119 protein-coding genes (2 of these 119 running past the window's edge) are annotated in these 111,140 nt (G+C 75.6%); 57 read left to right on the top strand and 62 right to left on the bottom strand.

The window, feature by feature from the left end; all coding sequences use genetic code 11:
• On the bottom strand, positions 1–1,404 hold the 5' portion of the coding sequence (locus ACI79W_RS07580; protein ID WP_456561466.1) for an APC family permease. The gene continues 582 nt to the left of window position 1, outside the view; 1,404 of the gene's 1,986 nt are visible here — the first part of the coding sequence; the start codon lies at positions 1,402–1,404; its stop codon lies beyond the left edge, outside the window.
• A gap of 228 nt (positions 1,405–1,632) precedes the next feature.
• On the opposite strand from ACI79W_RS07580, the gene ACI79W_RS07575 reads away from it, so the two are divergent.
• A complete protein-coding gene (locus tag ACI79W_RS07575) occupies positions 1,633–2,301 on the top strand; it encodes a potassium channel family protein (RefSeq protein WP_456561465.1) in 669 nt (222 codons plus the stop codon).
• Positions 2,301–2,981 (top strand): potassium channel family protein, encoded by a 681-nt coding sequence (locus tag ACI79W_RS07570; protein WP_456561464.1) that lies wholly within the window; start codon positions 2,301–2,303, stop codon positions 2,979–2,981. Before ACI79W_RS07575 ends, ACI79W_RS07570 begins: the two co-directional genes overlap by 1 nt.
• Before the next feature lie 66 nt (positions 2,982–3,047).
• Here ACI79W_RS07570 and ACI79W_RS07565 read toward each other — a convergent pair whose 3' ends face one another.
• The 6 genes from ACI79W_RS07565 to ACI79W_RS07540 form a co-directional block, all read right to left on the bottom strand.
• Entirely contained in the window at positions 3,048–3,830 is a 783-nt protein-coding gene (locus tag ACI79W_RS07565; RefSeq protein ID WP_456561463.1) for a DUF3159 domain-containing protein, read from the bottom strand.
• A gap of 61 nt (positions 3,831–3,891) precedes the next feature.
• Positions 3,892–4,269: an OB-fold nucleic acid binding domain-containing protein gene (locus tag ACI79W_RS07560; RefSeq protein ID WP_456561462.1), complete on the bottom strand. Its 378-nt coding sequence runs from the start codon at positions 4,267–4,269 to the stop codon at positions 3,892–3,894.
• Positions 4,270–4,333: 64 nt separating this feature from the next.
• Positions 4,334–5,053: a DUF3710 domain-containing protein gene (locus tag ACI79W_RS07555; RefSeq protein WP_456561461.1), complete on the bottom strand. Its 720-nt coding sequence runs from the start codon at positions 5,051–5,053 to the stop codon at positions 4,334–4,336.
• A 1-nt stretch (position 5,054) separates the two neighbouring features.
• Positions 5,055–5,561: a dUTP diphosphatase gene (dut, locus tag ACI79W_RS07550; RefSeq protein WP_456561460.1), complete on the bottom strand. Its 507-nt coding sequence runs from the start codon at positions 5,559–5,561 to the stop codon at positions 5,055–5,057.
• A gap of 125 nt (positions 5,562–5,686) precedes the next feature.
• Positions 5,687–6,556, bottom strand: coding sequence for a hypothetical protein (locus tag ACI79W_RS07545; protein ID WP_456561459.1), 870 nt, complete (start codon positions 6,554–6,556; stop codon positions 5,687–5,689).
• Positions 6,557–6,807: 251 nt separating this feature from the next.
• Positions 6,808–7,107, bottom strand: a complete 300-nt coding sequence (locus ACI79W_RS07540) for a DUF4193 domain-containing protein (protein ID WP_091930594.1) — start codon at positions 7,105–7,107, stop codon at positions 6,808–6,810.
• A gap of 364 nt (positions 7,108–7,471) precedes the next feature.
• Between ACI79W_RS07540 and ACI79W_RS07535 the strand changes: the two genes are divergently transcribed.
• Both ACI79W_RS07535 and ACI79W_RS07530 read left to right on the top strand, forming a co-directional pair.
• Entirely contained in the window at positions 7,472–8,437 is a 966-nt protein-coding gene (locus ACI79W_RS07535; RefSeq protein ID WP_456561458.1) for a phosphotransferase family protein, read from the top strand.
• A gap of 117 nt (positions 8,438–8,554) precedes the next feature.
• Complete coding sequence (locus ACI79W_RS07530) at positions 8,555–9,091, top strand: LytR C-terminal domain-containing protein (protein ID WP_456561457.1); 537 nt, start codon at positions 8,555–8,557, stop codon at positions 9,089–9,091.
• A 46-nt stretch (positions 9,092–9,137) separates the two neighbouring features.
• On the opposite strand, the gene ACI79W_RS07525 is transcribed toward ACI79W_RS07530, so the two are convergent.
• On the bottom strand, positions 9,138–9,959 hold the full coding sequence (locus tag ACI79W_RS07525) for an inositol monophosphatase family protein (RefSeq protein ID WP_456561456.1): 822 nt from the start codon (positions 9,957–9,959) through the stop codon (positions 9,138–9,140).
• 93 nt (positions 9,960–10,052) lie between these two features.
• Between ACI79W_RS07525 and ppgK the strand changes: the two genes are divergently transcribed.
• From ppgK to ACI79W_RS07500, 5 genes are all read left to right on the top strand, one after another.
• Positions 10,053–10,796, top strand: coding sequence for a polyphosphate--glucose phosphotransferase (ppgK, locus tag ACI79W_RS07520; RefSeq protein ID WP_456561455.1), 744 nt, complete (start codon positions 10,053–10,055; stop codon positions 10,794–10,796).
• 275 nt (positions 10,797–11,071) lie between these two features.
• The gene (locus tag ACI79W_RS07515) at positions 11,072–12,418 is read left to right on the top strand and encodes an RNA polymerase sigma factor (RefSeq protein ID WP_456561454.1); all 1,347 of its coding nucleotides are present in this window, start codon (positions 11,072–11,074) and stop codon (positions 12,416–12,418) included.
• Positions 12,419–12,865: 447 nt separating this feature from the next.
• Positions 12,866–13,090, top strand: a complete 225-nt coding sequence (locus ACI79W_RS07510) for a DUF7455 domain-containing protein (RefSeq protein ID WP_091930645.1) — start codon at positions 12,866–12,868, stop codon at positions 13,088–13,090.
• A gap of 142 nt (positions 13,091–13,232) precedes the next feature.
• On the top strand, positions 13,233–15,476 hold the full coding sequence (locus ACI79W_RS07505) for a VanW family protein (protein WP_456561453.1): 2,244 nt from the start codon (positions 13,233–13,235) through the stop codon (positions 15,474–15,476).
• An 85-nt stretch (positions 15,477–15,561) separates the two neighbouring features.
• Positions 15,562–16,620 (top strand): YihY/virulence factor BrkB family protein, encoded by a 1,059-nt coding sequence (locus tag ACI79W_RS07500; RefSeq protein ID WP_456561452.1) that lies wholly within the window; start codon positions 15,562–15,564, stop codon positions 16,618–16,620.
• A 9-nt stretch (positions 16,621–16,629) separates the two neighbouring features.
• On the opposite strand, the gene ACI79W_RS07495 is transcribed toward ACI79W_RS07500, so the two are convergent.
• Complete coding sequence (locus ACI79W_RS07495; RefSeq protein ID WP_236825046.1) at positions 16,630–16,860, bottom strand: DUF3039 domain-containing protein; 231 nt, start codon at positions 16,858–16,860, stop codon at positions 16,630–16,632.
• Between the two features lie 91 nt (positions 16,861–16,951).
• Between ACI79W_RS07495 and ACI79W_RS07490 the strand changes: the two genes are divergently transcribed.
• From ACI79W_RS07490 to ACI79W_RS07465, 6 genes are all read left to right on the top strand, one after another.
• On the top strand, positions 16,952–17,881 hold the full coding sequence (locus tag ACI79W_RS07490) for a pseudouridine-5'-phosphate glycosidase (RefSeq protein ID WP_456561451.1): 930 nt from the start codon (positions 16,952–16,954) through the stop codon (positions 17,879–17,881).
• 8 nt (positions 17,882–17,889) lie between these two features.
• The gene (locus ACI79W_RS07485) at positions 17,890–18,768 is read left to right on the top strand and encodes a carbohydrate kinase family protein (RefSeq protein ID WP_456561450.1); all 879 of its coding nucleotides are present in this window, start codon (positions 17,890–17,892) and stop codon (positions 18,766–18,768) included.
• A gap of 121 nt (positions 18,769–18,889) precedes the next feature.
• The gene (locus ACI79W_RS07480) at positions 18,890–19,912 is read left to right on the top strand and encodes an iron-siderophore ABC transporter substrate-binding protein (RefSeq protein WP_456561449.1); all 1,023 of its coding nucleotides are present in this window, start codon (positions 18,890–18,892) and stop codon (positions 19,910–19,912) included.
• On the top strand, positions 19,909–20,952 hold the full coding sequence (locus tag ACI79W_RS07475) for a FecCD family ABC transporter permease (RefSeq protein ID WP_456561448.1): 1,044 nt from the start codon (positions 19,909–19,911) through the stop codon (positions 20,950–20,952). The genes ACI79W_RS07480 and ACI79W_RS07475 overlap by 4 nt, the downstream gene beginning before the upstream one ends.
• Positions 20,949–21,998: a FecCD family ABC transporter permease gene (locus tag ACI79W_RS07470; protein WP_456561447.1), complete on the top strand. Its 1,050-nt coding sequence runs from the start codon at positions 20,949–20,951 to the stop codon at positions 21,996–21,998. Before ACI79W_RS07475 ends, ACI79W_RS07470 begins: the two co-directional genes overlap by 4 nt.
• A complete protein-coding gene (locus ACI79W_RS07465; RefSeq protein ID WP_456561446.1) occupies positions 21,995–22,822 on the top strand; it encodes an ABC transporter ATP-binding protein in 828 nt (275 codons plus the stop codon). The genes ACI79W_RS07470 and ACI79W_RS07465 overlap by 4 nt, the downstream gene beginning before the upstream one ends.
• Here the strand turns inward: ACI79W_RS07465 and ACI79W_RS07460 are convergent.
• Positions 22,809–23,153, bottom strand: a complete 345-nt coding sequence (locus ACI79W_RS07460; protein WP_456561445.1) for a DUF3099 domain-containing protein — start codon at positions 23,151–23,153, stop codon at positions 22,809–22,811. The genes ACI79W_RS07465 and ACI79W_RS07460 overlap by 14 nt on opposite strands.
• Before the next feature lie 98 nt (positions 23,154–23,251).
• Entirely contained in the window at positions 23,252–23,800 is a 549-nt protein-coding gene (locus tag ACI79W_RS07455) for an HhH-GPD-type base excision DNA repair protein (RefSeq protein ID WP_456561444.1), read from the bottom strand.
• Between the two features lie 207 nt (positions 23,801–24,007).
• Here ACI79W_RS07455 and ACI79W_RS07450 point away from each other — a divergent pair, with 207 nt between their 5' ends.
• A complete protein-coding gene (locus ACI79W_RS07450; protein ID WP_456561443.1) occupies positions 24,008–24,208 on the top strand; it encodes a hypothetical protein in 201 nt (66 codons plus the stop codon).
• On the top strand, positions 24,205–24,522 hold the full coding sequence (locus ACI79W_RS07445) for a type II toxin-antitoxin system PemK/MazF family toxin (protein WP_456561442.1): 318 nt from the start codon (positions 24,205–24,207) through the stop codon (positions 24,520–24,522). Before ACI79W_RS07450 ends, ACI79W_RS07445 begins: the two co-directional genes overlap by 4 nt.
• On the opposite strand, the gene ACI79W_RS07440 is transcribed toward ACI79W_RS07445, so the two are convergent.
• The 3 genes from ACI79W_RS07440 to ACI79W_RS07430 form a co-directional block, all read right to left on the bottom strand.
• Positions 24,500–24,691, bottom strand: coding sequence for a hypothetical protein (locus ACI79W_RS07440; RefSeq protein ID WP_456561441.1), 192 nt, complete (start codon positions 24,689–24,691; stop codon positions 24,500–24,502). The genes ACI79W_RS07445 and ACI79W_RS07440 overlap by 23 nt on opposite strands.
• An 83-nt stretch (positions 24,692–24,774) precedes the next feature.
• Positions 24,775–26,169: an alpha/beta fold hydrolase gene (locus tag ACI79W_RS07435; RefSeq protein ID WP_456561440.1), complete on the bottom strand. Its 1,395-nt coding sequence runs from the start codon at positions 26,167–26,169 to the stop codon at positions 24,775–24,777.
• A gap of 145 nt (positions 26,170–26,314) precedes the next feature.
• Positions 26,315–26,869 carry a DoxX family protein gene (locus tag ACI79W_RS07430; RefSeq protein WP_456561439.1) on the bottom strand — a complete coding sequence of 185 codons (555 nt, stop codon included), beginning with the start codon at positions 26,867–26,869 and terminating at the stop codon, positions 26,315–26,317.
• Positions 26,870–26,962: 93 nt separating this feature from the next.
• Between ACI79W_RS07430 and ACI79W_RS07425 the strand changes: the two genes are divergently transcribed.
• A complete protein-coding gene (locus tag ACI79W_RS07425; RefSeq protein WP_456561438.1) occupies positions 26,963–27,568 on the top strand; it encodes a TetR/AcrR family transcriptional regulator in 606 nt (201 codons plus the stop codon).
• A gap of 576 nt (positions 27,569–28,144) precedes the next feature.
• On the opposite strand, the gene ACI79W_RS07420 is transcribed toward ACI79W_RS07425, so the two are convergent.
• On the bottom strand, positions 28,145–29,764 hold the full coding sequence (locus ACI79W_RS07420) for a molybdopterin-dependent oxidoreductase (protein WP_456561437.1): 1,620 nt from the start codon (positions 29,762–29,764) through the stop codon (positions 28,145–28,147).
• 466 nt (positions 29,765–30,230) lie between these two features.
• Here ACI79W_RS07420 and ACI79W_RS07415 point away from each other — a divergent pair, with 466 nt between their 5' ends.
• Together ACI79W_RS07415 and ACI79W_RS07410 are read left to right on the top strand one after the other, a co-directional pair.
• The gene (locus ACI79W_RS07415) at positions 30,231–31,784 is read left to right on the top strand and encodes an MFS transporter (protein ID WP_456561436.1); all 1,554 of its coding nucleotides are present in this window, start codon (positions 30,231–30,233) and stop codon (positions 31,782–31,784) included.
• 299 nt (positions 31,785–32,083) lie between these two features.
• Complete coding sequence (locus ACI79W_RS07410) at positions 32,084–32,476, top strand: GNAT family N-acetyltransferase (RefSeq protein WP_456561435.1); 393 nt, start codon at positions 32,084–32,086, stop codon at positions 32,474–32,476.
• A 186-nt stretch (positions 32,477–32,662) separates the two neighbouring features.
• On the opposite strand, the gene ACI79W_RS07405 is transcribed toward ACI79W_RS07410, so the two are convergent.
• Complete coding sequence (locus ACI79W_RS07405) at positions 32,663–32,869, bottom strand: hypothetical protein (protein WP_456561434.1); 207 nt, start codon at positions 32,867–32,869, stop codon at positions 32,663–32,665.
• A 71-nt stretch (positions 32,870–32,940) separates the two neighbouring features.
• Between ACI79W_RS07405 and ACI79W_RS07400 the strand changes: the two genes are divergently transcribed.
• Positions 32,941–33,129 (top strand): hypothetical protein, encoded by a 189-nt coding sequence (locus tag ACI79W_RS07400; RefSeq protein ID WP_456561433.1) that lies wholly within the window; start codon positions 32,941–32,943, stop codon positions 33,127–33,129.
• A gap of 127 nt (positions 33,130–33,256) precedes the next feature.
• On the opposite strand, the gene ACI79W_RS07395 is transcribed toward ACI79W_RS07400, so the two are convergent.
• Positions 33,257–33,799, bottom strand: a complete 543-nt coding sequence (locus tag ACI79W_RS07395) for a hypothetical protein (RefSeq protein WP_456561432.1) — start codon at positions 33,797–33,799, stop codon at positions 33,257–33,259.
• A gap of 149 nt (positions 33,800–33,948) precedes the next feature.
• Between ACI79W_RS07395 and dtd the strand changes: the two genes are divergently transcribed.
• Together dtd and sigB are read left to right on the top strand one after the other, a co-directional pair.
• The gene (dtd, locus tag ACI79W_RS07390) at positions 33,949–34,380 is read left to right on the top strand and encodes a D-aminoacyl-tRNA deacylase (protein WP_456561431.1); all 432 of its coding nucleotides are present in this window, start codon (positions 33,949–33,951) and stop codon (positions 34,378–34,380) included.
• Between the two features lie 280 nt (positions 34,381–34,660).
• On the top strand, positions 34,661–35,644 hold the full coding sequence (gene sigB, locus ACI79W_RS07385; protein WP_308195289.1) for an RNA polymerase sigma factor SigB: 984 nt from the start codon (positions 34,661–34,663) through the stop codon (positions 35,642–35,644).
• 123 nt (positions 35,645–35,767) lie between these two features.
• On the opposite strand, the gene ACI79W_RS07380 is transcribed toward sigB, so the two are convergent.
• The 3 genes from ACI79W_RS07380 to ACI79W_RS07370 all read right to left on the bottom strand — a co-directional run bounded on the left by ACI79W_RS07380 (position 35,768) and on the right by ACI79W_RS07370 (position 40,463).
• Positions 35,768–36,421, bottom strand: coding sequence for a class I SAM-dependent methyltransferase (locus ACI79W_RS07380; RefSeq protein ID WP_456561430.1), 654 nt, complete (start codon positions 36,419–36,421; stop codon positions 35,768–35,770).
• A gap of 123 nt (positions 36,422–36,544) precedes the next feature.
• Positions 36,545–39,289: a bifunctional acetate--CoA ligase family protein/GNAT family N-acetyltransferase gene (locus ACI79W_RS07375; RefSeq protein ID WP_456561429.1), complete on the bottom strand. Its 2,745-nt coding sequence runs from the start codon at positions 39,287–39,289 to the stop codon at positions 36,545–36,547.
• A complete protein-coding gene (locus ACI79W_RS07370) occupies positions 39,282–40,463 on the bottom strand; it encodes an acetoin utilization protein AcuC (protein WP_456561428.1) in 1,182 nt (393 codons plus the stop codon). The genes ACI79W_RS07375 and ACI79W_RS07370 overlap by 8 nt, the downstream gene beginning before the upstream one ends.
• Positions 40,464–40,619: 156 nt before the next feature.
• On the opposite strand from ACI79W_RS07370, the gene ACI79W_RS07365 reads away from it, so the two are divergent.
• From ACI79W_RS07365 to ACI79W_RS07355, 3 genes are all read left to right on the top strand, one after another.
• Positions 40,620–41,345: a metal-dependent transcriptional regulator gene (locus tag ACI79W_RS07365; protein WP_456561427.1), complete on the top strand. Its 726-nt coding sequence runs from the start codon at positions 40,620–40,622 to the stop codon at positions 41,343–41,345.
• A 24-nt stretch (positions 41,346–41,369) separates the two neighbouring features.
• Positions 41,370–41,687, top strand: a complete 318-nt coding sequence (locus tag ACI79W_RS07360) for a hypothetical protein (protein ID WP_456561426.1) — start codon at positions 41,370–41,372, stop codon at positions 41,685–41,687.
• A 69-nt stretch (positions 41,688–41,756) separates the two neighbouring features.
• Positions 41,757–43,835: a S9 family peptidase gene (locus ACI79W_RS07355; protein ID WP_456561425.1), complete on the top strand. Its 2,079-nt coding sequence runs from the start codon at positions 41,757–41,759 to the stop codon at positions 43,833–43,835.
• Between the two features lie 12 nt (positions 43,836–43,847).
• Here the strand turns inward: ACI79W_RS07355 and ACI79W_RS07350 are convergent, their stop codons facing one another.
• The 3 genes from ACI79W_RS07350 to ACI79W_RS07340 all read right to left on the bottom strand — a co-directional run bounded on the left by ACI79W_RS07350 (position 43,848) and on the right by ACI79W_RS07340 (position 46,101).
• Positions 43,848–44,939, bottom strand: coding sequence for a DUF4192 domain-containing protein (locus tag ACI79W_RS07350; protein WP_456561424.1), 1,092 nt, complete (start codon positions 44,937–44,939; stop codon positions 43,848–43,850).
• Positions 44,940–45,029: 90 nt separating this feature from the next.
• Positions 45,030–45,770, bottom strand: a complete 741-nt coding sequence (locus ACI79W_RS07345) for a hypothetical protein (protein WP_456561423.1) — start codon at positions 45,768–45,770, stop codon at positions 45,030–45,032.
• Positions 45,771–45,807: 37 nt separating this feature from the next.
• Positions 45,808–46,101 carry a Dabb family protein gene (locus ACI79W_RS07340; RefSeq protein WP_456561422.1) on the bottom strand — a complete coding sequence of 98 codons (294 nt, stop codon included), beginning with the start codon at positions 46,099–46,101 and terminating at the stop codon, positions 45,808–45,810.
• 94 nt (positions 46,102–46,195) lie between these two features.
• Between ACI79W_RS07340 and ACI79W_RS07335 the strand changes: the two genes are divergently transcribed.
• Genes ACI79W_RS07335 through ACI79W_RS07315 form a run of 5 tightly spaced genes read left to right on the top strand, consistent with a single transcriptional unit; the run spans position 46,196 to position 51,146 of the window.
• The gene (locus ACI79W_RS07335) at positions 46,196–47,449 is read left to right on the top strand and encodes a glycosyltransferase family 4 protein (RefSeq protein WP_456561421.1); all 1,254 of its coding nucleotides are present in this window, start codon (positions 46,196–46,198) and stop codon (positions 47,447–47,449) included.
• Positions 47,443–48,222, top strand: a complete 780-nt coding sequence (locus tag ACI79W_RS07330; protein ID WP_456561420.1) for a class I SAM-dependent methyltransferase — start codon at positions 47,443–47,445, stop codon at positions 48,220–48,222. Before ACI79W_RS07335 ends, ACI79W_RS07330 begins: the two co-directional genes overlap by 7 nt.
• A 10-nt stretch (positions 48,223–48,232) precedes the next feature.
• Entirely contained in the window at positions 48,233–49,321 is a 1,089-nt protein-coding gene (locus ACI79W_RS07325; RefSeq protein ID WP_456561419.1) for a prenyltransferase, read from the top strand.
• On the top strand, positions 49,318–50,202 hold the full coding sequence (locus ACI79W_RS07320; protein WP_456561418.1) for a glycosyltransferase family 2 protein: 885 nt from the start codon (positions 49,318–49,320) through the stop codon (positions 50,200–50,202). Before ACI79W_RS07325 ends, ACI79W_RS07320 begins: the two co-directional genes overlap by 4 nt.
• A complete protein-coding gene (locus ACI79W_RS07315) occupies positions 50,199–51,146 on the top strand; it encodes a glycosyltransferase family 2 protein (protein ID WP_456561417.1) in 948 nt (315 codons plus the stop codon). Before ACI79W_RS07320 ends, ACI79W_RS07315 begins: the two co-directional genes overlap by 4 nt.
• Positions 51,147–51,203: 57 nt before the next feature.
• Here the strand turns inward: ACI79W_RS07315 and ACI79W_RS07310 are convergent, their stop codons facing one another.
• From ACI79W_RS07310 to ACI79W_RS07295, 4 genes are read right to left on the bottom strand one after another with little or no spacing between them, the layout of a single operon-like run.
• Positions 51,204–51,536, bottom strand: a complete 333-nt coding sequence (locus tag ACI79W_RS07310) for a TraR/DksA family transcriptional regulator (protein ID WP_456561416.1) — start codon at positions 51,534–51,536, stop codon at positions 51,204–51,206.
• Positions 51,537–51,586: 50 nt separating this feature from the next.
• Positions 51,587–52,222, bottom strand: a complete 636-nt coding sequence (locus ACI79W_RS07305) for a class I SAM-dependent methyltransferase (protein ID WP_456561415.1) — start codon at positions 52,220–52,222, stop codon at positions 51,587–51,589.
• Positions 52,219–53,493, bottom strand: a complete 1,275-nt coding sequence (locus ACI79W_RS07300; protein WP_456561414.1) for a YibE/F family protein — start codon at positions 53,491–53,493, stop codon at positions 52,219–52,221. The genes ACI79W_RS07305 and ACI79W_RS07300 overlap by 4 nt, the downstream gene beginning before the upstream one ends.
• Positions 53,494–53,540: 47 nt before the next feature.
• Positions 53,541–54,017, bottom strand: coding sequence for an STAS domain-containing protein (locus ACI79W_RS07295; protein ID WP_456561413.1), 477 nt, complete (start codon positions 54,015–54,017; stop codon positions 53,541–53,543).
• Positions 54,018–54,161: 144 nt separating this feature from the next.
• Here ACI79W_RS07295 and ACI79W_RS07290 point away from each other — a divergent pair, with 144 nt between their 5' ends.
• From ACI79W_RS07290 to ACI79W_RS07260, 7 genes are all read left to right on the top strand, one after another.
• Positions 54,162–54,659 carry an Hsp20/alpha crystallin family protein gene (locus ACI79W_RS07290; protein WP_456561412.1) on the top strand — a complete coding sequence of 166 codons (498 nt, stop codon included), beginning with the start codon at positions 54,162–54,164 and terminating at the stop codon, positions 54,657–54,659.
• A gap of 109 nt (positions 54,660–54,768) precedes the next feature.
• Positions 54,769–55,095 (top strand): MerR family transcriptional regulator, encoded by a 327-nt coding sequence (locus tag ACI79W_RS07285; RefSeq protein WP_456561411.1) that lies wholly within the window; start codon positions 54,769–54,771, stop codon positions 55,093–55,095.
• A 67-nt stretch (positions 55,096–55,162) separates the two neighbouring features.
• The gene (locus tag ACI79W_RS07280) at positions 55,163–55,483 is read left to right on the top strand and encodes a metal-sensitive transcriptional regulator (protein WP_454970577.1); all 321 of its coding nucleotides are present in this window, start codon (positions 55,163–55,165) and stop codon (positions 55,481–55,483) included.
• A 25-nt stretch (positions 55,484–55,508) separates the two neighbouring features.
• Positions 55,509–55,721, top strand: coding sequence for a heavy-metal-associated domain-containing protein (locus tag ACI79W_RS07275; protein WP_456561410.1), 213 nt, complete (start codon positions 55,509–55,511; stop codon positions 55,719–55,721).
• Positions 55,722–55,734: 13 nt separating this feature from the next.
• On the top strand, positions 55,735–56,646 hold the full coding sequence (locus tag ACI79W_RS07270) for a hypothetical protein (RefSeq protein ID WP_456561409.1): 912 nt from the start codon (positions 55,735–55,737) through the stop codon (positions 56,644–56,646).
• 50 nt (positions 56,647–56,696) lie between these two features.
• The gene (locus ACI79W_RS07265; protein ID WP_456561530.1) at positions 56,697–58,964 is read left to right on the top strand and encodes a heavy metal translocating P-type ATPase; all 2,268 of its coding nucleotides are present in this window, start codon (positions 56,697–56,699) and stop codon (positions 58,962–58,964) included.
• 134 nt (positions 58,965–59,098) lie between these two features.
• Positions 59,099–59,458 (top strand): hypothetical protein, encoded by a 360-nt coding sequence (locus tag ACI79W_RS07260; RefSeq protein ID WP_456561408.1) that lies wholly within the window; start codon positions 59,099–59,101, stop codon positions 59,456–59,458.
• Here the strand turns inward: ACI79W_RS07260 and ACI79W_RS07255 are convergent.
• Positions 59,444–60,367, bottom strand: a complete 924-nt coding sequence (locus ACI79W_RS07255) for a M56 family metallopeptidase (protein WP_456561407.1) — start codon at positions 60,365–60,367, stop codon at positions 59,444–59,446. The two genes, ACI79W_RS07260 and ACI79W_RS07255, sit on opposite strands and share 15 nt — an antisense overlap.
• A 15-nt stretch (positions 60,368–60,382) precedes the next feature.
• Entirely contained in the window at positions 60,383–60,751 is a 369-nt protein-coding gene (locus ACI79W_RS07250) for a BlaI/MecI/CopY family transcriptional regulator (protein WP_456561406.1), read from the bottom strand.
• Positions 60,752–60,864: 113 nt separating this feature from the next.
• Between ACI79W_RS07250 and ACI79W_RS07245 the strand changes: the two genes are divergently transcribed.
• From ACI79W_RS07245 to cydC, 3 genes are read left to right on the top strand one after another with little or no spacing between them, the layout of a single operon-like run.
• Entirely contained in the window at positions 60,865–62,445 is a 1,581-nt protein-coding gene (locus tag ACI79W_RS07245) for a cytochrome ubiquinol oxidase subunit I (protein WP_456561405.1), read from the top strand.
• Between the two features lie 31 nt (positions 62,446–62,476).
• A complete protein-coding gene (gene cydB, locus ACI79W_RS07240; RefSeq protein ID WP_456561404.1) occupies positions 62,477–63,520 on the top strand; it encodes a cytochrome d ubiquinol oxidase subunit II in 1,044 nt (347 codons plus the stop codon).
• Positions 63,517–66,873, top strand: coding sequence for a thiol reductant ABC exporter subunit CydC (cydC, locus tag ACI79W_RS07235; protein WP_456561403.1), 3,357 nt, complete (start codon positions 63,517–63,519; stop codon positions 66,871–66,873). Before cydB ends, cydC begins: the two co-directional genes overlap by 4 nt.
• A gap of 153 nt (positions 66,874–67,026) precedes the next feature.
• Here the strand turns inward: cydC and ACI79W_RS07230 are convergent, their stop codons facing one another.
• Positions 67,027–67,656: a hypothetical protein gene (locus ACI79W_RS07230; RefSeq protein ID WP_456561402.1), complete on the bottom strand. Its 630-nt coding sequence runs from the start codon at positions 67,654–67,656 to the stop codon at positions 67,027–67,029.
• A 19-nt stretch (positions 67,657–67,675) separates the two neighbouring features.
• Here ACI79W_RS07230 and ACI79W_RS07225 point away from each other — a divergent pair, with 19 nt between their 5' ends.
• Together ACI79W_RS07225 and ACI79W_RS07220 are read left to right on the top strand one after the other, a co-directional pair.
• The gene (locus ACI79W_RS07225; RefSeq protein ID WP_456561401.1) at positions 67,676–67,909 is read left to right on the top strand and encodes a hypothetical protein; all 234 of its coding nucleotides are present in this window, start codon (positions 67,676–67,678) and stop codon (positions 67,907–67,909) included.
• A 90-nt stretch (positions 67,910–67,999) separates the two neighbouring features.
• Entirely contained in the window at positions 68,000–68,548 is a 549-nt protein-coding gene (locus ACI79W_RS07220; protein ID WP_456561400.1) for a hypothetical protein, read from the top strand.
• A gap of 74 nt (positions 68,549–68,622) precedes the next feature.
• Here ACI79W_RS07220 and eutC read toward each other — a convergent pair whose 3' ends face one another.
• From eutC to ACI79W_RS07185, 7 genes are all read right to left on the bottom strand, one after another.
• On the bottom strand, positions 68,623–69,348 hold the full coding sequence (eutC, locus tag ACI79W_RS07215) for an ethanolamine ammonia-lyase subunit EutC (protein ID WP_456561399.1): 726 nt from the start codon (positions 69,346–69,348) through the stop codon (positions 68,623–68,625).
• Entirely contained in the window at positions 69,345–70,760 is a 1,416-nt protein-coding gene (locus ACI79W_RS07210; RefSeq protein WP_456561398.1) for an ethanolamine ammonia-lyase subunit EutB, read from the bottom strand. Before ACI79W_RS07210 ends, eutC begins: the two co-directional genes overlap by 4 nt.
• The gene (eat, locus tag ACI79W_RS07205) at positions 70,757–72,220 is read right to left on the bottom strand and encodes an ethanolamine permease (protein WP_456561397.1); all 1,464 of its coding nucleotides are present in this window, start codon (positions 72,218–72,220) and stop codon (positions 70,757–70,759) included. The genes ACI79W_RS07210 and eat overlap by 4 nt, the downstream gene beginning before the upstream one ends.
• Before the next feature lie 178 nt (positions 72,221–72,398).
• Complete coding sequence (locus ACI79W_RS07200; protein WP_456561396.1) at positions 72,399–73,355, bottom strand: beta-carotene 15,15'-dioxygenase, Brp/Blh family; 957 nt, start codon at positions 73,353–73,355, stop codon at positions 72,399–72,401.
• A 46-nt stretch (positions 73,356–73,401) separates the two neighbouring features.
• Positions 73,402–74,322, bottom strand: coding sequence for a bacteriorhodopsin (locus tag ACI79W_RS07195; RefSeq protein WP_456561395.1), 921 nt, complete (start codon positions 74,320–74,322; stop codon positions 73,402–73,404).
• A 136-nt stretch (positions 74,323–74,458) separates the two neighbouring features.
• Positions 74,459–75,358 (bottom strand): SDR family NAD(P)-dependent oxidoreductase, encoded by a 900-nt coding sequence (locus ACI79W_RS07190; RefSeq protein ID WP_456561394.1) that lies wholly within the window; start codon positions 75,356–75,358, stop codon positions 74,459–74,461.
• Between the two features lie 79 nt (positions 75,359–75,437).
• Positions 75,438–75,866, bottom strand: a complete 429-nt coding sequence (locus tag ACI79W_RS07185) for a hypothetical protein (protein WP_456561393.1) — start codon at positions 75,864–75,866, stop codon at positions 75,438–75,440.
• Between the two features lie 50 nt (positions 75,867–75,916).
• Between ACI79W_RS07185 and ACI79W_RS07180 the strand changes: the two genes are divergently transcribed.
• Entirely contained in the window at positions 75,917–76,186 is a 270-nt protein-coding gene (locus ACI79W_RS07180; RefSeq protein ID WP_456561392.1) for a DUF2277 domain-containing protein, read from the top strand.
• Positions 76,187–76,362: 176 nt separating this feature from the next.
• Here ACI79W_RS07180 and ACI79W_RS07175 read toward each other — a convergent pair whose 3' ends face one another.
• A complete protein-coding gene (locus ACI79W_RS07175; RefSeq protein WP_456561391.1) occupies positions 76,363–76,602 on the bottom strand; it encodes a hypothetical protein in 240 nt (79 codons plus the stop codon).
• Between the two features lie 108 nt (positions 76,603–76,710).
• Here ACI79W_RS07175 and ACI79W_RS07170 point away from each other — a divergent pair, with 108 nt between their 5' ends.
• Positions 76,711–77,169 carry a GNAT family N-acetyltransferase gene (locus ACI79W_RS07170; protein WP_456561390.1) on the top strand — a complete coding sequence of 153 codons (459 nt, stop codon included), beginning with the start codon at positions 76,711–76,713 and terminating at the stop codon, positions 77,167–77,169.
• Between the two features lie 58 nt (positions 77,170–77,227).
• On the top strand, positions 77,228–78,679 hold the full coding sequence (locus ACI79W_RS07165; RefSeq protein ID WP_456561389.1) for a hypothetical protein: 1,452 nt from the start codon (positions 77,228–77,230) through the stop codon (positions 78,677–78,679).
• A 10-nt stretch (positions 78,680–78,689) separates the two neighbouring features.
• Here the strand turns inward: ACI79W_RS07165 and ACI79W_RS07160 are convergent, their stop codons facing one another.
• Genes ACI79W_RS07160 through ACI79W_RS07135 form a run of 6 tightly spaced genes read right to left on the bottom strand, consistent with a single transcriptional unit; the run spans position 78,690 to position 84,783 of the window.
• Positions 78,690–79,361, bottom strand: coding sequence for a glycosyltransferase (locus ACI79W_RS07160; protein WP_456561388.1), 672 nt, complete (start codon positions 79,359–79,361; stop codon positions 78,690–78,692).
• A 26-nt stretch (positions 79,362–79,387) separates the two neighbouring features.
• Positions 79,388–80,239, bottom strand: a complete 852-nt coding sequence (locus tag ACI79W_RS07155; RefSeq protein ID WP_456561387.1) for an NAD-dependent epimerase/dehydratase family protein — start codon at positions 80,237–80,239, stop codon at positions 79,388–79,390.
• On the bottom strand, positions 80,236–81,039 hold the full coding sequence (locus ACI79W_RS07150; RefSeq protein WP_456561386.1) for an aldolase/citrate lyase family protein: 804 nt from the start codon (positions 81,037–81,039) through the stop codon (positions 80,236–80,238). The genes ACI79W_RS07155 and ACI79W_RS07150 overlap by 4 nt, the downstream gene beginning before the upstream one ends.
• Positions 81,040–81,059: 20 nt before the next feature.
• Complete coding sequence (locus ACI79W_RS07145; protein ID WP_456561385.1) at positions 81,060–82,169, bottom strand: ABC transporter ATP-binding protein; 1,110 nt, start codon at positions 82,167–82,169, stop codon at positions 81,060–81,062.
• Positions 82,166–83,728 carry an ABC transporter permease gene (locus ACI79W_RS07140; protein ID WP_456561384.1) on the bottom strand — a complete coding sequence of 521 codons (1,563 nt, stop codon included), beginning with the start codon at positions 83,726–83,728 and terminating at the stop codon, positions 82,166–82,168. The genes ACI79W_RS07145 and ACI79W_RS07140 overlap by 4 nt, the downstream gene beginning before the upstream one ends.
• Positions 83,729–83,775: 47 nt before the next feature.
• Positions 83,776–84,783 carry an iron ABC transporter substrate-binding protein gene (locus ACI79W_RS07135; protein WP_456561383.1) on the bottom strand — a complete coding sequence of 336 codons (1,008 nt, stop codon included), beginning with the start codon at positions 84,781–84,783 and terminating at the stop codon, positions 83,776–83,778.
• A 101-nt stretch (positions 84,784–84,884) separates the two neighbouring features.
• Here ACI79W_RS07135 and ACI79W_RS07130 point away from each other — a divergent pair, with 101 nt between their 5' ends.
• The gene (locus ACI79W_RS07130; protein WP_456561382.1) at positions 84,885–85,040 is read left to right on the top strand and encodes a hypothetical protein; all 156 of its coding nucleotides are present in this window, start codon (positions 84,885–84,887) and stop codon (positions 85,038–85,040) included.
• A gap of 41 nt (positions 85,041–85,081) precedes the next feature.
• On the top strand, positions 85,082–85,786 hold the full coding sequence (locus tag ACI79W_RS07125) for a hypothetical protein (RefSeq protein ID WP_456561381.1): 705 nt from the start codon (positions 85,082–85,084) through the stop codon (positions 85,784–85,786).
• Between the two features lie 67 nt (positions 85,787–85,853).
• Here the strand turns inward: ACI79W_RS07125 and ACI79W_RS07120 are convergent, their stop codons facing one another.
• Positions 85,854–86,345, bottom strand: a complete 492-nt coding sequence (locus tag ACI79W_RS07120) for a hypothetical protein (RefSeq protein WP_456561380.1) — start codon at positions 86,343–86,345, stop codon at positions 85,854–85,856.
• Between the two features lie 181 nt (positions 86,346–86,526).
• Here ACI79W_RS07120 and ACI79W_RS07115 point away from each other — a divergent pair, with 181 nt between their 5' ends.
• Positions 86,527–86,910 (top strand): PaaI family thioesterase, encoded by a 384-nt coding sequence (locus ACI79W_RS07115; RefSeq protein ID WP_456561379.1) that lies wholly within the window; start codon positions 86,527–86,529, stop codon positions 86,908–86,910.
• A 13-nt stretch (positions 86,911–86,923) separates the two neighbouring features.
• Here ACI79W_RS07115 and ACI79W_RS07110 read toward each other — a convergent pair whose 3' ends face one another.
• Positions 86,924–87,160 carry a hypothetical protein gene (locus ACI79W_RS07110; protein WP_456561378.1) on the bottom strand — a complete coding sequence of 79 codons (237 nt, stop codon included), beginning with the start codon at positions 87,158–87,160 and terminating at the stop codon, positions 86,924–86,926.
• A 131-nt stretch (positions 87,161–87,291) separates the two neighbouring features.
• Here ACI79W_RS07110 and ACI79W_RS07105 point away from each other — a divergent pair, with 131 nt between their 5' ends.
• On the top strand, positions 87,292–87,573 hold the full coding sequence (locus ACI79W_RS07105) for a DUF427 domain-containing protein (RefSeq protein WP_456561377.1): 282 nt from the start codon (positions 87,292–87,294) through the stop codon (positions 87,571–87,573).
• Between the two features lie 27 nt (positions 87,574–87,600).
• Here ACI79W_RS07105 and ACI79W_RS07100 read toward each other — a convergent pair whose 3' ends face one another.
• From ACI79W_RS07100 to ACI79W_RS07085, 4 genes are all read right to left on the bottom strand, one after another.
• Positions 87,601–88,014, bottom strand: a complete 414-nt coding sequence (locus ACI79W_RS07100) for a hypothetical protein (protein ID WP_456561376.1) — start codon at positions 88,012–88,014, stop codon at positions 87,601–87,603.
• 138 nt (positions 88,015–88,152) lie between these two features.
• Entirely contained in the window at positions 88,153–89,127 is a 975-nt protein-coding gene (locus ACI79W_RS07095) for a ferritin-like domain-containing protein (RefSeq protein ID WP_456561375.1), read from the bottom strand.
• A gap of 205 nt (positions 89,128–89,332) precedes the next feature.
• Positions 89,333–89,551, bottom strand: coding sequence for a hypothetical protein (locus ACI79W_RS07090; protein WP_456561374.1), 219 nt, complete (start codon positions 89,549–89,551; stop codon positions 89,333–89,335).
• Between the two features lie 194 nt (positions 89,552–89,745).
• The gene (locus tag ACI79W_RS07085; RefSeq protein WP_456561373.1) at positions 89,746–90,537 is read right to left on the bottom strand and encodes an enoyl-CoA hydratase/isomerase family protein; all 792 of its coding nucleotides are present in this window, start codon (positions 90,535–90,537) and stop codon (positions 89,746–89,748) included.
• Between the two features lie 278 nt (positions 90,538–90,815).
• Between ACI79W_RS07085 and ACI79W_RS07080 the strand changes: the two genes are divergently transcribed.
• Positions 90,816–96,728: a DUF4011 domain-containing protein gene (locus ACI79W_RS07080; RefSeq protein WP_456561372.1), complete on the top strand. Its 5,913-nt coding sequence runs from the start codon at positions 90,816–90,818 to the stop codon at positions 96,726–96,728.
• A 112-nt stretch (positions 96,729–96,840) separates the two neighbouring features.
• The gene (locus ACI79W_RS07075; protein ID WP_456561371.1) at positions 96,841–97,458 is read left to right on the top strand and encodes a hypothetical protein; all 618 of its coding nucleotides are present in this window, start codon (positions 96,841–96,843) and stop codon (positions 97,456–97,458) included.
• A 342-nt stretch (positions 97,459–97,800) separates the two neighbouring features.
• Here the strand turns inward: ACI79W_RS07075 and ACI79W_RS07070 are convergent, their stop codons facing one another.
• The 3 genes from ACI79W_RS07070 to ACI79W_RS07060 form a co-directional block, all read right to left on the bottom strand.
• Positions 97,801–98,865, bottom strand: coding sequence for a DUF3048 domain-containing protein (locus ACI79W_RS07070; protein WP_456561370.1), 1,065 nt, complete (start codon positions 98,863–98,865; stop codon positions 97,801–97,803).
• Positions 98,866–98,993: 128 nt separating this feature from the next.
• Positions 98,994–101,204: a SpoIIE family protein phosphatase gene (locus tag ACI79W_RS07065; RefSeq protein ID WP_456561369.1), complete on the bottom strand. Its 2,211-nt coding sequence runs from the start codon at positions 101,202–101,204 to the stop codon at positions 98,994–98,996.
• Positions 101,205–101,214: 10 nt separating this feature from the next.
• Entirely contained in the window at positions 101,215–101,577 is a 363-nt protein-coding gene (locus tag ACI79W_RS07060) for an STAS domain-containing protein (RefSeq protein WP_456561368.1), read from the bottom strand.
• A gap of 72 nt (positions 101,578–101,649) precedes the next feature.
• On the opposite strand from ACI79W_RS07060, the gene ACI79W_RS07055 reads away from it, so the two are divergent.
• Positions 101,650–102,081, top strand: coding sequence for an ATP-binding protein (locus ACI79W_RS07055; RefSeq protein WP_456561367.1), 432 nt, complete (start codon positions 101,650–101,652; stop codon positions 102,079–102,081).
• An 18-nt stretch (positions 102,082–102,099) separates the two neighbouring features.
• On the opposite strand, the gene ACI79W_RS07050 is transcribed toward ACI79W_RS07055, so the two are convergent.
• The gene (locus ACI79W_RS07050; RefSeq protein ID WP_456561366.1) at positions 102,100–102,639 is read right to left on the bottom strand and encodes a hypothetical protein; all 540 of its coding nucleotides are present in this window, start codon (positions 102,637–102,639) and stop codon (positions 102,100–102,102) included.
• Between the two features lie 127 nt (positions 102,640–102,766).
• Between ACI79W_RS07050 and ilvA the strand changes: the two genes are divergently transcribed.
• A complete protein-coding gene (gene ilvA, locus ACI79W_RS07045; RefSeq protein ID WP_456561365.1) occupies positions 102,767–104,053 on the top strand; it encodes a threonine ammonia-lyase IlvA in 1,287 nt (428 codons plus the stop codon).
• Positions 104,054–104,197: 144 nt separating this feature from the next.
• Here the strand turns inward: ilvA and ACI79W_RS07040 are convergent, their stop codons facing one another.
• Both ACI79W_RS07040 and ACI79W_RS07035 read right to left on the bottom strand, forming a co-directional pair.
• Entirely contained in the window at positions 104,198–104,845 is a 648-nt protein-coding gene (locus tag ACI79W_RS07040; protein ID WP_456561364.1) for a response regulator, read from the bottom strand.
• The gene (locus tag ACI79W_RS07035; RefSeq protein ID WP_456561363.1) at positions 104,842–106,113 is read right to left on the bottom strand and encodes a sensor domain-containing protein; all 1,272 of its coding nucleotides are present in this window, start codon (positions 106,111–106,113) and stop codon (positions 104,842–104,844) included. Before ACI79W_RS07035 ends, ACI79W_RS07040 begins: the two co-directional genes overlap by 4 nt.
• A gap of 171 nt (positions 106,114–106,284) precedes the next feature.
• On the opposite strand from ACI79W_RS07035, the gene ACI79W_RS07030 reads away from it, so the two are divergent.
• The 3 genes from ACI79W_RS07030 to ACI79W_RS07020 are packed head-to-tail and all read left to right on the top strand — an operon-like array spanning position 106,285 to position 108,430.
• Positions 106,285–107,223, top strand: a complete 939-nt coding sequence (locus tag ACI79W_RS07030) for an ABC transporter ATP-binding protein (RefSeq protein ID WP_456561362.1) — start codon at positions 106,285–106,287, stop codon at positions 107,221–107,223.
• Positions 107,220–108,002 (top strand): hypothetical protein, encoded by a 783-nt coding sequence (locus ACI79W_RS07025; RefSeq protein WP_456561361.1) that lies wholly within the window; start codon positions 107,220–107,222, stop codon positions 108,000–108,002. Before ACI79W_RS07030 ends, ACI79W_RS07025 begins: the two co-directional genes overlap by 4 nt.
• Complete coding sequence (locus tag ACI79W_RS07020) at positions 107,999–108,430, top strand: TIGR02611 family protein (RefSeq protein WP_456561360.1); 432 nt, start codon at positions 107,999–108,001, stop codon at positions 108,428–108,430. Before ACI79W_RS07025 ends, ACI79W_RS07020 begins: the two co-directional genes overlap by 4 nt.
• A gap of 5 nt (positions 108,431–108,435) precedes the next feature.
• Here ACI79W_RS07020 and ACI79W_RS07015 read toward each other — a convergent pair whose 3' ends face one another.
• The 6 genes from ACI79W_RS07015 to ACI79W_RS06990 form a co-directional block, all read right to left on the bottom strand.
• Entirely contained in the window at positions 108,436–109,392 is a 957-nt protein-coding gene (locus ACI79W_RS07015; RefSeq protein WP_456561359.1) for a D-2-hydroxyacid dehydrogenase family protein, read from the bottom strand.
• A 21-nt stretch (positions 109,393–109,413) separates the two neighbouring features.
• Entirely contained in the window at positions 109,414–109,641 is a 228-nt protein-coding gene (locus ACI79W_RS07010; protein WP_456561358.1) for a hypothetical protein, read from the bottom strand.
• Between the two features lie 31 nt (positions 109,642–109,672).
• Entirely contained in the window at positions 109,673–109,819 is a 147-nt protein-coding gene (locus ACI79W_RS07005) for a hypothetical protein (RefSeq protein WP_456561357.1), read from the bottom strand.
• A 63-nt stretch (positions 109,820–109,882) separates the two neighbouring features.
• On the bottom strand, positions 109,883–110,602 hold the full coding sequence (locus ACI79W_RS07000; RefSeq protein ID WP_456561532.1) for a hypothetical protein: 720 nt from the start codon (positions 110,600–110,602) through the stop codon (positions 109,883–109,885).
• A 14-nt stretch (positions 110,603–110,616) separates the two neighbouring features.
• On the bottom strand, positions 110,617–110,778 hold the full coding sequence (locus tag ACI79W_RS06995) for a hypothetical protein (protein ID WP_236830383.1): 162 nt from the start codon (positions 110,776–110,778) through the stop codon (positions 110,617–110,619).
• Positions 110,779–110,874: 96 nt separating this feature from the next.
• Positions 110,875–111,140, bottom strand: the end of a protein-coding gene (locus ACI79W_RS06990; RefSeq protein WP_456561356.1) for a biotin carboxylase N-terminal domain-containing protein. 484 nt of this gene lie beyond the right edge of the window; the window shows 266 of its 750 coding nt (coding positions 485–750); its start codon lies beyond the right edge, outside the window — the gene reads right to left on this strand; its stop codon occupies positions 110,875–110,877.

Raw genomic sequence — 111,140 nt, 5'->3', positions numbered from 1 at the left:
CAGCGCGATGAGGACGGGCATGGCCAGCAGCACGAGCCACGCGCCGTGGGTGAACTTGGTGATCACGATGATCACCAGGACCACGCCGGTGAGGGTGCCGCCGACGGCGTTGATCGCCTGCGAGCGGCGGATCCGGGCGCGCGTCCCCGGATCGGTGACGCTGCGCAGCTCGCGGTTCCAGTGCCGCACCATGCCGGTCTGCCCCAGGGTGAAGCTGGTGAAGACGCCGACGATGTACATCTGGATGAGCCGGTTGACGTCGGCGTCGAAGGCGAAGATGAGCAGCCCGGCGAAGCCGGCGAGCAGCAGGATCCCGTTGCTGTAGACCAGCTTGTCACCCCGGGTGTGCAGCTGCCGCGGCATGAACCGGTCCTGGGCGAGCACGTTGCCCAGCAGCGGGAACCCGTTGAACGCCGTGTTGGCCGCCAGGACCAGGACCAGCGCCGTGGCGGCCTGGACGTAGAAGAAGCCGAACGAGGTGTCGCCCCCGAAGGTCGCCGCGGCCAACTGGGCGATGACGGTGCGCTGCGGGTCGGTCTCGCAGTCGCCGGGGAACCCGACCAGGTCGCAGGTGTGCTCGACGTACTTCACGCCGGCGAGCAGCGCCAGCGCGGTGACGCCGGCGAACATCGTGGCCGCGACGCCGCCCATCAGCGCGAGGGTGGTCGCCGCGTTCCGGCTCTTGGGCGGGCGGAAGGCGGGGACGCCGTTGGCGATCGCCTCGACCCCGGTGAGCGCCGTGCAGCCGGAGGCGAAGGCGCGCAGCGCGAAGAAGATCAGGGCCAGCCCGGTGACCTCCTCGTAGCCGGGCTCGGGCAGCACGGACCACGCGGAGCTCTCCGCGACGAGGCCGCCCCCGGTGACGAAGTACTTCAGCAGGCCGGTGACGACCATGACCAGGATGCCGGTGATGAAGAGGTAGGTCGGCGCCGCGAAGGTGCGGCCCGACTCCCGCACGCCGCGCAGGTTCACCGCGGCCAGGAGCGCCACCAGTCCCAGGGCGATGAGGACGCGGTGCTCGTTGAGCTCGGGGAAGGCCGAGATGATGTTGTCGGTCCCCGCCGACACCGACACCGCGACGGTGAGGACGTAGTCGACGAGCAACGCGCTCGCCACCGTCACGCCGGCCCACTGCCCGTGGTTCCTGAAGGCGACCTCGTAGTCGCCGCCGCCGGACGGGTACGCCCGCACCACCTGCCGGTAGGAGAGCACCACCGTCGTGAGCAGCACCACGACGCCGATCGCGATCCAGGGGGCGAAGAACAGGAACGCCGTCCCGGCCAGGGTGAGGACGATCAGGATCTCCTGCGTGGCGTAGGCCACGGAGGAGAGCGGGTCGCTGGCGAAGATCGGCAGCGCGAGCCGCTTGGGGAGCAGCGACTCCCCTGCCCGGTCGCTGCGCACGGGTCGGCCGAGGACGAGGCGTTTCGGTAGTTGTCCGAGGTCGGACAGGCTTGGCACGGCGCGATGGTACGGACGCGCGGCGCCCCGGCGGGCGTGACTCGGCCCACCCGTCCCCTCCGGGGGATACGGGCGTCCTGAGCCCTGGCGGGCCGTCGGCGGGTGTAGCTTCGCGGCCGGTGATGCGCGGGCGGACGGCGCCGGCGCCACCGGGATCTGCGGGAGTGACGCGTGCACGTGGTCGTGATGGGCTGCGGCCGTGTGGGCTCGGCCATCGCCCGGCGCCTGGAGCAGATCGGGCACAGCGTGGCCGTGATCGACCAGGACCCCGAGGCCTTCCGCCGGCTGGGGCCGGACTTCGCCGGACGCCAGATCAAGGGCCTGGGTTTCGACCGGCAGGTGCTGCTGGACGCCGGCATCGACTCCGCGGGCGCCTTCGCCGCGGTGAGCAGCGGCGACAACTCCAACATCATCTCGGCCCGGGTGGCGCGGGAGACCTTCGGCGTGCAGCACGTCGTGGCCCGCATCTACGACTCCAAGCGGGCCGAGGTCTACGAGCGCATGGGCATCCCCAGCGTCGCCACGGTGCCGTGGACGGTGAACCGGCTGCTGCGCGAGCTCCTCTCGGTCAAGGTCAGCGAGCTGTGGCGCGATCCCACCGGGAAGGTGCTGCTGGTCCGCGTGACCGTCACCGAGGCCTGGGTGGGCCGCAAGCTGGCCGCCCTGGAGGCGGCCACCGGGGCGCGGGCGGCCTGGCTGACCCGCTTCGGCGAGGCCCAGCTGCCCACGCCGACCACGGTCCTGCAGGACGGCGACCAGCTGGTCGTCGCCGTCACCGACGAGCTGACGGCGCGGGTGCACGAGGTCGTCGAGCGCGGCCCTCAGGAGGGTGGGCACTGATGCGCGTCGCCATCGTGGGAGCCGGTGCGGTCGGCCGCTCCATCGCCGGGGAGCTGCTCGAGAACGGCCACACGGTCATGCTCCTGGAGAAGGACGGCCGCAAGGTGCGCACCCGCTCGGTGCCGGGCGCGGAGTGGGTGCAGGCCGACGCGTGCGAGGTCTCCTCCCTGGAGGAGGCGCAGCTGGCCACCTGCGACGTCGTCGTGGCCGCCACCGGTGACGACAAGGCCAACCTCGTCGTGTCGCTGCTGGCCAAGACCGAGTTCGCGGTGAACCGCGTGGTCGCCCGGGTCAAGGACCCCCGCAACGAGTGGCTCTACACCGAGGCCTGGGGCGTCGACGTCGCCGTCTCCACCCCCCGGGTCCTCGCCGCCCTGGTCGAGGAGGCGGTGACCGTGGGCGACGTCGTCCGGCTCATGAGCTTCCGCAAGGGCGCCGCCAACCTGGTGGAGATCACCCTGGGCGACGACACCCCCTGGGTCGGCCGCGCGCTGCGCGAGGTGCCGCTCCCCCGCGAGACGGTGCTCACGACGATCCTCCGCGGCGACCGGGTGATCACCCCGTCGCCCGACGAGCCGCTGGAGTCCGGCGACGAACTGCTCTTCGTGTCCCACGGCGACACCGAGGAGGAGCTGCAGTACGTCTTCGCCCCGGAGGGCCCCGGTCGGATCGGCGCGTGAAGAAGGACGCCCTCGCCCCCCACCGCTCGCAGGCTCGCGGCGGGCCCCTGCAAGGGGGCCACGCACTCAGGCCTCCGGCGGACCGGGGGCGCGGTGCCGGTGCAGGCGGGCCACCACCCACAGGGTGATCACCAGCACGACGGCGGTGAGCGGCAGGCCGAGCACGACCGAGGCGGTGCCCAGCAGCTCGACCTCGTCGGCGCGGTAGAGCACCCACTGCACGCCGGCGCGCAGGAAGAACGAGGCGGCCCACAGCGCGGTGAGCCACGAGTAGGCGCGCAGCAGCCGGGGCTCGCGGCGCCAGTGCAGCTGCGGCGCGGCGGACGGGTCGGGGCTCACCGGCGTGCTCACCACCGGCTCGGCGCCCCGGGCGGCCCGCCGGGCCCACGGCATGGAGTGGGCGGCCATCGACCCCAGGTGGCTCGGGGCCAGGAACTCGGCGACGACGCCGACGAGGGGCCACCGGAACGGGATGGACCCCAGGAGGACGACCCCGACGACGAGGCTGCGCACGATCCCGAGCACGAAGAAGTCGCGGGCCTCGCCGGTGTTGGCGGCGATCGCCACCGCGATGCCGACCCCGATCAGCCCGCTCACCGCCTGCTGGACGCTCTGCCGACGGGCCAGCCGCAGGGTGAAGACCACGACGGCCGCGACCACCGCCGCCCAGATCCCGGTGCGCAACCCGGCGAGGCCGTTGGCCACGATGAACGCCACGGTGGGCAGCGTCGCGTCGACCATGCCCCGCCAGCCGCCGAGCTGGGCCAGCAGCTGCTCGCGGTCGAACACCGAGGTGGACCCGGTGTCGGAACCGGGCTCGCCGTCGTCCGGCCGGCCGGCTGCGGTCACCCTCGTCCCCCTCGTTCGCTCCCGGTCCTGCGCGTGGCGGCTGCCTGCCGCCGTGCGACGGTCAGCCGGCGTTCAGCTCGTACCAGGGGTTGTAGATGACCTGCCGGCCGTCGAAGGCGGCGAACCGCCCGCGTGCGGTCAGCGAACGGCCGGGCTCGATGCCCGGGATGCGCCGCCGGCCCAGCCAGACCAGGGTCACCGACCCCGACCCGTCGAACAGCTCGGCCTCCAGCGTGGGCACCGTCTCGCGCGGGGTGTAGACGACCGACTTCAGGCGGCCGGTGACGGTGACCACCGCGCCCTTGCGGCAGGCGCTGACCGGTTCGCAGCCGGCGTTCGCCGACCCCGCCCGGAGCTCCTGGGCGTCGATGGTCTGGTCGTCGGCGGTGAGTCGCTGCAACGTGCGCGACCACCAGCCCGCCGATCGGGTCTCCGTCACGGGACCAGCGTAGTTCGCCGAGTTGCACACGGGGACGCGCACCGGTGTTCCCTGCGTCGCGTCGTCAGGCGGGGGGGCCGGCCGACGGCCGGCGCGTGGCCGCCCCCGGAGGGGGCTGCTGGGCAGCCAGCTGCGCGGCGGCCTGCGGGGGCAGGGCGAGCGGGAGCGGCTCGCGCACCGGCATGGGCTCGGGCCCGCGGACGACGACGATGCCGCGGAACGCCGCCTCCAGCGCCGCCGCCTCCGCCTCTCCACCGGCGGCGGCGGAGCCGCTGAGCAGGCCGCGCAGGAACCAGCGCGGCCCGTCGACGCCGAGGAAGCGGGCCGGCCGCCGCGTCGCGGGCGGGGTCGGCTGCCCGGGCTGCGGCGGCACGGTCGCGACGACGGTTCCGGCCAGCTCGAGGCCGAAGGGGCCTTCCACCTCGCGCAGGGACGCGCCCTGACCCGACGCGCTGCGCGCCAGCTCGGCCCGGACGTCGTCCCAGATGCCGGCCGCCCGGGGCGCGGCGAAGGCCGCGACCTGCAACAGCGAGTTGCCGTGCCGCAGGGTCGCGCCGATCACCTTCTGCTGCTGGTTCAGCTCCACCCGCAGGTCCATCCCGGGGAGCGCGGGCAGCCGGATGGCGCCCAGGTCGATGCGCGCCAGCCCGTCCTGGGGGGCGTCGGCCTCGTCCCAGGGACCGGTGGTCTCCTCGACCTCCCGGATCCGGTGCTGCGGCTCCGGGGGGACGCCCCGCTCGCGCAAGCTGCGGTCGATGCGGTTGCGCCGCCGTCCGAACGGCATCTCAGTTCCGCCCCTCGAGTGCTCGTGCGTCGGAGGACCCGGGCGTCGCGGCCCCGTGCCCGCCGGTGGACCCGTGGCCGGCCTCGCCACGGGCGCTGGCCGGGAGGTCGCGCACCGGGAGGAACCGGGCGCGGACGACGGGCTGCACCACCAGCTGCGCGATGCGGTCACCGCGGGAGAGCCGCAGCGGCGTCTCCGGGTCCAGGTTGATGAGGTTGACCATGATCTCCCCGCGGTAGCCCGCGTCGATGGTCCCGGGCGCGTTGACCATGCTCAGCCCGAGCCGGTGGGCCAGCCCCGAGCGCGGGTGCACGAAACCGGCGTAGCCCTCGGGGATCGCCACCGCGACACCGGTACCCACCAGCCTGCGCTCGAAAGGAGCCAGTTCGACGTCTTCCGCCGCGGTCAGGTCGGCACCCGCGTCACCGGCCAGGGCGTAGCGCGGGACGACCCCGTCGGCCGCGGCGAGCCGGACGGGCACATCCAGCTCGGTCGAGGGATCAGGCACGCCGGCGACCCTATAAGGACCTCCCTGCCCCCCACCGCCCGCGGGCTCGCGGCGGGCCCCTGCGGGGAGGCCGTTCCCTGCCCTCACCGGCCGCGGGTGAGGCCCTCGACGGGGCCGGGGGCCGATCAGGCCGGCGGGTTCCGCAGGTCGTCGCGGATCCGGCGCGCCAGCGCCTCGGTCGCGCGGCGGTTGCCGCGGCCGGAGAGGGCGGCGCCGACCAGGAACGGTGTCGCCGCCGGCAGCGCCCCGGCCAGCCGGCGGGTCACCCGCCGGCGGAGGGCGCGCACCCCCGCGGCACCCAGGACCGCGCCCAGCCCGGCACCGCCGCGGTCCCGCACGGCGCGCTGCTCCGACCACGCGCCCAGGTAGGCCTGGGCGCGCGCGGCGGCGTCACCCGGCGCGCGCCGGCCGTGCAGCTCGTGCAGCTCCCCGATGAGCACCACCTCCACGGCCGCCACCAGCACCGTCTCCGCGCCCAGCTCCAGCGGGACGGCCAGCAGGGACGGCGGGGCGAACCAGTGGGCGGCCGAGAGCCCGCCCGTGGCCGCCCCGATCCCGGAGGTGACGCGGGCGGCGCGCTGGACGAGCACCTCGGCGATCTCGTCGTCGGGCAGGCCGGGGTGGGCGGCACGCAACCGCTCACGGTCGCGGATCGGCAGCCAGGGCGCAGCCGTCGCCAGCAGGTCACCGAGCAGCGCCCCGGGGGCCCGCCCGTCGCCACCGGTCGCCGCCGCGCCGGGCGGGGCCGGTGACGGCTGCCCACCACCGCCGCCGATCGCGTTGGCGACCGCCCCGGCGACGGCGCCGACGACGTCGCGCAGGCCCCCGCCCGCGGACCGGTCCCCGCCGCCGGTCAGCCCCGCCACGGCGTCGGCGACCGCCCGTCCGGCACGCGCGAGCGGGCTTTCCTCGGGCATCGCCGGGGTGTCCTGCTGCACGACCGGGCGCGGCGGTGGGACGTCACGGGGTGCGCCGGTGCGCGAGCCCTCGGTCATCCGTCGTCCCCTTCACGGTCAGGCGCTGGAACGGCCCTCACAAAGGTGCCGGAACGGCCCCCTTGCTTGGACCCGCCGCGAGCGTGGCGACGGGCTGGAACAGCACCCTTGCAAGGACCCGCCGCGAGCGTGGCGACGGGCTGGAACAGCCCCCTTGCAAGGACCCGCCGCGAGCGTGGCGACGGGCTGGAACGGCCCCCTTGCAGGGACCCGCCGCGAGCGTGCGAGCGGCGGGGGGCAAGGGGGTCCTTCTAGGCGCAGTCGCGGCAGAACAGCTGGTCGCCGCGGGTGGACGCGAGCCGGCTGCGGTGCTGCACGAGGAAGCAGCGCGAGCAGGTGAACTCGTCCTCCTGCTTGGGCAGCACGCGGACGGTCAGCTCCTCGTTCGACAGGTCGGCGCCGGGGAGCTCGAGGTTCTCGTTGAAGTCCGTCTCGTCGACGTCGACCGACGAGGACTGGGCCTCGGCCCGGCGCGCCTTCAGCTCCTCGAGCGAGTCCTCGCCGAGCTCGTCGGTCTCGTTGCGGCGCGGGGCGTCGTAGTCGGTGGCCATGTGGTGTGCCCCTCCTCCGGGGTTCCGCGGGCGTCGTGCCCGCTCTCTGACGCGGCGCGGGGTGCGCGCCGTCGTCCTGGCCGTTCGCCGGTGGGCGACCGGTGTGTCGGTGTGAGGGCGGCCCGCATCGGGCGCCCGTCCACGTTCGTCGGCCTGCCTCGCGGAAGGCCGGCAGCCCCCCAACGCCGTCCGGCCCCGATTTGTGCCCGACTCCGGGGAGGTGACACATCGGGACCGGGAACGGTCGGGCGGGTCGCGGAGCGCCAGAGGTTACCCTGCGCCGGTGGCGACTTCCCCAGGTGCTGATCCAGCCGTCGTCGGGCCGTATCTGGCCTCCGCGCTCGGGCACGAGCGTTGGCGGTCGGTGACCGTCGAGCTGATCGCCGCCGGCATGTCCAACCTGACCTACGTCGTGACGCCGGAGGGCGGGTCGGCCGAGGACTCGGTCATCCTCCGGCGTCCGCCGACGGGCGCCGTGCTGGCCACCGCGCACGACATGGCCCGCGAGCACCGGGTGATCTCCGCGCTGGTGCCCACGCCGGTCCCGGTGCCGCGGACCCTGCACCTGTGCACAGACACCAGCGTGCTGGGCGCGCCGTTCTACGTGATGGAGCGGGTCCTCGGCCTGCACGTCATCGACCGGATCCCGGAGGGCTACGCCGACGAGCCGGCCGAACGGCGCCGGATCGGCGAGGGCCTGGTCGACGTCCTGGCCGACCTGCACTCCGTCGACCCCGACGCGGTGGGACTGGGCGACTTCGGCCGCCCCGAGGGCTTCATGGCCCGCCAGGTGCGCCGCTGGACGCAGCAGTGGGAGGCGACCCGCGACCGCGACCGCCCGGGGCTGGACGCCCTCGCCGCCCGGCTGGCGGAGACGGTGCCCACCACCCAGCGGCACGGGATCGTCCACGGCGACTTCCGGCTGGACAACTGCCTGCTCGACCCGGAGGCCCCGGGCCGCATCCGCGCGGTGCTGGACTGGGAGATGTCGACCCTCGGCGACCCGCTGGCCGACCTGGGCATGCTGCACGTCTACTGGTCGCAGGCCGGGGAGCGCAGCGTCGCCGGGCAGAGCACCGTCACGGCTCTCGAGGGCTTCCCCACCCGCGCGGAGGTCGCGGCCCGCTACGCCGAGCGCAGCGGTCTGGACCTCTCCGACCTCTCCTGGTACGTGGGTTTCGCCTACTTCAAGTTCGCGGCCATCGTCGCCGGCATCGTCGCCCGGTCGGCCGCCGGCGCCATGGCGGGCAAGGACACCGCGGGGTACGCCGACCGCATCGACCCCTGCGTCGAGCGGGGACGCGCCGCGCTCGACGACGGTGCCATCTAGCCACCCCGCCCGCCCCTAAGCTCGCACCCGACAGCCGTCCGCAGCAGTCGCGGCGCCGTCCCGGCCGCCCCGGCCGGTCCGCGCCCGGCTGCCCGGTCCTCGCCGAGGAGAACCACCGTGACCGAGCGCACCGTCCAGCCTCCGGTGCGCCCGCGCAGTGGGCGTCGCCCGCTGCCCCCGCTGATCTTCCTGCTCGTGCTGGCCCTGGCCGCCGGGGCCGTGTGGTGGACGGTGCTCCGGGAGGACCAGGAGCGGCGTGCCGAGGCGGCCGAGGAGTGCGCCGCCGCGGAGGAGCCCCCGCCGTCGCTCGACCCGGCCGCGGTGTCGGTGCGGGTGTTCAACGCCACGGACCAGGGCGGGCTGGCGCAGACGGTGGCCGACGAGCTCGCCGGCCGCGGCTTCACGATCAGCGAGGTGGCCAACGACCCCACCACCCGCGTGGTGGAGGGCGCCGGTGAGGTGCGCCACGGCTCGCCCGGACGTGACGCGGCGCGCTTTCTGGGCGTGTACGCCCCCGGCGTCAGCTACTACCCCGACACCCGGGCCACCGCGGTCGTCGACCTGGTGATCGGGCCGGAGTTCACGGGCATCGCGCCCCCCGAGGAGGTCGACGCGGCGCTGACCGCCCCGGAGGACGCACCGACCGGCTGTTGACCGATGTGCCGGGCGCGCTCCGGCCGCCGACGGGTCCGGTCGCCGCTCAGCGGTGCAGGTCGGACACCAGCGCGCGGAACGGCTCGGCCACCGAGGGCGCCACCGCGACCACCATGGGCTCCCCCACCGGCGCACCGTCCAGCCCGCTGACCACCGCTCCGGCCTCGGCGGCGACCAGCGCTCCCGCAGCGTGGTCCCAAGGGTTGAGGTCGAGCTCGTAGTAGGCGTCGACCCGCCCGGCGGCCACCGCGCACAGGTCCAGGGCCGCGCTGCCGAACCGCCGGATGTCCCGGACCCGCGTCACGAGCTCTGCCACGACCGCGCCCTGCGCCCGCCGCTGCTCCACGCGGTAGCCGAACCCGGTCGCGACCATCGTCTGCTCCAGGGACGACGGCGCGCTCACCGCGAGCCGGCGTCCCGGCCGGCCCGGCGCCGCCAGCCACGCGCCGCCGCCGGAGGTCGCGGTGAACAGCTCCCCGGTCGCCACGTTGAGCACCGCGCCGGCGCGCACCACGCCGTCGACCTCCGCGGCCACGGAGACGGCGTAGGCGGGGATGTCGTAGAGGAAGTTCACGGTGCCGTCGATCGGGTCGACGATCCACCGGACCCCGCTGGTGCCCTCGCGGGCGGCGCCCTCCTCGCCCAGCACGCCGTCCTCCGGGCGCGCGTCGAGCAGGCGCCGGACCAGCAGCTCCTCGCTGGCGGCGTCCACCGCCGTCACGACGTCGACGGGGCTGGACTTGGTGCTGACCCGGTCCGCGGCGGACTCGCGCCCGCGGGCCACCAGGACGGCAGCCTCCCTCGCGGCCGCCACGGCCAGCTCCAGGAGGGCCGGCGGGTCGGCGGCGGCTGCGTGCTCGGAGGTCATGCGCCGATCCTGCCGCAGGCGGCCCCCTCGGAGGGGCAGCCGCGAGCACGCGAGCTGCGGGGGTCCGGTGGGTCCTTCCACTAGGTTGTGGGCGTGCAGGGGTTCGGGGTGGACATCGGTGGCAGCGGCATCAAGGGGTGCCTGGTCGACCTGGATGCGGGACGGTTGATCGGGGAGCGGCTGCGGATCGAGACGCCGCAGCCCTCGCTCCCCGAGCCGGTCTTCGACGTGGTGGCGCGGATCGTGGCCTCCTTCGGCTGGTCCGAGCGCGTCGGGGTCACGTTCCCCGGGGTGCTGAAGTCGGGCGTCGCCCACACGGCGGCCAACGTCGACAAGAGCTGGCTGGGCACCGATCTGGCCGCAGGCGTGGCCGAGCGCATCCCCGGCACGGTGGAGACCCTGAACGACGCCGACGCCGCGGGTCTGGCCGAGATGCGCTACGGCGCCGGCCGCGACCGCAACGGGGTGGTGCTCATGCTCACCTTCGGCACCGGCATCGGGAGCGCGCTCTTCGTCGACGGCCGGCTGGTGCCCAACACCGAGTTCGGGCACATCCAGGTCGACGGCGAGGACGGCGAGAGCCGCGCCTCCGCGGCTGCCCGGGAGCGGGAGGAGCTCAGCTACCCGGACTGGGCGCTGCGCGTCGACCGCTACCTCGACGTCCTGGAGGCCAGCGTGTGGCCGGACCTGATCATCGTCGGCGGCGGCGTCAGCAAGAAGGCGCACAAGTGGGTGCCGCTGCTCTCCACACGCACCCCGGTGGTGCCGGCGGAGCTGCAGAACGACGCCGGGATCGTCGGCGCCGCGCTGGCCGCCGCGGAGCGCGTCGAACGCTGACCGCCCAGCGCGGCCGGGCCCCACCCGTCCGGGGTCGTCCCCCGCCCCCTCGGAGCGAGGGACCCGGGTGCGAGGCGCTGGTCTCGCCCGGAGACGTCGTTACAATGGTGGAGCCCCAGCCCGCCGCTCTCCAGCCGGGAGGGATCCCCCGACCCGACCGCGGCCAAACGCCGTGCCGGTCACGCGGGGGTCCGCTCCCCCGAGCGCAGGCCGGAGCCGCTGCCCGCGGGCCACACGGCCCTGCGGGGAACGCACCAGCACCGGAAGGAAACTGAGTGCCCGCCGATCAGCCAGCACCGGAAGCAGCCGCAGCGAGCACCTCGCGCGCCAGGACGGCAGCAGCCGGTACCCGTGCCACGGCCAAGAAGACGGCCGCTGAGCCGGCGGCCGCCCGGAAGCGCGCGCCGGCCAAGGCAGCCGGCGCCAAGAGCCCGGCCAAGGGCCGCGCGAAGCCGGTGATCACCCCGTCGCCGGGCGCCGGCGAGGGCGCCGTGCTCACCGCGGTGGCCACCGAGGAGGGCGCGGTCGCGGTCGTCGACGCGGGCTCCGAGGGCCTGAAGCTCGACGAGACGGTCGTCACCGGCAAGGACGGCGTCGAGGTCGCCGCCGAGGAGGAGACCGCCGAGGGCGGCGACTTCGAGTGGGACGAGGAGGAGGAGTCCGAGGCGCTCCGCCAGGCCCGCAAGGACGCCGAGCTCACCGCCTCCGCCGACTCGGTCCGCGCCTACCTCAAGCAGATCGGCAAGGTCGCGCTGCTCAACGCCGAGGAGGAGGTCGATCTCGCCAAGCGCATCGAGGCCGGCCTCTACGGCGCCGAGCGGCTGCGCCAGGCCGAGGAGGAGGGCCAGAAGCTCTCCCCGCAGATGCGCCGCGACCTCAACTGGATCGTCCGCGACGGCGAGCGCGCCAAGAACCACCTGCTGGAGGCCAACCTCCGCCTCGTGGTCTCCCTGGCCAAGCGCTACACCGGCCGCGGCATGGCCTTCCTGGACCTGATCCAGGAGGGCAACCTCGGCCTGATCCGCGCGGTCGAGAAGTTCGACTACACCAAGGGCTACAAGTTCTCGACCTACGCGACGTGGTGGATCCGCCAGGCGATCACCCGCGCGATGGCCGACCAGGCCCGCACCATCCGCATCCCGGTGCACATGGTCGAGGTCATCAACAAGCTCGGCCGCATCCAGCGCGAACTGCTCCAGGACCTGGGCCGCGAGCCCACCCCGGAGGAGCTGGCCAAGGAGATGGACATCACCCCGGACAAGGTGCTGGAGATCCAGCAGTACGCCCGGGAGCCCATCAGCCTCGACCAGACCATCGGCGACGAGGGCGACAGCCAGCTCGGTGACTTCATCGAGGACTCGGAAGCCGTGGTCGCCGTCGACGCGGTCAGCTTCACGCTGATGCAGGACCAGCTGACCAGCGTGCTGCAGACCCTCTCGGAGCGGGAGGCCGGCGTCGTCCGGCTGCGCTTCGGCCTCACCGACGGCCAGCCGCGCACCCTCGACGAGATCGGCCAGGTCTACGGGGTCACCCGCGAGCGGATCCGCCAGATCGAGTCCAAGACGATGTCGAAGCTGCGCCACCCCAGCCGGTCCCAGGTCCTCCGCGACTACCTGGACTGAAGAAGGGCCTCCGCGCCGCCCGGTCCTCGCTCCGCTCGGGCCGGGTCCCTGCGAGGAGGCCGTTCCAGCGTGTCGCCCGTGGCCGGTGACCCTCGGGGGTCACCGGCCACGGCCGTCCCCCGAGCGGGTCACGAACGCGTGACGGGCGGTGTGCGCCGACAACTGTCGGGTAGACGGCGTAGCGTGGTGACCGTCAGAACAGCAGCGGACCCACGGTCGGCCCGGTCAACCACCGGTCCGGCAGATGATCACCAGCACGTGCACCACCAGTTCCACCCCAGTGACGTCCCCTGCTGAACCCGCTCCACCCACGCCCGGTGTGTCACGGACTCATCTCTTTCGGCGAGTCCGGGATGAACCGGGTGGGAACGGGAATCCGAGGGGCCATCCTGGCGCTGTGCAGGAGGCCGATCCGCAGCCGCGGGTCCGTGCGGTAGAGAGCGAGTGATGACCCAGATGACCCAGACGCTGACGACGACCCCCGCCGCCGACGACCTGGTCGTGCCCTTCCACTGCGACCGCTGCGGCGCACTTGCCAAGGTCCGTGTCGTGCTCGCCAACGGCAGCGACCTCGTGTTCTGCGGACACCACGCCCGTGAGTACGAGGGCAAGCTCCGTGACATCGCCGTCGACATCATCGACACTGAGGGCGAGCAGCGCGTGACTGCGTGAGAGAGGCGCTATCGTCGCGCCCGCGATGACCGCCTCACCCGACGACGCCGCCGCGTCCGATGTCCCGCCTCCCGCGGGCGTCGGGCCGGCGGCTCCGTCGTCTCCGGGGAGCCCCGGTCGGCGGCGACCGGAGGAAACCCCCATGTCCCAGCACCACCCCGCACCCGACGAGACGGTGCGCATGCGTCCCGACGGCGGGGACGCCCCCCCGCCACCGACCGGTCAGGCACCGGCGTACGAGGCCGCGCCGGACGACACCCGTCCGGTGGGCCGCGACTGGCAACGCGGCGCTCCTGCCGCGTCCCCGGCCACCCCGGAGACCTCCGCCACGGGGGTCCCACCGGAGCAGGCGGCCGGGACCGGCCGCATCGACCAGGACGCGGACGGCCCGCTGGACGACGACCCTGCGGGTACCGCCGTCATCCCACCGGTGGACGACCGCGCCCACATGCCCCCCGCCGAGGACCGGGACACCGCGTCCCCCGCGGAGGACCGCGGTGACGGGACCTCGACGGACGCCCACGACCACGTGCCCACCGTGCCCGTGGAGCCTGGCACCGGCTCCCCCGCCGCCCCCGGCGACGGCCGCCCCGAGGCTGCGCGCGGGCCGTGGTGGCGCCGCCGCGCCGCGCTGGTGCCCGCCGGCGTCCTCGCCGCGCTCGCCGCCCTCTACGGCGTCGACCTGCTGGCCGCCTCCGGCGAGGTGCCGCGCAACACGGTCGTGGCCGGGGTCGACATCGGCGGGCTCGCCCCGGCGTCCGCGGCACAGCGTCTGGAGGAGCAGCTCGCCCCGCGGGTGGTCGCCGACCACCCCGTCACCGCCGGCGACGTGACCGGCACCCTCTCCCCCGCCACGGCCGGCATCACCCTCGACGTCCCGGGCACCGTGGACGCCGCCGAGGAGCAGCCGCTCAACCCGTGGACACGCCTGGTCACTCTCTTCTCCGACCGGGATGTCGAGCCGGTCATCACCGGCGAGGAGACCGCGCTGCAGGCCCAGATCGAGGGCATCGCCGCCCAGGTCGACCGGGCCCCCCAGGACGCCACCATCACCATCGAGGGCACCACCCCGTCGGTCGTCGAGCCGGTGGACGGCCGGAGGCTGGACCGCGAGGGCGCGGCCGACGCGATCACCGACGCGCTGGCCTCCGGCGGTGACCCGAGCACGCAGATCGAGCTGCCCGTGGACGTGGCCCCGGTGCGCGTCGACGCCGAGGAGGCCGCCCGCGTCCTCGAGGAGACCGTGGCTCCGGCCCTGTCGGCGCCGGTGGAGGTCGTCAGCCAGGACGGCGCCACCTCCGTCGAGGTCCCGGTGACCGCGATCGCCGACTCCCTCACGTTCACGCCACAGGACGACGGCCGGCTCACCGTCGGGCTGGACCCCGAGGCGCTGCAGACGGCCCTCGGCGACGAGCTGTCGGTGTTCGGCACCCCGGCGGAGGACGCGACGTTCCAGGTGTCCGGCGACACGGTGAGCGTCGTCCCCTCGGTGGACGGCACCGGCATCGCGCCGGCCCGGCTGGCCGAGCAGCTGCTGCCGGTCCTGGCGGAGGAGGCGCCGCGGACCGTGACCGCCGAGCTGGGTCCCGTGCCGGCGGATTTCACCACCCAGGAGGCCGAGGCCCTCGGCATCCGCGAGCAGATCTCCAGCTTCACCACGAACATCGGCAACCCGGCGAGCGGCACGAACATCCGGGTGGTCGCGGAGGAGGTCGACGGGGCGATCATCATGCCCGGGGAGACCTTCAGCCTCAACGGCTTCACCGGGCCGCGCGGCCTGGCGCAGGGTTACGTGGAGGCCGGCGTCATCAACAACGGCGAGTTCACCACCGCCGTGGGCGGCGGCATCAGCCAGTTCGCCACGACGATGTTCAACGCGGTCTTCTTCGCCGGCCTCGAGGACGTCTTCCACAAGCCGCACAGCTACTACATCAGCCGTTACCCGGCCGGCCGCGAGGCGACGGTCTACTACGACTCGATCGACCTGAAGTGGCGCAACGACGGCGACACCGGGGTCTACGTCGACACGGCCTGGACCCCCGGCACGATCACGGTCACCTTCTACGGGACCAAGCGGTACGAGATCCAGTCGATCAGCAGCGAGCGCTACAACTTCCGCGCGCCGGTCGTGCAGAACAAGCCGGACAGCCCGACCTGCCAGCCGCAGTCGGGGTCGACCGGCTTCGACATCACCGTCACCCGCGTCTTCCGCGACCTCGAGACCGGCGCGGAGATCAAGCGCGAGGACTTCCGCACCCGCTACGCCGCCGAGCCGGTGATCAACTGCGTGCCGGCGGAGCCGCCGGCACCCGGCCCCGAGGGCACCGCCCCCGGCGGCGCTCCGACGACGGGTGGCCGGCGTCCGGCTCGACCCCAGGCGGCCTGACCCCGGGTCCCGACCCGACCCGGTGGGGTGCCCGACCCGGCTCCCCACCGGGTCGGGGCACGTCCGGTGCGTGCACACTGGGCAGGTGAGCGCCGTCCTCCCCAGCGGCTCGCCCGCCGGGGTCGGAGCGGACGAGCTCGCCGGCCGTGCCGGCCCGACGGGCGCCACCCGGGCCGACGTGCCCCGGCCATCCCGGCTGCGCCGGTGGCCGACGGCGCTGCGGGTGCCCCTGCAGGTGCTCGGTCGCACGCTGGCCAAGGCGTGGCAGGACCGCATCATCGGGCTGTCCGCGGAGGCGGCGTTCTGGCAGATCCTGTCGGTGCCGCCGCTGCTCATCGGCCTGCTGGGTTCGCTGGGCTACCTGGGCTCGCTCATCGGCGGGGGCGCCGTCGCCCAGATCGAGGCGGAGCTCCTCGACGCCTCCGCGCAGGTCCTCACCGCCGACGTGGTCGACGACCTGGTGCGGCCGACGCTGGCCGACATCCTCGGGTCCGGCCGGCTGGAGCTGGTCAGCGTGGGCTTCCTGCTCTCCCTGTGGGCGGGGTCGTCGGCGACGGCCACCTTCATGAACACGATCGTCATCGCCTACGACCAGCGCGACGTGCGGGGCCCCATCCGCACCCGGCTCAAGGCGCTCTGGCTCTTCGTCGTGGGGCTGCTCCTGGCGGTGCTGACGCTGCCGCTGCTCGTCCTGGGGCGCGGCAGGCTCGTCGGGTTCGTCCCGCCGGACTGGCGGGACACGACGGACATGCTCATCAACGCCGTCTACTGGCCGATCGTGGTCATCGGCCTGCTGCTGGCCCTCACCAGCTTCTTCCACGTCGTCCTGCCGCACCGGCTGCCGTGGCGGCGTCAGCTGCCCGGCGCGGTGCTGAGCCTCGGCTTCTTCCTGGTGGCCGCCCTGCTGCTGCGTGCCTACGTCAGCGACATCCTGACCGTGGCGCTGCCCTACGGGGCGCTCGCCGCACCCATCGGCGCGCTGCTGTTCTGCTTCTTCTTCGGGATGGCGGTGCTCCTGGGCGCGGAGCTCAACGCCACCGTCCAGTCCCGCTGGCCCGCGCCGCTGCGCCGCCACGAGCGCCGCCGTCGCGAACGGCGGCAGGCGAAGATCGACGAGGAGGCGCGGCGGCTGGGCCTGCGGTGAGAGCGGCGTTCAGTCCTTGCGGAGCTGCTCGTAGACCTCCTTGCAGGCCGGGCACACCGGGCTGCCGGGCTTCGGGCTCTTGGTCACGGGGAAGACCTCACCGCACAGCGCCTCGACGAGGGTGCCCATGACGGCGCTCTCGGCGATCTTGTTCTTCTTCACGTAGTGGAAGACCTCGTTGGCGTTGCCGGTGTCGGAGTCGCGGACGTCCGGCCGCTCGAGGATGTCGCTGCTGCTCATGCGGGCTCCCTGCTCGACGGTGCGGTCGTGCGGCGGCCGCGCGGCCGGGGTCGCCGCGGGGCTCGGCGCACCCGGCAACCATGATGACAGGGTGCCGCTGCCGATCACCGCTCCCCGCCCGGTCCTGTCCCCCGCGGTCGCCGACGCCCTGGCCGCGGGCCGGCCCGTCGTCGCCCTGGAGAGCACGCTGCTCGCCCACGGCCTCCCGCGGCCCGACAACCGGGCGGCCGCCGACGACGTCGAGGCCGCGGTGCGGGCCGGCGGCGCCGTCCCGGCCACCATCGCCGTCCTCGACGGCACCCCGCACGTCGGGCTGACCGCCGAGCAGGTCGACCGCGTCTGCGCGGACCCGGACCTGGCCAAGCTCGGGGTCCGCGACCTGCCGGTGGCCGCCGCGCTCGGGATGAGCGGTGCGACGACCGTGTCCAGCACCGCGCTGCTGGCCGAGGCGGCCGGGGTGCCTGTCTTCGCCACGGGCGGCCTGGGCGGGGTCCACCGCCAGTCGGTCGAGACCTTCGACGAGTCCGCCGACCTGACCGCGCTGTCCCGCACCTCGCTGGTGGTGGTCTGCGCGGGGGTGAAGTCGATCCTCGACGTCCCTGCGACGCTGGAGCGGCTCGAGTCCCTGTCGGTGACCGTGGTCGGCTACGGGACCACCACGTTCCCCGGCTTCTACGTCGCCGACTCCGGCTCCACGGTGGACTGGTCGGTCGCGGACCCCGAGCAGGCCGCGGCGGTCTTCGCCGCCCGCCGCGGGCTGGCGCCGGGAGCGGTGGTGGTCGCCAACCCGCTGCCGGCCGACCAGCAGCTGGACCGGGACCTGCACGACCGGGTCATCGCCGACGCCCTGGCCGCAGCCGAGACGGCCGGGGTGCGCGGCAAGGACGTCACCCCCTTCGTGCTGGACCACCTGCACCGGGCCAGCGGGGGCGCGACGCTCGAGGTGAACGTCCGCCTGGTGCTGCGCAACGCCGAGCTCGCCGGCCGGATCGCCGCGGCGCTGGCCGCCCGCCCGGCCTGAGCGCGGCCGTGGCGCCCGCCGTCGTCGTGGTCGGCGACGTCGCCACCGACGTCGTCGCGGTGCTCTCCGGGGAGCCGGCTCCCGGCTCCGACCGCCCGGCGCGCATCGTCAGCCGCGGCGGCGGCGCGGGGGCCAACGTGGCCGCCCACCTCGCGCGGCTGGGCACCCCCGTGGTGCTGGCCGGCTGCACCGGGGACGACGCCGCCGGAGCCGGGCTGACCGCCGAGCTGGCGGCGGCCGGGGTCGAGCTGCGGGTGCGGACCGTCCCGGGCGCGGCGACCGGCACCATCGTGAGCCTGGTCGAACCCGACGGGCAGCGCAGCATGCTCGCCGACCGGGGCGCGAACCTGGCGCTGCGCCCCGCCGACGTCCCCACCCCCGCGCCGGGCGGCCACCTGCACCTGTCGGGCTACACCCTGCTGGACCCGGGACCGCGCGACGCCGGGCTGGCGGCGCTGCGCGCAGCCGCGGGCGCGGGCTGCACCGTCTCGGTGGACCCGGCCTCGACCGGGCCGCTGCGCGGCTACGGGGTGGACCGGTGGCTGGCGGACACGGCCGCCGCGACCCTCGTGCTGCCCAACGCCGACGAGGCCCGGCTCCTGACCGGGTGCGCGGACGTCACCGAGGCGGCCCGGGCCCTGGCCGCCCGCCACCCCGTCGCCGTGGTGACCCTCGGGGCCGAGGGTGCGCTCTGGGCCGCGGGCGACGAGCTCGTGCACCGCCCCGCCCGGCCGACGACGGTCGTGGACACGACCGGGGCCGGGGACGCCTTCGCCGCCGGCCTGCTCGCCGCCTGGCTGGGTGCCCCGCACCCCTCCCCCGCCGAGGTGCTGGACGCGGGGCTGGCCTGCGCGGCCGAGGTCGTCCGCCGCCCGGGAGCCCGCTGACCGGGTAGCCGTGTGCTGCCGGCCCGGGCGTTACCCGATCGTGACCTACCGGGAGTCGATCTCCGCCTAGGTTAGGCAAGCCTCACCTTGCCCGATTCCCCTCGCCGACCGGAAGGACACCATGCACCGCCCCTCACGTCTGGTCGCGCTCTTCGCGGCAGCGCTCCTCACCACCGGGCTCGCCGCCTGCTCGGCCTCGGCATCGGACGACCAGCCGGAGAGCTCGGCGGACCGAACCCCGGTCACCATCGAGCACGCCCTCGGGACGACCACCCTGGAGTCGCGGCCGGAGCGCATCGCCACGGTCAACTGGGCCAACCACGAGGTGCCGCTGGCGCTCGGCGTCGTCCCGGTAGGCATGGCCGCCGCCAACTTCGGTGACGACGACGGCAACGGCCTGCTGCCCTGGGTCGAGGAGCGGCTGGAGGAGCTCGACGCCGAGCCCCCGGTGCTCTTCGACGAGACCGACGGCATCGACTTCGAGGCCGTCGCCGACACCGACCCCGACGTCATCCTGGCCGCCTACTCCGGGCTGACCCAGGAGGACTACGACACCCTCAGCGAGATCGCCCCCGTCGTGGCCTATCCCGAGGCGCCGTGGGCGACCCCGTGGCGCGAGGTCATCGAGGTCAACGCCGCCGGCATGGGCATGGCCGAGGAGGGCGAGGAGCTGGTCGCGAGCATCGAGCAGGAGATCGCCGACGCCGTCGGCGAGCACCCGCAGCTCGCGGGCACCTCAGCGATGTTCATGACCCACGTGGACACCACCGACCTGAGCGAGGTCAGCTTCTACACGCCGTTCGACACCCGGGCGGCGTTCTTCGAGGACCTGGGTCTCACCACCCCGCCCAGCGTCCAGCAGGCGGCGACCGACCCGGAGCAGTTCTCGGGCACGGTGAGCGCCGAGCAGGTCGACGCGTTCTCCGACGTCGACGTCATCGTCACCTACGGCGACCAGGAGCTGGTGGACGCGCTGAACGCCGACCCGCTGCTCTCCCAGATCCCGGCCGTCCGGAACGGGGCGCTCGTGCTGCTGCCCAACACGCCCCTGGGCACCGCCGCCAACCCGACGCCGCTGGCGATCTCCTGGGTGCTCGAGGACTACGTCGCGATGCTCGCCGAGGCAGCTGACAAGGGGCAGTGACCGCTGCACCGCCCGCTCCGGCCCCGGACGCCGCCCTCGCGCAGCGCCCGGGGTCGGTGCGCGTCCTCTGGCTGCTCGTCGTCCTGGGGGTGCTGGTCGCCCTGATGGCCGCCTCGGTCGCCGTCGGTTCGCGGGACGTGGGCTGGTCCGACATCGTCGCGGCACTCGGCGGGTCCACCGAGAACATCGGCCAGGCCGCCGTCACCAAGCGCATCCCCCGCACCCTCCTCGCCGTCGCCGTGGGGGCGGCCCTCGGGCTCTCGGGCGCGGTGATGCAGGGCGTCACGCGCAACCCGCTCGCCGATCCGGGGGTCCTGGGGATCAACATGGGGGCGTCCCTGGCCGTCGTCGCCGGGATCGCGTGGTTCGGCCTCTTCTCCGCCACGAGCATCGTCTGGACCGCGATCGCCGGTGCCGCGCTCGCGGCCGCGTTCGTCTACGCGGTCGGCTCCCTCGGGCGCGGTGGCCCCACCCCGCTGAAGCTCGCGCTCGCCGGTGCGGCCACGGCCGCGGCGCTCACCTCGTTCGTCACCGCGGTGGCCCTGCCGCGTGGTGACATCGCCGAGAGCGTGCAGTCGTGGGAGATCGGCGGCGTCGGCGGCGCCACGTACACCGGCATCGCGACGGTGCTGCCGTTCCTGGTGGTGGGCCTGGCGATCAGCCTGCTCTCCGCCCGCAGCCTGAACTCCCTGGCCCTGGGTGACGAGCTCGCCGCCGGCCTCGGCGAACGGGTGGCCCTCGCCCGGGGGGTCGCGGCGCTCGGCTCGGTGCTGCTGTGCGGCGCCGCCACGGCGGTCGCCGGCCCGATCGGCTTCGTCGGGCTCGTCGTCCCCCACCTGTGCCGGCTGCTCATTGGGGTCGACCACCGCTGGCTGCTGCCGTTCTCGGCCCTCGCCGGCGCCTGCCTGCTCACCGCCACCGACGTGCTCGGGCGCATCGTGGTCCGGCCGGCCGAGATCGACGTCGGCGTCCTCACCGCCCTGGTCGGTGCGCCGTTCTTCATCTGGGTCGTCCGCCGGCAGAAGGTCCGGGAGCTGTGACCGCCGTCGTCCCCGCGCCGTCGACGGTCGAGGCCGTCGCCCACCAGCGGCTCCGCCGCGCCGCCCGCCGGCGCCTGGTCGTCGTGGTGCTCGCGGCGCTCGTCGCGGCCACCTTCGCCCTGACGCTGATGGTCGGGCGGACGTTCTACCCACCCGGCGACGTGCTGCGCGTGGCGCTGGGGCAGGACGTCGCCGGCGCGACGTTCACGGTCGGTCGCCTCCGGCTGCCCCGCGCGGTGCTCGCCGTCGTGGCTGGCCTCAGCTTCGGCCTGGCGGGCGTGACCTTCCAGACGATGCTGCGCAACCCGCTGGCCAGCCCGGACGTCATCGGCATCAGCGGCGGGGCGAGCGCCGCGGCGGCCTTCGCGATCGTCGTCCTCGGCTGGAGCGGGACGGCCGTCTCCGTCACCGCGATCGCCGCTGCCCTGCTGGTGGCGCTGCTGATGTACCTCCTGGCGTTCAAGGACGGCGTCGTCGGCACCCGGCTGATCCTCATCGGGATCGGCATCGCCGCCATGTCGCGGAGCTCCATCGCCTACGTCCTCGACCAGGCCGGGGCCTGGGACTTCGCCGAGGCGCTGCGCTGGCTGACCGGCAGCCTCAACGGCAGCACCTGGGAGGCGACCCTGGTCGCCCTGGTCGCCCTGCTGCTGCTGGGTCCGGTCCTGCTCGCGCAGGCCCGGCCGCTCGGCGCCATGCAACTGGGCGACGACACGGCCTCCGCGCTCGGCATCCGCGTCGAACGCACCCGCATCGTCGCCATCCTGGCGGCGGTGGGTCTCATCGCCTTCGCGACGGCGGCCTGCGGACCGATCGCGTTCGTCTCGTTCCTGGCGGGCCCCATCGCGGCGCGGGTGGTCGGGCGCAACGGGTCGCTGCTCCTGCCGGCCGCGCTGGTCGGTGCGCTGCTGGTCCTCGTCGCGGATCTCGTGGGCCAGTTCGCCCTCGGCACCCGGTACCCGGTGGGCGTCGTCACCGGGGTCCTCGGGGCGCCGTACCTGATCCACCTCATCGTCCGCACCAACCGCGCCGGAGGCTCGCTGTGACCGCCACCCACACCCTCGCCGCCGAGCAGCTGGCCGTCGGCTACGGCGAGCGCACGGTGATCGAGGGACTCGACCTCGTCGTCCCGCCGGGCCGGATCACCGCGATCGTGGGCGCCAACGCCTGCGGCAAGTCCACCCTGCTGCGGTCGATGTCACGGCTGCTGGCGCCCCGGGCCGGCCGGGTGCTGCTGGACGGCAAGGCGGTGCACCGGTTGCCGGCCAAGGAGCTGGCGCGCACGCTCGGCCTGCTCCCCCAGTCCCCCATCGCACCGGAGGGGATCACGGTCGCCGACCTCGTCGGCCGCGGCCGGCACCCGCACCAGGGGGTCTTCACCCGGTGGCGCACCGAGGACGACGCGGCGGTGGCGGCCGCGCTCGAGGCCACGCAGACGACCGACCTCGCCGACCGCGCCGTCGACGAGCTCTCCGGCGGCCAGCGCCAGCGGGTCTGGATCGCCATGGCGCTCGCCCAGGAGACCGACGTCCTGCTGCTCGACGAACCGACGACGTTCCTCGACGTCAGCCACCAGATCGAGGTGCTCGACCTGCTGACCGACCTCAACCGGGCCCGCGGCACGACCGTCGTCATGGTCCTGCACGACCTCAACATGGCCGCGCGCTACGCCGACCACCTCGTCGCCCTGGCGGCCGGGCGCCTGCACGCCGCCGGGGACCCCGCCGAGGTGCTGACCGAGGAGTGCGTGCGCACGGTCTTCGGGCTCGATAGCCGGGTCGTCGTCGACCCCACGTCCGGCCGGCCGCTCGTCCTGCCGATCGGGCGCCACCACGTGCAGGCGACAGCCGGGGCGCTCAGCCCTCGATGACCCGCCCCGACCGGGCGGGGTTCTCCAGCACCCGGTCGGGCCGCACGTCCACGCCTCGCAGGCGCGTCCTGGGCTTGGGCGGGCGGTCGTTGGCCATGACGACGGCGATCCACGGCAGCACCGTGCCGAGGATGGCCAGGATGATCATCAGCCAGACGACCTTGTAGAAGACGGCGGCCAGCACCAGCGCCAGGCCACGGATCGCCATCGTGATGGCGTACCGCCGCTTCCGCGCGGCCTGCTGGTCGGCCAGGCTCGGCGCGGCCTCGGTGATGAGCACCGGCTCCGGCTTGCGCGCTCGCGGGGACTGCTGGCTCGAGGCCACGGGCACCCTTCCCTCCGCTGGCCGGTGTCCGCGGGATTCGACCCCGCCGGCTTCCGGACCACCCCCATGGTGCCACCGGCCGGGGCCGGATGCAGGCGCCCCGGTCAGCCGGTCGTCGCCGCCTTCGCCGCCTTCGCCGCCTGCTTCTGCTCCTGCTTGAACGCCCGCACCTCGGCCAGCGACTCCGGACCGGTGATGTCGGCGACCGAGCGCCGGGAACCGTCGGTGCCGTAGTCCCCGGCCGCCTCCCGCCAGCCGGGCGGGGTGACGCCGTACTGCTTGCCGAGGAGGGCGAGGAAGATCCTCGACTTCTGGGCGCCGAAGCCGGGCAGCCCGTTGAGCCGCTTCAGCAACGCCGCGCCGTCGCAGCCGTCGGCCCACAGCCCCTCGACCCGGCCGTCGTACCGCTCGACGAGCGCCCGGCACACCTCCTGGGCCCGGCCGGCCATCGACCCCGGGTAGCGGTGCAAGGCCGGCGGCCCCTGGAAGACCCGCACCAACTCCTCGGGATCCATCGCCGCCAGTTGCTCGGCCGAGAGGGTGTCGATGCCGAGCCGGTCGGCCAGCAGCCGTGGGGCCGCGAAAGCGCGCTCCATCGGGAACTGCTGGTCCAGCAGCATCCCCATCAGCAGCGCGAGCGGGTCGCGGCTCACCAACTCGTCGCCGCGGGGTCCTGGGCCATGCGGAGGGTCGGCCGACGGAGATGGTGCCGCAGTGAGATCGGGATGCAATCACCCGCCAGCAGGGCTCTCACCTGCGGCGACCGGCCCGGCCGCCGGCTCGACGGCCCCGGGCCCGGCGTGCACCCCTCAGCTGGACGCCTGTTGCACGGCTGTTATACAGATGTCTAACATCGAGACGTGAACAGGACCATCGGGTTTCGTCCGACGGAGGACGACGAGCGGATCATCCGCGAGGCGATGCGGGACGACGAGCGCACCGCCGACGTCATCCGTCGCGCACTGCGCCTTCTGGATCGCGAGGCGTGGCTCGCGCGAGCGCGGGCCGACGCCGAGCGGCTGGCCGACGAGGACCTGTCCGTCGAGACCGACGACTGGTGATCCGCGGCGCCGTCTACCGGGTCGACCTCGGCGAGGCGCGACGCGGGCACGAGCCACGCGGCCGGCGCTACGGCCTGGTCCTCAGCCCCACGGACATGACCTGGAGCATCGCCACGATCGTCCCGACGTCGACCCGGGCGCAACCAGCTGTCTTCCGGCCCGAGATCGAGCTGGGCGGCGTCCCGACCCGGTTCCTCGTCGACCAGCTGCGCAGCATCGACGTTCGGTTCATCGACGGGGAGCCCGCCTACTTCCTCCACCGCGACGAGCTGGAGGAGGTCGAGGCAGCCGTCACCCGCTATCTCGGCCTCTGACCGGCACTGCTGCCGGGCCCTGACCCGCACGGGCGCCGACGCGGAGGCCGGCTCCGCTGCTTGGACGACGCATGTGCTGGTCCAGCAGCATCCCGATCAGCAGCGCGAGCGGCTCGCGATCGAGCAGTTCGTCGGCGGCGTCGTCCTGGGCGATGCGGAGCACGGGCACGACGAGATGGTGCCCCACGGCGGTCCGGCCGCGATCACCCGCCGCGGAGGCCACAGCCCGGCACGCCAGGAGCCTCCACGGCGTCACAGGCGGTCGAAGGCGGGGGCGTAGTGGAACTCGCCCGCGATGTCGTCGGTCCAGGCGGTCAGCCGGCGGACCTGGAAGTGCACGCCCCATGCCGGGTCGGGAGGACGGACGCCCACCTGGTGGGCCGGCAGGAACCCGAAGCGCGCGTAGTAGCCGGCGTCACCCAGCAGGGCCACACAGGGCTCGCCGAGCGCGTCCGCGGCGGCGAGCACCCCGTGCATGAGGGCCTGTCCGACGCCGCGTCGCTGGTGGGTGGGCAGGACGCCCAGTGGCCCGAGGCCCACGGCAGGGCGGCCCTCGACGTCTCCTCTGCTGCAGAGCACGTGGCCGACCACCTCGCCTGCGAGCTCGGCGACCAGTGAAAGGCCGGGAACGACAGCCCCGTCCTCGCGGAGGGCATCCACGAGGTGTGCCTCTCCCGGGACGCCACCGCCGGGCCGGGCGAAGGCCGCAGCATGGACGGCGCGCACCGCCTCACGGTCCCGGGGCAGCTCACGACGCACGATCACCGGGCCATCGTGAACACGGGATGCGGCCACGGACGATCGGGGTTCCTCGTGCGATCCCCGCCGCAGGACCGGTGCACCGGCCGGCGATGACCGGGGGCGCCGTCCGTCGCTGCGCAGCACGCGCCGGTCGGGGGCCACGACACGAGCGTCCAGCCACCCCCGGAGCTCGTCGGCCAGAGCCACCGGTTGGTCGAGGTGGACGAGGTGACCCGCGCCGTCGACGAGCCGCAACGTCGAGCCGGGGATCGCACGGTGCAGCGCCACCGCCCGGTCAACGGGGATCCAGCCGTCCTCGGTGCCCCAGACGATGTGCACCGGGGCCCCGACGTGCGCCAGCAGCGGGCGGAGCTCGTCGGTGAACCGCTCGTCGGCCTGCGCGATCTGCCGGTAGAAGGCGGGCCGGCCGTCGCTCGTCAGCCACGGCGCAGCGAGTTCGCTGAGCCGGTCCTCGGACACGCCGCGGTGGCTGGCGCTCTGGATGTACGCGCGCAGCGCTCCCTCGTGCACGACCGGGGGTAGCCGGGAGAACACCTCCGCGTTCTCCCGGACCAGGGAGAAGAAGGGCGATCCCCAGGGGCCGAGCGCGACGACGTCCACCAGGAACAGCGAGGCGTACCGGCGGCCGCGGAGCAGGTGGGCACCGAGCGCCACTGCGCCACCGAAGTCGTGCGCCACCACGTGCGGCTCCCGGAGGTCCCACTCCGCGAGGAGGGCGGCGAACAACTCCGCCTGGGTCGCCAGACCCACGGCGTGGGCCGGGTCCTTCGAGGAGAGCCCGTATCCGGGCATGTCCCACAGATACACGGTGAAGTGCCCGCTCAAGGTCTCGGCGAAGGGCGCCCACAGCGCGGACGACCACGGCGTCCCGTGGCAGAAGACCACGGCCGGGCCGGCCCCCGTTCGGGTCCACGCAACCGTCCGACCCCGCCACCGGAATCGCCCGTCGAGGTGCACGGTGGTCCTCCTACTCCTGTCGCCGAGTGAACGCTCGGCACTCACGGAAACGGCGGCCGGTGTGGTGCGCCGCTCAGAGCCTCTCGGGGGCTCGGCGACCCTCCTGCCGTGCCCCCGCCTCGCGCGTCACCTCCTCGGGCGGGTGCCACGACCTCCCGGCCCGCACAGCCGCGTCTCGCCGGCGGTGGGTGGCCCAGACTGCTCCAGCCGCGACGACGTACAGCACCTGCATGCCGGTGCGCAGCGGCAACGCGGTGGCCGGCTCGCCGGCGATCTGCACGTCGGACACCGCCGCATAGACGTTGGCGGGGAACATCGCCACCAGCAGTGCGGCCAGTCCGGCGGCGGACCAGGCAGCGAAGGGTCGCCACAGCAGTCCGGCCGCGCCGACCAGTTCGAGCACTCCGGTGAGTGTCACCAGCAGGTCCGGGGCCGGCAGCGCCGGGGGGACCATCTCGATCAGGTCCTCCCGCAGGCCGACGAAGTGTGAAGCACCGGTCAGCACGAACATGGCGGCCAGACCTCGGCGCAGTGCCGTTGGCCAGCTCACCGCCAGCGAACGCCCGGTCATCGCGTCCAGGACGAGCAGCCCGGCGGTAGCGCCCAGCAGGACGTACAGAGAAGCCACCAGACCCACCTCCAGAGTATCTTGACATTGGAAAGACTGTCGCGATCCCGCGAGCTTGTCAACGTCAAGTTGTCGCACGCTTAGGGTGAGGCCGTGACCGAGCCGCGCCCGTACCACCACGGCGATCTGCGCCGTGAGCTGCTGCGGCAGGCTGCCCGGATGGTCGGCGAGAGCGACGTCGCGCGGGTCAGCCTGCGCGAGCTGGCCCGGCGCGCCGGGGTTTCCCACGCTGCCCCCGCCCATCACTTCGGCGACAAGCGAGGGCTGCTGACCGCACTGGCGGCCGAGGGGTACACCCTGTTGGCCGAGCAGCTGGCCGACGTGTGGGAGCGGACCGGGAGTTTCCTCGAAGTAGGCGTCGCCTACGTCCTGTTCGCCAGGGAGCACCCCGCTCACTTCGAGGTCATGTACCGCCCCGGCCTCTACGACGCCGCCGACGAGGTGGTGGTACGCGCTCGTGGCCGCGCGGCCGCCACCCTCTACGGCGGAGCCGGCACGGAGGTGCGGGACGCCGACGAAGACGCTGTCCGGACAGCTGGGCTGGCCGCGTGGTCACTGGTGCACGGCTTCGCCAGCTTGTGGAACAGCGGCGCCCTGCCCCCCGGGCTCGGGCCGGACCCGGCTGCGGCCGCGCGGCAGGTCGCGGCCGTGCTCTTCACCGACGGTCCCCGGCAGCGCGTGGGCCAGGTCGAGGACTGAGTAGACCCCGGGCGCGTCTTCCGCACCCGGCGCGACCGGTCGGCCGTTGCTGCCTGCCGGGAGGTCGTCATGTCCCAGCTCGCCGCCCGCGCCCGACCGGCCGCGGACCGCCGGCCGTAGAGGACGTCGTGGCGACCGTGACGCTCGGCGGGACGATGACGGAGGACGGCAGGATGGAAGATGCCGCGCCGACTCGGCGACCTCGACGCCGACCCGGATGCGGCCCCTCGATCCCCGGCGTGGAGGTCGACCGCCCACCCGGACCGACGCGTCAGTCACCCCGGCCCGGTCAGCTGCTTCGTCGACGCACGTGCTGGTCCAGCAGCATCGCGATCAGCAGCGGGAGCGGGTCCCGACTCAGCAGCTCGTCGGCGGCGTCGTCCTGGGCGATGCGGAGAGCCGGCACACCGAGATGGTGCCGTAGAGCGGTCCCGCCGCGCCCACCCCCGGACGAGGGGCAGCGTCTCGATGACGAGTTCCTGCGACGTCAGGGACGGAGCGCTGATCGGAGCACCGCTCCTGCGGACGGTGCCGAACGGTCGGAGTGAGTGGTGCGGGTGGGAGCGGTGCGTGTGGTCAGGTGGCTGTGTCGGCGGACCGGGCGGCGACGGGACCGCTGAGCTCCGGATGACGCCAGGCGGCGACACTCCGCGCTGCCCAGCCCGCCCGGGTGACGCCCCGGCCGACCAGCCGGCGCAGGGCCGGACCGGCGGGGCCTCCGCCGACGTGGACGGTGATGGTGTGGAGGCCGCGCACGCCGTGCGGAAAGGGGGTCGTGGTCGTCTCCTCCTGCCACTGGCCGGTGGTCGTGCGGCACCGGACGCGCAACCGGTGCGGACCAGGCGTGGCCGCCCACCGGGCTGCCCACGGCCGCCAGGCGTCCGGGCCGAGGTCGACGCCGAGTATGGCGTCGGTCCACGGGCCGCCGTCGATCTGCAGCTGCACGCGGTCGACGCCGACGGGCGGCGCCCAGGCGTACCCGCGGATCGTGACCTCGTCGGGCTCGATGTGGGCGTGCGGGCCGGGGGCGTCGATGCGGGAGGCCGGGTGCACCGGGTAGGTGCCGTCGGTCCAGCCGCGCGAGCCCCAGTAGGACGGTGGAGGTGTCGCGGTGACGGTGAGGCGCCGCAGCCACTTGAGGTTGCCGTCCTGCCCGTGCCGTCCGGAGACGAGCAGCCGGGCGGGGCTGCCGTGCTCGCGGGGCAGTGGTTGCCCGGCCATGCCGACCGCGAGGAAGCCGTGCCGGCGGGCCGTGTCCAGCGGTAGCACGTTGGTGTAGCCGTCGACGGCCTCGGCGACCAGCCAGCCGTCGTCGTCAGTCACGCCGGCCCGCGGGAGGAGGTCAGCCAGGCCGATGCCGGTCCACCGGGCGCAGCCCATCCGGTCGCCGCCGACGGGGTTGTGCACGCAGATCATCAGCAGATCGCGCTCCTCCAGCGGCAGGGCGAGCAGCTCGCGGAGGGTGAGGGACAGCGGTCGCTCCACCTCGCCGTCCACCTCCAGTCGCCAGGTGCCGAGGTCGGTGCGCGGCTCGGGGACGGTCACGTCGATGACGACCAGTTGGCCGGGTTCGGCCAGCAGCGGGGCGAGGCCCGGCCGCGGTGCCGCGTCGGCGGCAGGCACCGGCGGCAGCGACCGGACGGCGGCCGGCAACGTCACCTGGCCGCGCAGCGCGGCAGTGCCACGGCGACGTGCGCGACGGTCCGCGGCCACGACCGCGCCCGTGGCCGCCGCGGCGGCGGCCAGCACCGCCGGTCGCGGCACCGGCAGCGGGGCGACCACGGCTGCGGCCGCGGCGGTGAGCATGCCGGCGGCCGCGGCGGCGGCGGTGTCCCGGACCGAGGCGTCTCCGCGGCGCAGCGCGAGGTAGCCGCCCAGGGCGTGCGGAGCGGTGGCCACGGCGACGCCCACCAGCGGGCGACGCCCGGCCAGGGTGCCACCCGCGGCGGCGGCGATGCCGCTGGCACCGGCCGCGAGCACCGCCAGGCCCGGCTTGTCGGCTCGGCCGACGAGGGCGACGCCGCCGTCCACCAGCATCGCCGGGGCAGCGTCGACCAGACCGCGGGCCAGACCGGAGGACGGCGAGCGGCCACGGCGCGTGGCGGAAGCGGTGATCTCACCGGCCGCGGCGGCGAGCAGCCCGGCGAGCAGGCCGGTCCGCGCGGGACGTGCAGCGGGGGTGGGGTGGTGGGCCATCCAGGGCTCCTCGGGTGCGCGGTCGGTCGCGGATCATCGGCTCGGTGGGCCGAGGCCGACGCTAGGAGCGGACCGCCGGCGTCACGCCGGGAGAACCGCCGGGATCCCCCGGGCCGGGCCGGTGCTCTGCTGCGGCCCGGCGGCGTCCGCGATGGGCCGGCCGGCCAGCGCCCGGGTGTCAGCGCCGGGGGGTGCGCAGGTGCTCGCCGAAGGCCAGCTGGGTGCGGGCCCCCCGACCCCGCCACGCCGCGGCCCACCGGCGACCCGCCGGCCCCGGCGCGCGCAGCGTCGAGCAGCGCAGCGATCGCCGCGCGTTCAGCATCCCGCCCGACCAGCACGAACGGGACCGTACCGACCCGCGTGGACAGGTCGGTGATCACGATCCCGGCGGTTCTCCCGGCGTGAGCGATCTCGGCGACGGTGACGGTGGCGGCCAGACCCACGGTCCCCACCTGGAGGAGGAGCCATGTCGGCCCACCCCACCATCGAACCGGCGACGCCCGCTCACCAGCACCCGCACGCCTCCGGCCACGGTGGACCCGCCGTCCACGGCGGTGGCGCCGCGCACGCCCACGGCCACCCCATCCACCACGCGCCGGGCCACGCGCCACCGGCCGCGGACGAGCCGCGCCGGCCGTGGACGGTGTTCGTGCTGATGATCGCCGCCCAGTTCATGGTCATCCTGGACGTGTCGGTGGTGAACGTCGCCCTGCCGTCCATCAGCGAGTCCCTCCGCCTGTCGGCCGCGGACTACCAGTGGGCGATCAGCGCCTACGTGCTGCTGTCCGGCGGTCTGCTGCTGCTCGGTGGCCGGATCGCCGATCTGCTCGACCGGCGCCGCGCATTCCTCGCCGGCATCGCCCTGTTCACCGCCGCATCCCTGGTCAGCGGACTGGCGCAGACCCCGCTCACGCTCATCGGAGCCCGGGCGGCGCAGGGCGCCGGTGCGGCACTGCTCACCCCGGCCGCCTTGTCGATCATCATGACCGCCTACGCCGGCAAGCAGCGGCAGACCGCGCTCGCGGTGTGGGGCACCGTCGGCAGCCTCGGCATCGCCGCCGGTGTGCTCTTCGGCGGGGCGCTGACCGGCGCGCTCGGCTGGCGGGCGGTGTTCTTCATCAACGTGCCGATCGGCATCGCCGTCCTGCTCGGCACCCTGCGGGCCGTGGCCCGCGGCGACTCCAGGACCGGCGCGCTGGGCCGCCTGGACGTTCGCGGCGCGCTCCCCCTGGTCGGCGGGCTGCTGGCCCTGGTGTCCGGCATCGAGGCCACCCGCTCGGCCGGCTGGGCCGCCCCCCGCACCTGGCTGGCGCTGGCCGCCGCCGCCGCTCTGCTCACGACGTTCGCCCGGCTCGAGCAACGCGCCGCCGACCCGCTGATCCCGCCGGCCACCTGGCGGATGCGGTCGCTGGTGTCCGCCTCGGCGGTGATGGCCGGCGTCACCGGTGTGGTGGTCGGCGCCATCTTCCTGAGCTCGCTGTACCTGCAGGCCGTCGTGGGGTCCTCGCCGGTCGTCGCCGGGCTGCAGTTCCTGCCGCTGGCCACCGCGATCACCCTCGCCGCCGCCGCCGCGTCGAAGGTCATCGGCCACCTCGGCGCCCGCACCCTCGTCCTCGGCGGGCTGGTCGTGATGGCCGCCGGGGTGCTGCTGCTGGCCACGAGCGCCGGTGGCACCTCCTACGCCGCTGACGTGCTGCCCGGGTTCCTGCTCGTCGGTGCCGGCGTCGGCCCGATGTTCGTGGCCATCGCCGTCGCGGCGATGAGCGACGTGCCGGCCGAGCGCTCCGGTCTGGCCTCCGGGCTGATGATGACCGGCCACGAGATCGGCGCCGCCCTCGGCGTCGCCGCGCTCACCGCCGTCGCCGGCGACCTCGCCACCTCGACGGGGCTCATCGACGGCTACGGCCGAGCGTTCGCCGCCACCGCCGGCATCCTCGCCGCGCTGTTCGTGCTCACCGCGCTCGCCGTTCCCGGCGGCAAGCCCCCCGCCGGCACCGCCGGCCACGGGCACGGGCACTGACGCCCACCCGCGCAGATCCAGGCGATCTCCCGGTGAGAGGTACCCACCGCGGCGCCGACGCTCGTCACCGAACGCCCCACCCGCTGCTCATCGAGGAGTTCCCATGCTGTCCGGCACGCCCCGCACGTTCGTCGGCGCCACCACCTCGCCGCCCGCCCGCCACGCCGCCCGGCTCGACGTGCTCACCGCCGTCGCCACCCGGTGACCACCCGGCGCCGGGCCGACTGCACCCGGGCCCGGCACCGGCACCACCTGCCGCGGCCCGTCGGGCGTCCACCCGGTCCACCCCGCATCGCAGGATGCCGACCACGAGCCGCTGCCCGCGCCCCGCCGCAACGCCCTCGCCACGACGACCCCGCCCGTCGCGGTCCGGCGGGCCGCACCCGCCGGCTGCTCCGCCGCCCGGAGGTCATCGTGCTGCTCGCCGAGCGCGCCGGACAGGCCGTCGGCCACGTCTCCGCCCCTCCCGGCTGCACCCGCGGACCGGCGACGACGTCCTCGACCTCGACGACCTCCACGTCCGCCCCGGCCACCGCGACGCCGGCGTCGGCCGACAGCTCATGGCCGCCCTCGCCGCTCCTGCCGAGCCCGACCAGCTGCTCATCCGCTGGGGGGTGGAGGTCGAGAACGCCGACGCCCAGCGCTTCTACCGCCGCCTCACGTCTGCCCGCCCCCTGCCGGAGGACCGATGACGCTCCACACGCGCCCCGCCACGGCCGGCGACCTCCCGGCCGCGGCCGGCTCCTCGCCGACGCCTTCACCGACTCCCCCTGGACGCGCTGGACCGTCGCCGCCGACGACCACGACCGGCGGCTGACCGCGCTGCAGGAGCTGTACCTCACCGCCGTCGCCCTGCCCCACGGGCGCGTCGACCTCGGCTACACCGCCGAGCGCCTGACGACGGTCGCCGTCTGGCTGCCCGGCACCGCCGTCCCCGACCAGGTGTGGCGCGGGATCGGGCCGACGGTCGCCGACCTGGCCGGTGACCGCGCGGCCGCAGTGGCGGCCGCCGAGGAGTTGCTCGCCCCCATCGCCCCGGTGGCGAACACCTGCTGCTGGCCGGCGTCGGCGTGGACAGCAGCCACCAAGGGCAGGGCTTGGGAGCAGTCGCGCCCTCGCACCGCGGCTCACCCGCGCCGATCGACACGGGCTGCCGGTGCACCTGGGGACCAGCGCCGCGCGCAACGTGCGCTCCTACCAGCGCCTCGGCTCGTCCGTCACCACCGCCGTCGACCGGCCCGACGGCGGTCCACGCACCTGGCTGATGCACCGTGCGCCACGCCCGGCCGACGCGGACCGCCGCCCACGCCTGCACCAGGCGCTGGTGCACCTCGAGCCGGCCTGAGGGGCGGTCGGCGTCCGGGTCACCGGGTAGCCCGCAGGCCCGCCCGGCCGCCGGCTGCACCGTGGTCCTCCCCCAGGACGGTGGTGCCGCACGCAGGGGGCGGCACCACCACCGTGGCCGACGGGGGTCAGTCGCGGTGCGACCCTCCGCGCCCGCGGGGGCCTCCGTTCTCGTCGGCCACCCGTACGGCCACCCGCTCCTCCAGGTCGGCGAGGCGCTCGTCGGCCTCCTCCTGCGTGAGGTCGCCGGCCTCGACGGCCTGGGCGAGGCGTTCCTGCTGCGCCGTCACGAGCGCCTCGACGAGGGTGTCGACTGCCACGCCCTGCTGCTCGGCGACGTCGGCCAGCGAGGTGCCCTCGGTGGCCAGCGCCTCCCGCAGCTCGTCCTCGGTCAGGTCGAGTGCCGTCGCAGCCGCGGCGAGGTCCAGCCGGCCTCCGTGTCCGTGGCCGTGACCGCCGCCGAGACCGCTCTCGGCCAGGGTCGCGGCCACCTCGTCGGCCTGGGCCCCGGTGAGCGAGCCGTCGTCGACCAGCCCGGTCAGGGCATCCCGGATCCGGTCCTCGCGGGTGGTCGAGGCCTCGCCGTCGGCCAGCGCCGGGACCGCGACCGCCAGCCCTCCGCCCAGCGCCAGCGCCCCGGCGGTCGTGGCGATGATCAGTTTTCTCCGCACGTTCCCCTCCTCGGTCCGGGCCGACCCGTCGTGACCGGCCCGGCAGCAGCCTCGGCGCACCTGCTGTGGTGGACCTGTGCGCCGACCGGGCAGGTGGCTGTGAGCTGGCCGGCCTGCGCGGCCGCCGCACCCTCGGGGAGGATGCCGTGGTGAGAGCGGTGGTGAGCCGGGTCGCTGCAGCGGCTGTAACGGTCGACGGTGCGGTTGTCGGCGAGATCGGGCCGGGCCTGCTGTCACTGGTCGGGGTGGGCCGGGACGACGACGACGCCCGGGCGCGCGCGATGGCCCGCAAGATCCACGAGCTGCGCGTCTTCGCCGGGCCCGACGGGGCCGTCTCGGCGTCCGACCTCGGTCTCCCGGTGCTCGTCGTCAGCCAGTTCACCCTCTACGCCGACACGCGGAAGGGCCGGCGGCCGTCGTGGCAGGACGCCGCCCCGGGCGAGCTGGCCGAGCCGCTGGTCGAGGAGGTCGTCGCCGAGCTCCGCCGCCGGGGCGCGATCGTGGCCACCGGGGTCTTCGGCGCCAGCATGCGGGTCTCGTCGGTCAACGAGGGCCCGATGACCCTGCTCCTGGAGGTCTGAACCGCCGGCGCCCGTCACGCGAATGACATGTCTGGGAGTCTCGGGCCCCGGGTACCGACGGGTGACCGAAGACACTCCCTGCCGGTTTGCTGTGAACGACCGGATCGCGGAACACCGGACCCCTCAGTGGCCGTTGTGCAGGGCGTACCACACCGGACAGAGAAGAGCGGGACCGGCCGGTGACCCCGTGACCGTGGCCCCGCTCCACGCCTGGATGGCACCGCCGCCCATCGACGCCCGGCGGGTGCATCCGAAACCAAGGCAAGGACGAAGACCCATCGTGACGCTGCTGCAGTCCTCCACCGACACCCTGGACGTGCGCACCCCCCGTCGGGAGCCCGACACCAGCGGTCTGGTCTCCACCGACCTGGTGCGCGTCTACCTCAACACCATCGGCAAGACCGCTCTGCTCACCGCGGAGCAAGAGGTGGAGCTGGCCAAGCGGATCGAGGCCGGTCTCTACGCCGAGCGGCTGCTCGCCGAGCAGGAGGGCCTCACCCCCGCCCGCAAGCGCGACTACAAGATCCTCGCCACCGACGGCAAGGCGGCCAAGGCCCACCTGCTGGAGGCCAACCTGCGGTTGGTCGTCTCGGTGGCCAAGCGCTACACCGGCCACGGCATGACGTTCCTGGACCTCATCCAGGAGGGCAACGTCGGCCTGATCCGCGCCGTCGAGAAGTTCGACTACACCAAGGGCTTCAAGTTCTCGACCTACGCCACCTGGTGGATCCGGCAGGCGATCACCCGGGCGATGGCTGACTCCGGGCGCACCATCCGGCTGCCCGTCCACCTGGCCGAGCAGGTCAACAAGGTGGTCCGCACCCGCCGGCGCATGCACCAGGAGCTCGAGCGGGAGCCCACCGCCGAGGAGCTGGGCCTGGAGCTGGACCTGCCCGAGGAGCGGATCACCGAGCTGCTCGAGTACAGCCGCGACCTGGTCAGCCTCGACCAGACCGTCGGTGCCGACGAGGAGTCCCGTCTCGGTGACTTCATCGAGGACGCCGACGCCGCCGTCGCCGAGGACGCCGTCGCCTTCCAGATGATGAAGGGCGACGTGCGCAACGTCCTCTCCACGCTCGAGGACCGCGAGCGCGACGTCGTCGTGCTCCGCTTCGGCCTGGACGGCGGCCAGCCCCGGACGCTCGAGCAGATCGGCAAGCAGTTCGGTCTCTCCCGCGAGCGGGTGCGGCAGATCGAGCGCGAGACGATGGCCAAGCTGCGCGACCCGCAGCGCGCCGACGCCCTGCGCGACTACCTCGCCTGACACGCGGCACCGCAGATCGGCGCGAGCAGCCGATCGGCACGAGGGCCCGTCACCACCCGGTGGCGGGCCCTCGTCGTCACGAGAGCCGACCATGATCAGGGAGCGATCATGGAGCGTCCTCCCTCACCGTCGGCGCCGAGGGAGGACGCTGCCAGGTGAGGGAGGACGGTGAGCCCCGCCTGCCGAGCGCAGCCGCAGGCGGTACCACTGCGGCGAGGTCCGGTTCAGGGGCCAGCCCAGCCCCGCGGTGTCGGCCTGCTCGACCGAGAGCACGTCCCACCCGGCGAACGCGGCCTCGACCTCGGCACGGGACGCGCCGCCGACGGACCAGCGCATGCACGTAGGGCCGAAGGCGAGCACCAGCAGCGTCGCGCCGGCGTTCGCGAGCGCCGAGACGCCGGCGCCCTCTGCCCGCCGCCCGGCCGCGTCCAGACCCTGGAAGCAGCCGACGTCGAGGAAGAGGTCGAAGGTGCCCAGGCCAGCCGCGGGCAGGTCCGTCACGTCGCCCACCACGAACCGCGCTCCGGGGACGGCGCCACGCCGGGCCGCCTCGATCGCCCGCGGCACGGCGTCGATGCCCACTGCCTCCCATCCCCGGCGCGCGAGCTGACGGGTGTACACGCCGCGCCCGCAGCCCAGGTCCAGCGCTCGCCCGGGCGGGGTGGGGCGGTCTGCCTCCTCCCGCGCCAGCAGGGCCCGGATCCTCGCGGCGGCCGCGACGGCATACCGCTCCCACGGTGCGAAACCCACGCGGTAGGCAAAGGCGTACCTGGTCATCGCCGACCTCCGGTTGCACGGCAGACCCGTCCCGGGGGGCTCAGCAGGCCCGCCCCTCGCTGACCAGCACCCGACGCGCGGTGCCGACGACCCGGGGCCGCACGCCCGGCCGGTCCCGCGGCGCTACACCGGGCTGCGCATGCGCCGGGGGCCCGGGTCGACGCGGGCGGTGGGCGGGCCGACCACCCCGGTGCCGCCGGCGACGACCAGCGAGCGGCCGCCGTGCCACGGGTTGGCGGGGCCCACGATGACCGGCTCCAGCGTCAGCCGCAGCACCTCGGGCAGGTCGTCGGCCAGCCGGGCCACCCGCAGCAGCAGGTCCTCCAGCGCGGCGAGGTCGACCGGCTCCGAGCCGCGGTAGCCGTTCAGCAGCGGGAACGCCCGCGGCGAGCGCACCAGCTCGGCGGCGTCCAGGTCGGTCAGCGGCAGCGTGCGGTAGGCGCGGTCCCCCAGCAGATCGGTGGCGACACCGCCGAGCCCGAAGCTGACCAGGGCGCCGAACGACGGGTCGTCGACGATCTCCACGACGGTGGCGACGCCGGGTGCCGCCATCTCCTGCACGATCACCGGGTCGCCGGACGGGATCGCGCCGAACGCCGTGCGCACCGCCTCGGCGTCGGTCAGGTCCAGCCGCACCCCGCCCAGGTCGGACCGGTGCCGCAGCCACGGCGCCGTGGACTTCAGCACCACCGGGTACCCGATCGCCTCCGCGGCGGCCACCGCCGCCTCCGCGTCGGTGACCGTGCGGGTGCCCAGCAGCGGGATGCCGTAGGCGGCCAGCAGCCCGATCAGCTCGTCGTCGGTGAGCTCACGCCCGCCCGGCGCCCCCGCGAGCGCGGCCCGCACGATGCGCTCGGCAGCGGCCTCGTCGACGTCGGGCAGCTCCGGCACCTCGCCGACCGGGCGGCGACGCCACTGCGCATACTCGCACGCCTTGGCCAGGGCGATCACCGCCCGCTCCGGCGTGCTGTACGACGGGACAGACCCGCGCGCGGGCATGCCGTCCTCGTCGACGACGGAGAGCTCGGGCGGGATCCCCTCCGTGGAGAGGAAGCTCGCCACGATCGGCTTGGACGAGCGCACCGAGACCTCCCGCAACGCGGGCCCGTACTCCTGCGAGCCCGCCATCAGCGGTGGCAGGAAGACCGCGACGACGGCGTCGACGTCCTCGTCGTCCACGGCGGCCTGCAGCGCCGAGCGGAACTCCTCGGGGCTCCCCGCGACACCGATGTCCACCGGCGCGGCCTGCGCCAGCTCCATCCCCTCCTCGAGGACGGCGTCGGCGACGAGCACCCCGATCGCGGTGGAGTTGCCGACGACCGCGACCCGGCTCCCGGCCGGCAGCGGCTGGTGGGCCAGCAGCATGCCGACGTCGAACAGCTGCGCCACGGTGTCCACGCGGATCACCCCGGCCGAGGCGAACAGCGCCGCCACCGACTGCTCGGGGACCGCCACCGACGTCCCGGCCAGCCCTGGGGTGACCCCGACGTGCCGGCCGCTCTTCACCGCGACCACCGGCTTGGTGCGCCCCACCGTGCGGGCGAGCCGGGCGAACTTGCGCGGGTTGCCGAAGCTCTCCAGGTGCAGCAGCACCACCTCGGTGCCCGCGTCGGTCGCCCAGTACTGCAGCAGGTCGTTCCCGCTGACATCGGCGCGGTTGCCGGCCGAGACGAACGTCGACAGCCCGATACCGCGGCTGCGGGCGCGTTCCAGCAGGGCCACGCCGAGCGCTCCGGACTGCGCGAAGAAGCCGACCCGGCCGCGCCCGGGCACCATCGGGGCGAGGCTGGCGTTCAGCCGCACCTCCGGGTCGGTGTTCACCACACCCAGGCAGTTGGGCCCGACCACCCGCATGCCCGAGGCCCGGGCCGCGGCGACCAGCCGGCGTTCGGCCTCCCGCCCCTCCGGCCCGGACTCGCCGAAACCGCCGGAGATGACCACGAGACCGCGGACCCGCTTGCGGCGGCACGCCTCGACCACCCCCGCCACCTCGTCGGCCGGCACGGCGAGGACCGCCAGGTCGAGGTCGTCGGGGATGGATTCGATGTCGGCGTAGGCGGGGACGCCGCGGACGTGCCGGGCGCCGGGGTTCACCGGGTACACCGGCCCGCGGAAGCCGTAGTCCAGCAGGTGCCGGAGCACCGCGTTGCCGATCTTGCCGTCGTCGTTGCTGGCCCCGACCACGGCGACCGAGGACGGGGTCAGCAGCCGGGCGATCGACCGCGATTCGCTGCGCTGCTCGCGCTCGTAGGCGACCGCGAGCGCATCCTCGGTCTGCTCGATGGGGAAGGTCAGGTGGACGACGCCGTCCTCGTAGCTGCGCTCGGCCTTGTACCCGGCGTCGCGGAAGACCCGCACCATCCGGCTGTTCTGCGCGAGCACCTCGGCGACGAAGCGCTTGATGCCCCGCTCGCGGGCCGCAGCGGCGAGGTGCTCGAGCAGCACCGAGCCCAGCCCCCGTCCCTGGTGGGCGTCCTCGACGAGGAAGGCGACCTCGGCGTCGTCCGTGCCCGGGTACCGGTCGTAGCGGCCGACGGCGATGACCTGGTCGCCCAGGAGCACGACGAACGCCACCCGTGAGTCGTGGTCGACGTGGGTGAACCGGTGCAGGTCGCGCTCGGACAGCCGCTTCATCGGCCCGAAGAACCGGTAGTAGCGGGTCTGGTCGCTGCTGCGCTCCATCAGGCCGTTGAGGCCGTCGGCGTCCTCGGGGCAGATCGGGCGCAGGTGCACGGTGCCGCCGTCGGCGGCGACGATGTCGGCCTCCCAGCCCGGCGGCGGCGCGGGGTTCTCCTGCGTCGGTGGCCCCTCACCCGGGGCCCGCTGCGGGCCTGCGAGCTGTGAGGAGAGGGGTCCTTCTTCAATCACGGGGATCGTCCGGGTCGAGGCCGAAGTAGGGGAAGCTGGCGCGGCGGGTGCGCATGATCGCCCGGTCGACGCGGGACTCGGTGAAGGCGTCCCAGCGCGAGAAGCCGGTGTACCCGCCCTCGGTCATGTGCGTCGGCGGCCGGGCGCGCAGGCCGCGGCGCAGCACGTCCTCCCGCCACGACTCGGGGATCTCGGTGGCCGGGTCGAGCTTCATGCCGCCCACCTCGGCGATCAGGTGGGTCCACGCCCGCGGCACGCAGCGCACCAGGCCGTACCCGCCGCCACCGAGGGCGATCCAGCGCCCGTCGCAGATCTCGTGGGCCAGCTCGTGCATGGCCTTGTAGCTGGCGCGCTGCCCGTCGACGGTGAGCGCGAGGTCGGCCAGCGGGTCCTCGTGGTGGGCGTCGCAGCCGCACTGGGTCACGATGATCTGCGGCTGGAACGCCTTGAGCACGCTGGGGACGACGGCGGTGAACGCCCGCAGCCAGGACGAGTCGTCGGTGCCGTTGGGCAGGGCCAGGTTCACCGCGCTGCCCAGGGCCTTGCCGGGGTCGCCGGTCTCCTCCGGGAAGCCGGTTCCCGGGAAGAGCGTCAGCGGCGTCTGGTGGATGCTGACCGTGAGCACCCGGGGGTCGTCGTAGAAGGCCGCCTGGACGCCGTCGCCGTGGTGCACGTCGAGGTCGACGTAGGCGATCCGCTCGTAGCCCTGCCCGAGCAGCCAGGCGATGGCGACGGCGGCGTCGTTGAAGACGCAGAACCCCGAGGCCGACCCGCGCATCGCGTGGTGCAGGCCCCCGGAGATGTTGACGGCGTGCTGCGCGGCGCCGCTGTGCACCTGCTGGGCGGCGAGCACGCTGCCGCCGGTGATCAGGGCTGCCGCCTCGTACATCTCCGGGAAGATCGGGTTGTCCGCGGTGCCGAGGCCGTGGCCGACCCCCGGGTCGGCCGGCGCCTGGCGCACCGCCTCCAGGTACAGCGGGTCGTGCACGAGGGTGAGCAGGTCCTCGCCGGCCGGTTCGGGCTTGAGGACCTGCAGCCGGTCGGACGCCAGCAGGCCCAGCCCGTCGGCCAGGCGCATGGTCAGGTCGAGCCGGACCGGGTGCAGCGGGTGGTCACCGCCCATCGTGTAGCCGAGCAGCGCGTCGTCCCAGACGACCGCGACCGAGTCGCTCACGGGCACCTCCCCTCCCGGCGCGCCCGGCCGGGCGCGGTGGCTCGATCGGGACGCTACCGGGTCCCGTGGTGCCCGGTGCGTCGGCGAGACCACCCGCGGGCGGGCCGGTCGAGACCCCCCGGCCCCGTAGACTGGCCGCCGACACGGAGGAGACCTGTGAACGACCTCATCGACACCACCGAGATGTACCTCCGGACGATCTTCGAGCTGGAGGAAGAGGGCATCGTCCCGCTCCGGGCCCGCATCGCCGAGCGGCTGCACCAGAGCGGCCCGACGGTGAGCCAGACGGTCGCCCGCATGGAGCGCGACGGCCTGCTCACCGTCGAGGGCGACCGGCACCTGCAGCTGTCCGAGGAGGGGCGCCAGCTCGCCACCGCGGTCATGCGCAAGCACCGGCTCGCCGAGTGCCTGCTCGTGGACGTCATCGGCCTGGACTACGCCGACGTCCACGAGGAGGCCTGCCGCTGGGAGCACGTGATGAGCGAGGCGGTCGAGCGCCGCCTGCTGTCGCTGCTCGGCAACCCCACGGTGTCGCCGTTCGGCAACCCGATCCCCGGGCTGGAGGCCCTGCGCGGCGACGAGCCGCTGGGCGGCGAGACCTCCGCGGTGCTGGACTCGCTGACGCTGCTGTCGACCACCGCCACCGCCGAGGGCCGCCCGGTGGTGATCCGCCGCATCAGCGAGCAGCTGCAGGAGAACGCCGGGCTGCTGCGCGCGCTGGCCGACCACGGGGTGCGACCGGGCGTGACCATGACCGCGCAGCTGGTCGAGGGGTCGGTGAGCCTCGACGGGTACGTGCTGCCGATCGGCGTGGCCCAGCACATGTTCGTCAGCGCCACCGACGAGGAGCTGACCCCGCTCGAGGCCGCACCGCTCCTCTAGCCGGCCGGGACCGGGCAGCTGGTCGTGGCGGAGGACGCAGGAGCGGACCCGGACGGGCCCCGCGCGGAAGAGGTCTTCGAGGCGGCGCTGCTCCCCCGCCCCGGCGGACCGCTGCTGCACCGGGCCCGTGTGGCCGGCGCGTTCGTCGCCGGGCTGTTCGGAGGGTTGCTGCCCGCCCCGTCGGTGCACGACGTCGTGGTGACCCGGCGGGCCGACGGCGGCGAGGTCCTGCGCGTGCCGGCCGGGGACCCGCTGGCCGCCGGGGACGTGCTGCAGGCGGTGCGCACCGAGCTGGGGACGCTGCGGCCCGGCGAGTTCCTCCGGGCCTGGGACGTCCGCTGACGCGCGGCGGGGGCGGCACCGGCTCACTACGGTGAGGCCGTCCCCCGCTGCCGCGTGAGAGAAGGCCCCGTGAGCTCGTCCGCCCCTGCACCCGAGGCACCGGCCGGCGACCCGGCGCCCACGCCGTTCCACCGCCTGGCCGACTTCGTCGCGCTCCCGCGGATCGGCGGCCTCGCCCTCTCCCCCGACGGGACGCGGCTGGCGGTGCCGCTGCAGACGCTCGACCGCGAGGGCAAGAAGTGGCAGACGGCGCTGTGGGAGGTCGACCCGCAGGGGGCGCGCCCCGCCCGGCGGCTCACCCGGAGCGCGCCCGGCGAGTCGGCCCCGGCCTGGGCGCCGGACGGCTCGCTGCTGTTCACCTCCACCCGGCCCGATCCCGGGGCCGACCCCGCAGCCGAGCCGAAGCCGGCGCTGTGGCAGCTGCCCGCGGGCGGCGGCGAGGCGCGGCCGGTGCTCGCCCGACCGGGCGGTGTCGGCGCGTTCGTCGTCGCCGCCGGCAGCGGCGACGTCGTGGTCGTCTCCGCCACGACGCCCGGCGGCTCCGCGCCGGAGGCCGACGAGGAGCGGCGCAAGGCACGGGCCGACGCCGGGGTGTCGGCGATCCTGCACGAGACCTACCCGGTGCGGTACTGGGACCACGATCTGGGGCCGGCCGTCCCGCACCTGTTCTGGGCCGGGCAGCTGCCGGCCGACGAGCAGCCCGGTGACGACCGGCCGCTCGAGCTGCGCGACCTCACCCCGGACGCGGCGCCGCCGAACGGCTCCGGTGACGACATCGCCCTCTCCCCCGACGGCACCGTCCTCGCCCGCGCCGAGGAGGTGCCCGACGGCCCCGCCGGGTGGCGCACCCGGCTGGTGCTGGTCGAGACCGGCTCCGGGGACACGCGGGCGCTCGTCGACGACCCGCTGGCCGACGTCCACGGGGCCGCCTTCTCCCCCGACGGCAGCCGGCTGGTGTGCGTACGGGAGGCGATGTCCTCCTATGCCGAGCCGCCGGACTACACCCTGCTGCTGGTCGACGTCACCGACGGCACGGCTCGCGACCTCACCCCCGGGTTCGATCGATGGCCCAGCGCCCCGCAGTTCTCCGCCGAGGGCGACGCCGTCTACTTCCTCGCCGACGACGACGGCCGCCACGCGGTGTTCCGCGTGCCGCTCGACGGCGGGGAACCGCTGCGACTCACCGCCGACGGTGCCTACAGCGACCTGCAGGTCGCCCGCGACGGCAGCGCGCTGTACGCCCTCCGGTCGGCGTACGACTCCCCGCCGCTGCCGGTCCGCCTGGACCCGGTCGCCCCGATGCAGGAGCCCGCTCCCCTGCCCACCCCGGTGGCGGTCGAGCGGCTGCCGGGGACGCTGCACGAGGTGCACGCGACCGCCGCCGACGGTGCGCGGGTGCAGTCGTGGCTGGTCCTCCCGGAGGGTGCGTCGGCGGAGTCGCCCGCCCCGCTGGTGCTCTGGATCCACGGCGGGCCGTTGATGAGCTGGAACTCCTGGTCGTGGCGCTGGTGCCCGTGGGTGCTGGCGGCCCAGGGCTACGCGGTGCTGCTGCCCAACCCGGCGCTGTCCCAGGGGTTCGGCCAGGAGTTCGTGCGCCGCGGCTGGGGCGAGTGGGGCGGCGCCCCGTACACCGACCTCATGGCGGCGGTGGACGCGGCCGAGCAGCGGCCGGAGGTCGACGAGACCCGGACGGCGGCGATGGGCGGCTCGTTCGGCGGCTACATGGCCAACTGGGTGGCCACGCAGACCGACCGCTTCAAGGCGGTCGTCACCCACGCGAGCCTCTGGAACCTGGAGCAGTTCACCGGCACCACCGACGCCGCCTACTACTGGGAGAAGGAGTGGGGCGACCCCTTCACCGAGCCCCGGCGGTACGAGCAGAACTCCCCGCACCGCTACGTGGACCAGATCCGCACCCCGGTGCTGGTCATCCACGGCGACAAGGACTACCGGGTGCCGATCGGCGAGGCCCTGGCGCTCTGGTACGGCCTGCAGAAGCGCGGCGTCCCGTCGAAGTTCCTCTATTTCCCCGACGAGAACCACTGGGTGCTGACGCCGGGGAACAGCCGCGTCTGGTACGAGACCGTGCTGGCGTTCCTGGCCGAGCACGTGCGCGGTGAGGAGTGGCGGCGCCCGGAGCTCCTCTGACACCGGTGGTGCTCACGCCGGCGGGCCGTCGGGCGGCGTCGGCTCGGCGGCCCGCTCGAGCAGCTCCCGGAGCCCCGCGGGCGGCAGGCACCCGTCGAGCGCCTGCCGCAGCAGCCGCGCCAGCGCGTGGTCCGGGTCGCTGTCCAGGGCCCGGCCGAGGGCGATCCCGGCCATCGCGCCGTCGCCGCGCAACCAGGCGCTGACCGCCAGCAGGGTGGCCGGCGCGGCGTCCAGCGGCGCCGGCACCCGCCGGGCGCACACCGTCCACAGCACCTCCGCCGCCGCCGCATCGGGCCCGAGCGCCAGCTGCAGGGCGCGGTCGCGCACCCGCACGTCGCGCAGCGCCCAGCCCAGCGCCGCGAGCTCGTCGTCGTCCAGCGGTCCCTCACCGGACGGGCCGGGCCGGCAGCGCAGGACCGCCCGCCGCACCGCGGCCCACGACTCCTCGGTCAGCGCCGGCCGACCCACCTCCCGCAGCCGGGCGGCGCGACCGGTCGCGGTGCGGAGGCAGGCCTCCCGCATGCCCCCGGCCGAGCCGGGAGGTGCGTCGAGGCGCCGGGCCAGCGCCTCCCGGTCGGGGGCGACCACCTGCCCGGTGCAGACCGCCGCGGCCGCCAGCGGGCTGGTGCCACCGGGCAGCGGGGTCCCCGCCGACGGGGCGCAGCAGGCGTGCGGGCAGTCGTAGGACCACCAGCGCCCGCGCCGGACGAGGAGCACGTCGCGGGCGGCGATGCCCGCCGCGGCCAGGGCCAGCACCAGCTCGTGCACCAGCGGCCGGTGCGGCAGGACGACCGGCTCCTCCCCCGCCGGAGGAGGGTCGTCCGGCGCCTCGGACACCACGACGAGCAGGGCGGCCGCGGGCCGGTCGCGCTGCAGGCTGCCGACCAGCAGCCGCGCCGCCCGCGCGCCCTCCGCGGGCGGGGGCAGGTCGCCCCGGACGGTCAGCCCCACCCGGCCGCCCGTCGGACCGCCCAGGCCGACGAGCACCACCGACTCGGCGGGGTGGAAGCCCAACAGGTGCGGCAGCGCGGCGGCCACCTCACCGGGGTCGGAGAGCCGGATCTCGCGCTGGTCGGCGGGCTGCTGCGCGGTGGGGAGGTCCATGGGTACCGACCCTGGGGGCGCCCGGGCGCCGGCGGACAGGACCTGCCGTCCTCTGTGGACGGCGGGCGGCGCTGTGGATCCGGCGGGCGGTCAGCCCAGCGCGTCCGCCTGGACCTCGTACGCCTGATCGAGCAGCGCCGCGAAGGCCGCCGGGTCGGCCGGCGCGCCGCCGCCGAGGCTCGCGTCGACCGACAGCAGGAGGAGCAGCCGGTCGTCGTCCTCGACCGCCGCGACCAGCGTCGGCACCGTCACCCGCGCACCGTCCGGAGCGGCGATCGTGGTCGTGTAGCGCAGCAGCGCCGAGCCCTGGCCCAGGTCGGCCACCGGCAGCTCCTCGAAGGTGATCGTCGCCTCGCCCAGCTGCGGGGAGGAGATCCGCGCCTCGGGGCACCGCTCGGCGGCGCCGGCCAGCTGCCCGACGGCGTCCTCGATCGGGCCGCCGCGCACCAGCATCTGCACCGTCGTCGTCGACCCGGTCGTGGCGCTCTGCGCGGCGACGTCCTCGAACGCGTCCAGGGCGGGCTGGGTGCCGTCGACGGCGGCCCGGCAGCTCTCCGGGGAGATCTCCACGTCAGGCCCGCCCGCGACGATGCCGGTCCCGGCGCGCAGCTGCTCCGGGGAGAGGGCCAGCACGGTCGCGTCCGGCCCGAAGGCGTCGGCGGGCAGCAGCCCCGAGGCGAGGTCCGGCGCCTTCGACGCCTGCGCCGAGGACGCCGCCGCAGCCGACGAGGCGGCCGCGGCGGTGCGGTCGGAGGCGTCCCCGTTCCCGCACCCGGCGAGCAGCAGGGCGGCGGCGGACCCGGCCACGAGGGGACGGCGTGCGGACGTCATGCCGACGACGCTAGCCGCCGACCGCCCGTGCCGGCCGTCACATGCGGTGCTGGATCGCGCTCCGCGCGGCCAGGATGGGCCGCACGTGCTCGGCGATGACCGCCAGGTGCACGGGGTCCTGCGCGTAGCGGTGGAACGCCTCGACGTCGGGGAACTCGGCGATCAGCACGGTGTCGGCGTTGCCGTCGACCAGGCCGGCGTCGTCGGCGACGAGCAGCGACGTCATCCCGCCGACCGAGCGCCGCAGCTCGCGCAGGGCCTCGACCGTCTGCGCCCGCCGTTCCGCGTCGGCATCCGGCGACCAGGTGAAGAGCACGACGTGACGGATCATGGGGGAACTCTGCCAGCCGCGCCGTCGACCGGCCGGGTGGTGCACCTACCGGCTGGTAGCCGGAGGGTGGTGCGCGGTCGTTAGAGTCCCGGCCATGGGACGGTCGTTGCGCATCGCACTGCTGTCCTACCGGAGCAAGCCGCACAGCGGCGGCCAGGGCATCTACGTGCGAGCCCTGTCCCGGGAGCTGCGCGAGCTCGGCCACCGCGTCGAGGTGCTCAGCGGCCAGCCCTACCCCCAGCTCGACGACGGCGTGCCGCTCACCCGCGTCCCGAGCCTCGACCTGTACCGCGAGCCCGACCCCTTCCGGACCCCGCGCCCCTCGGAGATCCGCGACTGGGTCGACGTCGCCGAGTGGGCCACGATGTGCACCGCCGGCTTCCCCGAGCCGCTCACCTTCACGCTGCGCGCCGCCCGCCACCTGCTCCCCCGCCGCGGGGAGTTCGACGTCGTGCACGACAACCAGTCGCTGGGCTACGGCCTGCTGCGGCTGGTGCGGGCCGGCGTTCCCACGGTCGCGACCGTGCACCACCCGATCGCCATCGACCGCGACCTCGAGCTGGCAGCGGCCCCCACCCTGCGCCGCAGGCTGACCCTGCGCCGGTGGTACGCCTTCACCAGGATGCAGGAGCGGGTGGTCCAGCAGCTGGACGCGGTCACCACCGTCTCGGAGAACTCCCGCCGCGACATCGCCGCGCACATGGGTCTGGCGCCGGACCGGATGACCGTCATCCCGGTGGGCATCGACCCCGACCGGTTCTCACCGCCACCGGCCGACCGGCCCCGGGACACCGACTCGATGCTCGCGGTCACCAGCGCCGACGTCCCGCTCAAGGGGCTGGTCCACCTGCTGGAGGCGCTGGCCAAGCTGCGCACCGAGCGGCCCGTTCGGCTCACCGTCGTCGGCAGCACCCGGCCCGGCGGCCCCGCCGAGGCGGCGCTCGACCGGCTCGGCCTGCGCGACGCCGTCCGCTTCACCGGCCCGGTGCCCGAGGAGGAGCTGATCCGCCTCTTCCAGCAGGCGTCGCTCGTGGCGATCCCCTCTCTCTACGAGGGGTTCTCGCTGCCCGCCGTGGAGGCCATGGCCTGCGCCACCCCCCTGGTCACCACCGACGCCGGCGCCCTGCCCGAGGTCGTCGGCACCAAGGCGGGGCTCCGGGTCCGGGCCGGCGACGTCGGCGAGCTCACCGCGGCCCTGCAGCTGGTCCTCGACTCCCCCTCGCTCGCCGAGCAGCTGGGGCGCGCCGGCCGCCGCCGGGTCCTGGACACCTACACCTGGCGGGCCACGGCCGAGCGCACCGCCGACTGGTACGCCGAGACGCTGGACCGGAAGGGATCCACGTGCTGACCGTCGACTACGACCGGCTCGGCCTGCGGCCGGGGATGACCGTCCTCGACCTGGGCTGCGGCGAGGGCCGGCACGCGTTCGAGGCCTACCGGCGGGGCGCGCACGTGGTCGCCGTCGACTGGGGTCAGCACGAGGTGTCCACGACGAAGCGCTGGCTGGGCGCGATCGCCGAGGCGGGCGAGGCCGGACGGGCGGGCGACGGCACCGAGGCCTGCTACGAGGTGGTCCGCGGCGACCTGCTGCACCTGCCGTTCCCCGACGCGAGCGTCGACCGGGTGATCGCCTCGGAGGTGCTCGAGCACATCCCCGACGACACGACCGCGATGGCCGAGATCTCCCGCGTGCTCAAGCCCGGCGGCCGGGTCGCGGTGACCGTCCCCCGCTTCGGCCCCGAGCGGGTCTGCTGGGCGCTGTCGGACGCCTACCACGCCAACGAGGGCGGGCACATCCGCATCTACCGCGCGGACGTGCTGCGCGCCCGGCTCGCCACGGCCGGCCTGCTGCCTGGGGAGAGCCACCACGCGCACGCCCTGCACGCCCCGTACTGGTGGCTCAAGTGCGCCGTCGGCGTGGAGGAGGACAACGCCGCGGTGCGGGCCTACCACCGGCTGCTGGTGTGGGACCTGACGAAGCGTCCGTGGCTCACCCGGGCCGCCGAGCGGGTGCTGGACCCGCTCATCGGCAAGAGCTTCGTGGTCTACGCCGACAAACCCGCCGAGGTGACCGCCGCCGCGGCCGGGCTGGAGCGGGAGCGGTCCGCTGCGGCCCGCTGAGCGAGGCGCCGTGGCGCTGCCCGAGCTGCCCGGGGTGCTCGACGGCGACCAGGTGCGGAGGACCGTGGCCTGGATCGCCGGTGAGCAGCAGCGCGACGGCTCGCTCCCGTGGTTCACCGGCGGCCAGCTCGACCCCTGGGACTCCGTCGAGGCGGCGATGGCCCTGGACCTCGGCGGCGAGCACGCCCGGGCCGCCGCGGCCTACCGCTGGCTCGCCCGCCGGCAGCGGGCCGACGGCAGCTGGGCGGCCGAGTACCGCGGCGGCCTCGAGACCGCGCCCGCCGCGGAGAGCAACCACGCCGGCTACCTGGCCGTCGGCCTCTGGCACAGCTGGCTGACCACCGGCGACGAGGAGCTGGTCACCGGTCTGTGGCCGTCGGTGCGCGCCGGGCTGGACCTGGTGACCCGCATGCAGCTGCCCGGCGGTGCGGTCTCCTGGGCGCTGCGCCCCGACGGCACCCCCGACGACCTCGCGCTGCTCACCGGCAACGCCAGCCTGTTCCAGGCGCTGCGCTGCGGGCTGGCCCTGGCCGAGCTGGCCGGCGAGGCCCAGCCGGACTGGGAGCTCGCCGTCGCCGACCTCGGCACGGCGCTGCGCGGCCGGCCCGGCGCCTTCGCCGACCGGTCCCGCTACTCGATGGACTGGTACTACCCGGTGCTCGGCGGAGCGGTCACCGGCGGGGCGGCCCGGGACCGGCTGGCCGCCGGATGGGACCGGTTCGTCGTCCCGGGCCTCGGCATCCGCTGCGTCGCCGACCGGCCGTGGGTCACCGGGGCGGAGACCTGCGAGCTCGCGCTGGCCCTCGTGGTGGCGGGCCGGCGGGACGCCGCCCTCGAGCAGGTCGCGGCGATGCAGCACCTGCGCGAGGGGGACGGCTCCTACTGGACGGGCTTCGTCTACCCCGACGACGCGCGCTGGCCGGTCGAGCGCACCACCTGGACGGCAGCGGCCGTGCTCCTGGCCGCGGACGCGCTCTCCGGTGCCTCGCCCGCCAGCGGGTTGTTCGCCGACCCGTGGGCGCTGCCGGCCGCCGGCATGGCCGATGCCACGGCCCCGGTTGATTGGCTGGCCGGAGGCGCGGGCAGGGTGCACCCGTGACCGCCCCTCCCCCCAGCACCGACCGGCCCCGGCCGCCCTCCCCCGACGTCACCGTGGTCGTCGCCAGCCGCAACCGGCGCGAGGACCTGCTCGCCACGCTGCCGCGCCACGAGGCGCCGGTCGTGGTCGTCGACAACGCCTCCACCGACGGCACGGTCGAGGCCGTCCGGCACGCGCACCCCGAGGTGACCCTGCTGCCGCTGGACCGCAACGAGGGCGCGCACGGGCGCACGCTGGGCGCCGCGCACGCCCGCACCCCGTTCGTCGCGTTCGCCGACGACGACTCCTGGTGGGCACCGGGCGATCTGGCCCGCGCGGTGGAGGTCATGCGGGCCCACCCCCGGCTGGCCCTGCTCAACGCCCGCATCCTGGTCGGTCCGGAGGAGCGGCTCGACCCGGTCTGCGAGGTCATGGCCGCGAGCCCGCTGGGCACCGCCCCCGACCTGCCCGGGCCCTCCCTCCTGGGCTTCGTGGCCTGCGCGGCCCTGGTGCGCACCGAGGCGTTCGAGGCCGTCGGCGGCTTCGACGAGGTCGTCCGGTTCCCCGGCGAGGAAGAGCGGCTGGCCCTGGACCTCGCCGCCGCCGGCTGGGGCCTGGCCTACGTCGACGAGGTCACCGTGCACCACCACCCCTCCCCGCGCCGCGACGCACCCGGACGCCGGCAGGCCGGGCTCTGGCGCAGCCGGCTGCTCACCGCGGCCATGCGGCTCCCCGCGCGGGACGTCGTCCGGACGGCGGGGCGGGCCGTCCGCGCCGGGCGCCCGGGCGTCGAGGGGCTGCTGGCTGCCCTGCCCGACGCCCCGGCCGCGCTGCGCCGGCGCGAGCCGGTGCCCGCGTCGGTGCGGGCGGGGCTGCGCGCGTTGGCCGAGGAGTCGCGGTGAGCACCACCGGCACCTCCTCCCCGGCGTCCACCGGCAACCGGGCGGTCGGGCCCGACCCGCGCGTCGCCGTCGTGGTGATCACCCACCAGCGGCGCGACGAGCTGCTGGTCGCCCTCGACCGCCTGGTGGCCCTGCCGGAGCAGCCGCACGTCGTCGTGGTGGACAACGGCTCGACGGACGGCACCGCGGACGCCGTGCGCACGCGTTTCCCCCAGGTGGAGCTGATCGCCAGCCCGGAGAACCTCGGCGCGGTCGGCCGGAACCTGGGCGTGGCCCGGCTGGACACCCCCTACGTGGCCTTCTGCGACGACGACACCTGGTGGGAGCCGGGCTCGCTGCGCGCGGCGGCCGACGTCCTGGACGCGCACCCGCGGCTGGCGATCGTCACGGCCCGGATCCTGGTCGAACCCGGGGGCACCGAGGACCCGATCGTCGCCGAGCTGCGCGACTCCCCCGTCGTCGGCGCCGACTGGCTGCCCGGCCCGGCGCTGGGCAGCTTCCTCGCCGGCGCCAGCGTGCTGCGGCGGGAGGCGTTCGAGGAGGTCGGCGGGTTCTCCGAGCGGCTGTGGCTGGGCGGCGAGGAGGAGCTGATGGCCGGTGACCTCGCCGCCCGCGGCTGGGAGCTGTGCTACCTGGAGCAGCTCACCCTCCACCACCAGGCCAGCACCGCGCGCGACCCGCACAAGCGGCGCGCGGACGGCATCCGCAACACGCTCTGGACCACCTGGCTGCGGCGCCCGTTCCGGCCTGCGCTGCGGCGCACGCTGCACCTGCTGCGCACCGTGCCCCGCGACCGGGTCACCGCGGTGGGCCTGGCGCGCGCCGTCCGCGGCCTGCCGTGGGTCCTGCGCGAGCGGCGGGTGCTGCCGCCGCACGCGGAAGCCCGGTTCGCCGCGCTGGAGGAGGCGCAGCGCAACTCCACCGCCCGCCGCTACGTCAGTTAGGCCCCGTCCTGGGCACCGCCCCGAGCGTGCGAGGGGTGGGGAGGACGGGGTCCTTCCTCAGCGGGCGCAGTGGATGCAGGTGCGCGCGGTGGGGCGGGCGGCGAGCCGCTCCGGCGCGATCGGCCGGCCGCAGGTCTCGCAACGGCCGTAGGTGCCGTTCTCCACGGCGACCACCGCGACGTCGACGGCGGCCAGCCGGCGGCGCGCCTGCTCCAGCAGTGCGGCGACCTGCTGGCGCTCGAACGCGATCGTGGCGCCCTCGGGGTCGTGCTCGTCGTCGGCGTTGGACGCCTGGGACGCCGCCACGATCGCGTCGAACTCGCGGGTCAGCGCCTCGATCTGGGCCAGCGCCTCCGCCCGGACGCGGGACAGGTCCTCAGGGGGGAGCACCGCGACATCCTCCACCCCGCTGCCGACAGGACGGCGCCTCGGCAGCGAGCTCATGCGGTGCGGCGCAGCAGCCGCAGCGACCCGGTGCCCGGCAGCTCCTCGAACTCCCCGCTCGCCATCACCCGCCGGTACACGCCGTAGGGCGCCTGCCCGCCGTCGGTCGGGTCGGGGAAGACGTCGTGGATCGCCAGGGTCCCGCCCGCGGCGAGCTTGGCCACCCAGGCGTCCTGGTCGCGGCGCGCGGACTCCTCGGTGTGGCTGCCGTCGAGGAACAGCAGGGCCAGCGGCGTGGCCCACAGCGGGGCCAGGGTCTCCGACCGGGTGACGACGGCGACGACGACGTCCTCCGCGCCGGCCTCGGCGATGGTGCGGCGGAAGCGCGGCAGCGTGTCGATCCGCCCGACGGCGGGGTCGACCAGCGACGGGTCGTGGTACTCCCAGCCCGGCTGGTGCTCCTCGGAGCCGCGGTGGTGGTCGACCGTCACCACCTGGCGGCCGGTCGCGCGGGCGGCGGCAGCGAGGTAGAGCGCCGACTTCCCCATCCAGCTGCCCACCTCGAGCAGCGGGCCCGGGACGGCGACGGCGCGGGCGGCCTCGTAGAGGGCCCGGCCCTCGTCGTCGGGCATGAAGCCGGGGGCGGCCCGGGCGGCCATCAGCAGATCGGTCACGGCCACAGCCTCGCTCATCGGGCGAACCTGGTCCGCAGCGCGATCAGCCCGCGCTCGGTGGCCGCGCCGGCCTGGGTGTCCGCGGCCTTGGCGAAGAAGGCGCCGGCCGCCGTCGTCACCGGGACGGCGAGGACCAGCGCGATCGCCCCGACCAGCGTGCGGATGACTTCCTCGGCCAGCGCCGCGCTGGTGACGAGCGTCCAGACGGGCGTGGCGTAGATCTCGAGGAGCAGGAGCAGGGGCAGCGCAGCCCCGGCGTAGGCGAAGACGATGGTGTAGACCGTCGAGGCGATGTGGTCCCGGCCGACCGCCATGCCCCGGGTGTAGAGCTCCCGCCAGGTCATCTCCGGCGATACCTCGTGCAACTGCCAGATCGCCGACGCCTGGGTGATGGTGACGTCGTTGAGCACCCCCAGGCCGGCCACCACGACGCCGGCCAGCACCAGCCCGGAGAAGTTCAGCGTGGGATCGAAGCGCTGGAGCGTGAACGCGTCCTCGCTGGTCAGCCCGGTCAGCCGGGCGGCCGACACCGCGAGCGACCCCATGACCGCCACGAGGGTGAGTCCGAAGAGGGTCCCCACGAGCGCGGTGGTCGTCCGGGCCGTGAACCCGTGCGCCAGGTAGAGGACGACGAACATGATCGCCGCCGAGCCGACCAGGCTGACCAGGGTCGGGGAGTCCTCGCTCAGCAGCCCCGGCAGCATGAACTGGAGCAGGACGAAGAACGCGAACGCGAGCCCCAGCAGGGACGCGAGGCCCCGGAGCCGCGCCACGGCCCCCACGACGACGGCGAAGGCGACGGCCAGGACGATGATCGGGGTGTCCCGCTCGTAGTCCCAGAAGGCGTACGTCGGGCCGCCCTCGGCGCCCGCGTCGCGGGTGAGCACCAGCGTCTCCCCCTCCGAGACGCCGGCGGCGACCACCTCCGGCGGCATGTCGACCTGCTCGAAGGCACCGGCGCCCTCGCCCCCGAGGACCTCCACGACCGCGGTGGCGCACGTCTGGGGCGGGCCCGAGGGGTCGACGCCGCAGTCGAAGGTCTCGATCGAGACGATCCGCCCGTCGGGATAGGTGGTCCCCGGCGGCAGGGCCTGCTCGGCCGCCAGCTGGGCACGCGTCGGCTCCCCGCTGGGCCAGAGGGCGACCAGGCCGATCACCGTGGCCAGGCCGACGGGCACGAGCAGCAGGAGCATCAGCCAGACGGCACGCCGGCGTCGCCCGAGCGCCTCCTCGGTGGGCGGGGGCGCGTCCGGGTCGGGACCGTGGCTGTGGGCATGCGAGGACGACACCCGGTCAGGCTAGGAGCCGCGCGTCCGGGAGGCGCAGCGGCGCCGGGTCAGGTGTGTCGGGGGTCCCGCGGCGCCGGTCCGCTGCCGCCCGAGGGCTCGGCGACCACCCGGCCGTCGCCGGCCACGACGGCGAACCGGTGCCACAGCCCCGTGAGCTGCAGCGGGCGGGACACCGAGGGCGGTGGGTCGAGCAGCACGGTCTCGATGCCCCGGGGCACGCCGAGCTTCTGCAGCTGCACCAGCACCGCCAGCCCGGCGGAGTTCATGAACCCGACGTCACGCAGGTCCAGCTCCACCCGCTGCAGGGTGTGCTCGGTGAGCAGCAGGTCGGTGAGGGCGCGCACCAGGGGGCGGCGGGCGGCCTCGGTCAGCTCTCCCCCGACGACCAGGCGCACCGCGTCCCCCTCGACCGTGTGCGACACGGAGGGTTCGGCGGACTGCGCATCGTGGTCGGGTGCGGCGTGGCGCGGGGCGTCGTTGGTCTCCTCCACGGTGCCGTCCTGCCCCGTCGGTGTGGTGTTCACGCACCCGAGCTCCCGGGGGCTACCGGGAACATTTGAGCGCGATGGACGTTTACACGGGTGCGCGACCGAGGTAATCTCCAGTCGCCACTAGAGGTTCTCCTCGGGCAGCGAACACCAGCACGACCGTCACAGGAGGTTCCAGCCATGATGCTGACCGCTTACGACCCGTTCGCCGCCACGTCCGCCGCCTTCCGCGCGCTGGACCAGCTGACCGGTCGCGGCGCCGCCGCCACCGCCCGCCCGCTCTCGGGCATGCCGATGGACGCCTACCGGGTGGGTGACAACTTCGTCGCCCACTTCGACCTGCCGGGCGTGGACCCCGGCTCGATCGACCTCTCGGTCGAGGGCAACACCCTCACCGTGAGCGCCGAGCGCTCGGTCCCCCAGCTGGAGAACGCGGAGTGGACCATCGCCGAGCGGCCGTTCGGCAGCTACACCCGCCAACTGGTGCTCGGGCGGAGCCTCGACACCGAGAGGCTCGAGGCCAGCTACCACGACGGGGTGCTGACCATCAGCATCCCGGTGGCGGAGAAGGCGAAGGCCCGCCGGATCACCGTGACCCGCGCCGATGCGCCGGCCGCGGTCGAGGCGCGCACCATCGAGGGCGAGTCCCAGCAGGAGGCCAAGGCGGTCGAGAGCTGACCGCGGCCGATCCGGCAGCACCGCAGGGGCCGGGCCCGTCGGGGCCCGGCCCCTGCGCCGTTCCGCACCCGCCCGGCGGGCCCGACCACCAGGACAGGAGCGCGCCACGATGACCACCGAGGGGCAGGACCCGCTGCGCCGGCTGGACGACCCCGAGTACCCGGCGCTCACGACGAGCCAGGCCGCCGACCTGCTCGGCGTGCAGGCCGCATTCCTGCGAAGCCTCGACAGCTCCGGAGTGCTCTCCCCGCACCGCTCCCCCGGCGGCCACCGGCGCTACTCCCGCCGGCAGCTGGCGCTGGCCGCGCGCATGCGGGTGCTGCTGGACGACGGCCACCCGGTCGCCTCGGCGGAGGTCATCGTCGGCCTGCAGGACGAGCTCGCCGCGGCCCGCGCCGACCTCGCCCGGCTGCGCGACCGCCCGCCGGTGGATTGACAAGGAACCCTAGGGGGGTATGGTTCAGGTCGGCGTCGCAGGGTGCGGCGCCGGCAGGAGGGACGACGTGGAGACGACCGACGGTGCCTGCACCGGCCACGACCACGCGCACGGCTACATCCACCGCAAGGAGGACTACCTCAAGCGGCTGCGGCGGATCGAGGGGCAGGCCCGCGGCCTGCAGCGCATGGTGGAGGACGAGAAGTACTGCATCGACATCCTCACCCAGGTCTCGGCGATGACGAAGGCACTCCAGGCGGTCTCGCTGGGCCTGCTCGAGGAGCACCTGAGCCACTGCGTCGTCGACGCCGCCCGGGCCGGTGGCCGCGAGGCGGAGGAGAAGGTCCGCGAGGCCACCGACGCCATCGCCCGCCTCGTCCGCTCCTGACCAACCTTCCGCGAGAGGAACCCCCATGAGCACCACGGCCAGCTACACCGTCACCGGGATGACCTGCGGCCACTGCGTGAGCGCGGTGACCGAGGAGGTCTCGCAGGTGCCGGGCGTGACCGGCGTCGAGGTCGACCTCGGCACCGGCGGGCTCACCGTCAGCAGCGAGAGCCCGGTCGACGACGCCGCCGTCCGCGCCGCCGTCGAGGAGGCCGGATACGAGGTGAGCGGCCGCTGATGCGGCCGGCGCCATGAGCACACCCACGAAGATCGCCGCGTTCGCCGTCGGCCTGGTCGCCGTCTTCGGCGCCGCGGTCGGCGTGGGCTCCGCCGTGGGCCCGATCGGCCCGTCCGAGGTTGCGGCCGAGGCGGGGCACGCCACCGGAGCCGGGCACGGGGACGGCGGCCACGCCGCCGTCCCCGTGCCCGCGGAGGCACCGGGCGGCCTCCAGGTGAGCGAGGACGGCTACACGCTCGCCCTGGTCGACGGCACCGCCCCGGCGGGCCCGTCCACCGAGGTGGCCTTCCGCGTCCTGGGGCCCGACGGCTCGCCGGTCACGGCCTACGAGACCGACCACGACGTCGACCTGCACCTCGTCGCGGTGCGCCGCGACCTCACCGGCTACCAGCACGTGCACCCGGAGCTCGGCGAGGACGGCGTGTGGCGCGCTCCCCTGGCGCTGGAGCCCGGCAGCTGGCGGCTCTTCGCCGACTTCACCGCGGCGGCCGACGGGGAGAACCGCGTCCTCGGCGTCGACCTCGCGGTCCCGGGCGCCCAGGACCCCGCTCCCCTGCCGGCCCCGTCGCAGGTGGCGGAGGTCGACGGCTACACCGTCGTCCTCACCGGAGGGCTCACCCCGGGCAAGGAGTCGGAGCTCACGCTGAGCGTGAGCCGCGACGGCGTCCCGGTCACCGACCTGCAGCCCTACCTCGGCGCCTACGGCCACCTGGTCGCCCTGCGCGACGGAGACCTCGCCTACCTGCACGTGCACCCGGCCGGGCACGAGGGCACCCGGGCCGCGCCCGGACCGCACATCCCCTTCGCCACCACCGCCCCGTCGGCGGGCACCTACCGGCTGTTCCTGGACTTCCGGCACGGCGACGCCGTGCACACGGCCGCGTTCACGGTGACCGCCGGCCCCCACGAGGAGCACGGATCGTGACCACCACCTCCGGCACCGCCAGCAGCGACGTCGAGCTGCTCATCGGCGGGATGACCTGCGCGTCGTGCGCCGCCCGCGTCGAGAAGAAGCTCAACAAGCTCGAGGGCGTCACCGCCACGGTCAACTACGCCACCGAGAAGGCGAAGGTCAGCTACGCCGACGGCGTCAGCACCGACGACCTCATCGCCACCGTCGAGAAGACCGGCTACACGGCCCGGCTGCCCGAACCGTCCCGCCCCGAGGCTCGCCCCGAGCCTGCGAGGGGTGAGGAGGACGGGGTCCTCCTGCGGGCGCTGCGCACCCGGCTGGTCGTCTCGGCGCTGCTGACCGTACCCGTCGTCGCCATGGCGATGGTGCCGGCGCTGCAGTTCGAGTACTGGCAGTGGCTCTCGCTCACCCTGGCCGCGCCGGTGGTCGTGTGGGGTGGCCTCCCCTTCCACCGGGCCGCCTGGACCAACCTGCGCCACGGCGCGGCCACCATGGACACGCTGGTCTCCCTCGGCACGCTCGCGGCCTTCGGCTGGTCGCTGTACGCCCTGTTCTGGGGCACCGCGGGGGTGCCGGGCATGACCCACCCCTTCGAGCTCACCATCGCCCGCACCGACGGCAGCGCGAACATCTACCTCGAGGCCGCGGCCGGCGTGACGACGTTCATCCTCGCCGGGCGCTGGTTCGAGGCGCGCTCGAAGCGGCGGGCGGGGGCGGCGCTGCGCGCGCTGCTCGAGCTCGGCGCCAAGGAGGTCGCGGTGCTGCGCGGCGGCACCGAGCGGCGGGTGCCGGTCGCCGAGCTCGGCCGCGGCGACCTGTTCGTCGTCCGGCCCGGGGAGAAGATCGCCGCCGACGGCGAGGTGACCGAGGGCAGCTCCGCCGTCGACGCGTCGATGCTGACCGGCGAGCCGGTGCCCGTGGAGGTCCGGCCCGGTGACGCCGTCACCGGCGGCACGGTCAACGCCGGTGGGCGGCTGGTCGTGCGGGCCACCCGGGTGGGCAGCGACACCCAGCTGGCCCAGATGGCCCGGCTCGTCGAGGACGCGCAGAACGGGAAGGCCGAGGTCCAGCGCCTGGCCGACCGCATCTCCGGCGTCTTCGTCCCGGTCGTCCTCGCGCTCACCGCGGCGACGCTCGGCTTCTGGATCGGCACGGGCGCGGGGCTGCCGGCCGCCTTCACCGCCGCGGTCGCGGTGCTGATCATCGCCTGCCCGTGCGCCCTGGGGCTGGCCACGCCCACCGCGCTGATGGTCGGCACCGGGCGCGGGGCCCAGCTCGGCATCCTCATCAAGGGGCCCGAGGTCCTGGAGTCCACCCGCCGGGTCGACACCGTCGTCCTGGACAAGACCGGCACGGTCACCACCGGGCGGATGACGCTGCTCGACGTCGTCCCCGCTCGGGGTGAGGACGCCGACCGGGTCCTGCGGCTGGCCGGTGCCCTGGAGGCCGCGTCCGAGCACCCGATCGCCCAGGCCGTCGCCGCCGGCGCCGCCGCGCGCACCGGCGAGCTGCCCCGGGTCGACGGGTTCGCCAACGTCGAGGGCCTCGGGGTGCAGGGCGTGATCGAGGACGCCGCGGTGGTCGTCGGCCGGCGCCGCCTGCTGGCCGACTGGGCCATGCCGCTGCCCGCCGAGCTCGACCGGGCGGTCACCGAGGCGGAGAGCGCCGGGCGCACGGCCGTCGCCGTCGGCTGGGACGGCGCGGCCCGCGGCGTGCTCGTGGTCGCCGACGCGGTCAAGGACACCTCCGCCCGCGCCGTGGCCCAGCTGCGCGCACTGGGTCTCACCCCGATCCTGCTCACCGGCGACAACGAGCGGGCCGCGCGGTCGGTCGCCGCGCAGGTGGGCATCGACGAGGTCGTCGCCGAGGTGCTCCCCCAGGACAAGGTGGACGTCGTCCGGCGGCTGCAGGACGAGGGCCGGAGGGTGGCGATGGTCGGCGACGGCGTGAACGACGCCCCCGCGCTGGCGCAGGCCGACCTGGGCCTGGCGATGGGCACCGGCACCGACGTGGCGATCCAGGCCAGCGATCTGACCCTGGTCCGCGGCGACCTGCGGGCAGCCGCGGACGCGATCCGGCTCTCCCGCCGCACGCTGGCGACCATCAAGGGCAACCTGTTCTGGGCGTTCGCCTACAACGTCGCCGCGCTGCCGCTGGCCGCCGCCGGGCTGCTCAACCCGATGATCGCCGGCGCCGCGATGGCGTTCAGCTCGGTGTTCGTCGTCTCCAACAGCCTGCGGCTGCGCGGCTTCGCGCCGCTACCCGAGAACCGGGACGCGGCCCTGGCCGTGGCCCGCGGCCGTCGCGTCGACGCGCCCACCCCCGCCTGACCGGTCCTGGCCTGCACCTGACCGGCCCGCGGCGGAGTCCGGCCACCCCCTCAGGCACAGTTGCGCTCTGCCCACCCCCGCAGGGCAGAGCGCAACTGCACCGAGGACATCCCCACCGCTCCGGAGGGCAACCCATGAGGAACGTGCAGCGAGCCGCGGTGCGCGCCGTCGCGACGGCAGGGTTGGCCGCCGGCCTCGCCCTGGCCCTCCGGCCGGCCGCGACGGTCTCCGCCGTCGACCCGCAGTTCCCCCGTGAGCGGCTGTGGGCCGCCCGCGTGCTCGGCGCCCGGCTGGTCGCCCAGCACGCCGCACTCCTGGTGCGGCCGGACCCGGGCGTCGCGCGGCGGGCGGCGGCCGTGGACCGGCTGCACGCGGCCAGCATGCTCCCGCTGCTCGCCCACCCGGGCTACCGCCGGGCCGCCGTGATCAGCGGCGGGTCCGCGGCCGCGACCGCGGGGCTGCTCGCCGTCGCGGCGCGCTCAGAGCGCCGGTAGCAGCAGCAGCGCGGTCGGCACCAGCAGCAGGAGGACGGCGGCGGCGAGCGCGGCCGCGCGGGCCGGGGCCGGGAGCGGGTCGGCCGGCTCCAGCAGCCGGACCACCCGGGCCCGCACCGCCGCCCCGGCCACCGCGAGGGCGCCGGCCGGCACTCCCCCGGCGCCGCCCGCGGCCGCGACGATCGCCTCCGCGAGGGTGCGGCGCGACGCGGTCCCGTGGAGCGATTCGAGCGCGACGTCGTCGGCCCGCATCTCGACCAGCTCGCGCACCGCCCCGTACGCGCGCTCCGCCGCCGGCAGCACCGGCAGCGCCGCCTTCCAGGCGACGAACGGGAGCAGCAGCAGGTGGTGGTGCTCGCCCAGGTGTGCCCGCTCGTGCGCCACGACGGCGGCCAGCTGCTCGCCGTCGAGCTCGGCCACCATGCCGGAGGAGAGCACCAGCAGCGGCCGGGCGCCCGGGATGCAGAAGGCCACGGGCGCGGGGTGCTCGAGCAGCCGGGCGTCGGGCTCCGGGGACGGCTGCACCACCAGCTCCAGCAGGGCGCGGTGCCGCCGCCGGGTGCGGGCGATGCGCACCCAGGAGAGCAGCAGCACCCCGACCAGCTCGAAGGCCAGCACCCCGGCGAGGGTCAGCGCGACCCAGTGGTCACCGCGCACCGCCCCGCTCGCCGCCCGGCCGTGCAGCACCGCCCACACCGCCTCGGGCAGCGAGTGCCCCCACGGCGCGAGCCCGTGCACCAGCAGCGCGCCGATGATCGACAGCCCGCCGGCCAGCCCGATCGCCTGCCAGCAGAGCAGCGCCACCAGCGGGTCCCGCCCCGGCCAGCGGGCGCGGGCGAGCAGCGCCGGCACCGGCCAGGCCAGCAGCGCGGCGAGGACGGCGAGGAGCGCGGCGGTGGTGGGCAGCACGGACGGCGGCCCCGGTCAGCCCCGGGCGGCGTCGTCGGTGCCGGACGCGGCCAGCAGGTCCCGCAGCATGCGGGCCTCGTCGGCGTCCACGGCGCCGACGAAGCGCGCCAGCACGGCCTGGCGGTCGGCGGCCTGCCCCAGCACCTCGCGCATCACCCGGGCGGCGTGGTCCTCCCGGCTGGCCCGGGCGGAGAACCGGCGCGGGCGGGCCTCGTCGTGGACGACGAACCCCTTCTGCTCCAGCCGGCTCAGCACCGTGTGCACGGTGGTCAGCGCGAGCCCGCGGTCGGCGAGCTCGTCGCGCAGCCAGGTCGCCGCCACCGGGCCGTCGGCAGCCCACAGCCGCTCCATGACGGCTCGCTCGAGCTCTCCCAGCGATGCCATCGGTCCTCCTGTCCGGTAGATCACACGGCGACTCTTCTACGTGTCGTAGAAAACGTCTTCTACGAGGCGTAGAAAGAACGTGCCGATAGTAGACCGCAGAGAGGACCCAGGCCGTGGACGTCCTGGACATCGCACGCTGGCAGTTCGGGATCACCACCGTCTACCACTTCATGATGGTCCCGCTGACCATTGGCCTGGGGATCCTGCTGGTGGTCATGCACACCATGTGGGTGCGCACCGACGACCCCGAGTGGCTCCGGATGACCCGGTTCTGGGGCAAGATCTTCCTGATCAACTTCGTCCTGGGCGTGGCCACCGGCCTGGTGCAGGAGTTCCAGTTTGGGCTGGCCTGGAGCGAGTACTCCCGCTTCGTCGGCGACGTCTTCGGCTCGCTGCTCGCCCTGGAGGCGCTGCTGGCCTTCTTCCTCGAGTCGACCTTCCTCGGCCTGTGGATCTTCGGCTGGGGCCGGATCCCGAAGAAGCTCCACCTCGCCACGCTCTGGGCCGCGGTGCTCGGCTCGATCGTCAGCGCCTACTTCATCATCGCCGCCAACTCCTGGATGCAGCACCCGGTCGGGGTCGTCGCCGACGACACGACCGGCCGTCCGGTGCAGGTCGACTTCCTCGCGGTGCTCACCAACAACACCGCCCTGGCCGCCTTCACCCACACCATCGTCGCCGCCCTCATGGTCGCCGGCGCCCTCCTCGTCGGCGTCGGGCTCTACCACCTGCGCCGGCGGCGGCTGGCCGGGCGCTCCCCCGAGGACATCGACCACCAGGTGTGGCGCCGGTCGGTCCGGGTCGGCGGCTGGGTGTCCCTGGCCGCCTTCGTCCTGGTCGCGCTCACCGGTGACTGGCAGGCCAAGCTGATGTACCACCAGCAGCCGCTGAAGATGAGCTCGGCCGAGGCGCTGTGCGAGACCGAGGCCCCGGCGTCGTTCTCGATCTTCGCCTGGAACAAGCTGGGCTCCAACGAGTGCGACGACGTCCACTCGATCACCGTGCCGGGCCTGCTCTCCTTCCTCGCCCACGGCGACTTCACCAGCGAGGTCCCCGGCGTCAACGACCTCCAGGAGCGCTACGCCGAGGTCTACGGCGCGACCTACCCCGACGACCCGTCGCGCTTCGGCAACCTGGCCGGGGAGCCGGTCGACTACCAGCCGGTGCTCGCGGTCACCTACTGGAGCTTCCGGCTGATGATCGGCATGGGCGGGGTCTCCGCCGGGGTGGCGGCCTACGCGCTGTGGTCGACGCGGCGCGGCCGGGTGCCGACCTCGCGGATCGGGGTCTACGGCTCGCTGGCGGCCGTGGGGGCGCCGTTCCTGGCCAACGCCGCCGGCTGGGTCTTCACCGAGATGGGTCGCCAGCCCTTCGTCGTCGTCCCGAACCCGGACGTGCCGGTCGAGGACCAGATCTGGTTCTTCACCGCCCAGGCCGTCTCCCCCGGGGTCACCGCCGCCGAGGTCTGGACGTCCCTGGGCGCCCTGACCCTGGTCTACGGGGTCCTCGCGGTGATCGAGCTCTGGCTGATCACCACCTTCGTCCGGGCGGGCACCACCGCCGGCGACGCGAGCACCACGCCACCGATCGGCACCGGCCAGGACGACGACCGCCGCGAGGGCCCGGACGGCGACGCCGGTGGCGCCGGCGGTGGCCACCGCGCCGACGACGACGTCCTCCAGTTCGCCTACTGACCCCCACCCGTAGAACCCCGAGGAACCCGTCATGGACCTGCAGACCCTGTGGTTCGCCGCCGTCGCCGTGCTCTGGACCGGCTTCCTGCTGCTGGAGGGCTTCGACTTCGGCGTCGCCGCCCTCCTGCCGGTGCTGGGCCGGAGGACCGCCGACCGGCACCTGATGCTGCGCAGCATCGGCCCGCTGTGGGACGGCAACGAGGTGTGGCTGATCACCGCCGCCGGCGCGGTGTTCGCCGCCTTCCCCGGCTGGTACGCCACCTGGCTGCCCGCGCTCTACCTGCCCTTCGTCTTCGTCCTCTTCGGCCTGATCATCCGCGCGGTCGCCTTCGAGTGGCGGCACCAGTCGCACGACCCGCGCTGGGACGGCACCTGGACGCACGTGATCACGGTGGGGTCGTTGATCGCCGCCCTCGGCGTGGGCGCGGCGCTGGGCACGACCACGCTGGGCCTGCCCATCGACGGCGACGGCATCCGGGTCGGCGGCAGCTTCGCCGGCGTGGGCTGGGCGGCGCTGCTCGGTGCGGTCGCGGTGCTCGCCTTCTCGGTGGTGCACGGCGCGCTGTTCCTGGCGCTGAAGACCGGCGGCGACGTCCGGCTGCGGGCCCGCGCGTTCGCGCTGCGCTGGTCGCCGCTGGCCGCGCTGCCGCTGCTGGCCTGGGCCGGCTGGGTGCACCTGCGCTCGGGGACGCCGCTCACCGCCGTGCTCTGGGTCGTCGGCGCGCTCGCCGTCCTGGTCACCTGGGCGCGGATCCGGGTCGACCGCGAGGGGCAGGCCTTCGCCGGCTGGGCGGTGCTCCTGGTCAGCTCGGCCGCGACCATCTTCGGGGCCGCCTACCCCGTCGTCGTCCCCTCGACGATCGACCCCGCCTTCGACGTGACGATCGCCGACGCGTCGGTCAGCGACTACACGCTGACGGTGATGACGTGGGCGGCCGGCATCGGGCTGCCGGTCGTGCTGGGCTACCAGGCCTGGACCTACTGGGTGTTCCGCGAGCGGCTGACCGCGGAGCCGCAGCACGAGGCCGCTCCCCGCAGCGGTGAGGCCCCGGCACCGAGCGAGCTGCCGGCATGAGCGCCGGCGCGCCGCGGGGTCCGCTCGCCGCGCTGGCCGGCGTCCCGGGGCTGCGCGGCGCGCTGGTGCGGGCCGGGCTCGCCGCGCTCGTGCAGACGGCGGGCCTGGTCCTCCTCGCCGCCGGCCTGGCCCACGCCGTCGCCCGCGCGAGCGGGCTGAGCGAGGGCTCCCCCACCGTCCCGCTGGCGCTCGCGGCCACCGGTGTCGCGCTGCGCGCGGCCGCGGGCAGCCTCGGCGAGGCGGCGGCCGCGCGGGACGCCCGGCGCGCCGAGGACCTGCTGCGCCGCCGGCTGCTCGAGCGGCTCGCCACCTCCCCCGCCGCGGTGACCGCGGCCGGCGGACCGGCCCCGGCCGCGGTGCTGGCCACCACGCGGCTGCACGACCTCGGCCCGGCGCTGGGCAGCTACCTGCCGGCGCTCGCGCAGACGGTCGTCGTCCCCCCGGTGCTGCTGCTGGCGCTGGCCTGGACCGACCTGCTGTCGGCCGTCGTCGTCGCGGTCACCCTGCCGCTGGTGCCGCTGTTCATGGTGCTGGTCGGCAAGCACACGCAGGACGCGACGGCCGGCTCCGCCCGCGCGCTGGACCGGATCGCCGCGCACGTCGCGGAGCTGGTCCGCGGCCTGCCGGTCCTGGTGGGCCTCGGCCGGGCCGCCGAGCAGACGGCGGCGCTGGCCGCGCTCGGCGGGGCCCACCGCACCCGCACGCTGGCCACCCTGCGGATCGCCTTCCTCTCGGCCTTCGTGCTGGAGCTCGTCGCCACGCTGTCGGTGGCGGTCGTGGCGGTGACCGTGGGCGTCCGGCTGGTCGAGGGCCACCTGGCCCTGGGTCTGGGGCTCACCGCGCTCCTCCTCGCCCCCGAGGCGTTCGCCCCGCTGCGCGCGCTCGGCGCCGCCCACCACGCCGCGGAGGACGCCGCCCTCGCCGCCGCCGAGGCGCGCGCGGTCCTGGCCGCCCCCGCCGGCACCTCGCCCGCACCGGCACCGGGCGAGGACGACCCGCGCGGCGCCGAGGTGCTCGTCGCCGGGCTGAGCGTCTCCCACCCGGGCCGAGGGGTCCCCGCGCTGCCGCCCACCGACCTGGTCGTCCACCCCGGGGAGCTCGTGGTGCTCCGGGGCGCGAGCGGCTCGGGCAAGTCCACGCTGCTGGCGGCGCTGGCCGGGCTGACCGACCCCGCGGCCCAGGTCACCGGCACGGTCGCCGCCGGGGGCCCGGTCGCGGTGGTGCCGCAGTTCCCGCGTACGACGGGCGCGACGGTCGCCGACGAGCTGCGCCGGCACGCCGCCGCGGCGCCGGGCGTCGACGAGGTGGTGGCCGAGGCCTTCGTCGTCGAGGCGCTCGGCCGGGTCGAGGGCCACCACCTGGCCGGCCGCGAGCCGGAGTCGCTCTCCCCTGGGGAGCTGCAGCGGGTCGCACTGGCCCGCGCGCTGGTGCGGGTCCGCCGCGGCGCCCGGCTGCTGCTGCTCGACGAGCCGACCGCACACCTGGACGACGACGCCCGCGGGCTGGTGGCCGCCGTCCTCGCCGCCCTGCGCGGCACCGTGACCGTCGTCCTGGTGACCCACGACCCGGTGCTCGCCGGTCTCGCCGACCGCACCGTCGACCTCCCGGCACCGGCAGCACCCGCGGGTGCCGTCGTCTCCCCCGCCGCACCCGCCACCTCCACGGCCGGGGTCCCGGCGGAGCCGTCGGGTCCGGCCGAGGTCTCCCGGCCGGCGCCGGCAACCCCGCCCCGCACCGGGCGCGCGCTCCGCCGTGCGGTGCTGGCCGGCGCGCTGTCGTCCGGGGCCGGGGTCGCGCTCACCGCCGCCTCGGGCTGGCTGATCGTGCGGGCCGCGGAGATGCCGCCGGTGCTCACCCTCCTGGTCGCGACCGCCGGCGTCCGCTTCTTCGGGCTGGCCCGCGCCGTGCTGCGCTGGCTGGAGCGCCTCTCCGCCCACGACGTCGCGCTGCGCCAGGCCGCCGACCTGCGGGTGCGGGTCTGGCGGGCGCTGTCCGCCCAGGGGCTCGCCGCCGACCGGACACCCGGGTCGGCGCTGGCCCGCGTGGTGGGCGACGTCGGCGTGGTGCAGGACCTGACCGTGCGGGTCCGCCCCCCGGTGCTGGTGGCCGCCACCGTGCCCACCGGCACGGTCGCGGTGCTCGCGCTGGTGGACCTCGCGGCCGCGGGTGTGGTCGCCGCCGTGCTCGCGGCGACGGTGGCCGCCGTCCTGCTCGCGCACCGCGGCCTGGACGCCGGCGCCGCCCGCGCGGAGAGCACCGCGCGGGTCGCGGCGCTGCGGGAGACCAGCACCCTGCTCGAGGGGCTGGCCGACCTGCGGGCGCACGGGCTGGCCGGCCGGGCCGTCACCGAGCTCGACGCATCCGCCGCGCGCCAGGCCGGCCACGCCCGCACCCGCGACCGGGCCGCCGCCGTGGGCAACGGCCTGGTGGTGCTGGGCACCGGGTCGGCGGCGGTGCTCGGCACCGTCGCGGCCTCGGCCGGCGGGCTCACCGGCCCCCTGCTCGCCGTGGTCGCGCTCGCCCCGCTCGCACTGGTGGAGCCGCTGGCCGGGCTGGTCTCGGCGCTGCAGCGCCGGGGCGCGCTGGCCGACGCGCAGGCCCGCATCGACGCCGTCCTGACCGCCCCCGTCGCCGCGGAGCCCGCCGACCCCCTGCCGGCTCCCGGCGGCGTCCGCTCGCTGCGCACCGAGGCGCTCGGCGCCGGCTGGCCGGGCGGGCCGGACGTGCTGCGCGGGGTCGACGCCCGCGCCGAGGCCGGGGACGCCTGGCTGGTGGTGCGGGGGCCGTCGGGCACGGGCAAGTCGACGTTCCTGGCCGTGCTCATGGCTTCGCTGCGGCCGCGCGCCGGCCGCTACGCCGTCGACGGCGTGCCGGCCGACCGGATCCGCGGCGAGGACCTGCGCGCCCGCATGGCGTGGCTGCCGCAGGAGGCGCACGTGTTCGCCTCCTCCATCCGGGCCAACCTGGCGATGGCGGCCCCGCGCGGTGAGCTGGCCGGGCCCGCCGGGGAGGCCCGCATGCGCGCGGCGCTGGCCGCCACCGGGCTCACCGGGCTGGTCGCGACGCTGCCCGACGGGCTGGACACCCCCGTCGGCGCCGGTGGCACGGCCCTCTCCGGTGGCGAGCGGCGGCGGCTGGCCGCGGCACGGGCCCTGCTGGCCGATCGCGACGTCGTGCTGCTGGACGAGCCGACCGCCCACCTCGACGCCCCGAGCGCCGCGGCGCTGGTCCGCGACCTCCGGACGGCGTTCGCCGGTCGCGTGGTCGTCGTCGTCACGCACGACGTCGGCGTCGAGCGCCCCGGTGACACCGTGCTGGATCTCGGCGAGACGGCGGTCCGGGCGGCCGCCTGAAGGCCCAGGTGCTCACGCGGCCGGCGTCCACCCAGGCGGTTCCGCGACCACCAGCGCTCTGCCCACCCGCCCGGGGCAGAGCGCGACTGCCCCCGGTACCTCTCTGCTCGGAGTTCATCCGGCTCCACCCGGCCGACGTGCGGCGCGGGCGGGTCAGACCGCGGGGACGTCGACCGGGATCTCCGGCCCGAGGCGGGCGCCCTGCAGCAGGGCCAGGTCGTCGCCGGACCAGAAGCTCCCGGGGTCGTAGGCGTTCAGCGGGCGGTCGCCGGGCAGCAGGCCCATGGCCGTGTACGTGGCCGCGACCAGCTCGGCGCAGAAGACGGTCTCCGCCGACGTGCGGCGGCGCAGCCGGCCGTTGACCCAGCCGCGCACGAGGCCGCGGGTGGTCGGGAACGGCCGCCCGTCCAGGCGGGCGATCGTCCGCAGCACGGCGTCCTCCATGGCGGGGGTCACCCCGCCGTCCTCTGCCGGGCCGACCAGCTGCCGGAGCCACGCCCGCTGGCCGTACCGCCGGCGCCAGGTGAGGACGGCGTCGCGCAGGTCGTGCAGCTGGACACCGCGCTGATGGGTGCCGCTCCAGGCGTCGGGCAGCGACCTGCCGAGCTCGGCGTGCCAGAGCAGCGGCGGCAGGTCCTCCAGCACGACGGCCATGCCGACGTGGTTCACCGGCGCGTTGGTCAGCGCACGGATGGCGCGGTCGGCGAGCGAGGGGCCGCGGAAGACCCAGACGTCGCCGGTGCGTGTGAGGTCGACCGCGGCGTCCAGGGGGAGTTCGGGCACGGGCCGCTACGTTACGGAGGTGCGTCTCTGGAAGCTGCTCGGACTGGCCGGCCTGGCGGGAGTGACCGCCGGGGGTGTCGTCCTCGCCCGCGACGAGCGGCAGCGCCGCGCCTGCACGCCCGACGACGTGCGGGCCCGGTTGCACGCGCGCGCCGCGGCGGCGCCGGAACCGGAGGCGCCGGCGCCGTCGGCCCCCGCCGAGCTCGCGGGGGGCCGGAAGCACCGGGTGGCCCGGCTCCTGCGCCGCTCCTGAGCAGCCCGCGCGACTCCGGTTGCGCAACCGGCATGCCGTCGGGCGCCCGGGGTAGGGACGGCGCACCACCCCCCACTCCGAGGAGCCGACATGGCCCGCAACACCCTGTCCCGCGCGCTGCACGACCTCGGCCTGTCCGCCTGGTTCGGCGGAACCCTGGCCAACGCCGTCGCCCTGAACGCCGCCGCGGGCGAAGCCGGGGACGACCGGGCCACCGGGCGCGTCGCCAACGCCGGCTGGGACCGCTGGACACCCGTCAACGCCGTCGCCATCGGTGCGCACCTCGTCGGCAGCGTCGGCCAGCTGCGGGCGAACAAGCAGCGGGTGGCCGCCCAGGAGGGCGTCGCCGGCATGTCGACCCTGAAGACCCTGGTCACCGCAGCCGCGCTGGGCGCCACCGCGTACAGCCGCGTGCTCGGGCAGCGCATCTCGGACGCGGGCTCGGTGCCCTCGAAGTCCGGCACCCGGCCCAGCAGGCTCACCAAGGCCGCCCGGGCCGACCTCGCCGCCGCCCAGCAGCAGCTCGACACGCTGCAGTGGGTCATCCCCGCCCTCACCGGCGTGCTGGTGGCGATCAGCTCCTACGCCGGCGAGCAGCAGCGCCCCAGCGAGGTGGCCGCGGGCGTCTCCAGCCGCTGACCGCACCTCCCCCGGCCGGCGTGGCGTCCCGCCCAGCGCCGGCCGGGGCCGAGGGCGGCCACTCCGGGACCGCATCAGGCGCCCAGGGCAGGCCCTTCGTCCTTGAGCGCCACGCCCGAGGCACCCAGCTCCCGGGCGGACGTCAGCAGCCGCACCACCACGTCGGCCGCCTCCGCGTAGCCCAGCCCGTGCGGCGGCCGGACGTTCGAGACGCAGTTGCGCTCGCTGTCGGCCCGGCCCGGGCGCGGGTCCCAGGTGAGGTAGACCCCGAGGGAATCCGCCGAGGAGAGCCCCGGGCGCTCGCCGATGAGCACGAGCACCACCCGGGCGCCCAGCGCCGCGCCGATTGCGTCGCCGAGCGCGACCCGGGCCTGCGTCGCGAGCACCACCGGGCCCACCGACCAGCCCTGCAGCCGGTCGAGCAGCGCCGCCGTCAGGGCCGGCCCGTGCTCGTGCACCGCCCGCGGCGAGAGCCCGTCGGCGAGCACGATGGCCACGTCCGAACCGTCCCTCGGCAGCGTGCACCCGGGCGCCAGCCGCCGGCCGAGGTCGGGCCGCTGCAGGTACTCGGCGCGGTCGGCGGCCGCGGACCGCACCTCGACCACCGGCACCCCGTCGAGGCCGGCCCGCACGAGAGCCGGGTCGAGGGGCTCCTGCACGGCGTCGCGGGCGACCGCGTGGGCCAGCCGGAACTCCAGCTCGCGCGCGGTCGGCAGCCCGTCGCCGGCCCGGCCCAGCGCCACCCGGGCCCGGGTCGCCGCCCGCAGGACCGCCCACGGGTCGCTGCCGGTGACGGTCACGGCCGGGCCGCCGCGAGCAGCGCCTTCGCCGCCGGCGCGTCCGCGGTCAGCGTGCGCACCCGCCCGTCGGCGTCGAGCAGGTCCATCCGCGCGAGCCACGCCTCGAACTCCGGGGCCGGGCGCAGGCCGAGCACCCGCCGGGCGGTGAGGACGTCGGAGAACGACAGCGACTGGTAGTGAAGCATCACGTCGTCGGACCCCGGGACGGCGATGACGAACGAGCAGCCGGCCGCCCCGAGCAGCAGGGTGAGGGTGTCGGTGTCGTCGGCGTCGACCTCGGCGTGGTTGGTGTAGCAGACGTCCACGCCCATGGGCAGGCCGAGCAGCTTGCCGCAGAAGTGGTCCTCCAGCCCGGCCCGGATCACCTGCTTGCCGTCGTAGAGGTATTCCGGCCCGATGAACCCGACGACGGTGTTCACCAGCAGCGGCTCGAAGTGCCGGGCCACCGCGTAGGCGCGGCACTCCAGCGTCTGCTGGTCCACCGGCCGCCCGTCGACCCCGCGGTGCGCGCCGGCCGACAGCGCCGACCCCTGCCCCGTCTCGAAGTAGGTGACGTTGCGCCCGACGGTGCCCCGGCCCAGCTCCAGGGCGCCCGCCCGCGCCTCGGCCAGCAGGTCCAGCGTCACGCCGAAGCCGCGGTTGGCCTCCTGCGTTCCGGCCACGGACTGGAACACCAGGTCCACCGGCGCCCCCTGCTCCAGCGCGCGCAGCGTGGTCGTCACGTGCGCGAGCACGCAGGACTGGGTGGGGATCTCGTAGCGGCGGATGACGGCGTCGACCAGTTCCAGCAGAGCCACCGTCCGCGCCGGTGAGTCGGTGGCCGGGTTGATGCCGATGACCGCGTCGCCGGACCCCTGCAGCAGCCCGTCGACGATCGACGCCGTCACCCCCACCGGGTCGTCGGTCGGGTGGTTGGGCTGCAGCCGGGAGGCCAGCCGGCCGGGCAGGCCCAGGGTGCTGCGGAGGCCGGTCACCACCCGCGCCCGCCGCCCGACCGCGACCAGGTCGGCGTTGCGCATGAGCTTCGAGGTGGCCGCGACCATCTCCGGGGTCAGGCCGCGGGCCAGCGAGCTGATCGCGGTCTCGTCGCCCTCGGCGGCCCAGGTGAGCAGCTCGTCGCGGAACTCCCCCACGGTCAGCCCGGCCACCGGCGCGAAGGCCACCGGGTCGTGGGTGTCGAGGATCAGCCGCGTGACGTCGTCCTCCTCGTAGCCGACGACCTGCTCCTCCAGGAAGGTGGTCAGCGGCAGGTCGGCGAGCACCACCTGCGCGGCCACCCGCTGCGCCGCCGACTCCGCCGCGCACCCGGCCAGCACGTCACCGGAGCGGAGCGGCGTCGCCTTGGCCAGCAGGTCCGACAGCGACGGGAACTCGTAGGTGCGCCCGCCCAGCCTCGTGCGCCGCACGGTCATCGCACCTCCTCCTCGGCCGCGGCGAGCAGCTCGAACTCCTCCTCGGGGGCCGAGGCCACCAGGTGGTGGCGGCTGTAGAGGGCGAAGTAGCCGAGGAAGACCGCGTAGGCGCCCAGCGTCCACAGCGCGGCGACCTCGTCGACCAGGAAGGTGGCGACGACGGCCGCCGCGGCCAGCACCAGCGCGACGCCGGTGGTCGCCGTGCCGCCCGGCGTCCGGTACGGGCGGGGCAGGTCGGGCTCGCGGCGGCGCAGCACGATGTGGCTGACCATCATCAGCACGTAGGAGACCGTGGCGCCGAAGACGGCCATGTTCAGCAGCATCGCCCCCTGGCCGGTCAGCGACAGCACGAAGCCGATCGCTCCGGGCACCAGCAGCGCCAGCACGGGGGCCCTGCGGCCGTTGGTCACCGACAGGGCGCGCGGCAGGTAGCCCGCGCGGGACAGCGCGAAGGTTTGCCGCGAGTAGGCGTAGATGATCGAGAAGAAGCTGGCCACCAGCCCGAACAGCCCGGCGTAGTTCACCACCGTGACCAGCGCCGCGGGCGAGCCGGCCACCTCCAGCGCCTCCACCGGCGGGTTGCCGCTGGCCGACATCGCCGCCGAGCCCCCGGCGCCCGCGGTGAAGACGAGCATGAGCAGGGCCAGCACCAGCAGCAGCCCCATGGCGGCGACGATGCCGCGCGGCATCGCCCGGGCGGGGTCGCGGGCTTCCTCGGCGGCCAGCGGCACGCACTCGACCGCCAGGAAGAACCAGATGGCGAACGGGAACGCCGCCCAGATGCCCATGAGGCCGAACGGCAGGAAGTCCGAGGCGCCGGCGGCGCCGGTGGGCGCGATGTCGAGCAGGTTCGACGAGTCGAACGCCGGGATCGCCCCCGCCAGGTACACCACCAGCCCGGCGACGGCGATGCCCGCGATGACCAGCATCACCGACAGCGCCTCGCCGACGCCCATGAGGTGGATGCCGATGAACAGCGCGTACACGACCAGGTAGACCCACCAGCCGTCGGTGATGCCGAAGAGGCCGAGCGACTCCACGTAGGCGCCGATGAAGGTGGCGATCGCCGCGGGCGCGATCGCGTACTCGATGAGCACCGCGACGCCGGTGGCGTACCCGCCCCAGGGGCCCAGCGCGCGGCGGGCGAAGGTGTAGCCGCCACCCGCCGTCGGCAGGGCGGAGCCCAGCTCGGCGAGCCCGAGCACCATGGCCGAGTACATGACCGCCATGAGGACGACGGCGATCAGCAGCCCGCCGAAGCCGCCCTCGGCCAGCCCGAAGTTCCAGCCCGCGTAGTCACCCGAGATCACCGCGGCGACGCCGAGGCCGGCCAGCAGCACCCAGCCGGCCGTGCCGGTGCGCAGCTGCCGCTTCTGGTGGTACCCGGCCTCCACCGCCTCGGCCTCGACGCCGTGCCGGGCCACCGGCCGGGTGTGGTGTTCCTGTGGTTCCGCGGTCATGGGCCGGCCTCCGGGTGGGCCCCCGCAGGTCGGGTGGGGCCAGCCTGGCCCCGCGCCGTCGCCGGGGCAATGCCCTGTGACGGGACGGAACACGCTGTTCACACGCCCGGCGACCGCCTGCGGGTGCGCCGACCGCGGGGCAGCACCGCGTCCGGGCGCTCGCCCCCCGCGTCCCGGGTCACCCGACGGTGCCGCGCGCCGCGGTCCGGTCGACCCAGCCGACGACGAGGACGTGCGGCAGCGTCAGGGCCGCGAGCAGCGGCAGGTCCGTCGCGACGAGTCCGCGCCAGCCGTCCGCCCAGGACCAGAGGGCGGCGAGCGCCAGGAGGACGGCGGCGGTGGGCGCGCCGGCCGCCAGGGAGAACCGGCGCAGCGGCGACGCCAGCCGGCCCGCGACGAGGTCGGGACCGTTCGCCGGGTCCTCGGCCACCACCCTCGCGATGTGCCGCACCGAGTGCCAGGCCCCGAAGTAGACGCCGAATGCGGCCAGCGGCGGGACCACGAGCACCACCGCCACCAGGAGCCCGACCTCCCCGGCCTCCAGCCACCGGTGGCGGCGGGCCAGGTCGAGCGCGAGCGCTCCCCCCGCGCCGACGAGCACGGCGACGGCGGCCGACGCGACCCCGGGCGGTACGCCGCCCCAGCCAGGAGCCACGGCCTCGGCGAGCGCGCCGGTGTCGCTGCCGGGAACGCCCAGGCCGCGGAGCAACGGCACCAGCAGCACGAGGCCCCCGAGGGTCAGCGACGCCGCCGGCCGCGGCCGCACGGGGCGACCGGCGCGCAGGTCGGCGAAGGCCGTCTCCCCGGTTCCGAAGTGCCATGCCGAGACCAGGACGAAGAGCATCAGCGCCGGGCCGGGCGCGGCGGTGAAGACCCCGTAGGCCCCGGCGGCCAGGCCGGCGTACGCGGCCGCGAAGCTGGCCAGCCGGGTCGGCCGCCAGCCGAACCGCCAGGCGGGTACGAGGTGGTCCACAGCACCGTGCGGCAGCCCCAGGAGGAGTCCCGCGACCAGCACCGCCGCCGAGCCGGTGGTTCCCCAGCCACCGGGGACGACGACCTCGACCGCCAGGACCGCCCCGGCCGTCGCGCACGACCACCCGGTCGCGGCCCGGGCAGGAGCTCCGAACGGGGCCACGGGGGCGCGCCCGGTCGCCGACGCGGCGACGCCCCCGGACACGCCGTCAGCCGCGGGCGGGGCGGATGTCCTCACCCCGGACCCGGCCGATCACCGCCGTCGACACCCGGGTGAGCTCCGGGAGCACGGCGTCGCTCTTGTGCACGTTGCTCGACCACACCGGCTCGGTGTGGGTGTCGACGCCGGCGACGACGTCCTCGGCGGTCCGGAGTTTGGCGACCTTGTGGATCAGCACGCCGAAGCCGACCTTTGCCACGACGTCCGTCACCGAGTAGCCGACCTGCATGGTGGTGAGCCAGGCCGGGGTGACGTCGACGAACACGGGGATGGAGTAGATCAGCGGGTAGATGCCGAAGCTGCCGAGCAGCACGATCGTCGCGTTGCGGAGGGTGGTGGCGGCCTCCGCGCCCATGGTCGGCAGGGACGCCCGGACCGCACCGATCAGCGCGACGTAGAGGTAGACCAGGAAGGTCGTGCTGACGAGGCCCCACACGACCAGCGCCGTGGTGTCGCGGCCCTGGGCGATCACCTGGGAGCCCATGTACCCGGTGACGATCATGAGGAAGGCCGCGGCCATGGTCGTGAAGCGCAGGTTGCGCGCCCTCGCGCCGGCGAGCGAGCACACCGCCAGCAGCTCGACCATCAGCAGCGGCACGGTGATCGACCAGTCGATGTAGCGGCTGCTGATCGTCTGCAGCGCTTCCGGGTTCGGCACGTACACGTCGCCCTGGAGCGTGAAACCGGTGTCCCACTTGCTGACCATGCGGGCGTAGGCGAGGGCCGCCACCGCCGCGAGGCAGAAGCCGGCGTAGGCCGAGGGGCGGTACCGCGCCGACACCTCCTCCCGGCTGGTGAGCGCGTACAGGAAGTAGGCGAACAGCGCGAACCCCGCGCCGAGGAGCGCCAGCTGGACGACGTCGTAGAGGCCCGGGGGCATCGTCTGCAGCTCGGGGGCGGTGTCTTCCATGCGAGCTCCTGGATGTCGCGCGACGGCGAGCCCCGGACCGGGCCGCCCCATTCCCGCCCGGGTGCCGGGGCGGTGCGGCGCCCCTACCCGCACCCGCCGTCCGCAACCGGGCGGCGGACGACCCCGGGTCGGCGGGTCAGATGCTGCGCCACCGCCCTTCGACGGCGTTGCCCTCGGGCCGGGACCGGAACACGTTGCCCTCGGTGGGCGGCACGTCGTCCCCGGCCAGGGCGAAGGTGCGCAGCAGCGGCTCGACGAGGACGTCGTACAGCCCGGGCAGCAACCGGAACCCCGCGGTCACCACGTGGTTGAGCGGCCCCGCCTGCACGGCCCGGCGCGGCCGGTCGACCGTGGCGAGCACCCGGCGGGCCACCCGCGCCGCGGAGTAGACCGGCGGGGGCGGGCGCCCGGTCGAGCCGGCGTACGAGGCGCCCTGGTGGTAGATCGGCGTGTTGACGCCGCCCGGGTGGACCACCGAGACCGAGATCCCCGGCTCGTCCCGGGTCTCCTGCTGCAGCACCCGGGCCAGCGCCAGCTGGCCCCACTTGGCGACGGCGTAGCTCCCCAGCAGCGGCGTCGTCACGGTGCCGAGCAGCGAGTTGACGATCACCAGGTGCCCGGCGCGCTGGCGGCGGAAGACCGGCAGGACGTGGCGGGCCAGGGTCGCGGTGCCGTGCAGGGAGGTGTCGACGACGCGCTCGTACACCTCCTTGGGGACGTCCTCGATCCGGCCGTAGGCCATCACCTGCGCGCAGTGGACGACGACGTCGAGCCGGCCGAACTCCCGCACCGCAGCGGCGACGACCGCGGCGATCGCCTCCTCGTCGAGCACGTCGGCCGGGCACACCGTCACGGCGGCCGCGCCGGCGGCGCGCAGCTCCTCGGCGGTCTCCTCGAGCGGCGACCGGCCGCGGGCCACCAGCAGCAGCCGGGCGCCGCGGCGGGCCAGCCGCACCGCCGTCGCCCGGCCGATGCCGCTGGAGGCGCCGGTGACCAGCACCGTGAGGGGTGACCCGCTCGGGTCGGGGATCGGCACGGGGAGCTCCTCGCTGGGGCGGCGATCGGTGCCCGGGGGCACCGGTTGTCCGCAACCGGCTACCCGACCGGCCCCGTGGTCATGCGGTGCGCCGGTCGAGCTCGGCCAGCAGCCACCCCGGGCCGGTCGCCGCGACGCCGTCGGGCAACCGGGCGCGCAGGCCCCGGTCGGCGGTCACCACGAGCACGTCCTCGCCGGCGTCCGCGAGCCCGACGGCCGTCCCGGCGAGGGCGTCGTCCCCGCTGCCGGGGGCGCGCACCACCGCCACCCCGGCGGGCGCGGGGACGTCGCGGGCCCGGCCCTCGACGACGGCGACCACCGCGGTGCAGGACAGCTCGCGTCCGTCGGGCCCGGTCACCGTTCCGCCCGTGAGCCCGGTCAGCCGCTCCAGCAGGCGGCCGGCCGCCCCGGCCCGGTCCTTCCACCAGCCGTCGGGACGGGCGCCGACCACGTTGGCCACGTCCACCAGCACCACCGCCATCGCGTCGTCCTCCTCCGTCTCCCGCACCGCGCTCCGCGGCCGTCCCGCCGGGTGGACGCGCCCCTACGCTGCCCGGCATGTGCCGGAACATCCGCCCGCTGGCCAACTTCGCGCCCCCGGCCGCCGAGGACGAGATCCACGCCGCAGCCCTCCAGTACGTCCGCAAGATCAGCGGTACGGCCAAGCCCTCGCGCGCGAACGCCGAGGCGTTCGAGCAGGCCGTGGCCGAGGTGGCCGCCGCCTCCGCGCGGCTCCTCGACTCCCTGGTCACCGCCGCCCCGCCCAAGGACCGGGAGGTCGAGGCCGCGAAGGCGCGCGCTCGCTCCGCCGCCCGCTACGGCACCTGATCCCCGCACGGTGGGCGGGGCGCGATCCGGTTGCACGTCACCGGCATGACCGCACGACGGGCGGGTACCTCTGCACGGTCGTCCGTCGAGAAGGGGCGTCGCCTTCTGGGCGGTGGGTCGCTGCCAGCTGGTGGCCCGGGCCGTCGCCGCGCTGGGCGGCTGACGGCCCGGGCCGGTCAGTTCTCCGAGGCCGGGCCGATGTCGTGCGGGTCGGGCGTGCGGAAGGTCGTGTCCCCCGGTGGGTCGGTGTCCTCCCCCACGGCCGCGTCATCGGTCTCCGGCGCACGGTCGGGGTCCTCGCCGCCGATCCCGTACCCGTCGGCGGTCGGGGGCGCACCGGCTCCCGGATCGGCCGCCGGGATGCCGTCGTCGGGCTGGCGGCCGGAGAAGGGGTCCAGGGCGTCCATCATCGACATGCCGCCCTCCTACCCCGCAACCGCGCGTCACTCCCCGCTGCCCCGACTTTTCCGCGGGCGGACCCCCCGCGCGCAGGATCGGCCCGCCCCCCCGGCTACAACTCCTGCATGACCTCCGCCGGGACCGCCCCCCAACCCGTGCTGCGCCGCGCCCGGTTCGCCGACCTCACACCCTTCGAGGTCTACGCCTTGTGCCGGCTGCGCGTGGACGTCTTCGTGGTCGAGCAGGAATGCCCCTACCCGGAGCTCGACGGCCGGGACGCGGAGCCCACCACCGAGCACCTCTGGTTCGAGGAGGGCGGCGAGGTGCTGGCGACCATCCGCGTGCTCGACGACGGCGGGACCCGGGCCATCGGCCGGGTGGCCACCGCCGGGGTGGCGCGCGGTCGCGGGCTGGCCGGGCGGCTGATCGAGGCCGCCCTGGCGAGCTACGGCGACGGGCCCCTGACGCTGGGCGCGCAGGCGCACCTCGAGGAGTGGTACGGGCGGTTCGGCTTCCGCCGGAGCGGGCCCGGCTACCTGGAGGACGGCATCCCGCACGTCCCGATGCGGCGGGAGCCCGCCTGATCGACCGGGCCGCGGTGCCGTGAGCGGCGGCCCGCTCAGGGTCGCCTAACCTGCTGGGGTGCCGACGGCGACGGAGAGCCCCTCCCCGGTCACCGCTCCCGACGACGCGGACCGGGAGCCGGCCTCGCCGCGCTGGTCGCCGGTGGAGCTGCTGCCCGCGGTGCTCGTCGCCCTCCTCGGAGGGTGGCTGCTGCTGCCCGGCCACGGCCTCTGGTTCGACGAGCTGTTCACCGCTGAGGTGGCCCGCCTGCCCCTGGGCGACATCCTGACCGCGATCGCCACCGGCGAGGGGACCGCGAGCTACCTGGCCGGCGTGCCGCCGTCCTACAACGCCCCCTACTACCTGGTGACGCACCTGTGGACGTCGGTGCCCGGCCTCGGCGGTGACGCCTCGCTCCGCGTCCTGTCCCTCCTGGCGACAGCGGGCGGCCTCTCCCTGACCACCCGTGCGCTCACCCGCCTCGCCGGCCGGGGCACGGGTGTGCTCGCCGGGCTGGTGCTCGCCGCCAACCCGCTGGTGCTCGAGCAGTCGGTCGAGGCCCGCAGCTACGGGCTCGCCGTCCTCGCGACCGGCGCGGCGGCGCTGGGGCTGGTCCGCTGGCTCCAGGAGCCGCCCCGGGGACTGGTGCTGTTCGGGCTGGCGGGCGCGGGGATGGGGCTGGCCCACTGGTACGCGCTCACCGTGCTCGCGGCCTTCGCGACCGCCGCCCTGCTGCTCCGGCGCCGGCAGGCCCTGCCGGTCGTGCTCACCGGCGCCCTGGCCGGGTTGCCCGCCGTGGGTTTCGTGGCGCTCGCCGTCCTGAACGGGACGGGCGCGCGCAACGCCGAGCACCTGCGCGACACCGGCGGGCAGCTGGTCGCGCTCGCCGCCGAGGCCTGGGCCGGTGGTCGGACCCCACTCCTCTTCCTCGGGCTGGGCCTCGCCGTGGTCGGGGCGTTCCGCGCCACCGGCGCCCGCGTGGTCGGTGCCTGCTGGCTGGTCGTGCCCCTACTTCTGCTGGTGGCCGCCGAACTGGTGCGGCCGGTGTACCTGCCCCGCTACCTGCTGGCCGGGCTGCTGGGCCTGGGCGTGCTGGCGGCGGCCGGCGCGATGGCGCTCCCGCGGCCGGCCCGGGTCCCGGCGGGTGCCCTCCTGCTGGCCTGCTCCCTGCTGGCCTCCGCCCCGCTGGCCGACCGGGGTCCGCGCGAGCGGGCCGACGACCTGGTCGCGGTGCTGGCCGAGGTGCACCAGCCCGGCGAGCCGGTCGTCGCCGCCGACCAGCGGTCGGCCACCGGCCTCGACCACTACGTCCGGCTCCTGGCGCCCCGGCTGCGCCCGGACGTCGTCCTCCCCCCGGACGACGCACCGCCGGGTGCGGACCGGGTCTGGGTGGTGCGCCGGCTCCTCGACGGCGAGCCCGAGCCCACCGACGACGACGCGATCCTCCGCGCGGCGGGACTGCGCATGGTCGAGGAGCGCGGGTTCCCGGCCGGCAAGACCGACCTGGTGCTGCAGCTCTGGAGCCGGTGACCGCCCGTGGTCAGCGGCGGCCGCGCGCGGCCCAGGAGAGCGACCGCAGCGACTGCCGCACACGGGCACGGGCCGTCCAGGCCGACCGGCCCACCGGTCGCCGGTCGCGGACGACCGGCACGCTCGCGACCGGCCGGCCGGAGCGGCCGACTGCCAGCACCACGCTCGGCGCCCCCTGCTCCTGCACGGCCGTGACGACGGCGGCCCGCACGGCCGGGCCCATGGCGAGGAAGGCACCGGCGTCCGGCGGCAGACCGGTCAGCCGGGCCGCCACCCGCCGGTGGAGCGTGCCGGTGAGCCGCCGCAGCGGCGACTCGTAGCGGCCGCGCCGCCCGGCGAAGACCGCCGCCACGTCGCCGGCGGCCAGCCGGTGGAGCAGCAGCGGCACCGCCTCCGGCGGGTCCTGGAGGTCGGCGTCCAGGCAGACCCAGACGTCGCCGGCCGCCTCCTCGGCGAGCCCGCGCGCCAGCGCCGCGTGCTGCCCGACGTTGACCGCCAGCTCGGTGACCGCGATCCGGCCGTCCCGGGCGGCGAGCGCGCGCGCCACGGCGGCGCTGCCGTCCGGCGAGGCGTCGACGACCAGCCGCAGCCGCCAGGGCCGGCCGGTGAGCGCCGCACCGAGCCGGTCGGCGAGCTCCGCGAGGGTCGCCTCGTTGCCGTGCACGGGGACGACGACCGCCACCTGGGGACCCGCTCCCCCGCCGGCGGTCACCCCGCGGCCCAGGTCCGGGTCAGGCCCTCCGCGAGGTCCACCGTGGGGGCCCAGCCCAGCAGCCGCCGGGCCAGCGCCGGGTCGCAGACCCAGTCGGCGGTGTCCCAGTCGCGCCCGGGGTGCGCGCCCGGGGCGGTCGGGATCGGCCGACCGGTGACCCGTTCGGCGGTGGCGACGAGCTCCTCGGTGGCGGTCTGCACCCCGGTGCCGATGTTCAGCACGGCGCCGGGGGGCAGGTCGCCGGCCACCGCGGCGCGGACGCAGGCGTCGACGACGTCACCCACCCACACCCAGTCCCGCCGGCTGACGTGGGCGGGCAGGGCCACGGTGCCGCCGGTGCGGGCGGCGGTCAGCACGACCGGGACGAGGCGGGTGGGGTGGTCGCCCGGCCCGTAGACCTGGAAGGCGCGCAGCACGGCCGCCCGGATCCCGCGCTCGGCCGCCGCCGCCTGCAGGAGCAGCGAGCCGGCGGCCTTGGTCGCGCCGAAGAAGCCGCGCGGCTGCAGGGCGGCGTCCTCGGCGAGCGGGTGCGGCGCGGCGGCGTACTCGGTGGAGGAGCCGAGCCGGACCACGACCCGGCAGCGGTCGGGCAGGGCATCGACGAGCCAGGGGGTGGTGTTGACCGCCGTCGTGGCGGCGCGCTCCGCCGCCGTGGCCTTCGCCCGGCCGGCGGCGAGCGCGAAGACGACGTCCGGGTCCGCGGCGGTCACGGCCGCGGCGCCGGCGACCGGATCGGCCAGGTCGACGTCCCGGCGGGTCAGCCCGGTGACCTGCCAGCCGTCCCGCTCCAGCCGCGCCACCAGGTGCCGGCCGACGAACCCGCCGGCGCCGGTCACCAGGGCTCTCACGCCGGCAGCGCCACCCGCGCCGGGACCTGCTGCGCCATCGCCGTGACGGCGTCGACGAACGCCCGGCGGGAGGCGGTGGCGCGCTCGGCGCCGGCCCGGCGCAGCTCGTCCAGAGCGCGCAGCAGGAGCGGCACCTCCACGAACGGGTCGCGCCCGGCCATGTCGGCGGTGAAGGACCGGCGGAGGAACGTGAAGCCCGTGCCGATGCGGACCAGCTCGGCGGCCAGCAGGTCACCGGGCACGGGGAACCCCCGGCCCGGGAGCGTCAGGCCCCCCACCCCGAACGGCACGGCCACCTGCGCCCGCACCGCGTCGACCGTGCCGTCCACGAGCGGGGCGAACAACGAGGTCGACCGGCGGTCGATCCGCAGGTCGTTCAGCCCGACGTAGATCCGCGAGAGGGGCCGCTGCGCCAGCTCCGCCGCCCGGTCCACCGCTTCCTGCGTCTCCACCAGGATGCCCAGGCCGCACCGGCCCGCGACGAGGTCGAGGGTCCGGTCCACCTCCTCGGTGGAGCGCACCATGGGCAGCAGCAGCTCGTCGGCCCCGCGGGCGATCGCGTCGGTCACCTCGTCGGCCGTCCACGGCCCGAAGCCGTTGACCCGGCAGAGCACGCGGCCCGAGGTCGCCGCCCGCACCCGCGTCAGGTCCTCGGGGGTGTCCTCGTTGACCTGGGTCCCCTCCCCCGCCTGCCGACGCAGCTTGCCGCGCCGCTCCCAGTCGATGACGATGCCGGCGGCACCGGCAGCCACGACGTCGCGCCCCCACTGCGGGTCGACGGTGAAGAGGAACAGGTCCATGCGCGTCAGCTTAGGCTTTCCTAACCTGTGCGGACGACCGGGTCGCGGCGCGCCCCCCGGTCCGCCCGGTCGGCGGCGTCCGGCCGCGCGGCACGGGCGTCGGCCGGGAAGGTCAGCGCGGCGCCGGCCACCTCGATCGTGACCTCCTGCCCGACCGCGGGCAGCCGAGTCCCCTCCAGCCGGGCCGTCACCGTCCCGCCGTCGGCCAGCGTCAGCCACACGCGGGAGTCGTGACCGTAGAAGTCGACGGCCTGCACCCGCGCCCGGGCGCCCGCGCCGAGCGGCGGCCCGAGGCGCAGCTGCTCCGGCCGCAGCAGGACCCTGGCCGGCCCCTCGGCCGCCCCCCCGTCGACCGGGAGCGCGCCCAGGACGCAGAGCGCGCTGCCGTCCCGGATCTCGGCGTCGAGGACCACCGACTCGCCGACGAACGCCGCCACGTCGAGGTCGGCGGGCCGCCGGTACAGGGTCCGAGGGTCGGTCAGCTGCACGAGCCGGCCGTCCCGGAGGACCGCCACCTGGTCGGCCATCGACAGCGCTTCCGACTGGTCGTGGGTGACCAGCACGGCGGTCGCGCCGGCGGCGGCCAGCGCGGCGAGGACGGCTCGCCGGGTGTCCTCGCGCAGCGCGGCGTCCAGGGAGGAGAACGGCTCGTCGAGGAGGACGAGTGCCGGCTCGGGGGCCAGCGCCCGGGCGAGGGCGACCCGCTGCTGCTGGCCGCCGGAGAGCTGGTGCGGCGACCGGTCGGCCAGGTCGGCGTCCAGGCCCACCAGCGCCAGCAGCTCGGCGACCCGTCCGCGGTCGGCGCGCCGGCGGCGGGGCAGGCCGAAGGTGACGTTGCCCGCGACGCTCAGGTGGGGGAACAAGCCGCCCTCCTGCGGCACGAAGCCGATCCCCCGCTGCCGGGCGGGCACGCCGCGCCCGGCACCGGCCACGACCCGGTCGTCGAGGGCGACGGTGCCGCTGTCGGGGTCGTCGAAGCCGGCGACCAGCCTCAGCAGCGTCGTCTTGCCGCAGCCCGAGGGGCCGAGCAGGGCGGTGAACCCGCCGGCCGGCACGTGGAGGTCCACACCGGTCAGCACAGGGGTGGGGCCGAAGGCCTTGGTCAGGCCGGTCACGGTGAGGGAGCTCATGGGGTCGGACCTCGTCGGGTGTGGCGGGACAGCAGGACGGTGGCCGGCGCGGAGAGCAGCACCATCACGGCCGCGTACGGGGCGGCCGCACCGTAGGACAGCGCGCTGCTGGCCGACCAGAACGCGGTGGCGAGGGTGGCCGTGCCGGTGGGGGCGAGCAGCAGGGTGGCGGTGAGCTCGGTGACGACCGCGAGGAACACCAGGGCCGCGCCGGCACCCAGGCCGGGCGCGAGCAGCGGCAGGGTGATCCGGCGCAGCCGGTCGGCGCCGGAGGACCCCAGGGAGGCGGCGACGTCGTCGTAGAGCGGTGGGGACTGCTCGACCGCCGCGCGGACGGGGACGATCGCCCGGGGCAGGAAGAGGATCGCGTACGCGGCGAGCAGCACGGGGACGGTCTGGTACAGCCACGGCGTGACCCGGATGCTCAGCGTGACCAGCGCCAGCGCGACGACGATGCCGGGCAGCGAGCTGCCCAGGTAGGTGGCCCGTTCCAGGAGCGTCGCCGTGCGCCCACGGGCGCGGACGGCCAGCCACCCGGTGGGGAGGGCCATGGCGGTGGTGAGCGCCGCCGCGGCGGCGGCGAGCGCCAGCGTGGTACCCGTCGTCGCGACCAGGTCACCCCAGTCGGGACCGGCCGGCGCACCTCCGGCCAGCCAGTAGGCCAGCGCGCCCAGGGGGACCAGCAGGGCCAGGCCGACGAGCCCGGCGAGCGCCACCAGCGCCGGCGCGGCGAGGGCGCCCAGCCGCACCGGCCGGACGGGGCGGGCCGCGCCCCGCCCGCTGCCGGCGTACCCGCGGTGACCCCGCAACCGGACCTCGGCCAGCAGCAGCAGGAGGCACAGCAGCACCAGGACGCCGGCCAGCATGGTGGCCGCCGGGCCGTTGAAGGTGGCCCGGTACTGGTCGTAGATGGCGGTGGTGAAGGTCGGGTAGCGCAGCATCTGCAGCGCCCCGAACTCGGCCAGGACGTGCAGGGCCACCAGCAGGCCGCCACCCAGCAGCGCCACGCGGAGCTGCGGCAGCTGCACGCGCCGGAATACCGCCCAGCCGGACAGCCCGAGCCCGCGGGCCGTCTCCTCCAGGGCGGGGTCCAGGCCGCGGAACGCGGCCACCACGGGCAGGTACACGAAGGGGAAGTACGAGAGCGAGACCACCAGCAGCGCGCCGGCGTAGGTGTCCAGACCCGGCAGCAGCGAGATCCACGCGAAGCTGTTCACGAACGCCGGTACCGCCAGGGGCGCCACCAGCAGCACGTGCCACAGACGCCGTCCGGGCACCGACGAGCGCGCCACCAGCCAGGCCGCGCCGACCCCCAGGACCGCGCAGACCACGACCGTGCCCAGCGCCAGGCGGGTGGTGTTCCAGAGCAGCTCGGCGACCCGCGGCCGCAGCACCAGCTCGCGGACGCCGGACCAGCCGACGTCGACGGTGTACGCCGCGATGTGCACCAGCGGCAGCAGCGCGAGCGCGGCGACGCAGGCGGCGAGCGCGAGGGTGACCGGCGTCCGGCGCAGCGGTCGCCGGCCCCGGCTCCCGGACGCGCCGGAACCCCGGGGCACCGGCCGGGCCGGTGCCCCGGGGCCCGTGGCGCTGGGCGCGGGAGGGGTCAGAGCAGACCCACCTCCTGCATCAGCTCGGTGACCCGCGGGGCGTCGAGGGTCCCCGGGTCGACGGCCGGCGCCTGGAGGTCCGCCAGCGGCGGAAGGGCCTCGGCGGAGGCGACACCGGACCCGACGGCGTACTCGAGCGCGCTGCTGCCGGCGAGCCGCTCCTGCGCCGCGCGGCCGGTGAGGTACGCGACCAGCTGCTGGGCCTGCTCGGGTTGGTCGGAGGAGGCGAGCACCCCGGCGCCCGAGGTGCTGAGGAAGGCGCCCGGGTCCTGGTTGCGGAAGTAGTGCAGCGCGGCGTCGTCGCCGATGAGGCCGTCCTGGGCCTGGTCGCGGAACCAGTAGTAGTGGTACGTGATGCCGACCGGGACCTCGCCCTCGTCGACGGCCTTCATGATCGCGGTGTTGCTCGCGTAGATCTCGGCGTTCTCCTCGAGCCCGGCCAGCCACTCCCGGGTCGCCTCCTCGCCCTCGAGCTCGAGCACGGCGCTCACGATCGCCTGGAAGTCCGCGCCGCCGGCGGCGATGCCGACGCGGCCGTCCCACGCGGGGTCGGCCAGGTCGAGCATCGAGGCGGGCAGCTCGTCCTCGCCGATCTCCGCCGGGTTGTAGATCAGCGTCGTCGAACGGGCGGCGAAACCCACCCAGTTGCCCGAGGACGGCCGGAACTGCTCGTCGACCTGGTCGAGGGTGGCCTGGTCCAGCGGCGCGAGCAGCCCCGCCTGGTCCACGGCCGAGATGGCGGGGCTGTTCTCGGTGAGGAAGACGTCGGCCGGCGAGGCGTCGCCCTCCTCGATGATCTGGTTGGCCAGCTCCGAGTCGTTGGCATCGCGGAACTCCAGCTCGATGCCGGTCTCCTCGGTGAAGTCCTCGAGCATCGCGCGGACCAGGCTCTCGTGCTGGGCGCTGTAGACGGTGAGCGTGTCCGCGTCCGAGCCGCACGCGGCCAGGGACGCCGCGAGGGTGAGGGTGGAGACGGCGGCGATCGCGCGCCCGAGCCTGGTCACTGAGGTCCTCCTCGAGGTAGGTGAGGCACACCTAAGCATGCCCGTACCGGCATCGACGAGCCCCCCACCCCGCCGCACCGGCGAGCTGCGAGCCTGGGGGCATGCGCACCGGCAGCCGGGACGAGCACGCCGGCCCGTCGGCGGACGTCCCCTCGCTGCTACGGCTGGCCGCAGCCCGCCTGGAGTCCCTGGCCGCGCGGACGACCGGCGGCCGGCTGGCCGCGGTCGCCCGCGCGCTGCTGCACCGGCTGCCCTGAACCGGGGAGGGACCGCGTCGCACGCGGGGTAGGAAGCGTCGATGCAGCGCCCGCAGCCCGATTCCCCGTTCCGCTCCAGCGGCGCGCCCCTCCCCGCGAGCGACGACACCCCTGAGCAGACGGGGCTGGCCCGGCGGCTGGACAAGCCGATGGGGGCGCTCGGGTTGGTGTTCGTGCTCGTCGTCCTCGGGCAGTCGCTCGCCCGGCAGCCCTGGCTCACGACCACGCTCAGCGTCGTCGGCTGGGTGCTCTGGGCGGTGTTCGTGGCGGAGTTCGTCCACCGGGCCGTCACCGCCCGCGACCAGCGCCGCTTCTGGGTGCGCAACTGGTGGCAGGTCATCTTCCTGGCGGTGCCGTTCCTGCGGTTCGCCCGCGCCCTGGCCTTGCTGCGCGCGGCGCGCGTCGGGGGCGTGGTGTCGGCGGCGGTCCGCGGCTCGCGGTCTGCGGGGCGCCTGCTGAGCGGCCGGATCGGCTGGCTGGGTGCGGTGACCGTCGTGGTGGTCCTGGCGACCAGCCAGCTGCTGTACGTCCTGGGCGCCTACGACTCCTACGGCACCGCGCTCTACGACGCCGCCCTCGCCACGATCGTCGGGCAGCCGCTCACGGCCGACGGAGGGCTGGCCCGTGTCCTCGACATCGCCCTGGCCACCTACTCGGTGGCGGTGTTCGCCACGCTGGCCGGTGCGCTCGGCGCCTTCTACCTGGAGCGGCGCGGCGACGCGGACCGCGCCGCGCAGGGAACGTGACCACCGGGTGCGGGAACGGCGGGTGCCCCGCCGGCCGACCGGCGGGGCACCCGGCGCGGCGCAGGGGTCAGACCGGCTCGGCGCAGTAGATCGTGCCGGGCTCGGCCTCGTCGTCGCCGACCCAGATGGCGCCGACGGCGGACTCGAAGTCGAGGCAGACGTCCTGCTCCAGGAAGTCCGCGTAGTCCAGCTCCTGCTCGTCGATCCCGACGATGCGGGCCTCGGCCTCGGCGGCCCCGCACTCCACCGTCTCGACCTGCTCGCCGTCGAGGTTCGCCACGCAGTCACCCACCTCGGGCTCCCCTCCTCCGAGCATGCTGAAGAGCAGGCCCACGGCGACGAGGGCGACCAGGACGCCACCCACGGCCAGGAGGACCTTCCTGACCGGGCTGCTCTTCTGCTGCGGCTGACCCCCGGGGGTGGCGCCGCGCTGCGGCGGCACCGGAGCGCCGGCGGGCTGACCCGGCTGACCGGGCTGCGCCGGCTGCCCGTACGGCCCGGGCTGGCCCGGCTGCTGACCGGACGGGTTCTGGTCCGGGCCGTTCCCGGGGTGGCTCATGGGTGACTCCTGGATGACTGGTCGAGGTGCGTACCCGGGGATCCTCGCCCACCGGGGCGCCGGGGATCCGGTGGTGCAGCCCGGTGCGTCGAGGGGTGACGGAGGGCGCCGTGCACCCCGCCCGCCCCGGCCATCCCGCGCCCGGGGCGTGCGCCCGCCTCGCGCCGGGTAGCCGCCCACAATGAGCGACGACGAGACGGCCAGCGGGTTCGCCGAGCGACTGGGCGCCCGGCCCGAGCCGGACGGGGACGGCGCCGCCCGGATGGCGTTCGAGGTGACCGACGAGCACCTCAACCCGGCCGGGACGCTGCACGGCGGGGTGCTGGCGACGCTGGTCGACACGGCGATGGGGCAGGCGGTGCGCACCACGACCGGCGACGGCGAGGTGCCGGCGACCAGCCAGCTGACCGTCACCTACCTGCGCCCGGGCACCACCGGGCCGGTCCAGGTGACCGCCCGGTTGCGCAGCCGCGGGGAGCACCTCACGGTCTGCGAGGCCGACGTGGAGCAGGACGGCAAGGCGCTGGTGCACGCCGTGGCGACCTTCGCCCTCCTGCGCTCCTGACCCCGCAGGCAGGTCAGCCGGGCAGCGGCGCCGGCACCTCGAGGACGACGGTGGCCGCCGCGCCCTCGTTGTCGAGGACGTCCTCGTCGTCGCCCGTGCTCCCCAGGGTGACGACCAGGATGTAGGTGAAGATGCCGAGGATCACCAGGAGGATCCCCAGCGGGATCAGCACGCGACCGAGCCGCCTGCCCTTCGGGGTGCCCTCACCCTCGCTCCGGTCGTCGGCACCGTGCTGGTGGGGCTGCGCCATGGGAGGTCCTCCTGTGGTCCGGGCTCGGATCGGTGACCGGGTGGTCACCCACTCCTCCATGCCCACCCCGTCGCGCGTCACGCCCCCGATCGCAACCGGCGCCGCGGCCGCGGGCGGAGGACGATCGGGGCATGACCACCGCTACCTGGAACGGCGTCGTCATCGCCGAGTCCGACGACATCGTCACGGTCGAGGGCAACGCCTACTTCCCGCGCGGCTCCGTCCGCGACGACGTGCTGCGCCCCTCGGAGACGCACACCGTCTGCAGCTGGAAGGGCACCGCCTCCTACTTCACCCTGGAGGTCGAGGGGCAGCAGAACGCGGACGCCGCCTGGTACTACCCCCAGCCCAAGGAGGCCGCGCGGGAGATCACCGACCGGGTGGCCTTCTGGCGGGGGGTCGAGGTGCGCTGACCTCGGATCGCCCGCCGCCGCCCCGGCTCAGCGGCCGGGGCGGGCGCCGGCGAGCTCGCGGGCGCTCTCGGCGGCCCCGGCGTCGAGCTGGCGGTCGATCGACTCGGTGAAGGAGTCCCACGCCTGCTCCGGGGTGACCCCGAGGGCGGCGGCGATCTGCTCCCACCCGGCTCCGCCGCGCAGCGCGGCGCGGATCCCGACCAGCTGGCTGTCGTGGGCCCGGCGCGAGACCACCTCGCCCAGGGCGAGGAGCTCCAGCGCCTCGTAGACGTCCAGCTGGGTACCGGTGTCGCGCAGGGAGGCCGACCAGTCGTCGGTGCTGTCGTCGCTGACGGTGTTCAGCGCGGTGTCGCCGTTGTCGCGGCGGCTGAGGAAGTCCAGCCGGGTCGCGGCCGTCGTCAGCGAGAACTCCGCCTCGAGGGCCTCGGGTGTGATGCTCATGGGTGCAGGCTTCCCCTTCGTCGTCGGCGTGCCAAACTTGGGAGGCACGCGATCTGGCGCACGCGGAGGGCCCGCACCCCCGTGGGGATGCGGGCCCTCCGTGTGCCCGGCCCCGTCACAGCGGACGGGGCCCGTGCGTCACTCGCTGACGCCCACGGCGTCCTTGGCCAGGGCGGCCAGCTGGGTCTGGGCGGCGCTCGCCACGTTCGACCGGTTCTTGTGGGTCTCCTCGTAGCGGATGATCACGTTGATGTCGTGCGGGGTCTTCAGCTGCTTGACCGCCTTGACGGCGTCCTGCACCGACATGGAGTCGTAGCCCTTGATGGGCAGCTCGTCGGCGGTGACGTCGCCCAGCTCCTCGCGGGCGGTGCGCGCCGCCTCGGCGGCCTCGTCGTTGCCCTCCCGCTGCGCGATCCGCTCGGCGCGGCGGAGCGAGGCGGCCCGGCCGACGGTGAGGGTCTCGCGGACCGCACCGGTGAAGGCGGACGCGCGGTCACCCACGGCGGAGAACCGGTCGGAGGTCTCCTCGCCGGCGTGGCGCACCGTGTCGACGGCGTTGTTCACCGTGTTGGCCCAGAAGCGCACCGGGGCGTTGACCGCGCGGGCGACGCCACCGGCCACCTTCTGCACCGGGGTGGGCTGGAGGGCGGCCGGGCCACCGAGGGCCTCCTCGGCGAGGACGACGGTCAGCCACTCGACCGTCGCGCTGTGGGCCTCGATCAGCTTCTCGGCCAGCCGCTGGGTCTTCGTCTCACCGGCGGTCTCGGCGAGCACCTTGAGGTAGGTGGCGCGGTCGAGCAGCTGGTGCTCCAGCTGCAGGTCCTGCAGCAGGGCCTCCTCGATGGAGGTGGTCTGCTCGAACGTGGCCTTGAGGGCGGCGGAGAGGCGGCCGACGACCGGAGTCACGACGTCGGGGACGCCACCGAGGGCGCGCAGCTGCTCGGTGATCTCCAGCGAGCGCGCCGCGGCGTTGTCGGCGTTCTGGGTGAGCTCGCGACGGACGGCGTCGGTGCGGGCCTGGCTGATCCGGGTGCGTGCGATCTGCTCCTCGGTCTGCGTGAGCAGGACGAGGGCGCGCAGCTGGTTGATCATCTTGGCGTTGTTGTCGGTCATGGCGGGACACAGCTCCAGGGTTCGGGGATGACCTGACGGTTCTGTGTGTGCCCCGCATCCCCGGCGTGCTAACAACTGCAAGCAGATTGCTAGCAGTGAGCCTGGTCACCCGGACGGGTGAAGCGGGCACCGGCCACGCCTCCCGGCTGGAACCCACGAGGGCGCCGCTCCCCCGTGGGAGCGGCGCCCTCGGGGCGGGAAGACGTCAGCCGACGCGGGTCCGCAGCCGCTCGGCGGCCGGGGAGCGGCGCTGCTCGACGTCGAAGCGGAGCACCGGCTGCGTCATGTCGTCGGTGACCTCGTAGGGCGGGCGCGGGGCGAGGCGGACCGGGCGGGGCGGCAGCGACGACGGCGGCATCGTCTTGCCGCAGCCGACGCAGAAGCGGCCTCGCTGGTGCACGGCTCCGCAGTGCGCGCAGTTCATGACGTCTCCTCGGGGTCGGTACCGGCACGGACAGGCGGACCCTCGCAGCCGCGACCCCCCGCCGTCATCCCGGTCTGACGGGTGGGACGAGCCGTTACGGGAAAGTCATGAACGTCGCGGTTCCGCAACATGCCGTCAGCGCCGGCCTGGTCCAGCTGCACCGACCGGGCACCTGACGGCGCCCTCGCCTGCGTTCAGCGGCCGGTCCAGCGCGGTGCCCGCTTCTCCAGCCGGGCGGCGATGCCCTCCCGGCGGTCCTCGCTGAGATAGGGGTTGGGCCCGACGTCGAGCCGCAGCCCCTGCCAGAGCGGCAGCTCCAGCGCCTTGACCGCGGTCTCCTTCATCCGGCGGACCGAGATCGGCGCGTTGGCGGCGATCCGGTCGGCGAGCTCCATCGCGGTGGGCAGCACGCGGTCGGGCTCGACCAGCCGGTTCACCAGACCCCAGCGCTGAGCCTCGGTCGCGTCGATCGGGTCGCCGGTGAACAGCATCTCCAGCGCGATGCCGACCGGGATCCGCTTGGGCAGGACCACCGAGCCGAAGTTGGCCCCCATGCCGATCGCGGCCTCCGGCAGGGCGAACCGGACCGCCGGCGAGGCGATCCGCAGGTCGCAGGCGAGCGCGAGCTCGAAGCCACCCGCGACCGCCGGCCCGTTCAGCGCGGCGAGCACCGGCACGGGCGTCTCGGTGACCACCTCGAACAGCGACCGCCCGGGCCGGTTCATCGGCGGCCGGAAGCGCTCGCCCCGTTCGTCGGCGGCGCGGATCTCCTTGAGGTCGAGGCCGGCGCAGAACGCCGGCCCGGTGCCGGTGAGGACGACCGCGCGCACGCCGTCCTCGACCACCCGGAGGAGCTCCTCCACGAGGTCGGCCTGCACCTCGGTGGAGAGGGCGTTGCGCCGTTCGGGGCGGTCGAGGGTGAGCACGCGGACGTGCCCGCGCTCCTCGACCAGCAGTCCGGAGTCGTGCCGTCGCCTGGCGTCCATGTCGGGCAACCTCCCTCGCCGGGCCACCACTCGGCAACCCGGGTGCGACACCTCTCCGTCGACACCCTGCCTCTGAGTGCGCCTGCACCCGGGGGCAGAGGATCCGCATGCCCCTGCCCCCCACCCGGCGGGACGGCGGCGCGCCATCGGCAGGACCGGCCCGCGCCGGGACCACCGGTCACGTGATATCCGGCAACGTTCGCGCTCTCCCGTCACACCCGCCCCACCCGTCGGGGACCATGGGCGGACCAGTCCGTCCGACCCGGTAGACAGGTGACATGGAGAGCACTGCCGACATCCGGATCGGTGATGTCGTCGCGCCGCCGACGGTGGTCTCCATCGAGCTGACCTCCACCCCGGTGCTCAGCTACGCGCTCGCGCACAACCGCGTCCCGGTGGTGTCGCGCCTGGCGCTCACCTCCGGGCGCACGCTGCGCGGGGCGACCGTCCGGCTGACGGTGCGCGACGCCGAGGGCCCCATCGCCCACGGGATCGAACTGCTCGCCGACGTCGACGGCGGCCGCGCCACCGTCCTCACCGGCATCGGGCTGGTCATGGACCCGGCGGCGATGCTGCACGTCGAGGAGCAGCGCCCCGGCGTGGTGGACGTCGAGGTCTGGCACGACGACGTGCTGGTCGGCGAGGCCACCGCCCCGGTGCAGGTGCTCGCCGCCAACCAGTGGCTGGCCAGCCCGCTCCCCCTGTCGCTGGAGATGCTCGCCGCGCACGTCATGCCCAACCACCCTGCGGTCACCGGGCTGGTGACCGAGGCCGCCGGACTGCTCGAGGAGCGGACCGGCAGCGGCGCCCTGGTCGGCTACGCCGCCACCGCCGAGCGCGTGGACGAGGTCGTCGCTGCGGTCGCCGAGGTGGTGCGCCGCCGGGGTATCCGGCACTCCGAGCCGCCGCTGAGCTGGGCCGACCTCGGCCAGCAGGTGCGCTCCCCCGGCGACGTCCTCACCTGGCGCGTCGCCACGCCGCTGGACGCCGTCGTCCTCCTCGCGGCCGCGCTGGAGCGGGCCGGGATCCGGCCGCTGCTGTGGCTGGCCGAGGGGTCCGCCGGGGGCCGGGCCGGCGGGGCGCACGCCTTCCTCGGTTACTGGCGGGAGGAGCGCAGCTCCGAGTCCGCCGCCACCACCGACGCCGCGCCGCTGGCCAACCTGGTCGACCTCGGCCTCATCCGCCTGGTCGAGACCACGCTGCTCACCGGCGGCGGCGAGCCGGGCGCCGACCTGCACACCCCTGCCCACGAGGGCTGGCTGGCCGGCGAGCTCGACCGCGTGCTCGGCGTCACCGACGTCCACCGGGCCCGGCGCGACGGCATCCTGCCGCTGCCGGCCCGCGCCCGGACACCGGAGGGGCTGCTGCAGGTCGTCGAGTACCGCCCGGCCGAGCACAGCGCCCCCGCGCTCCCCACCCCGCCCGCGAGCGCGGCCCCGCAGCGCCCCGAAGCCCCGCCGCGGGTGCAGCAGTGGAAGAACGCGCTGCTCGACCTCAGCCTGCGCAACCGGCTGATCAACTACACCGAGCGCGCCGGGCTGCCGCTGACCCTGCCCGCGAGCGCGCTGCCGATCCTGGACAACTTCCTCCACGACGGCACCCCGATCACCCTGCTCCCCGGCGACCAGCTGGCCGCGGTGCAGACCGAGCGCGGGCTCGCCGGTGCCGCGGAGCTGCCCGCCGAGCAGCTGACCGAGAAGCTCGTCGAGCGCCGCGAGGTGCACGCCGACGTCACCACCGGCGGGTACCTGCCGCGGCTGCGCAACCTGGCCTACCGGGCGAAGACCGTGCAGGAGGAGACCGGCGCCAACAACCTGTACCTGGCGCTGGGCTCGTTGGTGTGGGATCTGGACGGCCGTCCGCTGCGCTCCCCGCTGCTGCTGGTGCCGGTCGTGCTTTCGCCGGTGGGGCGCACCGGCTCCTACCGGCTGTCGCTGGACGAGTCCGGCGCGAGCACCCCGAACTACTGCCTGCTGGAGAAGCTGCGCCAGGTGCACGGCCTCGTGGTGCCCGCGCTCAGCGACACCGCGGAGAGCACCCCCGACCTGGAGCGCGCGCTGGAGGCGGTGCGGGTCGGGCTGGTCGGCCACGGCCTCCCCTACCGGGTCGAGGCGACGGCGGACCTGGCGATCCTGCAGTTCGCCAAGTACCGGCTGTGGAAGGACCTCGACGAGCACTGGGGCGACTTCACCGGCAACCCGCTGGTGCACCACCTCGTGCACGAGCCGACCGAGCCCTTCCTCGACCCGGCCCGCGACTCCGGTGCCCACGTCGACCTCGACGACCTCGCCGCCCGGCTGCCCGTGCCCGCCGACGCCTCCCAGCTCCGCGCGATCGCCGAGGCCTCGGCCGGCCGCACGTTCGTGCTCGAGGGCCCGCCCGGCACCGGCAAGTCGCAGACCATCACCAACCTGCTCACCCGCGCGGTCGCCGACGGCAAGCGGGTGCTCTTCGTCGCCGAGAAGCGCGCCGCGCTCGACGTCGTCGCCCGCCGGCTGGACGCCGTCGGCATGGGCATGTTCGCCCTGGACCTGCACGACAAGGGGTCCCGCGCGTCGATGGTGCGCGCGCAGATCCGGCTGGCGCTGGAGCACGCCGTCGCCGTCGACGAGGAGGGGCTCGCCGCCGACGACGAGCGGCTGCGCTCGGCCCGCCGACAGCTGGCCCGGTACGCCGACCGGCTGCACGCCGAGAACGCCGCCGGCCTGTCGCTGTACACCGCCCGCACCGCGGAGCTCACCGCCGGCACCGACGTCCCGGCCCTCCCGGTGCCGAAGCCGTTCGTCGCCAACGCCCCGGCCGAGGTGCTCACCGCGGTGCGCCGGGCGCTCGCGCTGCTGCCCGACATCGCCGACCTCACCCGGCCCTCGCCGCGGCACCCGTGGGCGTTCGTCGACTCCCCCGAGATCGACCTGCCGGCGGCCCGCGAGGCGGCGGCGGAGGTCGACGCGGCGGTCCGGGAGGCCGCGGGCTTCCCCGAGCTCGGCGGTGTGCTGCGCCACGCCCGCACCCCCGAGGACCTCGACGCGCTGGTCCACCTGCTGTCCGGACCCCCGGTGGGTCTCGACGTGCTCGACGAGACCTTCAGCGGCCGCTGGACGACCGCGACGGGCGCTGTGCTCGGCGAGGTGGCCGCGTTCACCGCCTTCCGGCACCCGGGTCTCGACGTCGCCGGGCCCGCGGCGCTCGGGTTGCCGCTGGCGGAGATCTACGTGCGTGCGCAGACGGCGGCGGCGTCGGGCTGGTGGGGCCGCCGCAAGCGGCTGCTCGCCGTCCGCGAGGAGATCGCCGGCTGCCTGCGCCCGGGCGCCAAGGTGCGCCCCAAGGACGTCCCGCTGCTCGTGGAGAACCTGTGGCGGGTGCAGACGGCGGTCCAGGCGATCGCGGGCCGGGCCGCCTCGGTGCCCGGGCTGGCCGTCCCCGAGGCCTGGAACCCCTTCACCGACCCGCAGTTGCTCGAGCGCCAGGTGGAGTGGCTGCGCCGCGCCGGGGCCGCCGTCGACGGCTCCTCGGCCTTCCACGTGGCGCTGCGCAAGCTGATCGTCGCCGGCACTCCCGCCGCGCCGGCCCCGGCCGCCGCCGTCGCCCGGCTGCGCGACGCCGTCGTCGCGCTGCTCGCCGTCTGCCGCAGCTCGCCCGACCAGCTGGCCGCCTGGGCCGGCGACGACGGCCTGGTGTTCCGCTGGTCGATGACCCGCCCCGAGCGCGGCGTCGAGAACTCGGTGCTCATGTCCCTGCGCCGCTGGGTCTCCTTCCTCGACACCCTGGAGCCGCTGCGCTACGCCGGGCTCTTCGACGCCCGCACCATGCTGATCACCGGCGAGGTCGCCGCCGACGACGCGGTGCGCGCCCTGGACCGCGGCCTGGCGACGGCGTCGGTCGCCGAGCGGCTGGACGCCACGGGCCTGGACCTCTTCGACGTCGAGGCCCACGAGTCGGCGATCGTCCGCTTCACCGAGGCGTCCCGGGCGGTGCGCGCGCACCTGACCGAGGCGCTGCCGGCGTCGGTGCTCGCCGCCCGGCCCTTCGACGCCGCCATGGGCACCGGCCAGGTCGGCGCGCTGCAGCGGGAGCTGGCCAAGCAGCGCCGCGGGCTGGGCGTGCGGCAGCTGCTCGCGCAGTACGGCGAGCTGGTCACCGCCGTCATGCCGTGCGTGCTGGTGTCCCCGGACTCGGTGGCCCGCTTCTTCCCCGCGAAGGCCGGCCAGTTCGACCTGGTGGTCTTCGACGAGGCCTCGCAGATCCGGGTCGCCGACGCCGTCGGCGCGCTGGGCCGGGCCAAGGCCGCGGTCGTCGTCGGCGACTCCAGGCAGATGCCGCCGACGTCGTTCCTCGAGCCGACGGCTCCCGCGGGCGACGACTCGGTGGAGGTCGTGGAGACCGCGGTCGAGGACGAGGAGTCGATCCTCGGGGAGTGCGTGCAGGCGCGCGTGCCTCGGCACTGGCTCTCCTGGCACTACCGGAGCCAGGACGAGTCGCTCATCGCCTTCTCCAACGCCCAGTACTACGACAGCCGGCTCTCCTCCTTCCCGGCGCCCACGCACGGGCGGGCCTCGGCCGACGCCGACGGACGCGGCGTCTCGCTGGTGCGGGTGCCCGGCACGTTCCACCGCTCCGGGGCGGGACGGCTGCTGCGCACCAACCCCATCGAGGCGAAGGCGATCGTCGCCGAGATCCGCCGCCGGTTCGACGCGGTGCCGCAGTGGGACGGCATCGACGCCGTGCCCTCGATCGGCGTGGTGACGTTCAACGCCCAGCAGCGCTCCTACATCGAGGCGCTGCTCCGCGACGCCGACGACGACCGGCTGGCGGCCGCGCTGGACCGCACCGACGGCGAGGGGCTGTTCGTCAAGAACCTCGAGAACGTGCAGGGCGACGAGCGCGACGTCATCTTCTTCTCCACCGGCTTCTCCCCCGCCGCCGACGGGACGCTGCCGCTGAACTTCGGCCCGCTGAACCGCCAGGGTGGCGAGCGGCGGCTGAACGTGGCGATCACCCGGGCCCGCCGCCAGGTGGTCGTCTTCTCCTCCTTCGACCCCGCGCAGCTGCGGGCCGAGGAGACCTCCTCGGTGGGCATCAAGCACCTGCGGGCCTACCTCGACATGGCCGAGCAGGGCACCGACGTGCTGCCGCGCTCACCGCGGTCCGCCGCCGTCGTCGACCGCCACCGGGAGCAGGTCGCGGCCGCGCTGCGCGAGCGCGGACTGGTGGTGCGCACCGACGTCGGGCTCTCGGAGTTCCGCGTGGACCTGTCGGTGAGCCGGGCTGCCGACCCGGACGCACCGCTGATGGCCGTGCTGCTGGACGGGCCGGCCTGGGCGCGCCGTGGCACCGTCGGTGACCGCGACGGCCTGCCGCCGGAGGTGCTCGGCGACATGCTGAGGTGGCCGGTCGTGCAGCGGGTGTGGCTGCCGGCGTGGCTGGCCGACCCGGCGGCCGTCGTCGACCGGCTGGTGGCCGCGGTCGACGCGGCGCCCGCGCCGAGCCGGCCGGCCGTGGCGCCGGTGCCGCTGCCCACGGCCGCGGTCGAGTCGTTCAAGGGCGTGGCCGCGCTGCGCTCCTCGGTCACCTCCATGGCGGTGCCCGCGGTGACCGCCCGTCCCGCGCCCAAGGCGGCCGCGAAGCCCGCGGCCGCCCCCGCCCTGGAGGGCGAGACGCCGTTCGTGCCGTGGATCCCGAAGACCGCGGGTGAGAAGTCGGTGCTCGACGAGCTGCCGGTGTCCAAGGCCGCACGTGCGGTGCGCCGGGTGCTGGTCGCCGGCATCAAGGCCGAGGGACCGGTCCACGTCGACCGGCTGGCCAAGCTCACCGTGGGCGCGTTCGGCCTGAACCGGGCCACCGAGGCGCGCAAGCAGATGCTGCTCTCGCTGCTGCCGCCCTCGGCCGTCGACGGCGACCACCTGTGGCCCGAGGGGATCGACCGGGCCACCTGGACCGGGTTCCGCCGCCAGGTGTCGAGCACCGACCGGCCGATCGAGCACGTCGCGCCGGAGGAGATCGCCAACGCGATGGCAGCGCTGTGCCGGGCCGCGGCCGGGATGCGGCGCGAGGAGCTGCTCACCGCGACCGCCGCGGTGTTCGGCTACAAGCGGCGGGCCGCGTCGGTGACGCCCGTGCTGGAGAAGGCGCTGGCCGCCGCGCTCGACGCCGGCCGGCTCCGCGAGTCCCCCGACGGCCTGCTGACCGGCTGACCGATCCGCGACCGGGGTGCCGGAGCCGGTTCACAGGCGGCTCCGCGGCGAGGACAGTGGGGATCGCGGCGATGCCGCAGGGGCGTCGCCTGATCCGAGAGGAGTGGGTGGCATGTACGCCCGGTCCACCACCCTGAGCAACGTCCGCGACATGGACGACGGGATCGCCTACGTCCGGGACACCGTCATGCCGGCGGTCGAGGGGATGAGCGGTTGCGTCGGCCTCTCGATGATCTGCGACCGGCCCGGGGCCCGGTGCATCGTCACCACGGCGTGGGCCGACGACAGCGCCATGCACGCCAGCGCCGCGAGCGTCCGTGACATGCGCGACCACGCCGCGGAGATCTTCGGTGCGGTGGCCGAGGTGGACGAGTGGGAGATCGCGCTGCTGCACCGCCGCAGCGAGGCACCCGAGGGGGCGTGCACCCGGGTCACCTGGACCCGCGGTGATCCGGCGGGCACCGACCGATCGGTCGATGCGGTGCGGACGGCCGTGCTGCCACGCCTGGACGAGCTGCCGGGCTTCTGCAGCGTGAGCCTGCTGACCGATCGGCGGACCGGCCTCGGCGCGCTCGCCGCCACCTACGCCAGCCGGCACGACATGGAGGCCTCGGCCGAGACGGTGCGCAGCATGCGGGAGCAGATCACCCGGGAGCTCGGCATGGAGATCACCGCCATGGGCGAGTTCGACCTGGTGCTGGCCCACCTGCGGGTGCCCGAGACGGTGTGATCGCCGGCGCCCGGGAGGGTCCTGGCATCCGTCAGCGCCCCCGGGATGCTCTGCCTGTGAGTGCACGGGCATGCAGAGGCGAGCTCCCGCAGCAGACGCCGACGGGGCCGGGCTCCTCCCAGGCAGTAGCGGTCTGCCCCGCCGGAGTGGGCACAGCGCGAGCCGGGCACGCGTACACCCCGCCACGCAGTAGCGCTCTGCCCCGCCGGAGTGGGCACAGCGCGAGCCGGGCACGCGTACACCCCGCCACGCAGTAGCGCTCTGCCCCGCCGGAGTGGGCAGAGCGCTACTGCCCGCGGGTGGTCACCATGCCCCGCGCCGCCGCGGCCCACCAGACCGCGCTCAGCGCAGGGTGACCGCGCCCGTCCGCACCGGCACCAGCTCCACCCAGGTCGTACCGGGAGCGAGGAGCACCGGGTTGCCGTCCGGGCCGGTCAGGGCGACGGGGTCCGCCGCCGATCCCTTGGCCCAGGTGGCGGCGAGCGCCTTCCCGCCGGTCGCCACCAGCGCCTCTCCCCCGCCGACCATCACCGTCTCCGGCACCGGGTTGCCCGCCGGGTCGGTGGCGGAGGTGTTCACCACCTCGACCCGCATCACGACGACGTTGGTGGCCCGCAGGGGTGTGCCGTCGGCCTCGACCGCCGGGGTGCCGGCCTCGGCACGCACCCAGCGGCCGTCGGGCCGGCTCCACGTCCAGCTCGGCCGGCTGATGCCGGACAATTTCAGGTCGACCACCGCGGTCGGCGCGCCGGTGAGGACGGCGCTGGCGTGGGCGCCGTCCGCCGCCATCAGGAACTGGCCGGGCGGCGCGGCGCGGTGGGCGGCGTCGGCCTGCGCCAGCAGCGCGTGGGGGTCGGCGTGGACGTCGTGCGGCGCCGGCCGGCCGGCCACCCGGTGGAAGCCGACTGCCCCGCTGTCGCGGCTGACCACCTGCAGGCCCGCCGCGGCGACGGCGTCGACGTAGGGACGCTGACCGCCCGAGAACGCGAACACACCGCGCAGCGGGGCGGCGATCGCCGGGTCCATCGGCCGCACCGATCGGACAGGCCCGATCTCCCCCGGCACCGTGGAGTGGTAGACGGCGACGAACCGCGGGATGCCACCCTCGACGACCTGCTCCCACACCAGGTCGGCGGCGTTCAAGCCGGTCTGCGGGCGGGCGTCCACCGAGTTCTCGATCTTCACAGCCAGCGCCGGCCGCTCCGCGTAGGCGCCCGCACTGTCCAGACCGGTGAGCGGCCACAGCACCGGCGGGGGCGGCGGCGGGGGTGGGGCCGGCGTCGGCGTCGTCGTCGGTGCGGCGACCGGGGCGGCGGGCCCGGCGCACGCGGTCAGCACCACGGAGGCGACCACCGCGGCCGCCAGCCGACGGCCCCGACGGCGGGCGCGAACGGCGGTCGGCGGCACTGGCGGCTCCCCCGTCGGCGGTCCGACCGCCCGGCGGCGGCCGTCCGCGCGACACTAGGGCGCGGGCGTCCGCTGCCGCGCCGCGCCGCACCGCGACGGGTGCGATCGTGTCGCGGCCGTGACCCGCCTCAGGTACGCGCGAGCGCCAGCAGCGTGACGTCGTCGGTTCGCGGCGGGTCCAGGGCGGCGAGCACCGCGTCGGCCAGCGCCTGGGGGGCCACCGGACCACCGGCGACGGCGGCACGGAGGTCGTCCAGCCCGGCGCTGAGCCCACCTCGACCGCGCTCGACGAGCCCGTCGCTGACCAGCAGCAGGCGGTCGTCGCCGGCGAGGGTGAGGCGGGTCTCCCGGTACCCGGCTGAGTCCAGCAGGCCGAGCGCGGGGCCCCGTCCCCCGCGGAGGTACTCGGCGCCACCACCGGTGGCGTGCAGCACCGGCAGGTGCCCGGCGTTGGCGATCAGCACCTCACCGGTCGCCGGGTCGAGCTCGGCGACGACTGCGGTGGCGAGCTCGCCGGGCAGCAGCGCGCCGATGACCTCGTTGAGCCCGTCCAGCGCGGCGGCCGGCCCGACGGCGCGCAGCAGGTGGGCGCGCAGCGCGTGCCGCAGCTGCGCGGTGATCGCCGCGGCGGCCAGCCCGTGCCCGGCGACGTCACCCAGCACGATCGACACCCGTCCCCCGGGCAGCGGCACCAGGTCGTACCAGTCGCCGCCCACGACGTCGTCCGCGCTCGGCAGGTACCGGGCGGCCAGGTCGACGCCGGGCACCTCCGGCAGCTGCTCGAGCAGCGGGGTGCGCTGCAGGGCGGCGGCCAGCCGGTTGTCCTCCGTGGCCCGGTTCGCGGCGGTCTCGGTGAGCAGGCCGGCCAGGCTGCGCACCGCCTCCACCTCGTGGTCGAGCCACGGCTGCGACCGCTCCCGCACCGTCTCGCTCCACGCGTCGAACGACCGGCGCGGGCTCAGCCGCGGCCCGGCGTCGGTCTGCGCGGTCTTCGACGTGTACGGGTTGCCGCCCCAGGTGATCTCCCGCAGCGTCTCCGGCCGGAACCAGGCGAGGTAGTCGCCGCGGCCACCGGCCACCTCGGCGACCAGCACCCCGCTGGCGGTGGCCGCGAGGTCGGCCGCGGTCGGCACGACCCGGCTCACCGCATCGGTGGCGCGGACGCCGGCAGCCAGCAGGTCGCGCACCAGCGGGCCGACCCGGTCGGCGGGGGGCGTCGCCCCGAGCAGGTGCAGCTGGCCGCCGAGCCGCACGGCGACGCCGGCGGCCGGCAGCAGGTCCAGCGCGGTGACCTCCCCGTCGGTGAGCGCGGCGGCGAGGCTCCGCGGCGTGCGGCCGATGACCGCGGCGAGCTCGGCCCGGCGCTGCGCCACCTCCACGACGCCGTCCTGCTCGTTCGCGGCCACCTTGGTAGGTAGCAGCAGCGAGGCGGTGCGGCCGAGGAACTCCGCGGCGGTGCGGTCGGTGTAGGAGGGCCGGTGCGGGCCGGCGTAGTGGTGGCAGGCGATGAGGCCCCACAGCCGGCCGCGGTCGACCAGCGAGATGGACATGGAGGCCCGGACGCCCATGTTGGCCAGGTACTCCAGGTGCACCGGCGAGACGCTGCGCAGCATGGCACCGGAGAGGTCGAGGGGGCGCCCGCCGACCGTCTGCGGCTCCAGCGGCACCGGCCGGTAGCCGGCGTCGGGGATCAGCCGCATCCAGTTCGTCGCGTACAGCGCCCGCGCCTGGGCCGGGATGTCGCTGGCCGGGAACCAGAGACCGCGGAACGTTTCGAGGTCCGCGCGCCGGTCCTCGGCGATGACCTCGCCGTTCCACTCCGGGTCGAAGCGGTAGACCATCACCCGGTCGAAGCCGGTGAGTGCGCGCACGTCCCGGGCCAGCACGTCCGAGAGCTCGTCGAGCGTCGCGCTGGCAGACAGCCGCTGCAGCACGGTGGGCAGCCGGCGGTGCCAGGCGCTACCGGCCTCCTCCGCGCCCACGACCGGCTCCCACTCGGTGATCAGCAGGCCGTCGGCCCGGTGCACCACGAGGTCGACCTCCGTGCCGGCCACGCGCACCCGGAGCGGGTTCAGCTCGGCGAGGTCGCCGGCGAGTCCGGCCCGCAGGCGCTCGGCGTCCGCGGGGTCGAGCAGCTCGTCGAGGCCGCGGCCCGCGACCGTGCCCCCGAACAGGGGCGTGGCATTACCCGAGGCGACGACGACCGCGAGGCCGGGTTCGGTGACCGCCAGCAGGACCCCGTGCGGCTGAACCGCGCCGGGGACGGCGATCGGTTCGTCGGCGCAGCGGGCCAGCGCCTCGTCGTCGACGGGCGCCGGGCGGGCTGCGGAGCTCGTCACCGCAGCGACGTCACGTGGCGTCGCGGTTGACGGCGGGGCTGGAGACCTCGCCGGCGGAGTTCACGATCGGCACCACCGCGCCGAGGTCGAGCAGGTCGATCGGCAGCCGGACCGGGCGGTTGCTCCGCGGGGCCACCACGTGCAGCTCCGCACCCACGGCGGCGGCCTTGCGGGCGACGGCGATGAGGGTGCGGGCGCCGGAGGAGTCCAGGAAGGCCGTCGGCGTCAGGTCCACCACGATGCCCGCGGGACCGGTGCTGAGCAGGGCCTCGACGGCCTCCGCCAGCTGCGGGGCCGTCGCGAGGTCGAGCTCACCCCGTACGGTGACGGCCGGACGCCCGGCGACCGTCGTACGTTCCACGTCGAAGAGCACCGTTCACCTCCCTCAACGCGTCGTCTCCGGCGTCCGAGGGTAGGCCACCGGGCAGGAGGGGGCTGAGCGGCCGTGAACATCGACTTCAGCGTGCGCCTGCCGACCGACGCGCACAGCGTGCCGTTGGTGCGCGGGCTGCTGCGCCAGGCGCTGGAGCACCTGGTGGTGCAGCAGGCGGTGATCGACGAGATCGTGCTGGCGCTGACCGAGGCCTGCGCGAACGTCGTCGACCACGCCGCCGAGCACGAGGCCTACCAGGTCGACGCCTCCATCGACGACGACACGTGCCGGATCAGCGTCGTGGACGACGGTGAGGGGTTCGACCCGGCGACCGCCACGGATGCCTCGACCTCGGCCCTGGACGACCGCGGCCGGGGGCTGGTGCTCATGCGGGCGCTGGTCGACGAGTTGCAGTTCGTGCAGGACGACGACGGCCGGCACCGGGTTTCCTTCGAGAAGCGGCTGGTCACCCAGCCGCGCCTGCGGCTGCTCGACCCGCGCTGACCGCGCCGGGCCGACCGGTCAGCCCCGGACCGGGATCCTGTGCGGGGCCACCAGCTCTGCCAGCGCCTGCCCCCACCGGCGGGCCCGCTCCTCCTCGCCGTCGACCAGCGGGCCGGCGACGTCGGCGACGAGGAAGTGCTCGGCGGGTGCGGCCAGGGTGGCGCCCAGCCGGCGGAGCAGCTTCTCCTCGGTGCGGGCCGCGTGGTCCAGCGCGGTGACCAGCACCGGGTGGTCCATGCGGGTGTCGAAGGCCGCGGCCTGGATGCCGCGCGGCAGGCGGACGGCGTCCAGCCACTCGTGCAGACCGAAGGTGACGTCGGGGATCACCGCAGCGTGGTCCCGGACCGCGCCCTCCCGGGTGGCCGGGCGGGGCATGCCGAACGCGTGCCTCGGCCCGCCGACCACGAGCAGGCACACGTCGGCGGGCACCAGCATCGGGGCCTCGCGCGCGCAGGCGACGTCGACCTGCAGCCGGCTGCACAGCCCGTGGGCCACCGCCATGGCGACCCGCCTCGCGTCGCCGAACACCGACTCGTAGACGACCAGGGCTCCGGCCACCGACCTCACCGCCTCGCGCGCCGCCTCCAGGAGGGGACGCCGACCGTAGGCCCGCGGGCAACACCGTGGGGTACATCACGTACCGAACCGTGACCTGCCACGCCGGGCGCGGGGCGTGTCGTCGACGATGGGCGGTGTGAGCGGTACTCCTCGCGACGACGCGTCGCCCGACGACTTCTCCACCGCGGTGCGGGAGGCGGGACGCCGGCTCGCCGGGGTGGCCGAGCGGACGCCCCTGCAGCGCAACGCCCGCCTCTCCGGGCTCACCGGCGCCGACGTGTGGCTCAAGCGCGAGGACCTGCAGGTGGGCCGCTCCTACAAGATCCGCGGCGCCTACAACACGATCGCCGGGCTGGACGGCGCCGCCCGCGCGGCCGGGGTGGTCTGCGCCAGCGCCGGCAACCACGGGCAGGGGGTGGCCTACGCCTGCCGGGCGCTGCAGGTGCGCGGGCGGGTCTACGTCCCGGGGACGACGCCGCGGCAGAAGCGCGAGCGGATCGCCGCGCTGGGCGGCGACATGGTGACCCTCGTCGTCGTCGGCGACTCCTACGACGAGGCCGCCGCCGCGGCCGCGGACGACGCCGCCACGAGCGGGGCGACGCTGGTGCCGGCCTTCGACGCGCTGAGCACGGTGACCGGGCAGGCGACGGTGGCCGTGGAGGTGCTCGAGCAGCTGGGGTGCACGCCCGACGTCGTCGTCCTGCCCGTGGGCGGGGGCGGGCTGCTGGCCGGGTGCGGCACGTGGCTGCGCCGGCACTCCCCCGGCACCCGGCTGGTCGGGGTGGAGCCGGCCGGGGCGGCGGGCATGGCGGCGGCGGTGGCCGCCGGGGAGCCGGTGGAGCTCCCCGAGCTCGACACCTTCGTCGACGGCGCGGCCGTGCGGCGGGTGGGCGCGGTGACGCTCCCCCTGGTGCGCGACTCCGGGGCCGAGCTGCTGACCGTCCCCGAGGGGCAGATCTGCACCGAGATGCTCGACCTCTACCAGGCCGACGGGATCATCGCCGAGCCCGCGGGTGCGCTCTCGTCAGCGGCGGTCAGCGGCGGGCTGGTCGCGGTCGAGCCGGGGCAGACCGTCGTCTGCCTGCTCTCCGGGGGCAACAACGACGTCAGCCGGTACGCCGAGGTGATCGAGCGCTCGCTGGTGCACCGCGGCCTCAAGCACTACTTCCTCGTGGAGTTCCCGCAGGAGCCGGGCGCGCTGCGCCGCTTCCTCGACGAGGTGCTCGGCCCGGACGACGACATCGTGCTGTTCGAGTACGTGAAGCGGGACAACCGCGAGACCGGCGCGGCGCTCACCGGCATCGAGCTGGGCAGCGCCGACGGGCTGCCCGCGCTGCTGGCCCGGTGCGAGGCCAGCCCGCTGCGCATCCAGCTCGTGGCCCCGGGGACGACGGCGTACCGCTTCCTCGTCTAGCGCTCCGGGCCGGTGGCGACGGGCGGGTCCACCGGCACGTCCGGCCGCCCCGCGGAGGGTGGAGCCGCGTGCCCACGCGGCTCCTCCCCCGCCGCCCCGGGTCGACCCGCGCGCGGACACGGGGGCTGCTCCCAGTCGGCCGGGTCAGGCGGTCATGAAGCCGCTCTCGTAGGCGGCGATGACCGCCTGGGTGCGGTCCCGGGCACGCAGCTTGAGCAGCACGCTGCTGACGTGGGTCTTCACGGTCTCGCGGCTGAGGAACAGCTCGGTGGCGATCTCCGCGTTGGAGAGCCCGCCGGCGACCAGCCGCAGGACGTCGGCCTCACGGCCGGTCAGCTCGGGCAGGGCGGCGTCGCCCCGGGCGCGCGACGGCGCGTGCGAGGCGATCAGCCGGCGGGTGAGGTCGGGCAGCACCAGCGACGTGCCGCGGGCGACGACCCGGATCGCGTCGACGAGCTCGTCGGGGTCCGCCCGCTTCAGCGCGAACCCGCTCGCCCCGGCCTGCAGCGACCGGAACAGGTAGTCGTCGTCCTCGAAGGTGGTCAGCACCAGCACGCGCGGGCGCTCCGGGTCCCGTGCGACGAGTTCCCGGGTGGCGGCGATCCCGTCCATGTCGGGCATCCGCACGTCCATCAGGACGACGTCGGGATCCGTGCGCGCCGCCACGTCCAGCGCCTCGCGGCCGGTACCGGCGTCGCCCACGACGGTGAGGTCCGGCTCGCTCTCGAGGATCACCCGCAGCCCGGAGCGGACCAGCACGTCGTCGTCGACCAGCAGCAGCCGCAGCGTCACGCCGCCCCCGCCAGCGGCAGCGTGGCGCACAGCTCGAAGCCGCCGGTCGGCGTCGGCTCGGCGCGCAGGGTGCCGCCGGCCGCCGCGGTCCGTTCACGCAGGCCGGCCAGCCCGCGGCCGCCCCCGGGCCCCGGCCGGCTGTCCAGCTGCGAGGCGCGCTCGTTGCAGACCCGGACGACGAGCTCGTCGCCCTCGCGCACCACCTGGGCCACGGTCAGCGGGGTGCCGGCGTGCCGCAGCACGTTCGTCGTCCCCTCCTGCACGACCCGGTAGGCGAGCTCCTGCACGCCCGGGGGCACGTCGTCGACCTCGCCGTCGACCACGAGGGCGACCGGCAGGCCGCCGTCGCGCAGGCCGGCGAGGAGGTCGTCGAGGTCGGCGAGGGCGGGGGTGGCCAAGGCGGGGCCGGCGGGCGGGCCGTCCCCGTCGCGCAGCACCGTGAGCACCCGGTCGAGCTCGGCCAGCGCGGCGCGCGTGTTGGTCTCGATGTGCCCGAGCGCCTGGCGGGCGAAGTCGGGCTGCACCGGCCGGCCGTCGGCGGGGGTGAGCGTGCGGCGCGCGGCGGTGGCCTGCAGGAGGCTGGCGGTCAGCGAGTGCCCGATCGTGTCGTGCAGGTCGCGCGCCAGCCTGTTGCGGTCGGCGAGGCGGCGGCTGCTCTGCTGGAGGGCGGCGATCTGCTGCTCGGTCGCGGTCCCCAGCAGCCGCGGCGCCACGGCACCGGCCAGGCGCACCAGCAGGTCCAGCACGGCCAGGGTGAGGATGACGACCACGCCCATCAGCGCCAGCAGGGGCAGCGCGGTGATCGGGTTCCAGTCGGCGCCCCACCCCAGGTAGGCGAACGCGAGCCCGCCGAAGAACAGGGTGGCGAGCGTGGCCGCGCCCACGAGCACCCGCGCGCCCAGCCAGCCGAGCGCCCGCCAGGTGCCGGGCGACATCAGCAGCCGCCGGAGCTTCCGCGGCAGGCCGGGCTGCTCTCGCACCCGCTCGCCGACGGGGATGTCGATACCGAGCAGGTCGCGCACGAGCACCCGCTCCAGGCCGGCGAACCCGCGGGTCGCGGCCAGCACGAGCAGGACGAGCAGAACGCCGACGCCGTAGATCACCGCGAAGACCGAGCCGAACAGGGCGAGGTACAGGGCGAGGTAGAGGAGACCGAACGGCAGGCTCGCCACCGCGTAGAGGGCGCGTCCCGGCCAGCCCGGCCGGGCGGCGGCGAGCTGCTCGCGCAGCCGGGCGGTGATATCGGCCGCGGAGCGCGGGGACGTCATCGAGGGCACGGTCCGATCGTCGCCGACCGGCGCGCCCGGCGGTTCCCCCGCGGGCGTGCTCCACCGCTCCCCCGCGCGGGGGACCCGGGTCGGCGCCGCGGGGTGATCCGCCCGCACCCCCGCCCCCGGAACGCTCGCAGCCATGACTCCATCCTCGTTCCGGAGCCCGGCATGATCCAGGTCCGCGGCCTCACGAAGCAGTACGGCGCGGTGCGCGCCGTCGACGACCTCACCTTCGACGTCCGCCCCGGTGCGGTGACCGGCTTCCTCGGCCCCAACGGTGCGGGCAAGTCCACCACGATGCGCATGGTGCTGGGCCTGGACCGGCCGACCTCCGGGGAGGCGCTGGTGGCCGGCCGGCCGTTCCCCCGGCTCGGTGAGCCCCTGCGGGCGGCCGGCGCGCTGCTCGACGCCCAGGCGGTGCACCCGGGCCGCAGCGGCCGGGACCACCTGCGGGTGGCCGCCCGCACGCACGCCATCCCCGTCCGCCGGGTCGACGAGGTGATCGACCAGGTCGGGCTGGGCCCCGCGGCCCGGCGGCGGGTGAAGGGCTACTCGCTGGGCATGCGGCAGCGGCTCGGCATCGCCGGCGCGCTGCTCGGCGACCCCGCCGTCCTGCTGTTCGACGAGCCGATGAACGGGCTGGACCTCGACGGGGTCCGCTGGGTCCGCCGGCTGGTGCGCGAGCTGGCGGACGCGGGACGCACGGTGCTGCTGTCCAGCCACCTGATGAGCGAGATGGAGCAGACCGCCGACCACCTGGTCATCATCGGCCGCGGCCGGTTGATCGCCGACGCACCGATCGGTGAGGTCATGCGCGGGGAGCGCGCCGGCCGGAAGGTGGTCGTGCGGACGCCGTCGACCGACGACCTCGCCGGGGCGCTGCTGCGCCGTGGGCTGCGGGTCCACCCCACCGGCGACGGCGACCTGCTCGTGGAGGGCGCCTCCGCCGAGACCGTGGGGGACGTCGCGCTGGAGACCGGCGTGGCCGTGCACCGGCTGGCCGAGCAGCAGCACTCCCTGGAGGAGATCTACCTCGACCTCACCGGGGACAGCGTCCAGTACCGGGTGGCGGGCGCCCCCCAGCCGGCCGGGCAGGTGCAGGCATGACCGCCGCGACCGCGCGGGTGGCGGAACCGGCCACCGCGACCGTCCTCGCCCGCGCCGCCGGCGCCGAGTGGCTGCGGCTGCGCACCCTGCGGACGACGTGGTGGTGCCTGCTCGCGGCCGCGGTGGCGACCGTCGGCATCGGGACGCTCTCCGCCCTGGACGAGGCGGAGATGGCGGACGCCGTCGGCATCACGGCGGCCGCGACGGTCGCCGGCGAGTACGGGACGCTGGTCGGGCAGTTCGCGCTGCTGCTGGTGGTGCTGCTCGCGGTCACCTCCGAGTACGGCAGCGGGGCGATCGCGCCGACGCTGCAGTGGACCCCGCGCCGGGGCGTGCTGCTCGCCGCGCGGGTGGCCGTGCCGGTCGCCGTCGCCACCGCGGCCGGGGTGCTGCTCGCCCTCGTCGCCGACGTGCTCGCGAAGCTGCTGGCGCCGGACCTGGCGCTCTCCTCCGGGGAACTGGCCGGGAGCCTCGGCGGGATCGCCGGCGTGCTGCTCGCCGCGGGCGTGATGACCGCCGGGTTCGGCTTCCTCCTGCGCAGCACCGCCGGCGCGCTCGCCGCGGTGTTCCTGCTCCAGCTGGTGCTGCCGGCGCTGCTCCCCGCCTTCGGGACGTGGGCGGCCGGCGTCGGCGAGCTGCTGCCGGGTTCGGGCGCGGTCTGGGTCCTGCTCGACGCGCTGGACATCACCGCGGTGCACGCCACGGCGCTGCTCGCCGGGTGGGCCGCGGCGGCCCTGGCGGCCGGCGGCTGGTCGCTGCTGCGCCGGGACGCCGGGTGACGGGCGTGGGCGCCGGGCTCGGCCTGGGTCGCCCGCCGGTCCGCACGGGTGCGGACCGGCGGGCACCCCGCCGGGCGTGGCGGCGCCGGCTGGCCGCCGCTCCGCCGCTCGAGCAGGCGTACCGGGCGGGCGTCGCCGTGGTCGGCACCGTCGTCGTCCTGGTCGGTCTGGTGACCGTCCCGCTGCCCGGACCCGGCTGGCTCACCGTCCTGGCCGGGCTGGCCGTCCTCGCGTCGGAGTTCACCTGGGCCGAGCGCCTGCTGGCGGTCGCCCGCCGGCGGGTCGCCCGGTGGACCCGGTGGGTGGTCGCCCAGCGGCCGGCGGTCCGCCTGCTGCTGGCGCTGGGGACGGCCGTGCTGGCGGCGGGTGGCGTCCTGCTCGCCCTGGCCGTGGTCGGGGTCCCCGGGTGGCTGCCCGGCGGCCCGTGAGCCGGCTACCCGGGCTCGATGACCCGGACCGGGGTGCCGCGCATCCAGGCCGCGACGTCCTCCACCGACTCGCGGTAGAAGACCTCGTAGGTGCCGCGGGTGACGTAGCCGAGGTGCGGCGTGAGCACCGCCCGCCGCAGCTCCCGCAGCGGGTGGTCCCGGGGCAGCGGCTCGGCGTCGTACACGTCGAGCCCCGCACCGGCGATCGCGCCGCGGCGCAGCACGTCGACCAGCGCCGCCTCGTCGACGATCGGGCCGCGGCTGGTGTTGACCAGCACCGCGGTGTGCTTCATCAGCGCGAGGTCGTCGGCGCCGATCAGCCCGCGGGTGCGCTTGGACAGCAGCAGGTGGACGGTGACGACGTCGGAGGTCGCGAAGAGCTCGTCGCGCTCGACCCGGCGCGCCCCCGCCTCGGCGGCGCGCTCGTCGGTGAGGTTCTGGCTCCAGGCGACGACGTCCATGCCGAAGGCCTGCCCGATGCGGGCCACCTGCGCGCCGATCCGGCCCAGGCCGATGACGCCGAGCCGGGCGCCGTGCAGGTCGCCGCCGACCGTGGTCTGCCACCCGCCGGCGCGCACGGAGGCGTCCTCCTGCGGCAGGTGGCGGAGGGCGGCGAGCGCCAGCGCCCAGGTGAGCTCGACGGTCGAGGTGGCCGAGGAGGCGGTGCCGCAGACGGTGATGCCGAGCTCCGCGGCCGCGGCGACGTCGATGGACTTGTTGCGCATGCCGGTGGTCACCAGCAGCCGCAGGCCGGGCAGCCGCTCGAGGACGGCGCGGTCGAACCGGCTGCGCTCGCGCATGGCCAGGACCACGTCGAAGCCGCGCAGCCGCGCGACGAGCGCGTCCGGGCCGGCGGCGGTGTCGTGGAACTCGACGACCTCCGCCGGCCCGGGCAGCAGCGACCAGTCGCAGTACCCGGCGGCGGCGGACTGGTAGTCGTCCAGGACGGCGATGCGGTGCACGCCCGAAGGTCTACCGGATGCTCAGCCCTGCGGCCCGGTGGCGTCGGACATGCCGGCCGGCTTGTCGCCGTCGTCACCGGCGGGCACCCGCGTGACGTCGTCGGACATGCCGCCCTGCGCCGCCCGCGGCGACTGCTCCGGCGCGGCGCCGACCTCGCCCTCCTCCGGCGTCTCGCCGGGCAGGCCCTGCTCGGCGGACGGGTCGTTGGTACCGCCGTACGGGCGGCCGGTCATGGATCCCTCGGTCATCGCTGCTCCTCTGCGAACGCGCCCACGCGGGTCAGCGCGGCTTGGTGCCGCTGCCCTTGCCCTTGTTGGAGAAGTTGGAGATCGCGTCCTTGATCTTCTGCTGGTTCTGCGGCTTCCGGGCCTCGTCGACGGCCTTCTTGGCCAGTCCGCTCTTGGCCAGCTTGCTCATGATTCCCATGCGGGGGTGGGTGCCCGTTCCGGTCGCGTCCATGCGTCGGCGGCCCGCACTGTCACGGCGGCGTCATCCGGCGGGCCGCGCCTCCTCGTCGGCGTCCGCGCCGGCGCCGGGGTCGCGGGCGAGCAGGTAGGTGGCGACGCCGAGGACGAGCCCGGCGACCCCGGACAGCACGACGATCGCCGGGGCGCCGACGTCGCCGAGGACGGCGGTGAGCAGGTCGCGGGAGCGGGAGGTCGGGTCGGCGAGGACCACCCCGACGAAGACGGCGACCAGCACCCCGGCCCCGGCGGCGGCGACGTGCGCGAGCCGCCCGTTGAACCCCATGCGGTCGCTGACGCTGCGGGCGGCCCTGACGATGCGGCCGGCGCGGAGGATGCGCAGGGCGCCGACGGTGCGGACGAGGCGGAGGACCTGCACCGGGCCGAGCGCGAACACCACGGCGACGACGACCGCGGCGGTGAGCGCGAGCAGCCCGAGGTGGCCGCGGATCCAGGCGCGCTTGTCCTCGGCGACGACCAGCAGGATGACGGTCTCGGCGACGAGGACGAGACCGCTGACGACGTCGACGACGTGCCCGGCGGTGCCCAGCGTCCCCTCGGCGACGGTGAGGAACATGGCCGGGATCGAGGCCAGCGCCGCGACGAGGACCGGCAGGGCGAGCCGCTCCTGCCAGCGCTCCTCACGGGTCTTCGCCGGAGCGCCGTGGGCGGACCCCGGAACGGGAGCGACCCCCGGCCGCGAGACGGGTGCCTCGGGACCGGGGGTCGCTCCGCGGCTCCGCACGGTGCGGGGCGGGGTCAGCGGACGGCGCCGCGACCCTTGCCGCTGCCGGCGCCACCGCTCTTGTTCTGGAAGTCCGCGATGAACTTCTTGATCTTCGCCTGGTTCTGCGGCTTCTTGGCCTCCTGGAAGATCTTGGCCGCCACACCGGACGCGATGAGCTTCCGCATCATTCCCATGTCTGCCTCCTCGTCGTCGCACCGGCTGCCGCCGGCGCAGTGCTCGTCGTCCTCCGTGCCCCGCCGCGCGGCCCGTCAACCACCCGAGCGGGTGGTTCACCAGGTGTCGACGTGCGGGCGAACCCGCCCCGCCGGCCGCGGCGTGGCGGCGACTTCGCGGGTGAGCGTGGCGATCCAGCGGCGCGTGTCGGCCGGGTCGATGACGTCGTCGATCTCCCAGTGGGCGGCGACGTTGAGCCCGCGGCCCTTCTCGTAGGCGGCGGCGACGGCGGCCTCGTAGGCGGCCTGCCGCTCGGCGTCGTCCTCGATGGCGGCGAGCTCCCGGCGCATGCCGAGCCGGACCGCACCCTCCAGGCCCATCG

This window comes from Blastococcus sp. SYSU DS0533 (assembly GCF_054050775.1).
The sequence above is the reverse complement of the archived record's forward strand: the minus strand, read 5'-3'. Positions and strand labels throughout refer to the sequence as shown.

Coding starts and splice junctions, on each gene's coding strand:
- ACI79W_RS07080 (WP_456561372.1), top strand. CDS start 90,816: ATGGAGAGCACTGCCGACATCCGGATCGGTGATGTCGTCGCGCCGCCG.
- ilvA (WP_456561365.1), top strand. CDS start 102,767: ATGGGCGGTGTGAGCGGTACTCCTCGCGACGACGCGTCGCCCGACGAC.
- ACI79W_RS07210 (WP_456561398.1), bottom strand. CDS start 70,760: ATGACCGTGCGGCGCACGAGGCTGGGCGGGCGCACCTACGAGTTCCCG.
- ACI79W_RS07495 (WP_236825046.1), bottom strand. CDS start 16,860: ATGAGCAGCAGCGACATCCTCGAGCGGCCGGACGTCCGCGACTCCGAC.
- ACI79W_RS07510 (WP_091930645.1), top strand. CDS start 12,866: ATGACCCAGATGACCCAGACGCTGACGACGACCCCCGCCGCCGACGAC.
- ACI79W_RS07410 (WP_456561435.1), top strand. CDS start 32,084: ATGCCGACCACGAGCCGCTGCCCGCGCCCCGCCGCAACGCCCTCGCCA.
- ACI79W_RS07285 (WP_456561411.1), top strand. CDS start 54,769: ATGACCACCGAGGGGCAGGACCCGCTGCGCCGGCTGGACGACCCCGAG.
- ACI79W_RS07345 (WP_456561423.1), bottom strand. CDS start 45,770: ATGACGTCCGCACGCCGTCCCCTCGTGGCCGGGTCCGCCGCCGCCCTG.
- ACI79W_RS07420 (WP_456561437.1), bottom strand. CDS start 29,764: ATGGCCCACCACCCCACCCCCGCTGCACGTCCCGCGCGGACCGGCCTG.
- ACI79W_RS07505 (WP_456561453.1), top strand. CDS start 13,233: ATGTCCCAGCACCACCCCGCACCCGACGAGACGGTGCGCATGCGTCCC.
- ACI79W_RS07120 (WP_456561380.1), bottom strand. CDS start 86,345: ATGAGCCACCCCGGGAACGGCCCGGACCAGAACCCGTCCGGTCAGCAG.
- ACI79W_RS07335 (WP_456561421.1), top strand. CDS start 46,196: ATGGGACGGTCGTTGCGCATCGCACTGCTGTCCTACCGGAGCAAGCCG.
- ACI79W_RS06995 (WP_236830383.1), bottom strand. CDS start 110,778: ATGGGAATGATGCGGAAGCTCATCGCGTCCGGTGTGGCGGCCAAGATC.
- ACI79W_RS07305 (WP_456561415.1), bottom strand. CDS start 52,222: ATGAGCGAGGCTGTGGCCGTGACCGATCTGCTGATGGCCGCCCGGGCC.
- ACI79W_RS07415 (WP_456561436.1), top strand. CDS start 30,231: ATGTCGGCCCACCCCACCATCGAACCGGCGACGCCCGCTCACCAGCAC.
- ACI79W_RS07035 (WP_456561363.1), bottom strand. CDS start 106,113: ATGACGTCCCCGCGCTCCGCGGCCGATATCACCGCCCGGCTGCGCGAG.
- cydB (WP_456561404.1), top strand. CDS start 62,477: ATGGACCTGCAGACCCTGTGGTTCGCCGCCGTCGCCGTGCTCTGGACC.
- ACI79W_RS07025 (WP_456561361.1), top strand. CDS start 107,220: ATGACCGCCGCGACCGCGCGGGTGGCGGAACCGGCCACCGCGACCGTC.
- ACI79W_RS07525 (WP_456561456.1), bottom strand. CDS start 9,959: ATGACCTCCGAGCACGCAGCCGCCGCCGACCCGCCGGCCCTCCTGGAG.
- ACI79W_RS07010 (WP_456561358.1), bottom strand. CDS start 109,641: ATGACCGAGGGATCCATGACCGGCCGCCCGTACGGCGGTACCAACGAC.
- ACI79W_RS07100 (WP_456561376.1), bottom strand. CDS start 88,014: ATGAGCATCACACCCGAGGCCCTCGAGGCGGAGTTCTCGCTGACGACG.
- ACI79W_RS07145 (WP_456561385.1), bottom strand. CDS start 82,169: ATGAGCTCCCTCACCGTGACCGGCCTGACCAAGGCCTTCGGCCCCACC.
- ACI79W_RS07265 (WP_456561530.1), top strand. CDS start 56,697: ATGACCTGCGCGTCGTGCGCCGCCCGCGTCGAGAAGAAGCTCAACAAG.
- ACI79W_RS07545 (WP_456561459.1), bottom strand. CDS start 6,556: ATGACCGAGGGCTCGCGCACCGGCGCACCCCGTGACGTCCCACCGCCG.
- ACI79W_RS07130 (WP_456561382.1), top strand. CDS start 84,885: ATGCGCACCGGCAGCCGGGACGAGCACGCCGGCCCGTCGGCGGACGTC.
- ACI79W_RS07075 (WP_456561371.1), top strand. CDS start 96,841: ATGTACGCCCGGTCCACCACCCTGAGCAACGTCCGCGACATGGACGAC.
- ACI79W_RS07250 (WP_456561406.1), bottom strand. CDS start 60,751: ATGGCATCGCTGGGAGAGCTCGAGCGAGCCGTCATGGAGCGGCTGTGG.
- ACI79W_RS07115 (WP_456561379.1), top strand. CDS start 86,527: ATGAGCGACGACGAGACGGCCAGCGGGTTCGCCGAGCGACTGGGCGCC.
- cydC (WP_456561403.1), top strand. CDS start 63,517: ATGAGCGCCGGCGCGCCGCGGGGTCCGCTCGCCGCGCTGGCCGGCGTC.
- ACI79W_RS07170 (WP_456561390.1), top strand. CDS start 76,711: ATGACCTCCGCCGGGACCGCCCCCCAACCCGTGCTGCGCCGCGCCCGG.
- eat (WP_456561397.1), bottom strand. CDS start 72,220: ATGACCGCGGAACCACAGGAACACCACACCCGGCCGGTGGCCCGGCAC.
- ACI79W_RS07110 (WP_456561378.1), bottom strand. CDS start 87,160: ATGGCGCAGCCCCACCAGCACGGTGCCGACGACCGGAGCGAGGGTGAG.
- ACI79W_RS07090 (WP_456561374.1), bottom strand. CDS start 89,551: ATGAACTGCGCGCACTGCGGAGCCGTGCACCAGCGAGGCCGCTTCTGC.
- ACI79W_RS07260 (WP_456561408.1), top strand. CDS start 59,099: ATGAGGAACGTGCAGCGAGCCGCGGTGCGCGCCGTCGCGACGGCAGGG.
- ACI79W_RS07220 (WP_456561400.1), top strand. CDS start 68,000: ATGGCCCGCAACACCCTGTCCCGCGCGCTGCACGACCTCGGCCTGTCC.
- ACI79W_RS07290 (WP_456561412.1), top strand. CDS start 54,162: ATGATGCTGACCGCTTACGACCCGTTCGCCGCCACGTCCGCCGCCTTC.
- ACI79W_RS07540 (WP_091930594.1), bottom strand. CDS start 7,107: ATGGCCACCGACTACGACGCCCCGCGCCGCAACGAGACCGACGAGCTC.
- ACI79W_RS07555 (WP_456561461.1), bottom strand. CDS start 5,053: ATGCCGTTCGGACGGCGGCGCAACCGCATCGACCGCAGCTTGCGCGAG.
- ACI79W_RS07105 (WP_456561377.1), top strand. CDS start 87,292: ATGACCACCGCTACCTGGAACGGCGTCGTCATCGCCGAGTCCGACGAC.
- ACI79W_RS07570 (WP_456561464.1), top strand. CDS start 2,301: ATGCGCGTCGCCATCGTGGGAGCCGGTGCGGTCGGCCGCTCCATCGCC.
- ACI79W_RS07125 (WP_456561381.1), top strand. CDS start 85,082: ATGCAGCGCCCGCAGCCCGATTCCCCGTTCCGCTCCAGCGGCGCGCCC.
- ACI79W_RS07085 (WP_456561373.1), bottom strand. CDS start 90,537: ATGGACGCCAGGCGACGGCACGACTCCGGACTGCTGGTCGAGGAGCGC.
- ACI79W_RS07175 (WP_456561391.1), bottom strand. CDS start 76,602: ATGTCGATGATGGACGCCCTGGACCCCTTCTCCGGCCGCCAGCCCGAC.
- ACI79W_RS07270 (WP_456561409.1), top strand. CDS start 55,735: ATGAGCACACCCACGAAGATCGCCGCGTTCGCCGTCGGCCTGGTCGCC.
- ACI79W_RS07095 (WP_456561375.1), bottom strand. CDS start 89,127: ATGACCGACAACAACGCCAAGATGATCAACCAGCTGCGCGCCCTCGTC.
- ACI79W_RS07030 (WP_456561362.1), top strand. CDS start 106,285: ATGATCCAGGTCCGCGGCCTCACGAAGCAGTACGGCGCGGTGCGCGCC.
- ACI79W_RS07195 (WP_456561395.1), bottom strand. CDS start 74,322: ATGGAAGACACCGCCCCCGAGCTGCAGACGATGCCCCCGGGCCTCTAC.
- ACI79W_RS07480 (WP_456561449.1), top strand. CDS start 18,890: ATGCACCGCCCCTCACGTCTGGTCGCGCTCTTCGCGGCAGCGCTCCTC.
- ACI79W_RS07275 (WP_456561410.1), top strand. CDS start 55,509: ATGAGCACCACGGCCAGCTACACCGTCACCGGGATGACCTGCGGCCAC.
- ACI79W_RS07180 (WP_456561392.1), top strand. CDS start 75,917: ATGTGCCGGAACATCCGCCCGCTGGCCAACTTCGCGCCCCCGGCCGCC.
- ACI79W_RS07350 (WP_456561424.1), bottom strand. CDS start 44,939: ATGGACCTCCCCACCGCGCAGCAGCCCGCCGACCAGCGCGAGATCCGG.
- ACI79W_RS07150 (WP_456561386.1), bottom strand. CDS start 81,039: ATGGACCTGTTCCTCTTCACCGTCGACCCGCAGTGGGGGCGCGACGTC.
- ACI79W_RS07340 (WP_456561422.1), bottom strand. CDS start 46,101: ATGATCCGTCACGTCGTGCTCTTCACCTGGTCGCCGGATGCCGACGCG.
- ACI79W_RS07005 (WP_456561357.1), bottom strand. CDS start 109,819: ATGGGAATCATGAGCAAGCTGGCCAAGAGCGGACTGGCCAAGAAGGCC.
- ACI79W_RS07380 (WP_456561430.1), bottom strand. CDS start 36,421: ATGACCAGGTACGCCTTTGCCTACCGCGTGGGTTTCGCACCGTGGGAG.